111 protein-coding genes (2 of these 111 cut by a window edge) are annotated in these 115,343 nt (G+C 51.3%); 57 read left to right on the top strand and 54 right to left on the bottom strand.

Annotated elements, in window-relative coordinates; all coding sequences use genetic code 11:
* Positions 1-724, bottom strand: partial view of an aminopeptidase N gene (gene pepN / locus ACO0LN_RS04110; RefSeq protein ID WP_422971231.1) — the beginning only. Its footprint begins 1,955 nt before the window's first position; 724 of the gene's 2,679 nt are visible here — the first part of the coding sequence; the start codon lies at positions 722-724; its stop codon lies off the left edge, out of view.
* A gap of 289 nt (positions 725-1,013) precedes the next feature.
* Here pepN and ACO0LN_RS04105 point away from each other — a divergent pair, with 289 nt between their 5' ends.
* A complete protein-coding gene (locus tag ACO0LN_RS04105; RefSeq protein WP_422971229.1) occupies positions 1,014-1,649 on the top strand; it encodes a DUF4136 domain-containing protein in 636 nt (211 codons plus the stop codon).
* Positions 1,650-1,693: 44 nt separating this feature from the next.
* Here ACO0LN_RS04105 and ACO0LN_RS04100 read toward each other — a convergent pair whose 3' ends face one another.
* The 4 genes from ACO0LN_RS04100 to ACO0LN_RS04085 form a co-directional block, all read right to left on the bottom strand.
* Positions 1,694-3,952 (bottom strand): DUF1631 family protein, encoded by a 2,259-nt coding sequence (locus ACO0LN_RS04100; RefSeq protein ID WP_422971227.1) that lies wholly within the window; start codon positions 3,950-3,952, stop codon positions 1,694-1,696.
* Positions 3,953-4,122: 170 nt separating this feature from the next.
* The gene (locus tag ACO0LN_RS04095) at positions 4,123-4,269 is read right to left on the bottom strand and encodes a hypothetical protein (RefSeq protein WP_422971225.1); all 147 of its coding nucleotides are present in this window, start codon (positions 4,267-4,269) and stop codon (positions 4,123-4,125) included.
* A gap of 11 nt (positions 4,270-4,280) precedes the next feature.
* On the bottom strand, positions 4,281-5,255 hold the full coding sequence (locus tag ACO0LN_RS04090) for a quinone oxidoreductase family protein (protein WP_422971224.1): 975 nt from the start codon (positions 5,253-5,255) through the stop codon (positions 4,281-4,283).
* Positions 5,256-5,284: 29 nt separating this feature from the next.
* Entirely contained in the window at positions 5,285-6,196 is a 912-nt protein-coding gene (locus ACO0LN_RS04085; RefSeq protein ID WP_422971222.1) for a DMT family transporter, read from the bottom strand.
* A gap of 218 nt (positions 6,197-6,414) precedes the next feature.
* On the opposite strand from ACO0LN_RS04085, the gene ACO0LN_RS04080 reads away from it, so the two are divergent.
* A complete protein-coding gene (locus tag ACO0LN_RS04080; RefSeq protein WP_422971220.1) occupies positions 6,415-6,585 on the top strand; it encodes a hypothetical protein in 171 nt (56 codons plus the stop codon).
* Positions 6,586-6,690: 105 nt separating this feature from the next.
* Here the strand turns inward: ACO0LN_RS04080 and ACO0LN_RS04075 are convergent, their stop codons facing one another.
* A complete protein-coding gene (locus ACO0LN_RS04075; protein WP_422971218.1) occupies positions 6,691-8,361 on the bottom strand; it encodes a helicase HerA-like C-terminal domain-containing protein in 1,671 nt (556 codons plus the stop codon).
* A gap of 130 nt (positions 8,362-8,491) precedes the next feature.
* On the opposite strand from ACO0LN_RS04075, the gene ACO0LN_RS04070 reads away from it, so the two are divergent.
* The 12 genes from ACO0LN_RS04070 to ACO0LN_RS04015 all read left to right on the top strand — a co-directional run bounded on the left by ACO0LN_RS04070 (position 8,492) and on the right by ACO0LN_RS04015 (position 18,869).
* A complete protein-coding gene (locus tag ACO0LN_RS04070) occupies positions 8,492-9,217 on the top strand; it encodes a YebC/PmpR family DNA-binding transcriptional regulator (RefSeq protein ID WP_422971216.1) in 726 nt (241 codons plus the stop codon).
* Position 9,218: 1 nt separating this feature from the next.
* Entirely contained in the window at positions 9,219-10,493 is a 1,275-nt protein-coding gene (gene purD, locus ACO0LN_RS04065; RefSeq protein ID WP_422971214.1) for a phosphoribosylamine--glycine ligase, read from the top strand.
* A 108-nt stretch (positions 10,494-10,601) separates the two neighbouring features.
* Positions 10,602-11,501: an oxygen-dependent coproporphyrinogen oxidase gene (gene hemF / locus ACO0LN_RS04060; protein WP_422971212.1), complete on the top strand. Its 900-nt coding sequence runs from the start codon at positions 10,602-10,604 to the stop codon at positions 11,499-11,501.
* Complete coding sequence (gene nadD / locus ACO0LN_RS04055; protein ID WP_422971210.1) at positions 11,492-12,193, top strand: nicotinate (nicotinamide) nucleotide adenylyltransferase; 702 nt, start codon at positions 11,492-11,494, stop codon at positions 12,191-12,193. The genes hemF and nadD overlap by 10 nt, the downstream gene beginning before the upstream one ends.
* 4 nt (positions 12,194-12,197) lie before the next feature.
* Positions 12,198-12,941: a ribosome silencing factor gene (rsfS, locus tag ACO0LN_RS04050; protein ID WP_422971208.1), complete on the top strand. Its 744-nt coding sequence runs from the start codon at positions 12,198-12,200 to the stop codon at positions 12,939-12,941.
* A gap of 96 nt (positions 12,942-13,037) precedes the next feature.
* The gene (gene rlmH, locus ACO0LN_RS04045; RefSeq protein ID WP_422971206.1) at positions 13,038-13,508 is read left to right on the top strand and encodes a 23S rRNA (pseudouridine(1915)-N(3))-methyltransferase RlmH; all 471 of its coding nucleotides are present in this window, start codon (positions 13,038-13,040) and stop codon (positions 13,506-13,508) included.
* Between the two features lie 20 nt (positions 13,509-13,528).
* Positions 13,529-14,146, top strand: coding sequence for a Maf family protein (locus ACO0LN_RS04040; protein ID WP_422971204.1), 618 nt, complete (start codon positions 13,529-13,531; stop codon positions 14,144-14,146).
* Between the two features lie 21 nt (positions 14,147-14,167).
* Complete coding sequence (gene rng, locus ACO0LN_RS04035; RefSeq protein ID WP_422950617.1) at positions 14,168-15,640, top strand: ribonuclease G; 1,473 nt, start codon at positions 14,168-14,170, stop codon at positions 15,638-15,640.
* 129 nt (positions 15,641-15,769) lie between these two features.
* Positions 15,770-16,405 carry a hypothetical protein gene (locus ACO0LN_RS04030; RefSeq protein WP_422971202.1) on the top strand — a complete coding sequence of 212 codons (636 nt, stop codon included), beginning with the start codon at positions 15,770-15,772 and terminating at the stop codon, positions 16,403-16,405.
* 1,003 nt (positions 16,406-17,408) lie between these two features.
* The gene (locus ACO0LN_RS04025) at positions 17,409-18,101 is read left to right on the top strand and encodes a TylF/MycF/NovP-related O-methyltransferase (protein WP_422971200.1); all 693 of its coding nucleotides are present in this window, start codon (positions 17,409-17,411) and stop codon (positions 18,099-18,101) included.
* Between the two features lie 64 nt (positions 18,102-18,165).
* Positions 18,166-18,471, top strand: coding sequence for a hypothetical protein (locus ACO0LN_RS04020; protein WP_422971198.1), 306 nt, complete (start codon positions 18,166-18,168; stop codon positions 18,469-18,471).
* Between the two features lie 80 nt (positions 18,472-18,551).
* Positions 18,552-18,869 (top strand): hypothetical protein, encoded by a 318-nt coding sequence (locus tag ACO0LN_RS04015; protein WP_422971196.1) that lies wholly within the window; start codon positions 18,552-18,554, stop codon positions 18,867-18,869.
* Between the two features lie 118 nt (positions 18,870-18,987).
* Here the strand turns inward: ACO0LN_RS04015 and ACO0LN_RS04010 are convergent, their stop codons facing one another.
* The 8 genes from ACO0LN_RS04010 to ACO0LN_RS03975 all read right to left on the bottom strand — a co-directional run bounded on the left by ACO0LN_RS04010 (position 18,988) and on the right by ACO0LN_RS03975 (position 29,420).
* The gene (locus ACO0LN_RS04010) at positions 18,988-20,214 is read right to left on the bottom strand and encodes an acetate/propionate family kinase (protein WP_422971194.1); all 1,227 of its coding nucleotides are present in this window, start codon (positions 20,212-20,214) and stop codon (positions 18,988-18,990) included.
* Positions 20,211-21,632, bottom strand: a complete 1,422-nt coding sequence (locus tag ACO0LN_RS04005) for a bifunctional enoyl-CoA hydratase/phosphate acetyltransferase (protein ID WP_422971192.1) — start codon at positions 21,630-21,632, stop codon at positions 20,211-20,213. Before ACO0LN_RS04005 ends, ACO0LN_RS04010 begins: the two co-directional genes overlap by 4 nt.
* Before the next feature lie 16 nt (positions 21,633-21,648).
* The gene (fabI, locus tag ACO0LN_RS04000) at positions 21,649-22,428 is read right to left on the bottom strand and encodes an enoyl-ACP reductase FabI (RefSeq protein WP_422971190.1); all 780 of its coding nucleotides are present in this window, start codon (positions 22,426-22,428) and stop codon (positions 21,649-21,651) included.
* A gap of 63 nt (positions 22,429-22,491) precedes the next feature.
* Positions 22,492-23,664 carry an ABC transporter permease gene (locus ACO0LN_RS03995; RefSeq protein WP_422971188.1) on the bottom strand — a complete coding sequence of 391 codons (1,173 nt, stop codon included), beginning with the start codon at positions 23,662-23,664 and terminating at the stop codon, positions 22,492-22,494.
* A 16-nt stretch (positions 23,665-23,680) separates the two neighbouring features.
* On the bottom strand, positions 23,681-24,835 hold the full coding sequence (locus ACO0LN_RS03990) for an ABC transporter permease (protein WP_422971186.1): 1,155 nt from the start codon (positions 24,833-24,835) through the stop codon (positions 23,681-23,683).
* Positions 24,832-26,850 (bottom strand): ATP-binding cassette domain-containing protein, encoded by a 2,019-nt coding sequence (locus tag ACO0LN_RS03985; RefSeq protein ID WP_422971184.1) that lies wholly within the window; start codon positions 26,848-26,850, stop codon positions 24,832-24,834. The genes ACO0LN_RS03990 and ACO0LN_RS03985 overlap by 4 nt, the downstream gene beginning before the upstream one ends.
* On the bottom strand, positions 26,851-27,963 hold the full coding sequence (locus tag ACO0LN_RS03980; RefSeq protein ID WP_422971182.1) for an HlyD family secretion protein: 1,113 nt from the start codon (positions 27,961-27,963) through the stop codon (positions 26,851-26,853).
* A gap of 41 nt (positions 27,964-28,004) precedes the next feature.
* A complete protein-coding gene (locus ACO0LN_RS03975) occupies positions 28,005-29,420 on the bottom strand; it encodes a TolC family protein (protein ID WP_422971180.1) in 1,416 nt (471 codons plus the stop codon).
* A 124-nt stretch (positions 29,421-29,544) separates the two neighbouring features.
* Here ACO0LN_RS03975 and ACO0LN_RS03970 point away from each other — a divergent pair, with 124 nt between their 5' ends.
* Both ACO0LN_RS03970 and ACO0LN_RS03965 read left to right on the top strand, forming a co-directional pair.
* Positions 29,545-31,389 (top strand): PHA/PHB synthase family protein, encoded by a 1,845-nt coding sequence (locus tag ACO0LN_RS03970; protein ID WP_422971178.1) that lies wholly within the window; start codon positions 29,545-29,547, stop codon positions 31,387-31,389.
* Between the two features lie 91 nt (positions 31,390-31,480).
* Positions 31,481-32,281: a substrate-binding periplasmic protein gene (locus ACO0LN_RS03965; RefSeq protein ID WP_422971176.1), complete on the top strand. Its 801-nt coding sequence runs from the start codon at positions 31,481-31,483 to the stop codon at positions 32,279-32,281.
* Positions 32,282-32,295: 14 nt separating this feature from the next.
* Here ACO0LN_RS03965 and ACO0LN_RS03960 read toward each other — a convergent pair whose 3' ends face one another.
* The 7 genes from ACO0LN_RS03960 to dnaE all read right to left on the bottom strand — a co-directional run bounded on the left by ACO0LN_RS03960 (position 32,296) and on the right by dnaE (position 43,384).
* Positions 32,296-34,296 (bottom strand): ABC transporter substrate-binding protein, encoded by a 2,001-nt coding sequence (locus ACO0LN_RS03960; RefSeq protein ID WP_422971174.1) that lies wholly within the window; start codon positions 34,294-34,296, stop codon positions 32,296-32,298.
* A 158-nt stretch (positions 34,297-34,454) separates the two neighbouring features.
* Positions 34,455-35,084: a Crp/Fnr family transcriptional regulator gene (locus ACO0LN_RS03955; protein ID WP_422971172.1), complete on the bottom strand. Its 630-nt coding sequence runs from the start codon at positions 35,082-35,084 to the stop codon at positions 34,455-34,457.
* Positions 35,024-36,079, bottom strand: coding sequence for a lipopolysaccharide heptosyltransferase II (gene waaF / locus ACO0LN_RS03950; protein ID WP_422971170.1), 1,056 nt, complete (start codon positions 36,077-36,079; stop codon positions 35,024-35,026). The genes ACO0LN_RS03955 and waaF overlap by 61 nt, the downstream gene beginning before the upstream one ends.
* 8 nt (positions 36,080-36,087) lie before the next feature.
* The gene (locus ACO0LN_RS03945) at positions 36,088-36,666 is read right to left on the bottom strand and encodes a peroxidase-related enzyme (RefSeq protein WP_422971168.1); all 579 of its coding nucleotides are present in this window, start codon (positions 36,664-36,666) and stop codon (positions 36,088-36,090) included.
* A gap of 26 nt (positions 36,667-36,692) precedes the next feature.
* Positions 36,693-38,438, bottom strand: coding sequence for a lipid A export permease/ATP-binding protein MsbA (gene msbA / locus ACO0LN_RS03940; RefSeq protein WP_422971166.1), 1,746 nt, complete (start codon positions 38,436-38,438; stop codon positions 36,693-36,695).
* Positions 38,439-38,511: 73 nt separating this feature from the next.
* A complete protein-coding gene (locus ACO0LN_RS03935) occupies positions 38,512-39,861 on the bottom strand; it encodes an O-antigen ligase family protein (RefSeq protein WP_422971164.1) in 1,350 nt (449 codons plus the stop codon).
* 4 nt (positions 39,862-39,865) lie between these two features.
* Positions 39,866-43,384: a DNA polymerase III subunit alpha gene (gene dnaE, locus ACO0LN_RS03930; protein WP_422971162.1), complete on the bottom strand. Its 3,519-nt coding sequence runs from the start codon at positions 43,382-43,384 to the stop codon at positions 39,866-39,868.
* Positions 43,385-43,704: 320 nt separating this feature from the next.
* On the opposite strand from dnaE, the gene ACO0LN_RS03925 reads away from it, so the two are divergent.
* From ACO0LN_RS03925 to ACO0LN_RS03905, 5 genes are all read left to right on the top strand, one after another.
* Positions 43,705-45,732, top strand: coding sequence for a TonB-dependent receptor plug domain-containing protein (locus ACO0LN_RS03925; protein ID WP_422971160.1), 2,028 nt, complete (start codon positions 43,705-43,707; stop codon positions 45,730-45,732).
* Between the two features lie 2 nt (positions 45,733-45,734).
* Complete coding sequence (locus ACO0LN_RS03920) at positions 45,735-46,706, top strand: ABC transporter substrate-binding protein (protein ID WP_422971158.1); 972 nt, start codon at positions 45,735-45,737, stop codon at positions 46,704-46,706.
* Positions 46,703-48,031, top strand: coding sequence for a diguanylate cyclase (locus ACO0LN_RS03915; protein WP_422971156.1), 1,329 nt, complete (start codon positions 46,703-46,705; stop codon positions 48,029-48,031). Before ACO0LN_RS03920 ends, ACO0LN_RS03915 begins: the two co-directional genes overlap by 4 nt.
* A 200-nt stretch (positions 48,032-48,231) precedes the next feature.
* Positions 48,232-49,962 carry a glutamine--tRNA ligase/YqeY domain fusion protein gene (locus tag ACO0LN_RS03910; RefSeq protein ID WP_422971154.1) on the top strand — a complete coding sequence of 577 codons (1,731 nt, stop codon included), beginning with the start codon at positions 48,232-48,234 and terminating at the stop codon, positions 49,960-49,962.
* 456 nt (positions 49,963-50,418) lie between these two features.
* The gene (locus ACO0LN_RS03905) at positions 50,419-52,662 is read left to right on the top strand and encodes a tetratricopeptide repeat protein (protein ID WP_422971152.1); all 2,244 of its coding nucleotides are present in this window, start codon (positions 50,419-50,421) and stop codon (positions 52,660-52,662) included.
* Between the two features lie 287 nt (positions 52,663-52,949).
* On the opposite strand, the gene ACO0LN_RS03900 is transcribed toward ACO0LN_RS03905, so the two are convergent.
* The 3 genes from ACO0LN_RS03900 to ACO0LN_RS03890 form a co-directional block, all read right to left on the bottom strand.
* Positions 52,950-53,714 (bottom strand): hypothetical protein, encoded by a 765-nt coding sequence (locus tag ACO0LN_RS03900; RefSeq protein ID WP_422971150.1) that lies wholly within the window; start codon positions 53,712-53,714, stop codon positions 52,950-52,952.
* Positions 53,715-53,819: 105 nt separating this feature from the next.
* Positions 53,820-54,920: a serine hydrolase domain-containing protein gene (locus tag ACO0LN_RS03895; protein WP_422971148.1), complete on the bottom strand. Its 1,101-nt coding sequence runs from the start codon at positions 54,918-54,920 to the stop codon at positions 53,820-53,822.
* A 316-nt stretch (positions 54,921-55,236) separates the two neighbouring features.
* Positions 55,237-56,151 carry a LysR family transcriptional regulator gene (locus ACO0LN_RS03890; RefSeq protein ID WP_422971146.1) on the bottom strand — a complete coding sequence of 305 codons (915 nt, stop codon included), beginning with the start codon at positions 56,149-56,151 and terminating at the stop codon, positions 55,237-55,239.
* A gap of 147 nt (positions 56,152-56,298) precedes the next feature.
* Between ACO0LN_RS03890 and ACO0LN_RS03885 the strand changes: the two genes are divergently transcribed.
* Positions 56,299-57,096 carry a putative hydro-lyase gene (locus ACO0LN_RS03885; protein WP_422971143.1) on the top strand — a complete coding sequence of 266 codons (798 nt, stop codon included), beginning with the start codon at positions 56,299-56,301 and terminating at the stop codon, positions 57,094-57,096.
* Positions 57,097-57,124: 28 nt separating this feature from the next.
* Positions 57,125-58,006, top strand: coding sequence for a DMT family transporter (locus ACO0LN_RS03880; RefSeq protein WP_422971141.1), 882 nt, complete (start codon positions 57,125-57,127; stop codon positions 58,004-58,006).
* A gap of 54 nt (positions 58,007-58,060) precedes the next feature.
* Here the strand turns inward: ACO0LN_RS03880 and ACO0LN_RS03875 are convergent, their stop codons facing one another.
* Positions 58,061-58,492 carry an Hsp20/alpha crystallin family protein gene (locus ACO0LN_RS03875; protein WP_422971139.1) on the bottom strand — a complete coding sequence of 144 codons (432 nt, stop codon included), beginning with the start codon at positions 58,490-58,492 and terminating at the stop codon, positions 58,061-58,063.
* 296 nt (positions 58,493-58,788) lie between these two features.
* Here ACO0LN_RS03875 and ACO0LN_RS03870 point away from each other — a divergent pair, with 296 nt between their 5' ends.
* From ACO0LN_RS03870 to ACO0LN_RS03860, 3 genes are read left to right on the top strand one after another with little or no spacing between them, the layout of a single operon-like run.
* A complete protein-coding gene (locus ACO0LN_RS03870; protein WP_422971138.1) occupies positions 58,789-59,154 on the top strand; it encodes a YkgJ family cysteine cluster protein in 366 nt (121 codons plus the stop codon).
* Positions 59,155-59,194: 40 nt separating this feature from the next.
* The gene (locus tag ACO0LN_RS03865; protein WP_162059565.1) at positions 59,195-59,710 is read left to right on the top strand and encodes a hypothetical protein; all 516 of its coding nucleotides are present in this window, start codon (positions 59,195-59,197) and stop codon (positions 59,708-59,710) included.
* Between the two features lie 27 nt (positions 59,711-59,737).
* Positions 59,738-60,097 (top strand): TfoX/Sxy family protein, encoded by a 360-nt coding sequence (locus ACO0LN_RS03860; RefSeq protein ID WP_422971135.1) that lies wholly within the window; start codon positions 59,738-59,740, stop codon positions 60,095-60,097.
* Positions 60,098-60,200: 103 nt separating this feature from the next.
* On the opposite strand, the gene ACO0LN_RS03855 is transcribed toward ACO0LN_RS03860, so the two are convergent.
* Positions 60,201-60,773: an outer membrane beta-barrel protein gene (locus ACO0LN_RS03855; RefSeq protein ID WP_422971133.1), complete on the bottom strand. Its 573-nt coding sequence runs from the start codon at positions 60,771-60,773 to the stop codon at positions 60,201-60,203.
* A 309-nt stretch (positions 60,774-61,082) separates the two neighbouring features.
* On the opposite strand from ACO0LN_RS03855, the gene ACO0LN_RS03850 reads away from it, so the two are divergent.
* The 6 genes from ACO0LN_RS03850 (at position 61,083) to ACO0LN_RS03825 (ending at position 65,947) form a co-directional block, all read left to right on the top strand.
* Positions 61,083-61,790 (top strand): hypothetical protein, encoded by a 708-nt coding sequence (locus ACO0LN_RS03850; RefSeq protein WP_422971131.1) that lies wholly within the window; start codon positions 61,083-61,085, stop codon positions 61,788-61,790.
* A gap of 258 nt (positions 61,791-62,048) precedes the next feature.
* Complete coding sequence (locus ACO0LN_RS03845; protein WP_422971129.1) at positions 62,049-63,302, top strand: MFS transporter; 1,254 nt, start codon at positions 62,049-62,051, stop codon at positions 63,300-63,302.
* A 147-nt stretch (positions 63,303-63,449) separates the two neighbouring features.
* A complete protein-coding gene (locus ACO0LN_RS03840; RefSeq protein WP_422971127.1) occupies positions 63,450-63,812 on the top strand; it encodes a VOC family protein in 363 nt (120 codons plus the stop codon).
* Positions 63,813-63,814: 2 nt separating this feature from the next.
* Positions 63,815-64,348, top strand: a complete 534-nt coding sequence (locus ACO0LN_RS03835) for an EVE domain-containing protein (RefSeq protein WP_422971125.1) — start codon at positions 63,815-63,817, stop codon at positions 64,346-64,348.
* Between the two features lie 72 nt (positions 64,349-64,420).
* Positions 64,421-65,332 (top strand): hypothetical protein, encoded by a 912-nt coding sequence (locus ACO0LN_RS03830; RefSeq protein WP_422971123.1) that lies wholly within the window; start codon positions 64,421-64,423, stop codon positions 65,330-65,332.
* Between the two features lie 51 nt (positions 65,333-65,383).
* Entirely contained in the window at positions 65,384-65,947 is a 564-nt protein-coding gene (locus tag ACO0LN_RS03825) for a hypothetical protein (protein WP_422971121.1), read from the top strand.
* Between the two features lie 36 nt (positions 65,948-65,983).
* On the opposite strand, the gene ACO0LN_RS03820 is transcribed toward ACO0LN_RS03825, so the two are convergent.
* The 8 genes from ACO0LN_RS03820 to mrtJ all read right to left on the bottom strand — a co-directional run bounded on the left by ACO0LN_RS03820 (position 65,984) and on the right by mrtJ (position 73,941).
* Positions 65,984-66,382: a nucleotide pyrophosphohydrolase gene (locus ACO0LN_RS03820; protein ID WP_422971119.1), complete on the bottom strand. Its 399-nt coding sequence runs from the start codon at positions 66,380-66,382 to the stop codon at positions 65,984-65,986.
* 136 nt (positions 66,383-66,518) lie between these two features.
* Complete coding sequence (trxB, locus tag ACO0LN_RS03815; RefSeq protein WP_422971117.1) at positions 66,519-67,463, bottom strand: thioredoxin-disulfide reductase; 945 nt, start codon at positions 67,461-67,463, stop codon at positions 66,519-66,521.
* Between the two features lie 23 nt (positions 67,464-67,486).
* The gene (dsbD, locus tag ACO0LN_RS03810) at positions 67,487-69,376 is read right to left on the bottom strand and encodes a protein-disulfide reductase DsbD (RefSeq protein ID WP_422971115.1); all 1,890 of its coding nucleotides are present in this window, start codon (positions 69,374-69,376) and stop codon (positions 67,487-67,489) included.
* 30 nt (positions 69,377-69,406) lie between these two features.
* On the bottom strand, positions 69,407-70,603 hold the full coding sequence (locus ACO0LN_RS03805; RefSeq protein ID WP_422971113.1) for a DUF3570 domain-containing protein: 1,197 nt from the start codon (positions 70,601-70,603) through the stop codon (positions 69,407-69,409).
* A gap of 15 nt (positions 70,604-70,618) precedes the next feature.
* Positions 70,619-70,858, bottom strand: a complete 240-nt coding sequence (locus ACO0LN_RS03800; protein WP_162042075.1) for a DUF4266 domain-containing protein — start codon at positions 70,856-70,858, stop codon at positions 70,619-70,621.
* Positions 70,855-71,367, bottom strand: a complete 513-nt coding sequence (locus ACO0LN_RS03795) for a TlpA family protein disulfide reductase (protein ID WP_422971111.1) — start codon at positions 71,365-71,367, stop codon at positions 70,855-70,857. The genes ACO0LN_RS03800 and ACO0LN_RS03795 overlap by 4 nt, the downstream gene beginning before the upstream one ends.
* 65 nt (positions 71,368-71,432) lie before the next feature.
* Entirely contained in the window at positions 71,433-73,604 is a 2,172-nt protein-coding gene (locus ACO0LN_RS03790; protein ID WP_422971109.1) for a choice-of-anchor D domain-containing protein, read from the bottom strand.
* Positions 73,605-73,632: 28 nt separating this feature from the next.
* Positions 73,633-73,941 carry a JDVT-CTERM system glutamic-type intramembrane protease MrtJ gene (gene mrtJ / locus ACO0LN_RS03785; protein WP_232063012.1) on the bottom strand — a complete coding sequence of 103 codons (309 nt, stop codon included), beginning with the start codon at positions 73,939-73,941 and terminating at the stop codon, positions 73,633-73,635.
* A 481-nt stretch (positions 73,942-74,422) separates the two neighbouring features.
* Here mrtJ and ACO0LN_RS03780 point away from each other — a divergent pair, with 481 nt between their 5' ends.
* The 5 genes from ACO0LN_RS03780 (at position 74,423) to phaP (ending at position 79,082) form a co-directional block, all read left to right on the top strand.
* The gene (locus ACO0LN_RS03780) at positions 74,423-75,025 is read left to right on the top strand and encodes an RNA polymerase sigma factor (protein ID WP_422971106.1); all 603 of its coding nucleotides are present in this window, start codon (positions 74,423-74,425) and stop codon (positions 75,023-75,025) included.
* Positions 75,022-75,702, top strand: coding sequence for a zf-HC2 domain-containing protein (locus ACO0LN_RS03775; RefSeq protein WP_422971104.1), 681 nt, complete (start codon positions 75,022-75,024; stop codon positions 75,700-75,702). Before ACO0LN_RS03780 ends, ACO0LN_RS03775 begins: the two co-directional genes overlap by 4 nt.
* A complete protein-coding gene (locus tag ACO0LN_RS03770) occupies positions 75,699-77,012 on the top strand; it encodes a S8 family peptidase (protein WP_422971102.1) in 1,314 nt (437 codons plus the stop codon). Before ACO0LN_RS03775 ends, ACO0LN_RS03770 begins: the two co-directional genes overlap by 4 nt.
* Before the next feature lie 43 nt (positions 77,013-77,055).
* On the top strand, positions 77,056-77,748 hold the full coding sequence (locus ACO0LN_RS03765) for a TorF family putative porin (RefSeq protein WP_422971100.1): 693 nt from the start codon (positions 77,056-77,058) through the stop codon (positions 77,746-77,748).
* A 260-nt stretch (positions 77,749-78,008) separates the two neighbouring features.
* Entirely contained in the window at positions 78,009-79,082 is a 1,074-nt protein-coding gene (gene phaP / locus ACO0LN_RS03760; protein ID WP_422971098.1) for a TIGR01841 family phasin, read from the top strand.
* A gap of 87 nt (positions 79,083-79,169) precedes the next feature.
* Here phaP and ACO0LN_RS03755 read toward each other — a convergent pair whose 3' ends face one another.
* Entirely contained in the window at positions 79,170-80,201 is a 1,032-nt protein-coding gene (locus ACO0LN_RS03755; protein WP_422971097.1) for an AraC family transcriptional regulator ligand-binding domain-containing protein, read from the bottom strand.
* Positions 80,202-80,381: 180 nt separating this feature from the next.
* On the opposite strand from ACO0LN_RS03755, the gene fabF reads away from it, so the two are divergent.
* Positions 80,382-81,650, top strand: a complete 1,269-nt coding sequence (fabF, locus tag ACO0LN_RS03750) for a beta-ketoacyl-ACP synthase II (RefSeq protein WP_422971095.1) — start codon at positions 80,382-80,384, stop codon at positions 81,648-81,650.
* Positions 81,651-81,808: 158 nt separating this feature from the next.
* Positions 81,809-82,558, top strand: a complete 750-nt coding sequence (locus ACO0LN_RS03745; RefSeq protein ID WP_422971093.1) for a hypothetical protein — start codon at positions 81,809-81,811, stop codon at positions 82,556-82,558.
* A 20-nt stretch (positions 82,559-82,578) separates the two neighbouring features.
* Here ACO0LN_RS03745 and ACO0LN_RS03740 read toward each other — a convergent pair whose 3' ends face one another.
* From ACO0LN_RS03740 to ACO0LN_RS03730, 3 genes are all read right to left on the bottom strand, one after another.
* On the bottom strand, positions 82,579-83,109 hold the full coding sequence (locus ACO0LN_RS03740) for a GNAT family N-acetyltransferase (RefSeq protein ID WP_422971092.1): 531 nt from the start codon (positions 83,107-83,109) through the stop codon (positions 82,579-82,581).
* A 116-nt stretch (positions 83,110-83,225) separates the two neighbouring features.
* Positions 83,226-84,071 (bottom strand): PA4780 family RIO1-like protein kinase, encoded by an 846-nt coding sequence (locus ACO0LN_RS03735; RefSeq protein WP_422971090.1) that lies wholly within the window; start codon positions 84,069-84,071, stop codon positions 83,226-83,228.
* Positions 84,072-84,084: 13 nt separating this feature from the next.
* Positions 84,085-84,342, bottom strand: a complete 258-nt coding sequence (locus ACO0LN_RS03730) for a hypothetical protein (protein WP_422953521.1) — start codon at positions 84,340-84,342, stop codon at positions 84,085-84,087.
* 294 nt (positions 84,343-84,636) lie between these two features.
* On the opposite strand from ACO0LN_RS03730, the gene ACO0LN_RS03725 reads away from it, so the two are divergent.
* The 9 genes from ACO0LN_RS03725 to ACO0LN_RS03685 all read left to right on the top strand — a co-directional run bounded on the left by ACO0LN_RS03725 (position 84,637) and on the right by ACO0LN_RS03685 (position 91,498).
* Positions 84,637-85,473 (top strand): hypothetical protein, encoded by an 837-nt coding sequence (locus tag ACO0LN_RS03725; RefSeq protein WP_422971088.1) that lies wholly within the window; start codon positions 84,637-84,639, stop codon positions 85,471-85,473.
* 23 nt (positions 85,474-85,496) lie between these two features.
* Positions 85,497-86,429: a fused MFS/spermidine synthase gene (locus ACO0LN_RS03720; RefSeq protein WP_422971086.1), complete on the top strand. Its 933-nt coding sequence runs from the start codon at positions 85,497-85,499 to the stop codon at positions 86,427-86,429.
* A gap of 62 nt (positions 86,430-86,491) precedes the next feature.
* Complete coding sequence (locus ACO0LN_RS03715) at positions 86,492-87,262, top strand: DUF1223 domain-containing protein (RefSeq protein ID WP_422971084.1); 771 nt, start codon at positions 86,492-86,494, stop codon at positions 87,260-87,262.
* Positions 87,263-87,392: 130 nt separating this feature from the next.
* Positions 87,393-87,839: a DUF2214 family protein gene (locus ACO0LN_RS03710; RefSeq protein ID WP_162059591.1), complete on the top strand. Its 447-nt coding sequence runs from the start codon at positions 87,393-87,395 to the stop codon at positions 87,837-87,839.
* 125 nt (positions 87,840-87,964) lie between these two features.
* On the top strand, positions 87,965-88,336 hold the full coding sequence (locus ACO0LN_RS03705; protein ID WP_422971082.1) for a hypothetical protein: 372 nt from the start codon (positions 87,965-87,967) through the stop codon (positions 88,334-88,336).
* A 201-nt stretch (positions 88,337-88,537) separates the two neighbouring features.
* A complete protein-coding gene (locus tag ACO0LN_RS03700) occupies positions 88,538-88,897 on the top strand; it encodes a LiaI-LiaF-like domain-containing protein (protein WP_162042092.1) in 360 nt (119 codons plus the stop codon).
* Between the two features lie 48 nt (positions 88,898-88,945).
* The gene (locus ACO0LN_RS03695) at positions 88,946-89,632 is read left to right on the top strand and encodes a LiaI-LiaF-like domain-containing protein (RefSeq protein ID WP_422971080.1); all 687 of its coding nucleotides are present in this window, start codon (positions 88,946-88,948) and stop codon (positions 89,630-89,632) included.
* A 12-nt stretch (positions 89,633-89,644) separates the two neighbouring features.
* Complete coding sequence (locus ACO0LN_RS03690) at positions 89,645-90,712, top strand: sensor histidine kinase (protein ID WP_422971078.1); 1,068 nt, start codon at positions 89,645-89,647, stop codon at positions 90,710-90,712.
* 12 nt (positions 90,713-90,724) lie between these two features.
* Entirely contained in the window at positions 90,725-91,498 is a 774-nt protein-coding gene (locus ACO0LN_RS03685) for a LytR/AlgR family response regulator transcription factor (protein WP_422971076.1), read from the top strand.
* A gap of 10 nt (positions 91,499-91,508) precedes the next feature.
* Here the strand turns inward: ACO0LN_RS03685 and ACO0LN_RS03680 are convergent, their stop codons facing one another.
* A complete protein-coding gene (locus ACO0LN_RS03680) occupies positions 91,509-92,366 on the bottom strand; it encodes an HDOD domain-containing protein (RefSeq protein ID WP_422971074.1) in 858 nt (285 codons plus the stop codon).
* Between the two features lie 248 nt (positions 92,367-92,614).
* On the opposite strand from ACO0LN_RS03680, the gene ACO0LN_RS03675 reads away from it, so the two are divergent.
* Positions 92,615-92,890, top strand: coding sequence for a hypothetical protein (locus ACO0LN_RS03675; RefSeq protein ID WP_422953501.1), 276 nt, complete (start codon positions 92,615-92,617; stop codon positions 92,888-92,890).
* A 47-nt stretch (positions 92,891-92,937) separates the two neighbouring features.
* On the opposite strand, the gene ACO0LN_RS03670 is transcribed toward ACO0LN_RS03675, so the two are convergent.
* From ACO0LN_RS03670 to ACO0LN_RS03635, 8 genes are all read right to left on the bottom strand, one after another.
* Positions 92,938-93,510, bottom strand: coding sequence for a winged helix DNA-binding protein (locus tag ACO0LN_RS03670; protein WP_422971072.1), 573 nt, complete (start codon positions 93,508-93,510; stop codon positions 92,938-92,940).
* A 163-nt stretch (positions 93,511-93,673) separates the two neighbouring features.
* Positions 93,674-95,320, bottom strand: a complete 1,647-nt coding sequence (locus ACO0LN_RS03665; RefSeq protein WP_422971070.1) for a methyl-accepting chemotaxis protein — start codon at positions 95,318-95,320, stop codon at positions 93,674-93,676.
* Positions 95,321-95,421: 101 nt separating this feature from the next.
* A complete protein-coding gene (locus tag ACO0LN_RS03660; RefSeq protein ID WP_422971068.1) occupies positions 95,422-96,126 on the bottom strand; it encodes an ABC transporter ATP-binding protein in 705 nt (234 codons plus the stop codon).
* Positions 96,126-96,839 (bottom strand): ABC transporter ATP-binding protein, encoded by a 714-nt coding sequence (locus ACO0LN_RS03655; protein ID WP_422971066.1) that lies wholly within the window; start codon positions 96,837-96,839, stop codon positions 96,126-96,128. The genes ACO0LN_RS03660 and ACO0LN_RS03655 overlap by 1 nt, the downstream gene beginning before the upstream one ends.
* Positions 96,836-97,906, bottom strand: a complete 1,071-nt coding sequence (locus ACO0LN_RS03650) for a branched-chain amino acid ABC transporter permease (RefSeq protein WP_422971064.1) — start codon at positions 97,904-97,906, stop codon at positions 96,836-96,838. Before ACO0LN_RS03650 ends, ACO0LN_RS03655 begins: the two co-directional genes overlap by 4 nt.
* A gap of 20 nt (positions 97,907-97,926) precedes the next feature.
* Positions 97,927-98,793: a branched-chain amino acid ABC transporter permease gene (locus tag ACO0LN_RS03645; protein ID WP_162059600.1), complete on the bottom strand. Its 867-nt coding sequence runs from the start codon at positions 98,791-98,793 to the stop codon at positions 97,927-97,929.
* 151 nt (positions 98,794-98,944) lie between these two features.
* Positions 98,945-100,222, bottom strand: a complete 1,278-nt coding sequence (locus ACO0LN_RS03640; protein ID WP_422971062.1) for an ABC transporter substrate-binding protein — start codon at positions 100,220-100,222, stop codon at positions 98,945-98,947.
* 128 nt (positions 100,223-100,350) lie between these two features.
* Entirely contained in the window at positions 100,351-101,391 is a 1,041-nt protein-coding gene (locus tag ACO0LN_RS03635) for a TRAP transporter substrate-binding protein (RefSeq protein WP_422971060.1), read from the bottom strand.
* Positions 101,392-101,782: 391 nt separating this feature from the next.
* Here ACO0LN_RS03635 and ACO0LN_RS03630 point away from each other — a divergent pair, with 391 nt between their 5' ends.
* The 3 genes from ACO0LN_RS03630 (at position 101,783) to ACO0LN_RS03620 (ending at position 107,764) form a co-directional block, all read left to right on the top strand.
* Positions 101,783-105,424 (top strand): hydantoinase B/oxoprolinase family protein, encoded by a 3,642-nt coding sequence (locus ACO0LN_RS03630; protein ID WP_422971058.1) that lies wholly within the window; start codon positions 101,783-101,785, stop codon positions 105,422-105,424.
* Between the two features lie 352 nt (positions 105,425-105,776).
* A complete protein-coding gene (locus tag ACO0LN_RS03625; protein WP_422971056.1) occupies positions 105,777-106,856 on the top strand; it encodes a porin in 1,080 nt (359 codons plus the stop codon).
* Positions 106,857-107,002: 146 nt separating this feature from the next.
* The gene (locus tag ACO0LN_RS03620; RefSeq protein ID WP_422971054.1) at positions 107,003-107,764 is read left to right on the top strand and encodes a substrate-binding periplasmic protein; all 762 of its coding nucleotides are present in this window, start codon (positions 107,003-107,005) and stop codon (positions 107,762-107,764) included.
* A 6-nt stretch (positions 107,765-107,770) separates the two neighbouring features.
* Here ACO0LN_RS03620 and pyrF read toward each other — a convergent pair whose 3' ends face one another.
* Entirely contained in the window at positions 107,771-108,592 is an 822-nt protein-coding gene (gene pyrF / locus ACO0LN_RS03615; RefSeq protein WP_422971052.1) for an orotidine-5'-phosphate decarboxylase, read from the bottom strand.
* A gap of 180 nt (positions 108,593-108,772) precedes the next feature.
* Between pyrF and ACO0LN_RS03610 the strand changes: the two genes are divergently transcribed.
* The 5 genes from ACO0LN_RS03610 to ACO0LN_RS03590 all read left to right on the top strand — a co-directional run bounded on the left by ACO0LN_RS03610 (position 108,773) and on the right by ACO0LN_RS03590 (position 111,753).
* Complete coding sequence (locus ACO0LN_RS03610; RefSeq protein WP_162042109.1) at positions 108,773-109,225, top strand: MarR family winged helix-turn-helix transcriptional regulator; 453 nt, start codon at positions 108,773-108,775, stop codon at positions 109,223-109,225.
* Positions 109,226-109,496: 271 nt separating this feature from the next.
* Positions 109,497-109,916 (top strand): organic hydroperoxide resistance protein, encoded by a 420-nt coding sequence (locus ACO0LN_RS03605; RefSeq protein ID WP_110257224.1) that lies wholly within the window; start codon positions 109,497-109,499, stop codon positions 109,914-109,916.
* Positions 109,917-110,223: 307 nt separating this feature from the next.
* On the top strand, positions 110,224-110,616 hold the full coding sequence (locus ACO0LN_RS03600; RefSeq protein WP_422971050.1) for a hypothetical protein: 393 nt from the start codon (positions 110,224-110,226) through the stop codon (positions 110,614-110,616).
* The gene (locus ACO0LN_RS03595; RefSeq protein ID WP_422971048.1) at positions 110,613-110,804 is read left to right on the top strand and encodes a helix-turn-helix transcriptional regulator; all 192 of its coding nucleotides are present in this window, start codon (positions 110,613-110,615) and stop codon (positions 110,802-110,804) included. Before ACO0LN_RS03600 ends, ACO0LN_RS03595 begins: the two co-directional genes overlap by 4 nt.
* A 37-nt stretch (positions 110,805-110,841) precedes the next feature.
* Entirely contained in the window at positions 110,842-111,753 is a 912-nt protein-coding gene (locus ACO0LN_RS03590; protein ID WP_422971046.1) for an alpha/beta fold hydrolase, read from the top strand.
* 63 nt (positions 111,754-111,816) lie between these two features.
* Here ACO0LN_RS03590 and ACO0LN_RS03585 read toward each other — a convergent pair whose 3' ends face one another.
* From ACO0LN_RS03585 to ACO0LN_RS03560, 6 genes are all read right to left on the bottom strand, one after another.
* Complete coding sequence (locus tag ACO0LN_RS03585) at positions 111,817-112,347, bottom strand: YcnI family protein (protein WP_422971044.1); 531 nt, start codon at positions 112,345-112,347, stop codon at positions 111,817-111,819.
* The gene (locus tag ACO0LN_RS03580) at positions 112,344-112,547 is read right to left on the bottom strand and encodes a hypothetical protein (protein WP_422971042.1); all 204 of its coding nucleotides are present in this window, start codon (positions 112,545-112,547) and stop codon (positions 112,344-112,346) included. The genes ACO0LN_RS03585 and ACO0LN_RS03580 overlap by 4 nt, the downstream gene beginning before the upstream one ends.
* 10 nt (positions 112,548-112,557) lie before the next feature.
* Positions 112,558-113,007, bottom strand: coding sequence for a copper chaperone PCu(A)C (locus ACO0LN_RS03575; RefSeq protein ID WP_162059608.1), 450 nt, complete (start codon positions 113,005-113,007; stop codon positions 112,558-112,560).
* Between the two features lie 22 nt (positions 113,008-113,029).
* Positions 113,030-113,605 (bottom strand): SCO family protein, encoded by a 576-nt coding sequence (locus ACO0LN_RS03570; protein WP_422971040.1) that lies wholly within the window; start codon positions 113,603-113,605, stop codon positions 113,030-113,032.
* A 113-nt stretch (positions 113,606-113,718) separates the two neighbouring features.
* The gene (locus tag ACO0LN_RS03565; protein WP_422971038.1) at positions 113,719-114,135 is read right to left on the bottom strand and encodes a DUF2946 domain-containing protein; all 417 of its coding nucleotides are present in this window, start codon (positions 114,133-114,135) and stop codon (positions 113,719-113,721) included.
* A gap of 136 nt (positions 114,136-114,271) precedes the next feature.
* On the bottom strand, positions 114,272-115,343 hold the end of the coding sequence (locus ACO0LN_RS03560; RefSeq protein ID WP_422971036.1) for a calcium-binding protein. The gene runs 7,526 nt beyond the window's last position; only the last 1,072 of its 8,598 coding nucleotides appear in the window; its start codon lies beyond the right edge, outside the window; the stop codon is at positions 114,272-114,274.

The following is a 115,343-nucleotide window of genomic DNA, read 5'->3' as shown; positions in this document are numbered from 1 at the left end:
GTATGCTGTTCTTGAGGGAATCCATGGCGTGCTGGGTCTTATCCAGATTGCCATCTTCTACCCAGACTTGCAGCAAGGCTTTGCGGCCGGACTTGAGCTTGTAGTCTTCTTCCTGGCAAACCAGCTTGCCAGCCACCAGGGCGAACAGGTAAGAAGGCTTTTTAAACGGGTCTTCCCATTTGGCGAAATGACGGCCATCACCGAGGTCACCTTCTTCGATCAGATTGCCATTGCTGAGCAGCACAGGGAATTTTTTCTTGTCGGCGCGCAGCATGACGGTGTATTTCGCCATGACGTCAGGACGGTCCGGGAACCAGGTGATCTTGCGGAAACCTTCCGCCTCGCACTGGGTAATGAAGTTACCGTTAGATGCATACAGGCCGGACAAGGAGGTATTCTTGAGTGGATTGATCAGTGTTTCAATTTCCAGCGTGACTTCGTCAGGGGCATTGGCGATACGCAGAGTTTCGCCTTCTATCTTGTAGGCAGACTTTTTGAGGTTCACGCCATTCATGCGCAGTTGCAGCAATTTCAGGGATTCGCCAAACAAGACCAGGTCTTTCTCGCTGCTGTCATGATTGCGGCGCATGGTCATACGGGTGGCTACATGGGTGGCACTCAGATCAAGGTCGAAACCCATTTCTACCGTATCTACCCAAAATCCCGGGGCTACATAGTCTTTACGGAAAATTGTCTCTGGTTTGCTGGCAATATCGTTACGCATGGATGGAATATCTCGCGAAAATAAGTTGAATGACAAAGTCTTTTGAACCCTGTAAAGACCGCCATTTTACCAAGCTGTGCCCTTACAGGGATAAATTCACTTGAATAGATGCAAATTAAGGCAAAAAGTTTGATAAAAACATTACATTTTTATCGCTCGCCTCTTCCCAACATGAAAATCAGGATGTGGTGACAAAGTCGATACAACCCGTTACAGTAAGAGCAACAAATTTTCTTAATCAGGCATACTATAGAACTATAGTAAAAGTATGTTTGAAGGAGCAGTAAAAATGAAAAAGTTCACCCTATTCTTCGCCCTCGCCTGCAGCCTGCTGCTGGGCGGATGTGCGACGACATTCACGAGCCAGGTCAGCGTCTTCCACGAATGGCCAGGCGCCACACAAGACAAGTCTTACATCTTTGAACGTGCACCGGGGCAGGAAAACAATCCCGAGCACAAACTGTATGAAGACTTGCTCAGAACCCGTCTGCAAAATCTGGGCTTCAAGGAGGTGGCGACTGGCACAGTGCCGATCCTGAAAGTTGAATTGCAGTATGCCAGTACTCTCAGGGAAATCCAGGCCTCGCCGTTCTGGCAACCTGGTATCTATGACCCCTATTGGGGGCTGCATTTCAGCCGGGGCATTTATCGCCGCCACTATCTTTATAGTCCAGGATACTGGGGCTGGCCCGGCTATCCCCGCGGCTGGACGGATATCAGTGTCCGCAGCACTTACCTGCACCAGCTACAGATACGCATCACAGAATTGAAGGGCAACAAGAAACTGGCGGACATCAAGGCCAGTAGCGAGCAATTCAATCCTGAGATTTCGCTTTATATTCCCTACCTGATGGATAGCGCACTGAAAGACTTCCCAGGCAAGAATGGCAGCACCAGCAATGTGGAATTGACCGTCAAGGATTAACCGGCATAGTCACTCTGATGGAGTGACTATGCCGCCTGTATTGGCTAAGCTGCCGGAGGATCGCGCAGTGCCTCGACCAAGGCACGATCGACCACAGATTCAGCAACAATCTGTATCGCCCTGCCCTCGCGGAACTGGGTAATCAATTCTTCGCTGGAAACTGAGAAGGCGTCATGCCCCTGACGATTCGTGAAGATATAGCGGGTACGTTTGGGGCTGACCCAGGCCAGCTTGAAGCGTGTGGTAACACCATTCTGCCTCGTGAAATCGACCCAGATGCCGCGTTCCATGGTCTCAATGACGCGCGCCCATTCATCTACCGGTTGTTCTATCTGATCCTGTACATGACGGTTCAGGCGTTTTTCACTCGCGCGCTGGGCGATATTGACAGCAATTTCCAACTGGCGACGTGGTGAGAATTCCAGCGGGGCGCGGGCAATCGCGGCATGACGCTCAGCCAATTTGGAAAAGAAGATGACGCGTTCAGGCTCATCCCACTTGATGGCATTGAGCCAGGCATTCAGCAAAGACAGCATGGCTGGCAGTTTGCTGACCAGTTCCTTGCGTTCTTCTGCACTGTTCTTGGGTTTCAGGCTCCAGATCAAGTCATCCATCGTCCTCAGGGCATTTTCGAGGGCGTTTGGTTTTTCTTCCTTGACGTTATGCGATATCGTCAGGATCCTGATCCATTGCTCCTTGAGGAAGGTTTCCAGGAAACCTGCAACCTCACCCGTCTCTACCCGGATAGCAACATCGTTTTCGGCAAACTCGCGCGCCAGGCGCATTTTTTCCTGTTTCAGCGCGACGGCTACCGGTTCGCTGATGGCAACTTCGGTTTGCTGTTCCTCATCCTTGAGGAAGGCCTCCAGGTCAGCAACAACATCTGAAAACAGTTCTATCTGCTGGTCAAAATCCTGCTGCACCCTTTCAACTATGCCTTCTATCATTTGATAGAGCGGGTCTTCTGAAGTGGTGTCGCTATTGAGCAGGACGCTGGATTTTGCCAGCGTGTCTATCAGCACCCGTGCCGGATGGCTTTCCTTGAAAAAGAAATCCTTGTCCAGCAAAGCCACTTTCAAAGTCGGTATCTGCAACTGGCTGATGAGGTTCTTGATATCGGCGGGTATGCTGGTGTCGTTAAAGACATAGTCAAAGATACGCGCCAGTAGCTCTATCGTGCTTTGATCTATATGGGTCAGGCCACCAGCATTGGGTTGCTGTGACAATTGCCGCAGATGTGCCGTATCGGTAGGCATGGGATTGGCAGAAAAATCCCTTTGTACGCTGGTCAGGTAATCAAAAAACTGCCTGTCTATGGTGACCATGTCGGGTGCATTGCCACTGCCACCACCGCCATGACTACCACCTCCATAGCCACCTCCACCGCCGCCGTTTCCGTTACCATTGCCGCCACCAGCATCCTGCCCACCGGTATAAGGCATGCCCCCGCCATCCATGGCATGGCCACCGCCCCCATTACCACCACCTCCGGTAACGGTATTGCCAAAGGACCCGGCAGGCGCATTGCCAGAGAAGATATTGCGCAGCTTGTTTTCCAGATAAGGGTCGCGGTTACTGATATCGTCTGAGCCTGACATCATGTTCTTTTTTTGCTTGTTACGATAACCATCATTCAGTTCTGGCAAAATACCGCGCTCTACCAAGGCCTGATTCAATTCGCGATAAATAGCACCGAGTTGAAGGAACAATTCCGGTCGCAGCAAGCGCAAGATCAGGTGATGGGTCTCGGGATTGGGTTCCAGCTCCATCCAAGCCTGATGGACGGCCTTGACAAATAATTCCGGACGAAAAGGGTTTTGCGAAACACTGATGGGGGTGCGGCGCAGGATATGGCCTATGCGCACATTGAGGGCGACCAGCAATTCGGCATTGGTCACTTCCAGCGACTGGCTCAGGTTACGGCTGAGCACCTTGCTTTCCATCTCTTCAAAACTGACCAGGGAAAAATCCTGCTTGCCTTCGTCCGTCCTGGCCCGCTTGCGAGTATTCACGACACTGACTTCTTTGGCGAGTGCAGCATTGACCTGACCTGCAACCAGTCGGTAAAAGGTGGTGCCATTGCGCTTTAACTGCTGGTAGGCAGCAAAACTGGTGGCAACCTCTTCTGGCCTGATGGTCTGATCAGACAGTTTGAACAAAGCCTCGGTCAGGCGGCCGGTAAATGCCTCAATTTGTGAAGAAACCAGATTGGTGGCGATAGGCACCAGACTTTGCAGTATCAGCAAACGGCTAGAGCTGGAAAACTCGCTCGTCTTGGCATTATTCAGTGGAATAGTATCCATCGCTCTTTTTTATTATGCTCAGGTTATCAATCATACTCAGGCGTCAGCGTACGCGCCCAAAAACTTGCATTCTGCCAAGCCACAAAGGCTTGCGCAATGCCAGAATCCTACGAAATAGTGCAGTAAAACAACAAAGCTGCAAAATTGCACGGCCCGGTATTCAAACATCACTAATTAGTATAGTAAGCCTCTGACCCCAGCGTAATAACTACTATGAGCATGACGGCAAAAATAAGAACCAGCAGCAAGCGCCCAAATTTTGGGCTACCGCTTTCTTTATCTGTCGTGGTTTTTGATGGTGGTGTTACTTCTGTCATATTTTCTTACTTCAGGGAATCAATATGCTGGAACCTGTTGTTTTACGGGCCTCCAGCTCACGGTGGGCTTGCGCCACTTCACTCAAAGGATAGCGCTGGCGTATGTCTATTTTAACTTTGCCGCTCTCCACCATGGAAAATAAGTGCGCAGCCATTTGCTCCAGATCATCACGTTTGGCCGTATAACTCATCAGACTCGGGCGGGTAATGAATAAAGAACCGCGTGAAGCAAGTTCACTCAGGCCAAATGCCGGCACCGGGCCAGAGGCATTGCCAAAGCTGACCATCATGCCCAATGGCGAGAGACAATCCAGCGATGGAATGAAAGTGTCTTTACCGATGGAATCATAAACGACAGGCACCCCTTTTCCATCCGTAATTTCACGGACACGCTGAACAAAATTTTCCTTGTTGTAGTTGATGACATGGGCACAGCCATGCGCTTTCGCCAGCTCGCCCTTCTCATCCGAGCCCACCGTACCTATCATGGTCACGCCGATGGCACGTGCCCACTGACAGGCAATCAGGCCTACGCCGCCAGCGGCAGCATGAAACAATATTGTTTCCCCGCCTTGCAAGGGAAAAGTACGGTGAAACAGGTATTGCACCGTCAAGCCCTGCAGCATCATGGCGGCGGCAGTTTCAAAACTGATGCTGTCAGGCAGACGCACCAGATTATCGGCAGGCATGATGCGGGCCTCGGCATAAGCACCAGTTGGCCGCCCTGCATAAGCTACTCTGTCACCAACCTGCACGTATTTGACATCAGCGCCGACCGCCTCAACGATGCCCGCCCCTTCCATGCCCAGACCACCAGGCAAGGCTTGTGGATACAGTCCAGTGCGGAAATACACATCAATAAAATTCAGGCCGCAAGCCTTTTGACTTACCAGCACCTCGCCCGGGCCTGGGGTGCCCAGCTCTACATCAACATATTCCATGACTTCCGGACCACCGGTCTGCTGTATGCGGATTGCCTTGACCATTTACTTCTCCTGAATAAGTTTTTCTGCGTTTAGGTTTTTTTCCTGGACAGCAAATACATGCCGCCCATGACCAATACTGTCCCAGCCAGCTGCCAGCCAGTGATGGGTTCGCCAATGAAGTAGGCTCCAAGGAACAGGGTTGATACCGGGCCTATCATGCCAGCCTGCGAAGCAGTCGCTGCACCTATGCGTTTGACGGCAATCATGGTCATGAACACTGGCAATACCGTACACATGACGGCATTCACGATAGACAATGAATATACAGCAAGCGGCTGCACTAGCATGCTGGCAGGACGCAAAATAAAAAACTGACCTATGCAGGCGGCACTGGAAACACACATCGCATACGACACTAGCCGCAAGGAACCCAGTCTTTGCACCAGTTGTCCCGACTGTATCAGGTAGATGGCATAAGAAATTGCAGCGCCCAGCACCAGGGCAGAGCCTAGCAGCACATAATCGCCACCCAGCTTAAGATCATGAAAAAACACCAGGACGATGCCCAGGTAAGACACGACCAGGGCTGCCCACTCCAGCCTGCTGACAGCACGTTTCAAAAAGAAGGCAGATATCAGCAGGACAAAGGACGGCGTCAGGAACAGGATCAGACGCTCCAGACCCGCGCTGATATATTGCAATCCAAGAAAATCCAGGAAAGACGACAGGTAATAACCGACCAGCCCCAAAGCCACCAGACGCCAGCGGTCTGCTTTGCTGAGGCTGCCGCCCTTGTGCATTTGCCAGATGGCAATTCCAGCAAAAATAGGCAAGGAAAACGCCATACGGAAACAGATCAGTGTCACCGCATCGACGTTGTAGCGATAAATCAGTTTGGCAACGATGGCCTTGGTAGAAAACAGGATGGCACCAACCAGTGCGATGGCAAGGCCAGTCAGATAATGACGGCGGGCGAGTAATTTCGTTTGTTCTGTCAGCATAAATCTTTGAATGGGCGGCAAACTGTTACACGGTCTGAATTCGTAATTTCACACATAAATTGCATTTCAGAAAGCAATTAATTTCCGCGTAGCAAAAAACTAACAATGTTTCACATGAGATTTTACATTTAGTTGCCAAAAGTGACTTTGTGTCACTATCAAATCAACCATCTTTCCCTACACTGATAAGCATGAACCACATTGCAGGAGAAAACCAAATGTACACACCACGCTTACAGTACGCAGATCATCCGGTACTCCGCCCTAAACGTGCGATGACTACGGATATGCCGCAAAGACAAACTAAAAATGTATCGCCAAAGCAGAACGACAGCTCCCTGAACAGCATTTTCAGGCGTCTGGTCAAAAATAACCAGGATCAGGAATAATTCTCCTTGTCAGCAGAGCTTTTGGGCTCTGCTGATGAATGTGAAATACCGCGTAAAGTATCGCGAGAAATACCATGTGATACGCCATGCGAAATACCGGCAAGCTCATTTCTTCAGTATCGAACCGAGCACACCGCGAATAATTTCGCGCCCCACTTGAGAACCCATGGTCCTGGCCGTCGATTTGATCATGGTCTCGACCACATTATCCTTGCGGCGCAAACCACCGCCACCGAGCAGGTTGCCAAACACGCTTTTCAGCGTATCGCCTACACCACCGCCACTTTCTTGCGCAGGCGCAGACTGAGCTGAACGACCTGAATTGAATACGGGACGGCTTGAGACCGACGATGCTGCTGATGCTGCTGGTGCCGATGGCACTGCTGGCGCAGACGAAGTCGAAGGTGCATTACCCCAGCCATTGGCATCTGCCGCTGCAGGCTCTGCCCTGCTGCCGGGTTGCAGACCATCTTCCTTATCCGCCGTAGCAGCACGCGCCGCTACCCGACCCGTCAATTTCTCATAGGCAGATTCGCGGTCTATATGCTTCTCATAAACACCGGCGACGATGGAAGTTTGCATGACTTGCTGGCGCTCATCTGCCGTAATTGCCCCTATCTGTGACGATGGCGGCACAATCAGTGCACGTTGCACGATGTTGGGCCTGCCTTTATCATCAAGAAAGGAAATCAGCGCTTCACCAACACCCAGCTCGGCAATCACCGCTGCAGTATCCAGCTTGGGATTGGGTCGGAAAGTTTCTGCCGCAGCCTGCACTGCTTTTTGATCCCTGGGCGTATAGGCACGCAGGGCATGCTGAACACGGTTGCCGAGTTGCCCCAGCACAGTATCAGGAATATCCAGCGGGTTTTGTGTGACAAAATACACACCTACCCCCTTGGAGCGTATCAAACGAACCACTTGCTCTATCTTTTGCAGCAAGACCTTGGGGGCCTCATCAAACAGCAAGTGAGCCTCATCAAAGAAGAACACCATCTTGGGCTGATCAACATCGCCCACTTCTGGCAAGTGTTCATACAGCTCAGACAGCATCCAAAGCAGAAATGTGGAATACAGGCGTGGTGATTGCAGCAATTGATCCGCCGCCAGGATGTTCACAAAACCACGACCATCACCATCGGTCTGCATCATGTCATCGAGGTTCAGCATGGGTTCGCCAAAGAATTGCTCACCGCCTTGCTCAGAGATGGTCAGCAAAGAGCGCTGGATAGCACCGACACTGGCTGCAGAGATATTGCCGTATTCGGTCTGGAATTCAGACGCATTCTCGGCCAGGTATTGCAGCATGGCGCGTAAATCCTTGGTATCAAGCAGCAGCAAACCGTGGTCGTCGGCGATCTTGAAGGCCAGTTGCAAAACGCCTCCCTGGGTTTCATTCAGATTCAGCATGCGCCCAAGCAGTAAAGGGCCAAGGTCAGATACCGTGGCCCGTACCGGGTGCCCCTGTTTGCCAAACACGTCCCAGAATGTCACTGGGCATGCCTGCCACTTGGGTTCATCCAATTGCAAGGCTTGCAGTCTTTGCTGGATTTTGCCGGTGGCACTGCCGGCCTTGGCCATGCCGGACAGGTCGCCTTTGACGTCTGCCATGAACACCGGCACACCAATTCCAGAAAAAGCCTGGGCCAGGGTTTGCAGTGTAACCGTCTTGCCGGTACCCGTAGCACCAGTGATACAACCATGGCGATTGGCCCAGTCTGACAATAAATTCAAGTCGAATTCGGTGTTTTTAGCGATCAACAGAGGTTTTGACATAGTTTTGGAGGGTGATTTGGGGAAGTCGGTCGGTGCCACTATGGTAAAATACTGGTCTTCATTATAAAACCAAGCCAGGCAAAATTGCCGCCCTCAGGGTGAGCTATTGTCAATTCAGGAAAGAGCGATCATGGCAGGACATAGTAAATGGGCCAATATCAAGCATAAAAAAGCAGCAACTGATGCCAAACGCGGCAAGATATGGACGCGTCTGATCAAGGAGATCACGGTTGCGGCACGCATGGGTGGTGAGGATGTCGATTCCAACCCCCGCCTGCGTCTGGCAGTAGATAAGGCGGCTGACGCCAATATGCCAAAAGAAAACGTCACGCGCGCGATACAACGCGGCGCGGGCACACTGGAAGGCGCAAACTACGAAGAAGTACGTTATGAAGGTTATGGCATAGGCGGTGCCGCCATCGTGGTCGATTGCATGACCGACAACCGCGTGCGCACCGTGGCTGAAGTACGCCATGCTTTCAACAAATACGGTGGCAATATGGGCACTGAAGGCTCGGTCGCCTTTTTGTTCCAGCATTGCGGCCAGATGTTTTTTGCACCGGGCACGAATGAAGATGCCCTGATGGAAGCCGCTCTGGAAGCAGGTGCCGACGATGTAGTCACAGATGAAGAAGGCGGCATAGAAGTACTGTGCGCACCATTCAGCCTGTCGGACCTGCGCGCCAGTCTGGAAAAAGCTGGTTTCAAGGCAGAAATCGCTGAAGTCGTCATGAAACCAAATACTGAGACGGTATTTGCTGGTGAAGAAGGCATCAAGATGCAAAAACTGCTGGATGCCCTCGAAAACCTCGACGATGTACAAGAAGTATTCACCAACGCCATCATAGAAGATTAAGATGAAATTACTCGTAGTCGGCTCTGGTGGCCGTGAACATGCCCTCGCCTGGAAACTGGCGCAATCTGACCGTGTACAAACCATTTTTGTCGCTCCCGGCAATGGTGGCACTGCCGCTGACAGCCGCCTGAAAAACATCAACATCACAGACCCGGCAGCACTGGCAGACTTTGCCGAGCAAGAAAACATAGGCATTACCGTAGTCGGCCCTGAAGTGCCACTGGCTGCCGGCATCGTCAATATTTTCCGCGACCGTGGCCTGAAAATTTTTGGCCCGAGCAAAGAAGCCGCGCAGCTAGAAAGCTCCAAGGATTTCGCCAAGGCTTTCATGCACAGGCATGCTATTCCTACCGCTGAATACCAGACTTTCTCTGAGCTGGCACCTGCGCACGACTATATCAATGCCCAGGGCGCACCTATCGTCATCAAGGCTGATGGCCTGGCGGCTGGTAAAGGCGTCGTCGTTGCCATGACGGCTGAAGAAGCGCATGCAGCAGTCGATATGATGTTGTCTGACAATAAGCTCGGTGATGCTGGCGCGCGCGTCGTCATCGAAGAGTTTCTGGCAGGTGAAGAAGCCAGTTTCATCGTCATGGTTGATGGCAAGAACATTTTGCCACTGGCAACCAGCCAGGATCACAAGCGCTTGCTCGACAATGACGAAGGCCCGAATACTGGCGGCATGGGTGCCTACTCCCCTGCCCCTATCGTGACGCCACAACTGCACGCCCGTGTCATGCGCGAAATCATCGTGCCTACGGTACAAGGCATGGCCAAGGATGGCATCGTATTTACCGGCTTTTTATATGCCGGCCTGATGATTGATGACCAGGGCAATCCAAAAACCCTGGAATTCAACTGCCGCATGGGCGACCCGGAAACCCAGCCCATCATGGCGCGCCTGAAAACAGATTTGCTGCACGTGGTTGAACACGCAGTCAATGGCACGCTCGATACGGTGGAGCTGGAATGGGACAGGCGTACCGCCATGGGTGTCGTCATGGCAGCAGCTGGTTACCCTGACGCACCGCGCAAAGGTGACAAGATCACAGGTATCCCGGCAGAAACTGCAGATACCGTGACCTTCCATGCGGGCACATCGCTCAATGAAAAGACCTTGAACGTGACCGGTGGCCGTGTGTTATGCGTGGTTGGCCTTGGCGACACTGTCAAGTTGGCGCAAAAACATGCGTATGACGTGGTCGAGAAAATCCATTTCGACGGCATGCAATATCGCCGTGACATAGGCTGGCGTGCGCTGAACCGCAAGCATTAATCCTTGCCAGGCGTACATGTTTCACGTGCGCCACCGGTCTTTTAAAGCGGGTTGAGAATAGTCCAAAGACTAGTCCAGCCCCTTGCGTTTTTTAGAGTAGATAGCAGAATGACAGATACACTTGCGGTTAAAAATTACTTCCTGGGCTTGCAGGCTGGTATAGTCGCGGCTCTTGAAGAAGTTGATGGCCATGCTTTTATTACAGATAGCTGGGAACGCCCTGAAGGCGGTGGTGGTATCTCGCGCGTGATAGAAGAAGGCAAGGTATTTGAACGTGGCGGCGTCAATTTTTCCCATGTCATGGGTAAAAACCTGCCCCCATCTGCCGCTGCTGCCCGCCCTGAGTTGGCTGGCCGTCAGTGGGAAGCCATGGGTGTCTCGCTGGTCCTGCATCCGCGTAACCCCTATGCGCCTACCGTGCATATGAATGTGCGCTTTTTCACCACCCGAGCCGAAGGACAGGAAGATGTCTGGTGGTTTGGCGGCGGCATGGACCTGACGCCGTATTACGGTTTTAAAGAAGATGCGGTGCATTTTCACCAAACATGTAAAATGGCGGTCCAGCCTTATGGTTCAGACTTGCATGCCCGCTTCAAGAAATGGTGTGACGAGTATTTTTACCTGAAGCACCGTAAAGAAGCGCGTGGCGTAGGCGGCATCTTCTTTGATGATTTCAATGAGCAGGATTTTGCCAGCAGTTTTGCCATGATGCGTAGCGTCGGTGATGCCTTTATTCCGGCTTATCGCCCTATCCTGGAACGTCGCAAAGACCAGGATTATGGTGAACGTGAGCGTGATTTCCAGGCTTATCGCCGTGGCCGCTATGTAGAATTCAACCTGGTATTTGACCGCGGCACACATTTTGGCCTGCAGTCTGGCGGCAGGACAGAGTCCATACTGATGTCCATGCCCCCCATCGTCAAATGGCGCTATGACTGGAAACCGGAAGCTGGCAGCCCGGAAGCAGGACTGGCAACAGACTTTCTGGTACACCGGGAATGGACATAGAAACTACGGAAACTGCGGAAACTACGGAAACTGCGGCACCACCTTGTATCCTGGTACTGGGCGGCAGCTTTGACCCTGTGCATCTGGGGCATGTCGCTCTTGCCCATAGCCTGGCGAAGGCATTGCAGCCGGATGAATTGCGCGTCATTCCCGTTGGCCAGCAGTGGCAAAAGAATGAATTGCAAGCTACCGCGACACAAAGACTGGCCATGCTGAAGCTGGCATTTGAAGACTGGCAACTCTGCCCTGTCAGGGTAGATGAGCAAGAAATCATCCGTGCAGAACAGGGTAAAAGTAATTACACCATCGATACCTTGCACCAGCTACGCAGAGAAGTTGGCGATGAGGCATCACTGGTATTTGCCATGGGTGCAGATCAGTTGCAAAATTTGCACACTTGGCGCAATTGGCAGGCCTTGCTTGAAGTAGCGCATTTGTGCGCTGCATCACGCCCGGGTTTCAGCCTCGATATCAGCAGCCCCGACATTGCTGACATCTGGAAGAAAAATGCCATCAGCGCCCTGGAAATGCGCACACGGCCAGCCGGTGGCACTTATCTGGAGAGAAATCTGGCGCAAGATGTATCTGCGACCCAACTACGTACTGAATTAAAACAGCATAACCCGACAACAAGATTGCTAGTCCCGCACAAGGTGCTAGACTACCTACAACAACAAACTATCTACCAATAAAAATATGGATATTAAAAAACTGCAAACCCTGGTCATTGACGCTCTGGAAGACGTCAAGGCGCAAGACATACAATTGTTTGAAACCACACACCTGACCAGCCTGTTTGACCGCGTTTGTATCGCCTCTGGTACATCCAACCGCCAAACCAAGGCTCTGGCCGCGTCAGTACGCGACAAAGTCAAGGAGAACGGCGGCACTATCGTCAGTATGGAAGGTGAAGCGACCGGCGAATGGGTACTGGTCGATCTGGGTGACATCGTCGTCCACATCATGCAGCCAGCCATCCGCGCTTACTACCGTCTGGAAGAGCTGTGGGGCGACAAGCCTGTCAAATTCGGCGCGGCAAAGCGTACTTCCGCTAAAAAGGTCGAGGCAGAAGAAGACAGCGACAAGCCTAAGCGCGTCCGTAAAGTGGCTGGCAAAGCTGCTCCGCTGGAAGTCACGCATGACATGATGGCTATTCAGACGACGCTGGAAGATGAAAAGAAACCAGCGCGCAAACCACGCGTCACCAAAACTACTGGCGATGCAGATGGCAAGCCAGCACGCAAACCGGCAGCCCGCAAAGCTGCTGACGGCACTACTGCTGCCAAACCAGCCAAGATACCAACCGGTGGCCGCGTGAAAGTAGCAGCGACTAAAACTGCTGTTGCTTCTGCCAAGCAAGCCGCAGAAAAACGCACTGCCAATGCTGCCGCAGCGCCAGCAAAACGCGCTCCGGCACGTAAGAAAGCGACAGAGGAATAATTCTGTAAAAGCTCGATCTCAAATGGCTGCCTCGTGCAGCCATTTGTTTAAGCAGACCAGGTTTCAATCTACTACTTGCAGCAAACAGACACAAACATGCAATTGATCATCGCCGCCGTCGGCCACAAAATGCCCTCCTGGATAGAAACCGGCTTTCAGGAGTATGCCAAACGCATGCCGCCAGAATGCCGTGTCATCCTCAAGGAAATCAAACCGGTAGAACGCTCGGGCAGCAAAACTGCTGAAACCGTCATGGCTCTTGAGCGTACCAGGATAGAAGCCGTGATACCCAAGAATGCCCGCATAGTCGCCCTGGATGAACGGGGCAAAGACTGGACCAGTGTCGCCCTGTCACAAAACCTCACACAGTGGCAGCAGGATGGCCGCGATGTGGTCTTCATCATCGGTGGCGCCGATGGCCTGGATGCAGAATTCAAGGCCAGGGCCGATACCCTGATACGCATCTCCAGTCTGACCCTGCCGCATGGCATGGTACGGGTGCTGCTGGCTGAACAGCTATACCGTGCCTGGTCAATTACCCAGAACCACCCTTATCACCGGGTATAAGTCATAGCAAGGAAACCGCCATGCTAAAAGAAAATAAAATCTACCTGGCATCAAAAAGCCCAAGACGCCGCGAACTGCTGCACCAGGCAGGCATAGAGTTTGACCTCTTGCTGCTGCGTGATGCCCCACCACGCGGGCCAGATGTAACCGAGATCGTCTTGCCCGGTGAAGCACCAGAAGCCTATGTCAGCCGTGTCACCCAGGAAAAAGCAGACAAGGCATGGGAAATCATGCATCTGCGCAAAATGCTGCCACGCCCCGTGCTTGCCGCCGACACCACTGTGGTACTCGGCAAGCAAATACTGGGCAAGCCTGCCGACAAGCAAGAAGCAATACAAATGCTGAGCATGCTGGCAGGCCAGACCCATCAAGTGCTGACCAGCATTGCCGTGCATTCAGCACTGGGCCGCGCAGCAGCCACACAACGTTCAGAAGTCAGTTTTGCCAACCTCGATGAACAGCAGATACTGGCCTACTGCGATAGTAATGAACCCTATGACAAAGCCGGTGGCTATGGCATACAGGGTGCGGCTGCCCGTTTTATTTCACACATCAAAGGGAGTTATTCTGGCATCATGGGATTACCTTTATTTGAAACCTGCCAGCTACTTCGTCAGGCAGGTATCTTTATTCCCTAAATTGAAGTATCAGAGAAGCTTATGAGCGAAAACCTCCTCATCAATATCACCCCTCAGGAAACCCGCGTCGCACTGATGTTCCAGGGTGCGGTACAAGAACTCCATATAGAACGTACTCTGTCACGCGGCCTGGTCGGCAATATCTACCTGGGTAAAGTCGTGCGCGTCTTGCCTGGCATGCAGTCTGCTTTCATCGACATAGGTTTGGAGCGAGCCGCCTTTTTGCATGTAGCCGACATCTGGGATGCTCGCTCGCAAGATGCTAATGGCAATACCAATGCCCCACTGACACCGATAGAAAAATTGCTGTTCGATGGCCAGTCAGTCACTGTGCAAGTCGTCAAAGACCCGATAGGCACAAAAGGTGCCCGCCTCTCTACACAGATTTCCATCGCTGGCCGCATGCTGGTCTATCTGCCGCAAGACTCACATATCGGCATCTCGCAAAAAATAGAAAACGAAGCTGAACGCGAAGCCCTGCGTACCAAAGTACAAAATCTGCAGCAACCAGAAGAAAAAGGTGGCTTCATCGTCCGCACCATGGCAGAAGATGCCTCTGATGAAGACCTCAAAGCCGACGTCGATTACCTGCGCCGCACCTGGTCCACCATACTGCAACTGGCGAAGACCCAGCCACCAACGACCCTGCTGTATCAGGATCTTAATCTGGCACAGCGCGTCTTGCGCGATTTCGTCAATGAAGAGACTGACAGCATACAAGTCGATTCGCGTGAGAATTACATCATGCTGCAAGAGTTTGCGACGCATTACATGCCGTCGGTACTCGGCAAGCTGCAGCACTACATAGGCGAACGCCCGCTGTTTGATCTGCATGGCGTCGAAGAAGAAATAGAACGCGCTCTGGGTCGCCGCGTCGATCTTAAATCTGGTGGTTACCTTATCGTCGATCAGACCGAGGCCATGACCACCATCGACGTCAATACCGGCAGCTTTGTCGCTGGTCGCAATTTCGATGACACCATCTTCAAGACCAATCTCGAAGCCGCCCACGCCATCGCCCGCCAGTTGCGCTTGCGCAACCTCGGCGGCATCATCATTCTCGACATCATCGATATGGAGAATGAAGAACACAAGACTGCTGTACTGTCAGAACTTAACAAGGCCTTGTCGCGCGACCGCACCAAGTTATCTGTCTCCGGCTTCTCTGCCCTCGGTCTGGTCGAAGTCACCCGCAAACGCACACGCGAATCACTGGCCCATGTACTGTGCGAACCCTGCCCTGCCTGCAGCGGCAAAGGCCAGGTCAAAACCGCCCGCACGATATGCTACGAAATCCTGCGCGAACTTCTGCGCGAAGCCAAACAATTCAACCCCAGAGAATTCCGCATCATGGCTTCACAAGTCGTGGTCGATATGTTCCTCGAAGAAGAATCGCAGCATCTGGCCATGCTGGGTGATTTCATCGGCAAACCAATTTCACTACAAGTCGAAAGTGTGTTTCATCAGGAGCAGTACGATATTATTTTGATGTGATGCGCGATACAGAGTAATCAGAATAAGACCCGTGAATCTCTTCATGTCGGCCCTGCCAAGGCATGAAGGGATTCATGCGCCTGCACCAAACTTCACTCGTTCAAATCAAGCAATACATCTATGTGATCCATGAGTACTCCACCACCCAGCCCAAGACTATTCGTTATTTTTGCCAAGGAAGCGCATGTAGCAGCAATCTTCGCACGGGGACCAAGCAACTGGTTTCACGTCATTCGCTGGGATACCCGCAACGACGTCTTTGAATCTGGCGCATGGATGCGCGGCCGTTTATACCCTCAACGTTGCGACCTGTCGCCAGATGGGGAACTGTTACTCTATTTCGTGCTTCAGGCACGACCCTGGCGCACAGACTATAAATCATCCTGGACGGCGGTCAGTCGCCTGCCCTGGTTACATGCGCTAGGGCTATGGCCCGAGGGTGGCACTTGGGGTGGCGGAGGCTATTTTATAGCGAACCGTATAGTCTCTCTATCTTCGTGTTCTTTGGGCCAAGCTCACCCTGACCATATTCCGCACGGACTGGAGGTTTTCAACAGCGGTGGAAAACGAAAGTCGTCCAGTAATGAAGTCGCAGGTGCAGAATGGTCAGGCCGCGATCAAAATAATCGTCTGATCTTTACGACAAATGGAAAACTGCACTGGCAGCGTGATGACCAGACTGTGCAGGTGTTAGCCGACTTCAACGGCGATAAACCCGACCCGCGCGATGCGCCAGAATGGGCTAAACGACCATTGACGGACTAAACTTCAATCAGCAATGGACGACAAGTTCATAAAAACCTTAACTTGTGCAACTTATGAAATTGCACCCAAAATTGTTTCGTACTAAATTCAGTCGTTTTGTTCCTGGGTTACTTGTACCGTGTCCGACTCTTCTCCCTATGTTTGGCCAGGTATCGTTAGTGGTCAGTATCTTGGAGGAAAAAGAAGCAAACGTACATTTTGGCCTGTGTACGCAAGGAGTCGAGCCTTGCGCACAAACTCCAAAGAGACGAGCTGTATGAATTGCCGCTGGCCTTTTATATCTTGGCAGGACATGCGGGCTTCTTAAAAATAATCGTATTGCATAATTCTGGTTTGATTGACGAAGATACGTGCATATCAAAGGATAGTCAAAGCGGCCAGCAACGCTCTTCGCAAGGTCATTTCAGGTGAAAGTAGCTACGGCGGGCAAGAGAATCACTGTGCCTCTTGTTTGAAACTACATGCGCGAATGAAAGCCTGAAAGAAGTCGCTGGAGACAACATAAGCTATATGCAGCAAGTCCAGTGACTGGAAGGCAAATTGGCAAAACACCCCTTACTTACTTTTGATCGACGAGATTGTACTTCTGGCGAATGCCGCTAACTGGTAATTCCGTACCAATTATCTCTGCCTGTTGTTCAACAGGATAAAAGAAAACATGCACAACGTGGGTAAAATGTCAGTACGATTCAACAATTGGAGAGAGCCATACGGAAATTTGAAAATTCAAGTGCCTTTAGGTACTGAAGATGCAGAGCATTGTTTTGAATTATCTCGTGATCAACTATTTAAGCTATGCTATATTTCGCTCATTTTCATATGGTTCCAGGCATACCTTCATCAGTGAATGATGGTTTGCGACTCGCTCTATCAAGAAAAATAATGCTTTGACTTATGTATAAATTCGAAAAAATAAATAATATCAACTTGCTGACTAGGAAATAATTTTATGCAAAATTTTACAACAAGCCAGTTTTATGGTCTCAAGGATCACAGCTTATTCATGAAACACCTCCAGGATGCTGTTGATCAAATGGAGCACAAAGTCGGTATTTTCGCCGGTGATCATATTTTTACATACAACCGTAACCTCAGCTTTCTTGAAGACGAAAAGTTCATGGCAGCATTCTATGCGCACACCAGTGATCTGGTGGAGCAATCGCTGATATGGCGTTACGCAACTGTATGCTGGGCAGCAAAGAATGGTGCAAAACTGGACGGCGATTTTGTCGAAATTGCCTGCTACAAAGGAACGACGGCAAGAATCATCTGTGACTACATGGATATGAAAAACTCGGACAGAAAATATTTTCTATATGACTTGTTTGAGCACGACGACAAGATGCCGCATCACGCCATGCCTGAACATGGCAAGACTTTATATCAGCAGGTTCAGGAAAAATTTTCCGACTTTCCTAATGTCTGCATCACACAAGGAAATATTCCCGACAGCCTGACAATTGCCGCGCCTGAGAAGATAGCGTTCATGCACCTGGATATTAATAATGCACAAGCTGAAATAGGCGCACTTGATGTCCTGTTCGAGAGAATGGTTCCTGGCGCAGTGTTGATATTGGATGACTATGGCTGGGCATATTACAGAGCACAGAAACTGGCCGAAGACCCTTGGTTTGAAAAACGGGGATATCAGGTTTTAGAGCTGCCCACAGGCCAGGGCATGGTCATCAAGCAATAATAATTGATATATGCAACATGCTGGCCATACAGCCTCTTTAATATAGATTTCTTGAAAGTGCCTGATGATCAACTGGTTTAATGCAAAAGCTGCGATAAATTTTGGAAAAGAATTGGGAAAATTTGTCGCAGAAGACTTGCCGCAAGAAATGGCAATGAACAAGGATAAATTTTTCTGGAAAAAACAAGAAACGTTGCAGTTAATTACGATGAAGGTTTATCAATTTAACCGCAAGCAAGACATGAATATCTATAAAAAAGCACAATTTGCCAGGAGTTTCAAATCACAGCTGATTGAAAGTGGCTTTCAAAAAGAAGCGACTCTTAACATGCTGGCTTTGGTGATTAAGGTGCTAAATAAAAAGAGATAATTCAATCTGATCAAAAAATAATTCTTGTCTCAAGTCGCCAGTGACCGTTTATTGAAATTTTCATCAAACAAGGAGCTATCATGTATCCATGGTTATGGGTTTGGTCACCACAGGTTCACTTTCCCTGGAGTGGTAGCGTCGCGCAAAGCATAGAGCCGAATACGACCTGGTTCTACAACATGATTCCACCTGTTTCTGGCAATGCTGAAATAGAAGCCCACGTATTTCAGCTCGCTTCGTATGGCACTCAATTGGGTTTGATCACTGACGTATTGCTGGAGATCGTAAAAGAGACAGAAAATCTGTCCCCAAAAGCGACTGAGTCCTTGAAAGAACTGCATAATCTGAAGAGCAAGATCGAAGTGATAAAAAAAGATCGCTGCAGCAAACAAGACTAAAATCAACTGACCGGTTTATATAGCAATATACGTTCTGGTTCTGGTTCTGGTTCTGGTTCTGGTTTCGGTTTCAAGACTGCTATTGAGTACAATTAAAAGTGCGCTTAGAAAATATAATTCATTGCTTGAGGTGAAGTAGTTGTTGCGCATCCATCGCTGCTACCCGTCCCTCATCGGTAGGCACGGCCCAGACTTCTGCACTGCTGCCTGGAGTATGTATCGCCATGATGTCATCACCACATGCCGCTGCGTTTTTTCCGGCATTGACTTGGATGCCAAGATAGTCCAACCCTTGTGCCACTTGCTGCCTTAATGCGGCATCGTGCTCACCTATACCACCGGTAAATACCAGCACATCCAGGCCGTTCAAACAGGCACTCAGTGCGCCACATTCCCGTATGACGCGGTAGGTGAATAAATCGATGGCGAAGCTGGCTTTCGGGTCGCTGCTCGCGCGCAGGGTGCGCATGTCGGCGGAGATGCCTGATACACCGAGCAGGCCGGATTCTTTGTAGAGGGTGGTTTCTATGCGCTTGACATCCCAGCCCTGCTGCATCAGGTGCAGCATGACACCGGGGTCGAGTGCGCCGCAGCGGGTGCCCATCATCAGGCCGTCTAGTGCTGAAAAACCCATAGAGGTCGCGATACTTTTGCCGTTTTTCATGGCGCAGGCGCTGGCACCATTACCGAGGTGCAGCATGATGACGCGCCCGGCAGCCGGATCAAATGCGCGAGCCGATTGCTGGGCCAGGTGACTGGCGACATAGCGGTACGACAGGCCATGAAAACCGTAACGGCGTATGCCAGTGGCACGCAGGGATTGCGGCAGGGCCAGCGTGGTTTCGCAGGCAGGCATGTCGGCATGGAAGCCTGTATCGAAGCAGGCTATCTGTGGTATGCCGGGATAGGCGCGGCGAAAGGCTGCTACGCCTTCCAGGTTATGCGGCTGATGCAGTGGTGCCAGAGTATCCAGAGTATGCAGGTAAGCCAGGGCTGCGTCATCTATCACGATGGAAGATGAAAAACGCTCGCCACCGTGCACTATGCGGTGAGCTACGGCGGCTATTTGCATGTCAGCACTATGGCTCATCAACACGCCGTGCAGGGCTTGCAGCGCAGCCGCGAACTGGTCGCCACCTGCGGCGCTGATATCCGTTTGATCCAGCGTCAAGGTCTGTGCTTCATTACCTGCATGCCATTGTATGACAGGCTTCCCACTCGGCTGCAACCCCTCAATGACACCTGTCAGATTACTGCCAGTCACGCCATCTTTTGTAAAAGGATACAGGGCAAACTTGATGCTGGATGAACCTGAATTCACCGATAGGATGACGGGCTGCTTCATGGTGCATTCTTCCGGTATTCATGCGCCAGCAATTTGACGAGTGCCGCAGAAGCAACCCGGGACGAAGGGCCATCGGCACGGCTGGTCAATGCAATAGGCACTTTGGCACCGAGGATGACACCACAAGTCGCAGCACCAGCCAGATATTCAAATTGCTTGCCCAACATATTGCCCGACTCCAGATCAGGCACCATGAGGATATCGACATCGCCAGATACGGCAGAGACTATGTCCTTGATCTGTGCTGCGTGCGCAGAGATGGCATTGTCGAATGCCAGCGGGCCATCGACTATGGCACCGGTGATTTGCTTGCGTTCTGCCATTTTGCACAATGCGGCAGCATCGATGGTGGACATGATTTTGGGGTTCACCGTTTCTACCGCCGACAATAGAGCGACCTTGGGTAGGGGGATGTTCAGTGCGTGCGCCAGGTTGATGGCGTTTTGCAGTATGTCAGCTTTTTCTGGCAGGGTGGGATAGATATTCAGGGCGGCATCAGTTAGCAGCAAAAGCTTGTGATACATGGGCACATCCAGATGATAGACATGTGAAAGCCGTCTACCAGTGCGCAAGGCAGTGCATTCAACCACCGCATGCATGAGTTCGTCGGTATGCAGACTGCCTTTCATCAAGGCTTCCACCTGGCCTTTGGAGGCCATTTCGGCGGCTATGTCGGCAGCGGCATAGCTATGCGGAGCATCAACTTTTTCAAATCCTGTGATATCAATATTCGCGGCTGCAGCAACGGCGTGCAGTTTTTCAAGTGGAGCGACCAGCACCGGAATAATCAAGCCCTGCCTGGCGGCATCCACCGCCCCTTGCAATGAGTCTGCATCACAGGGATGAACAACCGCGCAACGTATCGCTGGTAAATCCTTGACACTGTTCAGCAGATGGCGCTGGCGCTCGCCCAGGTCAAACATGGTCATGGTGGGTAAATGGGTACGCGGGCGGCTTACTTTTTCTGTCGGGGCGATGACCAGTGCATTGCCATAAACGACTTTCTCACCTTTCTGGTTGATGATTTCGCAGTCCAGGGTCACGCGTTTTTTTTCATCATCTTTTGCTACGACGGTCGCAGATACGGTCAGGGTGTCGCCTATACGTACAGGCTTGGCAAAGTGCAGATTTTGTTCCAGGTAAATCGTACCTGGCCCTGGCAGGCGCGTGCCCAGGATGGTGGAAATCAGCGCCCCGCCCCACATGCCGTGAGCGATCACGCCATGGAACAAGGTATGTGCTGCATACTCAGCATCCAGGTGGGCGGGATTGACGTCACCTGATACCGTAGCAAAAGCCTGGATATCTACATTGGTCAATGTACGTACCTGGCTCGCGGTCTGCCCTATCTGCAAGTCTTCATACACGACATTGGAGATCAGGTCTTGTTCATTGGTTGCTGTGTTGATGGTATTCATTTGATGTGGACTCCCATTAATTTACGATGTGATAGCCGCCATCCACATACAAGGTCTGCCCTGTCATGCCGGATGAAGCATCACTGACCAGGAATGCGGCCAGCCGACCTATCTCATCGAGTGTCACCAGCCTGCCCAGAGGGGAGCGGGCAACCGCTTTCTGCATCAGTACATCGAAGTCTTGCAGGCCAGACGCTGCACGGGTAGGCACAGGGCCTGGGGATATCGCGTGTACCCGTATTCCTGCCGGGCCAAGTTCAGTCGCCAGATAGCGCACCGTTGATTCCAGTGCCGCCTTGACCGGCCCCATGATGCCATAGTGGGCAACGGCTTCATCTGCCCCCAGATAGGTCATGGTCATGATGCTGGCGCTCTTGCTTAAATGCGGCTCGCATAGTCTGGTGAGACGGGCAAATGAATGGCAGGAGACATTCATCGCGCGCAAGAAACCTGCACTGGAACTGTCGATGACACGGCCATGCAAATCATCCAAAGGTGCCCAGGCAATGGAGTGGATGACAAAATCCAGTTCCCCCAGTTCCTGCACTGCCGCGTCAACAAGAGCTTCCAGCGAACCTTCCTGTTCCACGTCACAAACGACGAGTGTGGATTCCAGCGCTGCTGCCAGCGGCGCAACAAACTGATGCGCCTTGGCATTCACGCAGGACAATACTGTCCTTGCACCCAGTTGCCTTACCATGGCCGCGCAGCCATAGGCAATACTGTGCTCATTGGCCAAGCCTATGATCAGGCCGCGTTTGCCCTGTAATGAAAATGAAGAACTTGCTGCAGTCATCTTTTTTACCTATCTCGGTTGAACCTGATTGAACCTGAACCAGGTGTTTGCCTGCCCGACACATCAGGCAAACTGTTTTTTGAAACGCGCTATCGTCGTCAGGCTCACCAGTACGGCTATCAGCAATATGCCTGAAAACATGGGCCACAATACACTGAAACCAGCCCCCTTCATCAAAATGCCATAACTGGCATTGATGTAGTAATACAGTGGTGATACATACATGCCCAGTCGCATGATGGTGGGCATGGCTTCAGGAGGAGTCCATGCGCCCGACAAAAACATCATGGGGGCGATAATAAGTATCACCATCATGCCTGCCTGCGCCATATTGCGCGTCATGGTGGCGATCAATATACCTATGCCAGCCAGGGTACTGACATACAAGGTAGTCAGTGCAAAGAACAATAACAAGCTTCCTGCTACCGGCACGGCAAAGACCGGCACCAGAATGCCGAATAGCCCAAGAGCGGTGCCGCCAAGGATCACCGCTACCATCGCCACTATCTTGGGTATCATGATCTGCAATGGTGACAGCGGTGATACCAGCAACTGTTCTATGGTCCCACGTTCTTTTTCCCTGACCATGGCAGCCGCAGGCAGCAACAGCGAAAACAGGGTAATTACATTCAATAATTCTGAAATACCCATGAACCAGGCATCATTCTGGTTAGGGTTAAACCAGACCCGGGTCTGGTTATTGATCAGTGGTGCGTCCACAGCCCCTCCTGCCCCGCCAATTCCGCCAATTCCGACACCATAACGCTGCGCGGTTTGCTCCAGGCCATAGCGGGCAACGATTTGGCTTGCATCCACGGCTGCCAGAAAGCCCTGTACAGAATTGGAGGCATCAATCTGCATCTGTACGGATGCCGTGTCGCCACGCGCCAACTTATCCGAAAAGCCTGGCGGTATATCCAGCACCGCCATCGCTTTGCCATCATCCAGCAATTGCTGCCCCTGGCTGGCATACGTGATGGCCCCTGCCCAGCGAAACTCAGGTGACATGAAGCGCCCAGCCAGTTCGCGTGATGCCGCGCTGCGGTCCAGATCAAACAATACTAAGGCCGCATTATTTAACTGGAATGACACACCAGAAGCAGCATTATAAATATCAGCAGAAAATGCATACAGCACGAACACCAGCAAGACAGGGTCACGCATGAGTTGCAACAACTCTTTCCAGGTCATGGCCTGCAAGCGGCTCCACCAGATACGATCGAACAAACTGTTCATTTCATCATACTCCGCATCAATTTTTTGGCCGCTTGGAAAAACCAAGAAATCCTGCTGTAAACAAGGCTATGGCATACAAAGCCAGGATCAGCATGTCTTGCCACAACGCCGCAATACCAACCCCCTTGAGAAAGCTACCCATGGCGATCTCTGCGTAATACATGCCGGGCAAGGCATGGGCAATGACTGAAGCAATGGCAGACAACGAAGGTATGGGAATAATCATGCCTGAATAAAGTACCGCAGGTACTACAGTCACTATGGCCGTACCCACCATGGCTGCCACCTGGGTATTCACCATCACCGACACCAGCAAACCTATGCCGGTAGTGCAAATCACATACAGTATGGTGGATAGCAAAAAGAATAGCGGATCACCCTTGAATGGCGCACCAAACAGCAGCAGGGCAAATGCGGTCAGTGCGCAGGCATTGACGATGGAAATCCCTACATAGGGCAGTAACTTGCCGATCAGGTATTCACCGCGTGACAAGGTGGATGAATAGACGTTATAGATGGCACCGGATTCCTTCTCCCTGACTACGCCCAAAGCAGTCAGAAATGGTGGTGACAACATGAGGATAACCATGATGAGCTTGGGCGCTATCGACCAGATGCTCTTGACCTCCTGGTTATACAAATACCTTGTCTCCAGCTTGACCGATTGCATGCTGTTACGCAAAGTCTCTTGCCCTATGCCTGTCAGCGCAGAGAAATGAGCCGACAAATTATCAAGATTCATGGCGGCATTGATGGCGGTCACATAGCCTTTTGCCGTCAGTGCACGGAAAGGGAAAGTACCGTCTATCCAGGTTTGCACCGTCGTTGCCTGGCCTGATTTCAAGCGTGTACCAAAATCGGGCGGGATAATGATGACAGCCCGCAAGCTGTTATCGACCAGGAGCTTTTCTACGTCCGACTCCCGCTGCGCATAGCCCTGGAAAGAAAAATAACGCGAGTCACTGAAGTGATGCGCATAGTCACGCGAACTGACAGACTGGTCATAATCCACAATCGCCAGGGGAATGTTTTCCACATCCAGTGACAGACCGTAGCCAAACAGCAGCATCAATAAGGATGGCACGACAAAAGCCAGGACAAAAAACAGACGGTCGCGCACGATCTCGCGCCATTCCTTATACGCCACTACACTGATACGCCGCAGATTCATGCTTGCTCTCCCCTGGCTTTGGCGTCTTCTGCTTCCAGCCTGGTGACGATGTGGACAAAGACGTCTTCCATGCTCAAACGCTTTTGCTGGAACTGGATGTCAGGTGTCTGCAGAAGTGCATGGAGACGCGGCAGATCCTGTTCAGGTTCCGGCAACATCACGTGGATACGCGAACCGAACAAAGCAGCACTGGAAAAACCATTCTTGTGCAAAATTTCCAGCGTGGCTTGCGCCTGATTAGCATCCCCCGCTGTCTTCAATTCATACAATTTGCCAGCCTGCGCTTCCACGTCAGCTTTCAATTGATCTGGCGACGCATCTGCGACTATGCGTCCGGCGTACATGAGGGCAATATGGTCGCAGTGCTCTGCCTCAGACATATAGTGGGTAGTGACCAGGATGGTGACGTTTTCTTCGCGCGCAAGCTTGAACAGGACTTCCCAAAAGGCACGGCGGCCCAGGGGATCAACTCCAGAAGTAGGCTCGTCAAGGAACAGCACTTGCGGCCTGTGTATCAGTGCACAACCCAAAGCCAGACGCTGGCGCAAGCCCATGGGCAGGCTGGCTGCCAGCGCACTGCCGAAAGGGCGCAGGCCTGCCATATCCAGTATCCAGTCCATGCGGGCTGCGGTTTGCTGCCTCGTCAGGCCATAGATACCTGCATACAGGCGTATGTTTTCCAGCACAGAAAGGTCAAGGTAGAGGGAAAACGCCTGCGACATATAGCCTATGCGTTCACGTATCTGCCGGCCGGCATCTCGCATGTCGGCTCCCGCTACCCTGCCCTTGCCGCTGCTGGGGCTGAGTATGCCAGTCAGCATCTTGATGACTGTGCTTTTACCTGCACCATTCGCGCCCAGCAAACCGAAAATCTCGCCTTGCGGTACGCGAAAGCTCAGATCATCCACAGCCTTGAAAGCACCAAAAATACGCGAGAGATTTTCTGCCTCTATCGCCAGGCCATGATCGGCATGACGTTGAGCAGGGAGATCAGTAGAGTCAGGATTTTTCTGGGCCGCTTTGCTGGCCAATAACTGTTTTTTCCGCAGGAGCGCGATAAAGACATCTTCCAGTTCTGGCTCCAGCACCTCGTAGTGACTGATAGTGACATCAGGAACACATAGCTGCACTTGTGCGCTGGCCTTGCCTGCATCGGTCTCATCGACGAATACACGTATGTCTTGCCCCAATACTTCCATCTGGGGGAATTGCTGGCCTAGCTGATGGACAGCAGCTATCTGCTGCTCCGCCTTGCTGCATACCATGCTGACCACAGAGCCTGCCGCCAGGGTCTTGATTTGTTCAGGCTCGCCTGATGCCAGTATCCTGCCTGCATGCATGAGCGACACGCGGTGAAAGCGACTGGCTTCATCCATATAGGCGGTGGACACCAGGGCTGTGATGCCTTTTTCCTCCAGCAGGCGCGCCAGGATGCTCCAGAATTCGCGACGGGATACCGGGTCAACACCCGTGGTTGGCTCATCCAGTATCACCAGTTGTGGCTCGTGGATAAGGGTGCAAACCAGCCCCAGTTTTTGCTTCATGCCGCCGGACAGGTTTTTCATCGGACGGTCACGGAATCTTTCCAGCCTGGTGCTGCGCAGCAGGGTTTCCTTGCGCTCACTCAGTTCAGCCTTGCTTAACAGGCGCAAACCTCCGAAGTAATCGATGTTTTCTTCTACCGACAGGTCGCCATACAGATTCTGTCCCAGACCCTGAGGCATGAGACCTATCCTGTCCTTGATCAATTCACTGCTTTTTTCAGAATTGATCAGTGTTCCAAATACCTGCAGGTCGCCAGAGTCGTGTGCCAGCACGCCTGCCACGGATTTCAGCAAGCTGCTCTTGCCCGCGCCGTCAGGACCAATCAGGCCATAGATTTCGCCAGCTTCCACCTGCAAGTCTATGCCATCCATGGCAATCGAGTTGCCATAGGATTTCATCAGTGCACGTGCGAGAACGATTGGTCCGGGAATCGTGGCAACTGGCTGCATTTGTTTCATCATCGCGGGCATTTATTTCCAGCGTGGCTTTTGCCAGGCTTGCTCTTCTTTCCAACGTATGACAGCGTCTGCCGGTATGCCTGGGGTCAGCCTGTGGTCGGGATTCTTGTCTATACTGAGCTTGACTGCATACACCAGTTTGACCCGCTCATCGGTGGTCTGTACTTCCTTGGGTGTAAATTCTGCTCTCGTGGCAATATAGCTGACCTTCGCTTCATAGAACTGCTCGCCCTGCGAATCCACGTAAATACGTGCGGGCAAACCCAGGCGTAATTGCCCAATTCTTGATTCGGCTACATAGACCTTCAGGTACAAATGATCAAGATCGACCATCTCCAGGATGGACCCGCCAGGCATGACAACTTCACCTGGCTCACGCAGACGTGTCAGCACCACACCAGAACCTGGTGATTTGATGAGCAGATCGGCGAGTACGGAACTGGCTTCTGTCACTGCAGCATCTGCCCTGTCGTGCTGGGCTTTTAAAGCTGCAATATCCTGCTGCCTTGCCTTGACCTTGTCGTTACCCAGTTGCGCCTGCGAGAGCCCTTGCCTGGCACGATTCACTGCTTCTTGCGCAGCCTTGACATCTGACTGTGCCACCTGCCAAGCCAGGTCAGCCTGCTCGTATCTGTGCTTTTCGATCACGCCACGCTCAAACAAGTCCTTGTGACGTTGTGCATCAAGCCTTGCTTGCTGTTCGACAGCCATGGCCTTGGCGTAGGCAGCCTGGGCCTGGCTGACTGTTGCATCTGCTAGGTTGATACCCAAGGGCACTTCTTTTTGAGCCACGTCGAGAGCACCTTGTGCAGCGCGGACTTGTGCCTCAGTAGCATTGGAAGCCTGTCTGGCCTGCTCGACCTTGGCCTGGACACTGTCATCTTCGAGTTGCGCAATAACTGTACCTGCCTTGACACTATCACCCTCCCTGGCAAACACCTTGCTGATGCGGCCAGGGTATTTGGCAGCAGCGACGATGCGGTCGCCCTCAATACGGCCATTAGCAACGATCAGACCTTCTGGCATCTTGCGTGACTGTGCCAGATAATAAAAATAGCCACCAGCGATGAGCACGGCAGCAACACCGAGCAAGGCCGGGCCCAGCAATTTGGATTTATTTTCCATCATTTTTCCTGGATACTGATAAGTAATTTGTAATGCGCCACTTACAATTTTCCCGCGGCATGCAACAATTGCAGGCGGGCGAATTCATGGTCATAGAGTGCGTTATCGCGATTGGACAGTGCCTGCAAGCGGCGCGCCTCTGCATCAAGCACATCACTATTCGGCGCCAACCCTGAGCGGTAGCGCTCGCGTGCCAGCGACAGTGTTTCTTCGGCCTGTTCTACCGCCTTTTCCACCAGTTGCATGCGCGCCCTGGTCTCTTGTTGTGTGAGCCAGGATTGGCGCACCTGCAAGGCGATGCGCTCCCGGGTGTCAGCTTCCATTTCACTAATCGCCTGTGCTGTTGCAGAAAGCTGCGAAACCTGATGTCGGACCAGCCCACCATCAAACAGGTCCCATTTCATCACCACTCCTACATACCAGCCCTTGTCTTCAGCCAGGTAGCGGTTTTCCAGCTTGCTATAACCGGCAGTGACGCCTACCTGCGGCATGTGTCCGGCAGCGACGCTATTGGCCTGTTTTTTGTAGGCTAGGCTTTGGCTGGATAACTCTTGTAATTCCTTGCGGTCATTATTTGCAGACTGCAAAAGAGCAGGCAAATCTGCCATGGCGGGCTCTTTGTTAAAACCTCCAATATCCTGTATCTCGACCGCTCTTTCATATTCACGCCCCAGCCAGCGATTCAATGCTGCACGCGCCAGCTCCAGCGCATTGTTTGCCTGCAGCCCAAGTTGACGTGCATTTGCCATCGCCACCTGGGTAGCCAGCAAATCGTGTCTGGCAGCATAGCCCTTGTCAAAGAGTGCCTGTACATCATCTACATGCTTGCTGACTGCAGCGATATGGCTGTTACTGACATGCACCGCATGCTCGGCGCGCAATACGGCGATATAACTTTGCGCAATCGCCAGCTTGAGGTCACTGCGGGTAAGCTGGGTGCGTGCCAGGCTCGCTTCGGATTGCGCCTGGGCTGCCTCGACGCCAGACGAAATTTTGCCGCTGGTATATACAGGTGCAGAAATGCTGAGACCACCGAAATAGGCCGATTCCTGCGCAAACGGCAGCGTAGTGCCTTTCAGCATGGGAAGCGCCGGTATATTCACTTTGGCTGCCGGTTCGCTTTCGGTGCGCATGTAGCCACTTTCCAGGCTCAACTTTGGCAGGTAATTGGCTTGCGCAGAAGCCAGTTGATGTTGCGCTGACTGTTCTTTTTGCTGCGAAGCAGCAAGCACATGATTACGCTGTAAAGCGATGTTCCAGACTTGCTCAAGGTTTTCTGCGGCAAGGGATGGCACACCAGTCAGCAAAATATTGATGCAGATCAAACTTTGTGCGAAAGCCTTGATTTTGTTTGGCTTTCCATCTGTTTCCAACATGCCTGCACGAGCAGCCGTTTGCCTGCGCAGGGCTGGGTTTTGTGCGTCTCTACAGAGAGAAAGTGGTCTGAACAGTGTCATCTTGAATTCACCAAAAAAGAGTATCCTTAGTGTATTGCTGCATTTGCACAATGCAATTGATTCGAATCAATTCAATAGACTGACATGTTTGCCAGAATAGGCTTACATCAACGAGGATGCGCCAATGAAAACTGATTACAGCCCTGCCACCACCCCACAACAAGCCGGTCAAAAGAAAAACTATGCAAGCCCTGCCCGCCCGCTTTGCTATCTTGGTGACGATGAGGCCGAAGTGCATCCTCTCGATATGGCCTTGCAAAACCATATTGCCAAATTGACCGGCGGCATCTCACCCGCCAGCGTGGCTCTGGCCTGGATGGACTGGGGCATGCATATCGCCGTGTCACCAGGAAAACAGCTGGAACTAAGTAATCTGCTGCAAAAACAAATCGCCAGCTGGCCCCAATTTCTGGCACCCGCGCTGACCGGCAAACCCGCAGAGACTGAAAAGAATGGAGCAGGCGATACCCGCTTTGCCGACGCAGGCTGGGCCAACTGGCCCTTCAACGCCATGAACCAATACTTCCTGCAAAGACAGGAGTTCTGGCAACATGCGACCAAGGGCGTGCGCGGAGTCACTGCGCATCATGAAAATGTCGTCAACTTCATGTCCAGGCAGTTACTGGACATGATGTCCCCGTCGAACTTCCCCTTGCTCAATCCCGAAGTCATCGCCACTACCCAGGCCACGGGCGGCAAGAACCTGATGACTGGCGCGGCGCACTGGATGCAGGATAATGGGCTGGAGTTTCAAGTGCCTGGGGTTGAAGCTGGCGAACATAAAACCGAGCAACTGGCATATCAACCGGGACGTGATGTTGCTGTCACTGAGGGCAAGGTGGTATTTCGCAATCACCTGATAGAACTCATACAATATGCCCCGCAGACCACAAAGGTGTATGCAGAGCCTGTCCTGATCGTACCTTCGTGGATCATGAAATATTACATCCTTGATCTGTCGCCACATAATTCCATGGTGCGTTTCCTGGTCAGCCAGGGTCATACGGTATTCATGATTTCCTGGAAAAATCCTGGCAAGGAAGACCGTGACCTGGGCATGCAAGACTACCTCGACAGCGGCCTGTTTGCAGCACTGGGAGAAGTTGGCAAGTTAACCCATCACAAAGCCGTGCACACGGTTGGTTACTGCCTAGGTGGCACCCTGCTAGGCATTGCCGCCGCGGCACTGGCAAGCGATCACGCCAGGGAATACGCACACCATTTGCCGCCTGTGCAAACGGTCAATCTGCTGGCTGCACAAACTGATTTCAGCGAACCGGGTGAACTTGGCCTGTTCATAGATGAAAGCCAGATTGCCATGCTGGACGCCCAAATGTGGGAGCAAGGTTACCTGACCGGTGAGCAGATGACGGGTTCATTTCAATTGCTGAATTCGCGCGACCTGATCTGGTCAAAAATCATGCGTGAATATCAGCTGGGCACACGCAATTCGCCAAATGATCTGATGTCCTGGAATGCGGATACCACCCGCATGCCGTATCGCATGCATAGTGAATATTTAAAACACCTGTTCCTGCACAATGACCTGGCAGAAGGCCGCTATGAAGTACATGGCCATGCCGTGGCACTGAATAATATACACGCCCCCATGTACGTGGTTGGCACGGCACGCGACCATGTTTCACCGTGGCGTTCTGTGTATAAAATCCATGTGCTGACCGATGCGCCTATCGACTTTGTACTGGCGTCTGGCGGCCACAATGCTGGCATAGTTTCAGAACCGGGACATGCGCATCGCAGCTTTCAACATTTGCCATCTGATCAGCGCGGCCAGTCTTTCCAGCAGGCCGAAGACTGGCTCAAGGCGGCAACAACGGAGACAGGCTCATGGTGGACACATTGGCAAACCTGGCTGGCAGGGCATTCCAGCAGCACACAAGTGAAGGCAAGAGTTGTCAGCGATAAAGAACTGGGGGCTGCGCCAGGCAGTTATGTATTTGAAAAATAAGCTTAAATAGTCGCATTAGGAACTTATAGCGTCACCATAAGGAGTAAAATATTTTTTGATATGGCGAATCTCAAGGCAGGAAAAAATCGCAGTGACGATATTAAAAAAAGAACATCAAAAAAGAAGATACTTCCTGGGTGCTCTTACCTCGCTGTATTTCACAGCGGGCTGGGCAGCAGAGCCGCGCAAACTCGTCCTGCTGATTGCAGAATCGAATGCCACCAATACCCCGCAGGTGCCGTATAACCCCATATTTCAGCAAGCCGTGGCTTATGTGGAAAAAGAATTGCACCTGCAATTTGAGTACAGACGTTATCCCTGGAAACGTCTGTTGCAAAGCCTGAATGAGGGCGAAGGCCTGGCTTTTGGTTTGTCAAAAACCAGGGAGCGGGCACAAACCCTGCATTTTTCCCTGCCCGCTTTTGCTACCCATGTCTGGTTGGTCGTCAGGAGTGATCAAGCTTTTGCGTTTTCCCGTCTCGCCGACCTGCAGGGTAAAACCGTGGGCATGGTAAGAGGCTCTACCTATGGCGATGAATTTGAAAAGGCAAAATCCGAGTTATTGCTGATAGAAGAAGATCTGTATTCCCTGCCCTCGCGCCTGAAAAAATTATTGAACAGGCGCACGGATGTCATGTTGTTCAGCCACCATGATCCTGACCCGCGCAAGGTCGAAGCCATGCTCAACAAGGCCATGCCCGACATAGCACCAGATACGCCCATGCCATCTGGTGTTTCATTCAAGGTACTGGATAAGTTTTTATCCGTGGATTACATCCACTTTGCAATACTGGCATCCAAAGATGATGGCATCATTGAACAGATAGACAAGGTCATCAGGAAAGGCCAGCAAGATGGCTCTTTACCCGCCATTCATTCGACAAAGAAATGATGCGCTTCAGTGCGCTATTCAAGAGTCTGCCCCATATCCTGGCAATACAGTTTGACCTGATCCCGCCCGCCTGCCTTGGCGGCATACATGGCAATATCAGCCCTCTTGGCCAATTCGATTTCAGTTGTCGCATGGTCGGGATAAATGGCAACACCTATGCTTGCCGACACTGTATGCTCATTACCTGCAATGAGAAACGCCTGTCCAAGTGCTGCACGTAATTTCTCTGCCAGCAGACAGGCGCTCTGCCCGTCGCTGACATCCAGGGTCAGCGCCACGAATTCATCGCCACCTATACGTCCTACCGTATCAGAATCACGCAGACAATGCTTCATACGTTCTGCCGCCTGCTGCAAAAGGATGTCACCTACTGCATGGCCATAGGTATCATTCACAGGTTTGAAGCGATCCAGATCTATGTACATGAGCGCCAGGCGGGTATTGTTTCTTTTCGCCAGTGCCAGCCCCTGCGCCAGCCGCTCAAAGAACAGGGTGCGGTTTGGCAAGTGCGTCAGGCTGTCGTGATGCGCCAGATAGGCCAGCTTGTCATTGACTTCCTTGCGTACACTGACATCGACTTTGACGGCGACATAATGACGGGTCTTGCCTTTGCCGTCTTTGACAGGGGCAATGTGCGCCTCTTCCCAATATGCCTCGCCGTTTTTGCGGCGATTGATCAATTCACCCGCCCAGACTTCGCCCCGCAAGAGCTGCGCCCACATGGCCTGATAGGTTTCGGCTGGCACTTGGCCAGATTGCAGGATACTCGGTTTTTTACCGATGACTTCATCAGCAGAATAACCCGTCTCCAGGCTGAAGTGCGGGTTCACGTATTCGATCACACTATTGGCGTCAGTGATGATCACCGAGGTCGGGCTGTGCTCTATGGCAGACGACAGGAGATTGAGTCTTAATGCATTTCTCTTTAATTCATCCAGACTGTTTGCCAGCTTGTGATTGACCTTGAAAATATACAATGCCACGCCACCGACTATACTGACAAAAAACAGGGCAAGTGCACCCCAGAAATACAACCAGCGCATATTCACGTTGGGATTGGCGTCATACAAAAAATCATCCAGAGGATAACTGGCTGGCAGCATGCCCAGCTCTGCGTAAGTATCTGCTATATGACGCCAGCGCCCTGGATTCATATACCCTATCGCGATCAGTTCCCGGCTCAACAAATAACTGGTTTGTGCTGCTTCATACTGAAAAAATTTCTTGTTGTGCTGCCCCGCATCTGTACTCTTATAGCGCTGCAATATCATATCTATGATTTCATCCTGATGACTCATCGCATATTCCCAGCCACGCAAACTGGCAGCGCGAAAGGCTTTTACACGTTCAGGATGGGTACGTATCTCGTTCTCGCTGGTGAACAGATTATCGCCATAAAAGTCGATACCGGCAGCGCGCGGCGTGTAGATATTGTAGGCAACGCCCGCCTGCCCGAGGCGAAATGGTTCATTGGTCAGGTAAGCAGAAATGACATCGACTTTCCCTTGTATCAAATCATCAAGATTGAAGCTGTGTTCGATTTGCTGCAGTTGTTCGAAAGGCACATTTTCACGCCTGAGATAGGCAAGCAATTCCTGCGACTGCGGCTCCAGCATCATGCGCTTGCCCTTGAGCTCGTGCACAGTCTGCACATCGTTCACTTTTCTGGATAGCAGTATCAATGGGGAATGCTGAAATATGACAGCCAGGGCAACCACGGGCTGACCTGCCTTGCGGGCAAGTATCAGGCTGCTGGTGCCAACACCATATTCTGCCTTGCCTGTAACGACCTGATTGATGACGTCCAAACCTGGCTGGGCTGGCAAAATATCAACGTCGAGGCCAGCTTCCCGGTAATAACCCAGCTCTTTTGCGGCGTAATATCCGGCAAACTGAAATGCATGAGTCCACTTGAGTTGCAGATGTATTTTGTCAACGGCCAAACTGGCAGGCGCGAGCAGGAATTGCATGCAAAAGCATGTCAGGCTGAGCCACAACTTTCCATGCTTGGTCATAGTTGCAATGTGAAAATAATATTAATAAGCCTAGCATTTTTGCCATGCTGCCTGGTGCGTTTATGCAGCAGTCACATACGTTTGGACTACCGGTAGAGCACCAATTTATTTCCATCTTACAATAACTGGCTATGTCAATTACGGCTTTACACAATCATTTACAGTCGCAATCGCTTGCGAATGCGGCTCAATGCTTCAGGCGTAACACCGAGATAACGTGCAATATCCCGCAGTTGCAGTTGCTCTGCCAATTCTGGGTAGGTTTTTAAGAATGACAGGTATCTGTCTTCCGGCGTCATGGTCAGCAACTCACGTTCCCTCTGCTCTTTCCTGACTATGTGCTGCTCCAGCAACTGCCGTATGGCTTTTTGCCAAGGAGGATATTGATCGCACAATTGTCTGACAGGTGCGTAATCAACCTGTTCAAGCAAGCATTCATCAATGGCAGCGGCGAAATAATCCGTGGCTTGCCCGGATATCAGGACATTTGGGCATGCAAAGAAATCGCCAGGACCAATAAAGGATTTGATCCACTCCACGCCATCAATTCCCAGATAGGTCAGCTTCACAATGCCGCTGGTAACCACATAGACATAGGGCTGCCATTCACCTGCCGCGAATACCAGCTCCCCTTTGTGGAAGTGTAATTTTTTCGTGAAAGGACGCAGGATATCCCATCCAGGCAAGGCCGCGCCTGCGGCCTGCTCCATCAAACGTCTGGTATGGGTCATGACAAAGCGGGCAATGGCAAACGCGTGGACGACAATATAGCCTGCAGGGGTTGCCATACCAATTGGCTATCAAGCTTGTTCATGCAGTCATGATGACCCAGAGGACATTCCCTTTGCTTGCATGGCGCGCAGGACAGACGCAGCGACAGGGAGTGGGCGATATCAGAAAATGGTGGTGCGTGATCAGGATCGGTTGGGCCGTAGATAGCAATCACAGGCCTGTTCAACGCTGAAGCAATGTGCAACAAGCCAGAATCATTTGACACCATGGCGTCACTTGCTGCGATTAATGCCAATGCCTGATCCAGTCTGGTCTTGCCAGCAAACTGGTGAACAGCCGGGCAAGCTGCCTGTATCTGTCGGCAAACCTCGACATCCTTGGGTGAGCCCAGCAAGACAATTTGAGCATCGGGATGTGCTTGCAGGATGGTCTTTGCCAGTTCTGCAAAATGGCTGACAGGCCAGCGTTTGGCATTGCCAAATTCTGCGCCCGGAGCAAAACAGATCAGGGGCTGTTGCGCTGATAAGCCCATTTCCTGCAAGACGGTATTTATCTGTGCAGGGGCAATTTGCAAACGCGGTTTGGGAAAGCTCTGCACCAGATCAGTTACTGGCGCATGCGCCAGCGCTGCATAAAATGCCACCATGGGTCGCGGTGCGGACTTGCTGTCTTGATGCATGACATTGATGAGGCCATAACGGCTCTCCCCCTTGTACCCCACCCGCTTTTTGATACCAGCCATCCAGGGCAGCAGTGCAAATTTCAGGGTGTTCGGCAAGACATAAGCCGCAGCATAGCCACGCTGACGCAAGATTTTTGCATAGCGCCAACGTTCACGCAATTGCAGTGAGCCATGCTTGAAAGGTGTTTCCAGCACCGTATCCACTTCCACCATGGCGCGCAAGACCGGCGCTACCCAGGCGGGTGCCAGCACATCGATCGCAGCGTCAGGATGGTCGCGTTTCAGCAATTGCAGCAAAGGCTGGGCCATGACGGCATCGCCTATCCAGTTGGGTGCAATGACGAGGATACGGTTTGCAGGACTTTGCACAACGACACTCATCTTGGCGTGCGCCCCATGAGAAAGAACTCATCATTTGGCCGCATGGAAATCACATTTGCCATGCGGTTCGACAAGCCAAAGAATGCGGTGATGGCTGCGATATCCCAGATATCTTCATCATTAAAGCCATGACTGTGCAACAAGGCGTAATCAGCATCATTGACACTTTGCGAATCCAGGCAAACCTTGATCGCAAAATCCAGCATGGCGCTTTGACGCGGCGTAATATCTGCTTTTAAATGATTGACGGCGACCTGGTCAGCCACCAGAGTATTTTTGGCATAGATACGCAGTATCGCACCGTGAGCCACCACGCAATACAGGCAATTGTTTTTGGCGCTGGTGGCAGTGACTATCATTTCACGCTCGGCCTTGTTCAAGTTGCCTGTGGTTTTCAGCATCAAGGCATCGTGATAGGCAAAGAAGGCGCGGAATTCATCTGGCCTGTGCGCCAGTGTCAGGAAGACATTCGGTACGAAACCGGCTTTTTCCTGCACGGCCAATACTTTCTCGCGTATGTCGTCAGGCAGATCTTTTATTTCTGGAACAGGGAAACGGGAAATCGCTGTCGTCATGGTTTCTCCTTTATCAATTTTATCAATCAGGCAGCAAACTGCAGGCGATGCAGGTTCGCATAAGTACCACCATTATCCAGCAATTCCGCGTGGGTACCCATCTCAATGATCTTGCCATCGACCAGCACCGCAATGCGGCTGGCGCGTTCTATGGTGGACAGGCGATGAGCAATGACCAGCGTGGTACGGCCCAGCATCAACTCGTCCAGTGCGGCCTGTACGGCACGTTCAGACTCGCTGTCAAGTGCAGAGGTAGCCTCATCCAAAATAAGGATAGGTGCATTTTTATAGATAGCGCGGGCAATCGCCAGACGCTGTCTCTGACCACCAGAGAGGCGCATGCCATTATCACCTATTACCGTATTCAAGCCATCGGGTAAATCACGCACAACGTCAGTCAGGTGTGCTGCCTGCACTGCCGCTGCTACGCGTGCTGGGTCAGGGTTGGCATCACCATAGGCAATATTTGACACCAGGGTGTCATCAAACAAAACCACATTCTGGCTGACCATGGCGATTTGTTCGCGCAGGCTGGACAAGGAAATGTCATGCAAAGAAATGCCATCGAGCAGGATGTCGCCAGAATCTGGCGTGTAAAAACGCGGCACCAGATTCACCAGCGAAGTCTTGCCGCCGCCAGACATGCCAACCAGAGCGATGGTCTCGCCCGGTGCTATGCTGAGGTTGATATCTTTCAGTGCTTCCTGTTCCTGGCCTGGATAAGAGAAGCTGGTGTGTACAAATTCCAGTTTGCCTTGTGCACGGGCTGGCAGGGCTTTGCCGCTATCGGTTTCTGGCAGGGTATCGATGAGGGCAAATACCGACTCTGCCGCAGCCATGCCGCGCTGCATGGGGCCATTCAGGTCGGCCAGACGTTTCAAAGGTGTCAGCAACAGCATCATGAGACTGACAAATTCGATGAAGCGGCCTGCCGTAGTGGAGTCTTGCGCTGCCTGCGACACCGCAAACATGATGACCACCGCTACCGCAATCGCGGCTGCGAGTTGTGTCAGCGGCGTCGTTGATGCAACGGCAATGGTGGTACGCATGGCGTAACCACGCAATTTTTCATTCTTGGCTTCGAACCTTTCCTGCTCATATTTCTGCCCACCAAAGATGCGTATGACCTGGCTGGCACGTGTGGCTTCTTCTATGACCTGGGTCAGTTCATTGCTGACATCGAGCTGGCTTTGATTGAGTTTGCGCAAGCGCTTGCTGACACCTCGTACCAGAAAAGCCATGACCGGCATCATGACCAGGGCAATGATGGTCAACTGCCAGTTACGCCACAACAAGGCAGCCAGCAAGACCATCACCGTCAATGAATCGCGGAACAGCGTGGTCATCGAGACCTTGAGCATCTCGACGATTTGCTGCGCCTCAAACATGATGGTGTTGATGATGCGTCCACTCGACTCGCTTTGATAGAAACTGATGGGCACATTCAGGATGCGGTCAAATACCTTGGCGCGTAGTTGATTCAATAATCTGGTCGAAATCCAGGTCATCAGATAACTGGTCGTAAACGTGCAAATGCCGCGAAACAGGAAAATCGCAATAATGGCCACTGGCACCATCCACAGGGCAAGCTTTTTTGCATCGGCATTAAAACCGTGATCGAGAATGTAGCCCAGCACCTTGGGGAACATGACTTCTGTCGAAGCCGTGCCCAGCATGGTCAGCAAGGCCCACCACACCCGGGAGCGATAAGGCGCGATGGACTGCCACAAGCGGCGGAATACATCGATGGTTTCTTTATTGATCAAACTCATAGTATGAAATTCATATCCTGTCTTGGCACAAGCCGCTCAATCAATTAATCAATCAGGCTTGCGCATAAATAATCTACCTGCGGCGTGACTGATTTTTATTACGCATGCCAGCCAGCGGTATCGCCAGCAAAATCATGAAAGCCATGCCAAACACAGCATCACGCAAAATCGCATTGAACATGCCGCCCAGCATCATGGCGATGGTCAGCATCAGCAAGGGCATGGCCATTTCCCTGGTGTTGGGATTCTCATGCACAGCCATACGTGCCATACTTGCCATACGATAGGCCACCCAGTATTGGGTCGCCCAGATCGCCAGCAGGGCTAACAGGCCGATGACACCCACTTCTGTCAGGTACAACAGATAATCATTGTGTGGCGTCGTCATGGTAGAACTGATCAGACCCCTGGCTTTTTTCTGGTATAGATACATCCAGGTAGCAATGCCATGACCAGCCAGGGGTTTCTCGGCAATGATCTCGCTGGTGATCTTGTAAAGTTCCAGACGCATGCCGTCATCATTGACTTTGCGGCCCTGGGAAAAATCATGCAATTGATGCACAGTACACAGGCTGCGCAATTTAAAAATTTCCCACGGCCCGGCTTGCACCAGACGCACTTCACAGGTTGCCGGTGGTGGCAGACTCAATGCATATTTCCAGCTGCCGCCAAGTACTACCAGCAAGATCAAAGGCAAAGCCACTACACGCCATGACCAACCTATCTGGCGCAAGATCAGCACACCACACAGGATAAAAAACAGCAGGCTGGCAGTCCTGGTTTTTGCCAGCAAGACCAGGGCTGCTGCCACATACACTATTGCCAAAACACGCCAGACCAGATGGTCACGGTGACTGCGCAAATCATGCAACATCCAGGCAGCGGCAATCGCCATCAATATGCCCAGCAAGATGGATTTATTACCCTCATAAATCACATAGCTGCGAAATACCGTATTGACAGGCAAGAGATGGAAAAAATTGGCCACAAACAGCGTTGCCGCCAGCACTGCACCAGCAAAGAAAACATACATCGCCCGCCTTTGCCACACGCCCGCAGCCACGGTCAGAAAAGGCAAGAGAAACAAATACGTCTGGTAATGCACAAACCCCGGCCAGAATTCTTTACTGATTTCTGGCGGGATATCCTGCATTGCCGCCAGCACGATACTCACCAGGCTAAGGCCAAGTATCGGCAGCAACATGGCGCTTTGCCTGATCCTGTGCATCTTCTTCAGGTAGCCACCCGATACCAGCAAACTGATATAAAACAGCAGCACACCGGCATACATGACACCAACCGGGAAAAACAGGGTCAGCGGCAAGCCTGTCAGTATCTGATGCGGCAAGGACTGGCGCCAGACGGTTTGCGGCTCTGCCTGCGGTGAACCACCACGCGCTGGCAATACACTACTGGTATCCATGGAATCAGGCGTATTCAATTTTGACGTTTTTCATGGATAGCCATTCGCCCAGGTTCTGCCGCAAGACATCATCCGGGTTCACCCGCCACTGGTCTGACAAATACATTTCAGCACTGGCATTGGCGTTTTGATAGCGTATCAATACCGGGCAACCATCGGCGTTCAAATGTGGCTTCAGCATCTCTTGCAGCTTTTTGGTGTCTGCTGTCGATGTCAACGTCAGGCGCAAACCTTGCGAGAACTGTACGCGGGCGCGGCCTATATCCATGACTTTTTCAGCCGAGATACGCAAGCCGCCAGAGAACCTGTCTTCCGACACTTTGCCCAGCACAGCCAGGAATTCATCCTCCTTGAACAGGGATTTGAATTCTTCCATGATCTCGCTATACACCGTCACTTCAACCACGGCAGTGCCATCATCAAGGCTGACGATGAGCAGCTTGCCGCGCTGTGTCATCTGGGTGCGCACACCGGTAATGATGCCGCAAATCAGGCGCAAATCGCGTGAAGGCTCCAGCTTGGCCAGAGTGGTCTTGATGAACTGGCGTACTTCTGGCGCATAAGAATCAAACAGATGGCCGGACAGGTAAAAGCCCAGCGCCAGTTTTTCTTCGGTCAGGCGCTTCTTGTCTGTCCACGGCGGTACATCCAGGTAATCTGGCGGCGCGATCAAATCATCGTCATCACCAAACAGGCTGACCTGGTTTGCTGCGGCTTCTGCCTGCATCGCTGCTTCCAGCGCAAAATCGACGGTTGCCAGCAAGACGCCACGGTCTTTGCCCAGGCAATCCATGGCACCGGCACGTATCAGGGACTCTACCGTGCGACGGTTGACCTGGCGTTTATCGACGCGTTTACAGAAATCAAACAAATCCTTAAATGGCCCACCTTCTTTTCTGGCCGTGATGATGCTTTCTATCGCATTCTGACCTGAGCCTTTGACGGCACCCATGCCATAGCGTATCTGGCTGGATTTTTTGCCGGGTTCGGCAACTGGCATGAAACGATAATCGGACAGATTGATATCTGGAGGCAGCATTTTGAGCTTGCAGATATCGATCGCATCTTCGACCAGGATTTTGACCTTGTCGGTATCATCCATGGCCAGCGACATATTGGCTGCCATGAAAGCAGCGGCATGATGCGCTTTCAGATAAGCGGTGTGATAAGACAGCAAGGCATACGCGGCAGCATGGGATTTATTAAAACCATAGCCCGCGAATTTTTCCATCAAATCGAAAATCTCGTCGGCTTTTTCTTGCGGCAAACCATCCTTGGCTGCACCGTCACGGAAAATCTGGCGATGCTCGGCCATCTCTTCTGCCTTCTTCTTACCCATGGCACGACGCAGCAAATCGGCACCGCCGAGTGAGTAGCCACCGACCACCTGGGCCATCTGCATAACCTGTTCCTGATACACCATGATGCCGTAGGTTTCAGACAAAATGCCTTCGGTACGGGGATCAGGATAATCGAATTTCTCACCGTGCTTGCGTTTGCAGAAATCCGGGATCAGGTCCATAGGGCCAGGGCGGTACAAAGCCACCAGCGCGATAATGTCTTCAAAGCGGTCAGGACGCGCATCTTTCAGCATGCCTTGCATGCCGCGGCTTTCCAGCTGGAACACAGCCACGGTCTTGGCCTTTGTCAGTAAATCATAAGATGCCCTGTCATCCAGCGGCAATTTGGCCAGATCAAAATCTGCCATGGCCGGGTCCATCATCTTGATATAGCGCACTGCCCTGTCGAGAATGGTCAAGGTGGTCAAACCCAAAAAGTCGAACTTGACCAGGCCCACAGCCTCGACGTCGTCTTTATCATATTGCGAGACCACGCCAGAATCGCCGCCCTGGGTGTATAGCGGGCAAAAATCTGTCAGCTTGCCTGGTGCAATCAATACACCACCGGCATGCATGCCGATATTGCGGGTAATGCCTTCTACCTGTTGCGCCAGGTCGAGCAGGGTTTTGACTTCTTCTTCGTTTTCCTGGCGCTCAGCCAGCAGGGGTTCTTCCACGATTGCCTCGGCTATCGTGACTTGTTTGCCCGGTTTGAACGGGATCAGTTTGGAGACGCCATCGCAGAACATATAGCCAAAGTCCAGCACGCGACCGACGTCACGTATCGCGCCCTTGGCGGCCATGGTACCGAAGGTGGCAATCTGCGACACCGCTTCTTTGCCATAACGGTCTTTCACGTACTGAATAACCTTGTCGCGGCCTTCCTGGCAAAAGTCAATATCAAAGTCGGGCATGGATACCCGCTCCGGGTTCAGGAAACGCTCGAACAGCAGGTTGTACTGCAAAGGGTCAAGATCGGTGATCAGCAGTGAATATGCAACCAGAGAACCGGCACCAGAACCACGGCCCGGCCCTACCGGCACGCCATTGTTCTTGGCCCACTGGATAAAGTCAGCAACGATGAGGAAGTAACCCGGGAAACCCATCTTGATAATGGTGTCGGTTTCAAACTTCAGGCGCGCCTCATAACGGGCACGCTCTTTCTCGCGCTTTTCTTCATTCGGGAAAATTTGATTGAGGCGAAACTCAAGACCACGCCGGGATTCATGCTCCAAAAAGTCATTGATGGTCATGCCCTCAGGCGTAGGAAAATCTGGCAGCTTCGGCTTACCCAGTTCCAGCATCAGGTTACAGCGCTTGGCGATTTCAACTGAATTGCGCAGTGCTGCTGGCAAGTCGGCAAACAACTCTGCCATCTCGGCCTGGGTCTTAAAGCATTGCTGTTCATTGAACCTGCGCACGCGACGGCCATTGGCCAGCATATCGCCCTCGGCAATACAGACGCGTGCTTCATGGGCGGTGTAATCGTCCTTGCTGATGAATTGCACAGGATGGGTTGCCACCACCGGCAATTTGAGCCTGCCAGCCAGGGCCACGGCAGCACGCACATGGTTATCCATGTTTGCCTGGCCTGCTCTTTGTATTTCTATATAAAAATGATTCGGGAAAATGCTGGCCCAGCGTCTGGCGTTTTGCTCTGCCAGTTCCAGATTGCCATTATCAATAGCAACGCCGACATCGCCAAAATGCGCTCCAGAGATGGCAATCAGGCCACCGCCCTGGCCTTCTTCAAAGATTTTTTGCAGCCATTCAAAACGAATTTCCGCCTTGCCCTTGTGCTGGTTAGTCAGCCAGGCCTGCGCCAGCAATTCGCATAACTGCAAATAACCGAGCTTGTTCTTGACCAGCAACAGCAATCTGGATGGTTTGTCACGATCGACATCATTGCTGATCCACACATCGCAACCGGCGATAGGCTTCATGCCCTTGCCGCGTGCGGCTTTATAAAATTTCACCATGGCGAACAAATTCGCCAGGTCAGTAATTGCCATTGCTGGCTGTTTGTCTTTTACTGCTGCCTTGATAACATCATCAATACGCACCAGGCCATCGACTATCGAATATTCAGAGTGGATGCGCAGATGGACAAAGGCAGGCTCGTAGGGCTTGCTGACGACAACTTCGGTGGTCGCTTCAGGGGAGGTAATTAATTCTGTAGTCATACCGCTATTCTACCTGTTGCCCAAGCTGTTCAGAAGTTTTGCCTTATCGAAGTTTTCAAATATGCAATTTATATTAATTTAACTTTAATTTTCTGCGTGTTCACGGCTGTGAATTCATCATGCCGTCAATAAATTGCGTTTTAATTTGCCTATTATACAAATTTCAAATAAAGCATCATGTCCAAAAATATTCGCCATAAAAACAACAATTCCCAAGCCGCAAAGATGGCTTCTGGCTCGACACTTTGCATTTAGGCTACATTTGCCTGCCCGCGCTGTGTTACTCTGAATCAATGCATTTTTTGGCTCTGGGGCATATCTTGTTAGCAAAAAAAAGACGCGGCATCCAAAGCAATCACACTGGCAAACGCCCGAACAGGCGTGCCGGCTGTCTTGTCCTGTTCTTTTCCTTGCTACATCAGGTGGCAATCGCCGGTGGCGGTGAAGAATCGATATTTCTGGATGATATGCCTGTGGTGCTGTCTGCATCCCGGCTCTCACAACCCATCAATGAAACACCAGTCGCTGTCACCATCATAGACAGGCAGATGATCAAGGACTCTGGTGCCTGGGACTTGTCCGAGATTTTTCGCCTGGTACCGGGTATGTATGTGGCTTACCATGCCGATCCCTATTACTCAGCAGACAGCACGGTTGCCTATCACGGCATGGTCACCACCACGACCTCAGACCGCATGCAGGTCCTGATCGATGGCCGCTCTGTGTATGCTAGCCTGTTTGGTGGCGTGAACTGGAGCGACTTGCCCATCGTCCTTGATGACATAGAACGCATAGAAGTCATACGCGGGCCAGACTCTGCCAGTTACGGTGCGAATTCATATTCTGGCGTCATCAATATCATCACCCGCCACCCGGCGGAGACCCAGGGTACCACTCTGTCCATGGCGTTTGGCAATGGCCGCAAGGAAGGCATCTTGCGCTATGGTGGCAAGACTGGTGCATTGAGCTACCGACTGACAGCCAGCATCAGGGACGACAAGGGTGAAGATGACACTATCAAGAAGCCAACTTCCGGCTTCACTTTCTGGAACCTGAACAAGTATGACAACAAGACCATACACAACCTGAACCTGCGCGCCGATTACCAGGTCAATTCTGACGATACGCTGGAATTCCAGTTCGGCTATAACGGTGGCCCGCGTGAAGTTGGTGAATACAATAATGTCTCCGCCATCAGCAGACGGGCAGAAAACCATTTTGAAATGCTGCACTGGCGCCGCGCGCTTGAAGGTGGTGGAGAATTGTCCGTGCAAGCCTTTCACACGGTAGAAAGAGTGTATGCACGCCTCAAGGACTCTGACGGTGTCAGCGATGGCGATGCCATCTTGCGGCGCTATGACCTGGAAGTGCAGCATACCTTTTCACCATTCAAGAACGCCCGCCTGGTCTGGGGTGGCAGCATACGCTATGACCAGACGTATGCACCTTACTACCTAGGGGTAGGCGACAACCAGTATCTGTATGGCGATTTCCCCTACCACCTGCGCCGTTTTTTTGGCAATCTTGAATGGCGCGCCCGCCCTGACCTGGTCTTCAATGTCGGTGGCATGATAGAAAACAATACCTATACCGGCACTGATACCACCCCCAGGGTTGCTGTCAACTGGCATGTACAGCCCGGCCATACTCTGCGCCTGAGTCATTCACGCGCAACGCGCTCGCCTTCTGTGTATGAAAAAACTTATGACAATTACTGGCGCAGTGCAAACCTGTACCCGACTTTGCCGGAAATGCAGACTGAAAGAGTCAAATCAAGCGAAATAGGCTATATCGGTAAATACGGCAACCTCGATGTGGATTTTCGCCTGTTCTATGATGACTACAGCCAGTTGATCGACGTCAGGAACGAGCGCTCGGCTGCCAGCGGCAACCTTAATGCAGGCACAGCGATCATGCGTGGTTATGAATTGCAGCTAAAGGCGCAACTGACAGACAATACGCGGCTTATCTATGGCCTCTCTGGTGGTAGCGTAAAAAGTGATAATGTGAATGGCGTCGTGTATAGCGATTCGCTACCTAAATACAACCACAACATCATGCTCAGCCATAAAGTCAATGAACAATGGAGCGGCAGTCTGGTAGCTTACCAGATGGCAAAAACCAAGTTCAATGCCACCGACTACAACCCACGCGAAAACCGTGGCTATTTCATCGACGGCAACAAGCGCGTGGATGCCAGGCTCAATTATCAGTTCAAGCTCGGTGGCAAGTCTGCCGAGTGCTCGCTGATTGCCCAAAACCTGACCGATTCCCGGTATTTTGAGTACCGGCACGACAATGAATTGCCAGGCCGGGCGCTGAGGCTGAATCTCAGACTGGACATGTGAACATGCATTGGCAGTCAACAAGGCTTTTGCGGTATGTAGTCAACTTGCTAGGCCTGACCCTGAGTTTGCTGTATGCGCAAACGGTTCTGGCACTGGACAACATCACCATCCTGCTGAGTGAGGAAGGCTCTGCTTATACTGAATTTTCCAGCCAGTTAAGCAGTCTGTTGGCGCAGGGACAAGGTAACGCAAAAAATACCATCAAGGTCTTGAGCCTGAACACCTACAAGGCAGAAGATGTGCCGCGCAATGCCAACAATCACCTGCTGATCGCGGTTGGCACACCGGCCATGACAGCCATGGCGCAAAAGCCGCCTGCCATGGCGGTATTGAGCGTACTGGTGCCACGCAATACCTTTCAAAAAATAGCAAGGCAATATGGCCGCCACCAGGACCCGCATCATTTCTCGGCGATTTATTTTGACCAGCCGTGGTACCGGCAACTGGGTTTGATACGCACCAGCATGCCAGGCCGCAATCGCGTGGGATTATTACTCAGCAAAGACGGTAACGAAATGCTGGTCGGCCTGTCAGCCATTGCCAAAGAAATGGAGATGCAAATCAATGTTGAGACCGTCACCGATGATTCTGAATTGCTGCCCGCCCTGCGCCGCTTGCTGAACAATAGCGACAGCCTGCTGGCCCTGCCGGATGCCGCCATTTACAACCGTAATAACATCCCCAGCATATTACTGACCAGTTACCGGCAAAAAGTGCCGCTATTCGGATTTTCTGCCGCCTACGTCAAGGCCGGCGCGCTGGCTGGCGTCTATAGTTCTGCCACCCAGATTGCCCAGCAGGTAGCAGAGATCATCGCGACATTGCCGAATAATGGCTACCTGCCGCTGCCACAATATCCACGCTACTTCAGTGTCAATATCAATACCCAGGTCAGCCGCTCACTGAGCCTGGAAATGGAAGATGAAGTCAGCCTGACACGCAAAATCAAATCATTGCCGGAGCGTGTCCAATGAAAAACTGGCCACTCGCCCACCGCATATTATTCCTGGCGCTGGCCCCGGTCTGGGTCATTTCTGCCCTGCTGGTACTGCTGGTTGTCATCGTTGGTATTACTGAAATTGATGGTGCCATCAAGGCACGCGGCACCGTCATCACCCGCCAGTTGGCACCCGCCAGTGAATATGGTGCATTCTCCGGCAACCGAGAAGTCTTGCAGGCACTGACACAGTCAGTCATGAAAGAAGATGATGCCAAAGCCGTGGTCATCACCGATGCCGACAATAAAGTACTGGCCGTCAGCGGCAAACCCAGCAAGCTGGGGCCGGAACATGCCAAAGCCGCCGACAATGGCAAGATCTTGCGCGGTGACCATGAGTCACTGATCTTTGCCGCCCCGATTTACCAGGGTAAATCTGAAGCCGATGCCTTTGACCTGTTTGACCGCATCCCGAATGACAAGACCGCCAAGCAAAAATTGCTGGGCCGGGTCTATCTGGAGCTGAGCACCCATGCCAGCCACCAGTCCAAGAATGTCTTTGTCGCCCTCAGCATACTGATAGGCCTGGTCGGCACAGTCTGTGCGTCCATACTCGCCATGCGCATGAGCCGTGACCTGACACGGCCATTATCGCGCCTGCTTGATGGCGTGCACCGCATGGAAAAAGGCGAGCTTGATACCCGCATCACCGCAAATTCTGGTGGTGAATTGCAGGAGCTGGAAGCAGGCTTCAACCAGATGGCAGAGAAGCTCGAAGCCAGCCATAAATCCATGATGGAAGTCAACGCCAACCTGGAAAACCTGGTCGTCGCCCGCACCCGCGAACTGGAATTGCGCAACCATGACCTCGAACTCCTGTCCAGCACCGACAGACTCACCGGCCTGTATAACCGCCTCAAGCTCGAACAGATACTGGATGAAGAACACCAGCGCAGCCAGCGCTATGGCACCAGTTTTTCACTTGCGATTGTCGATATAGACCTGTTCAAGCAAGTCAACGACACCCATGGTCACCAGACCGGTGACCAGGTTCTTATCAATATCGCCCGCATCCTGCAAGACCATGTACGCAGCATGGACGCTGTGGGCCGCTGGGGTGGCGAAGAATTCCTGGTTATCTTCCGAGAAACGACTATCCACGCAGCAATAGCCACTGCAGAAAAACTGCGCTGCGCGATTGCCAACCATGAATTTGAAGTCGTTGGCAAAAAGACCGCCAGCTTTGGTGTCACCAGCTATTACCATCCAGACAATATCAACGAGATGATGAAGCGGGCTGACAATGCTCTTTATCATGCCAAGAATTGTGGGCGGAATCGCGTAGAATCAAGTGAAATGTAGATTTGGCATTGCCAGATAGTCCAGATTTTAGGGTACACTGTCTTTGATACCATCAATCGGGCAGGCATTCCTGCCCATGCAGGAACAAACTGCAAGCAAACCACGAGCAAACTTCGCGCCATCCATGCTGCGCTACGGTAAAATGCTTGTCATCTCCCTATTTATAAAGTGCCTTACAAGGTTCACAACAGTGATTAGCTATGAGCAAAGATATAAAAAATAACGATAATGCAACACCTGCACCAGTTTCCAACTTTCTGCGCGCCATCATCGACAATGACCAGGCTGCTGGCAAATATGCGCGTGACGGCTTGCCTACAGTCATCACCCGCTTCCCGCCTGAACCGAATGGCTACCTGCACATCGGTCATGCAAAATCGATTTGCCTGAACTTTGGCCTCGCACGCGATTACGCTGGCCGTTGCCACCTGCGCTTTGATGACACCAATCCTGAGAAAGAAGACCAGGAATATGTCGATACCATCATGGACAGCGTCAAATGGCTGGGTTTTGACTGGAATAATAAAGGCGAAGAACACCTGCACTATGCCAGCGACTATTTCGACCGTCTGTATGAAATCGCTGAATACCTGATCGGTGCTGGCCTGGCATACGTCGATAGCCAAAGCGCGGCCGACATGGCCGCCAACCGTGGTGACTTCTCCAAACCAGGCGTGAACTCGCCTTTCCGTGACCGTGCACCGGCAGAGTCACTCGACCTGCTGCGCCGCATGAAGGCAGGTGAATTCAAGGATGGCGAACACATCCTGCGTGCAAAAATCGACATGGCATCACCGAACATGAATTTGCGCGACCCGGCCATCTACCGTATACGCCATGCTCACCATCACCGTACTGGCGATAAATGGTGCATCTACCCAATGTATGACTACACGCATCCCCTGTCAGATGCGATAGAAAACATCACGCATTCGATTTGCACGCTGGAATTCCAGGATCACCGCCCCTTCTATGACTGGATCATAGAACGCGCTGCCGAAGGTGGTTTCTTCAAAAAACCAGTACCGCAACAATATGAATTCGCCCGCCTGAACCTGACCTATGTCGTCACCAGCAAACGCAAATTGCGCCAACTGGTAGAACAAAACATCGTCACAGGCTGGGACGACCCGCGCATGCCTACCATCGTCGGCATACGCCGCCGTGGCTACACGCCAGAATCCCTGCAACTGTTCTGCGAACGCATAGGCGTGACCCGCTCTGACGGCTGGATAGACTACAGCACGCTGGAAGGCTGCCTGCGCGAAGACCTCGACCCCAAGGCACCACGCGCCACCGCCGTACTGCGCCCGCTGAAGCTCATCATCGACAACTTCCCTGAAGGCGAAAACATCGCCTGCACCGCACCTATCCACCCGCACCATCCAGAACTGGGCAACCGCGAATTCACGATAGGCAAAGAACTGTGGATAGAACAGGAAGACTTTATGGAAGAGCCCGTCAAAGGCTACTTCCGCCTCTTCCCCGGCAACAAGGTACGCCTGCGTTATGGCTACGTGGTTGAGTGCACAGGCTGCGACAAGGATGAAAACGGCAATGTCATCGCCGTCCATTGCAACTACTTTGCCGACAGCAAATCCGGGACAGAAGGCAGCGCCAACTACAAAGTCAAAGGCAACCTCCACTGGGTCAACGCCGCCGACGCACTGGAAGCAGAAGTACGCCTGTACGACCGTCTGTTCACCGACGCCAATCCTGATGCTGGTGGCAAAGACTTCATGACTTTGCTGAACCCAAATGCACTGGAAGTGGTACGCGCTTATGTTGAACCTGGCCTGGCAACCATCACACCAGATACACGTTTGCAGTTTGAACGCCATGGTTATTTTGTGGCTGATCGCGTGGATTCAGCAGTTGGGAAGCCGGTGTTTAACCGGGTGACGACTTTGAAGGACTCGTGGGGAAAATAAGTATCTATTTTGAGGTAGATGACATGCATCCCTTATGTTTAGGAATATCAAAAATAGGGGTAGTCATTGCATGAGAACATAGCATGCCGTTAAAAAGAGAAAATGGTAACGATGCGATAAGCACATCCAAGTACAGCATGGCATGGCATGGCATGCTGTTCGCGGTTACTCCAATTTTGTCGACATGGCGTGGCTGATTCAGTCTATTTTTATTTTCTGCATGCTATTTTCTATGCGCTTCTGGGCGGGGTCAGGTTGAATATGCCTTTGTCGTATTTCTCGCTCGCCTTACCCGCCTCGATTTCAAGCGCAACAGGAGAGTGCCTGACACTTCGATCGGAAAGACTCATCAGGCAACCGTATAAAATATGATTTTTCTTCTTCATACCTACCATGCTCAATAAACTGAAAAAACTTTTTGGCGGTAAAGAGATGAGCATCCCGCAACAAAAAAGTATGTCCGGTCAACCTGAAACAGCATCGCCTACTCCAAACCAGACGGCAACGCCATCCACTCACAGTAACAACGTTGCCGCATTGGCAAAAGATGAGGGAGATAAATTGCTCAGATCAGGCAATTTTGCACACGCAGAGCAATGCTACCAGGCTGCTATTGCCAGCAACCCACAATTTGGTGATGCCTATATCAATCTGAGTATTGCCTTGCGCCTGCAAAGCAGGTTTGATGATGCGGTCGATAGTCTTGAGCAGGCAAGGCAGATTAGTCCGGCAGATGTTTATGTGCTTTACAATCTTGGTGTCACTAGACGCGAACAGGGCATGAAAGATCTGGCTATTGCGCTGTTCCAGAAAGTTCTGGAACTTGACGCTGCCCAGCTTGATGCGAGTTATGATCTTTCCAATATCTATCTCACGCTTGGCGATGCTACTGCAGCACGTGATGTTGCGGCAAAGGCTCTGATGCATCATCCACAAGAGGCCGCTCTGCATATTTTTGTCGGCAATATCGACAGGCAGAATGGTAATGATGCACTTGCCCTGTCTGCGTATGAAAAGGCTGCAGCGATCAATCCAAAACTTGCCGAGGCGCAAGGTAATATTGCCATGATCTTGCAGCGCCAAGGCAATTATAAGATGGCAGAAACCAGGTATAAAAAACTGATTGAACTGGAACCTGACCGTTATGAAGCACACTTTAACCTGGGCATCGTATTACTAGCCTTGGGCAGGTTTGACGAAGCCGTAGCCAGTTACTTGCAAGCACTTGCCATCAAACCTGATGCAGGGGAGATTTATCACAATCTTGGCAATGCCTATCGTAATGCAGCCCGGCCAGACGAAGCCGAAGCTAGTTTTCGCAAGGCCACCACCATGAAATCTGGTGCGCAGGGCTGGGCCTATTCTGGTTTAGGCGATGTCTTGCGCGACAAGGGATATATGGAGCAGGCTCTTGATGCATACCGGACAGCATTTGCTACTGATGCTGATTATCTGGATGCCCATTGCAGTTTGCTTTTTAATCTTGGTTTTGGCACTTATTGTAGCCCGGACGAATACCGTGCCGAAATCAATTTCTATCGCGACAAACTGGCTGCCCGTCGCAAACCCTATACAAGCTGGCTACCGCGACCGGCCGCGAGTAGGTCACGTCTGCGGGTTGGTCTGGTATCGGGCGATTTACGCGTGCACCCGGTCGGTTATTTTCTCGAAAATGTTATCCCGCATCTCAGCCAGCAAACCATAGAGTTGTTTGCCTATGCCAGCAGCGCACACCAGGATACATTGACAGACAAACTCAAGCCCTATTTTTCTCAATGGAGGTCCATTGTAGGTATGGACGACCAGGTTGCTGCTGCAATGATCCATGCTGATGCACTTGATGTCCTGCTGGACCTGTCGGGACATACGGCTGATAATCGCCTGCCGTTATTTGCCTGCAAGCCAGCTCCAATACAGGCGAGCTGGCTTGGTTATTTTGGCAGTACCGGAGTACCAGGCATGGACTATGTATTGGCTGACAGGATTTCAGTTCCAGAAAATACGACAGAATATTTTACTGAAAAAATCTGCCACCTTCCACGCACTCGCCTGTGTTTCGCCCCACCAGTTGGTGGTCATGTGCAGGTATCGCCATTACCTGCACGAAATAAGGGCCATCTGACTTTTGGTAGTTTTCAGTCAGCAGGTAAGTTCAATGATTTCACAATCGCACTATGGGCTGATGTATTGAAGCGCCTGCCACAAGCAAAGCTAAGGCTACAGAACAGACAATTGCAGTCCGCCAGTTTTCGCCAGCATCTGTTGAAACGTTTCGCTGAGCTGGGTATTACAGAACAACAGCTTGAGCTCCATGGGCCGTCGAGTCGCGAAGCCTATCTCGCTGCGCATGCAGAAGTCGACATGATACTCGACAGTTTCCCATACTCTGGCGGCACCACGACCTGTGAAGCCTTATGGATGGGTGTACCTACATTGAGTCTGGCCGGGCAAACCATGGCTTCGCGCCAGGGCCTAAGCCTGCTAACCTATGCCGGACTGCCAGACTGGATCGCCAAAGATAGCGATGAATTTGTTGATCTCGCTGTTGCCTATGCAAGCAAACTTGATGAACTGGCAGCCCTGCGTAGCAACTTGCGCGACCAAGTAGCTGCCAGCTCACTGTTCGATGGCCCTCTCTTTGCCCGTGGGCTGGAGTCTGCACTGCTTCAATTACAGTCTGCTCATCATGATAAACGCTAGGACATGGCAGCATATTTTTTAAAGTAAAACACTCCCCCATGTCGCATCCTGGCAATATGGAGTACCTGCGACTGCCGGTAGCACGCTGCCCGCCCGCGTAACGAGTGCGCCCGCAAGTGTGGTGCAGTCATGGTTATTTTGTGGCTGACCCCGCGGATTCAGTGGCTGGAAAACCGGTCTTTAACCAATTGATGACTTTGAAGGATTTGAGGAGAAAATAGTCCGACTTCAAGTGCATCCCCCCCCACTCTCGCGGGTTTATATCGCTTAAATATCCCGATTATTTTTCAATTAGCTCTGCCACTGCCAGCTTTAGCGCGTTGCCCGGCGAACTGCCCTCTTCCAAAACCGGTCAAATTCCAGTGCCCAGATACGCCACCTGTCTTGAGATTGATTTTGCCATCGAAACTGGCTGAACCTGCCAAGCCTTTTCCTGTCATTTGTACGACACCATATGTTGATACTTTACCGGTGATCGTGAAGCTGCTGTGGGCTGTGCCTGAATCGGCAGAGCCGAAGATGTTGCCCAACCGATCGACGTAGATATAAAACGTGCCTGTATCGGCACCGTTATAGCTGCCGTAGTAATCACCAAGAATACCCGTATAGCCGGATTCACTGCCCTCAGCTTGTGCCGATTCCCTGGCTATTGATGTTGCCTGCGAGCGAAGCTGGGCAAGACTGACTGCGGCTTTGGCGGGTACTTCTGCTTCGGTGCCAGCTGTTATGTCGGCAAATGATTTTGCTGTTGCCGTAGGTGCGGACAATTTCTCGATAGGTGCCGGGCTTACAGCCTTACTTGGTGCTTGCACAGATTCTTTTTTGGCCGCAGGTGGCAGCTTTTGATCATCTGCTTTTTGATGCTCTACGTCTTGATGTTCTTCTTTTCGATACTCATTTTTTGGCGGCAATGTATCTGTTTGCGGAGTAACAGGCGTCAGAAAAGTTACTGCGGCTCCAAACTCTGCCTTGTCTGTCTGCGGAGTGTAATTGCGTGATAAAGCCAGGAAGAAAAGGACGTGCATTATCAGGATGACGATCAAGGGTCGCATCCTGATATGGCTACTGAATTGCAATGTTTGCTGTAGCGATGTCATTCCATTTTTTATTACCAATTTTTCTGAAGGCTGCAGGCACTTCTGCCTGCAGCCCTCAGCTTACTGGGCCAGCGGGAACTCGGTATTGATAATCTTGTTGCCGATATCCGCCACGCTGACATCGGCATTCGACAAGATCACTACGCCTTTACCGACTTTTTTATCGAAGGCGATATAGCTGCTATAGCCGCCAGTCTTGCCTTCAAGCCCGAGGATGGAACTGTCGAATTTATTATTATAGCCACCCCAGACAAACAAGAGGCGATTGCCCATTTCGAATGGTATCTGCAACTTGTGCATGGTAGTGTTTAAAGTTGTCTTGCTCTGTCCCATATTGGCAGCGAGAAATTTGAGCATGTCATTGGCGGATGAGCGCAAGCCGCCTGCACCTTCAAATGAAGTAAAGTTCCAGGCGGGTGCGGCGGCAAATTGTGCCTTGCTGCTATAACCTGTTGCCATGCGTTTTTGCATGTCTGCGCTCAGGTTGACACTGGTTGCTGTCATGCCTAGCGGTGTGGTGACACGGTTCTTGATGAGGGTGTCATAGTCGGTACCGGCGCGCTGACTGAGCACCTGACCCAGCAGGCCATTACCAAAACTGGAATAGGTATAACGGCTGCCGACATCGTATTTCATTTGATAGCCGGATAAAAATTCATAGGCCTTGCTACTGGTGTAAGCTGCGTAGGGATTTTCACTGCCATTCTGGCTGATGTTACCAGGCAAGGCAGGCAAGCCGGAGCGATGTGCAGACAGGTCTGCAGCGGTGATTTTTCTGTCATCATTGTAGGGTATCCTGACACCATCAGGCAGATAGGTTTCGATAGGCTCTTTCAATCTGATTTCATTTTTCTCTGCCATATCCATCATGGCCACACCGGTAAATGCGCTGGTGATGGAACCAATTTCAAACAGGGTATCGCCATCGACAGGACGGCGCTCGGCAAGATTGGCATAGCCGTAGCTGATCACGCGGCTGCCTTTTTCATCGACGATGCCGACCACCAGGCCCACCGCTTTTTTGTCTGTATCAACACGCTGCTTGAGGAGGTTCAGAATATCTGCGTCTGACATGGACGTTGCTGCGTGTGCCTGAATGGCACCGAGGGCCAGCGTTGCCATCAGTAATTTCACAGGGAGAAGGCGGGAAGTTTTTTTCATGTTCGTTGTGCTTTCGGATTCAGGATTAAGAAACCCAGACCCACTCATGGAGAGATCTGCAAACTGGTAATAACTGTGCGAAGGCAGGTTTATTGCTTCGCCGGTGCTGCTTGATTGCAAGCACATGGCGCAATATAGGCAATACCTGATTTGCAAGTTGGCAGATTGAGACAGAAGCGCAATATTTGGGATTGAAAGCGAAAATTTGAGGAACCAAATGCACGGGCTGTTCGTCGAATCTGCGCGCATCTGTACACAATTGATGCCGCAGCGGGCTGATGGTTTTAACGTGGCAGGGGCAATGTCAGGGGTGAGGTCAGGGTAACGACAGAGGTAACAACAATCCGCTTTGCTGCAATACTTCACGGGCCATGGTGACGAGGTTGCCATCTGCCAGCCCCTGCTCCTGCCGTAAATAGGAAACGTAATACATCAATGGATTGAGCGGTGGTTTGACTGTCAGGGTGCGTATGATTCCACTCTTGATTTCTGCATCAACCACGGATCGTGGCAGCACGGCAATAGCGTGACCTGCGGCAACGAGCTTGATCATCATTGCCATGGAATTGCAGATGCTGAGGTTTTCTGGTTCATGGCCTGCCAGCCTGAACCATTCCATGACGACATTGCAAATCGTCGTTGGTGAAGGCATGGCAACCACAGGCAAGGCTGCCATGCCTGCCGGGTGCAAGGCTTGCTCATTGAGTACAGTTTGAGTAGATGCCACCCACGCCAGATCGACATGACCTATCGCCACATCTACGACATGCGGTGCCGAGACAGGGTCGCTGAGAATGGCGATGTCAAGTTCACGGGCATTCAGTTTGCGGCTGAGATTGGCCCCCACATCGATGGTCAGCTCTATGCGTACATCGGGGTACTGGGCTTTCAGCCGCCCCAATAGCTCAATCAAACCAGACATGGCGGTCGATTCATTCGCCCCCAGGCGTAACAGGCCACGCATGGGGTTGCGCCGCTTGCTGATTTGCTCAAGATCATCAGACAGGCGCAGCATTTTTTCTGCCTGCACCAGTACATCACGCCCTACTGGCGTAATGACGGCACGGTGGCCACCACGTTCAAACAGCTTCAACCCCAGTATGTCTTCAAGCTCCTGGATTCTGGCGCTGATGGTCGGCTGGGTCAGGTGCAGGTGTTTGGCCGCCGCATGAAAACCACCCAGGCGGGCTATCCAGTAAAAGGTTTCCAGCTGTTGTAGTGAAGGTCGCATGATAGATAAATCTTATCAACTATTGGCAATAACTTCAATTATCTTCTATCAAGGCTGCATTTTATACTGGCTCTATCAGTTCTGAGTTGTGCTGATTTTCATGATTCATTGACAAGTACTCACTCTTCCCATGCTATGGAGCCGCCCATGTCTTCCACATCCCTTATATCCCAGTCCCCTTCAGAATTACGCCTGGCCATACGCCAGGGCTTATGGCGTAAAGAAACTTCGGGTCTGGCTCCTGGCTATGTACAGGTTAATCTGGTGATACTGCCAGCCAAAGATGCCAGCGACTTTCATCGCTTTTGTCAAAAGAATCCCAAGCCCTGCCCCTTGATTGCAGTCTCAGAGGTGGGCGACCCGTTCGTGCCTTTCCTTGCAGCTGATCTTGATATCCGCAGCGATGTACCGCGTTACCGCGTGTTCCGCCATGGTGAGCTGGTGGCGGAGCCTGATGACATCAGCGATCTCTGGCGTGACGACCTGGTTACCTTTGCCCTCGGTTGCTCTTTTACCTTTGAGCATTCGCTCATAGAAAATGGCATAGGCATACGCCACATAGAGCAGGAGCGCAATGTGCCCATGTACCGCACCAATGTGCCAACCTCGCCTGCCGGTGCATTCCAGGGGCCGCTAGTGGTCACCATGCGGCCGATGAAGGCGGCAGATGCGATACGGGCGATACAGATTACTTCACGCTTCCCTGGCGTGCATGGTGCGCCTGTACATATCGGTGACCCGGCGCTGATAGGTATCAGGGACCTGGCCCAGCCTGAATATGGTGACGCAGTGACGATTAATGAGGGCGAGCTGCCGGTATTCTGGGCTTGTGGTGTCACACCGCAAGCAGCACTGATGCATGCGAAACCAGAGCTGTGTATCACTCATGCGCCGGGTCACATGCTGTTGACAGATTTGCGTAATAACGATTACTCGGTACTTTGAAAGCTCCCTTACATAGAGGATGCAGGCGATGGAATTGATGGGTTTGGTTTATGGCCTGCTGGTCGCACTGATCTGGGGAGCGCAGCCTGTGGTTGCCAGTTTTGGTTACCGCGCCTCACTCGATATCTTCGACCTGACGGTATTGCGGTTTGCCGTCAGCGGGCTGATCATGCTGCCTTTTTTCATCAAGGCTGGGGCAAAGAATGCCGCAGGCACGGGCTGGCCCAGGGCGCTGGTCTTGCTGCTGCTTGCCGGCCCCTTCTATAACATGGTACTGGTCGGTGGACTGCACTGGGCACCTGCTTCTCACAGCTCGTTGATCTACCCTGCTTTTACGCCCTTGTTCACGTCCCTGCTGGCGAAACTGATGCTGGATAAGCGCGATGGCATCCCCATGCTGGGCCTGGGCTTGTTATTAGCCGGGGTGGTGGTGGTCAAGGCTGGCAGCATACTGCAAGCGCCATCAGCCGCTTATGCCCAGGCCTGGCGTGGTGACTTGCTGTTCATGCTGGCTGCGCTGATGTGGTCGTTTTATACGGTACTGATGCGGCGCTGGAATACCAATCCCCTGGCCGTGGTCAGCGTAGTACAGGTGGGTGGATTGTTGTATGTGCCTGTGTATTTTTATTTTGCCGGTACCAGCCTGTTCCAGCTTGATGCCGGTGCCATTGCGGTACAGGCGGTTTATCAGGGCTTGCTGGTCAGTGTGGTATCTGTCTTGCTATTCAACCTGGCAGTAAAGCAACTGGGAGCAAAAGCGTCGATGTTCACAGCGCTGATGCCTATCGTGGGAGTAAGCCTGGCCGTTCTCGTGCTGGGGGAGACCATGACCATATCTTTGCTGCTGGGTGCCATGCTGATATCAGGTGGTCTGTTTTTTTCACTCAGACAAGGGGCCCGCCAGCAATAAAAAAGCAGCATGGTTTGCCATGCTGCTCAAGTCTCCTCCTGCAATGCTGGCTGCCTATTCTATTTTAAGTTTTTGCACTCCGCTGGCCGCACGCTTTTTAGGTAAGCTCAGATTCAATACACCATTATCGTATTTGGCCGTGGCCTCGCTCGCTTCTATTTCTACCGGCAACTGGAAGCTGCGCGATACTTCGCCAAAATAGCGTTCACTGCGCAAGACTTTCTGGTCTGGACCTGTTTTGTCTTCCTGCTTGATTTCTGCCCGCAATGTAACCACATTGCCATCCAGTGTGACATGGATATCGTCTTTGGCAACGCCAGGTACCTCTGCATGCACAGTATAGGCCTGATCAGTTTCCTTCAGGTCAAGCTTGATCTGTGCCGGACTAGGCAAAGGATCGCCATGCAATGGTCTTACAAAGAAACCTGGATTGACGTCCCGAAAAAAATCATCGAAAAAATTACCACGATTGCTTAGTGCTCCCATTTGTCTCTCCTTCAGAAAAATATGACACAAAATGAAAATCCGTACTTGCTATGTGATCAAAATAGTATGCGACACAGTGATTGACAAGTCAGGCAAGCAGGCGGTTTGACACATATCAAATGAGGCCTAGGGCATGTAACTGAGCAGGTAGCTGAGCATGCCCCTTTCCAGGCAAAAAGAGTGGATTTAAAATTCTCGCCGGACATGTGTTAAGGTCAGTGCAGATTTTTCTTTTTCACATTGTTCAGTTGCCGGGCCTGTCGTCAAGACGGCCAATCTCAGAAGCACTTACATTTATGGAAATACAAGTTACAGACAGCTACGAACCCTGCCTCGATTGTGGAGCCTGCTGCGCCAGTTACCGGGTTTCATTTTACTGGGCCGAGGCCGAGGAAAATGGCATAGAAGATTCCATGGTCGAAGCATTGACACCGGTTTACTCTTGCTTGCGTGGCACCAACCAGTCCAACCCGCACTGTCAGGCACTGGTGGGAGAAGTAGGCAAACTAGTGAAATGTAATATGTATGAGCAAAGACCCTCACCTTGCCGCGAGGTGCAGGTCGGTGACGACAAGTGCCAGCAAGCCCGCGCCAGGCATGGTTTGGCCGCACTGCCATACAAAACTGAAAAGGACTCAGACAAACTGAAAACTTGCGTGTAGCATGTGCAGCCTGAAAAAAAATAAACTGGGAATTCCCTTGATGAACGACAACAATAGCGATTACACATCAGAAGATCAGGTACCTCAGGAAGAGGACAACAAGATCCACGAACCACGCCTGTGGCGCGACAAGGGCTGGACAGCCCAGGTCATCAAGAATGACGACGATGAAGGCTGGGCAGTTGCCATGATCAAGGATGGTGAACCTGAACCTGCACTGGTTGGCCCGTGGACCATGGGTCGCGATAAAAAAAATCCCAAGCCACTGGATGCAAATGCCTTTGGCACACTGGTGAAAACTGCATCCGAGGTAATACGCCGCCATGAACAACAACTACATGCAACATTGCACAAGAGCCTGATGGTCGCGACCGATGAAGCAGACTTCAAGATCATGCTAGACATCGTGCCGGATGAGGATGATCCCTATGCCTGGCTCAGTGCGCAAGATGCAGGTAATACCGAGCTGGCGAGAGTCAGGGTTGCCCCCAACTATAAACTGAACCAGCAAAATGCCAGGGCCTGGATAGCTGATGATTTTCGTCGTCCAGATTAAAATTCAATTTTTATCCAGAGCGAGACCATGGGCTCACAAGCAAGCTTTGTAGAATTTATTCTCGACCAGTTAAGCAGTTGCGAAGATGTGGTCGCGAAAAAAATGTTTGGTGAGTACGCGCTGTATATGTCGGGCAAGATGTTTGCGCTGATATGCGATGATCAGCTCTTCATCAAGCCGACAACGGCGGGGCAGCAATTTTTAACGCAGTTACCAGCGACAATCACCAAAGCACAGCCCTACCCTCAGGCCAAGCCCTGGTACCTCATCGACAGTGAATTACTGGAAGACCGGGATGGTCTGACCACCCTGGCGCGTGCCACTGCGAATGCTTTGCCAGTACCAGTCAAAAAGACCAGCAAAGCCACTAAAAAGAGCCAGGCCTGAAACTGAACCAAACCCCAGGCACGGCTCATCATTTCATCACTTCATCGTCAGATACCGTGAGCGTTGATGGAATTTATCCATCAACACCACCGGAAACAATCAATTAAAAATTGTATTGCAAACCAGCCGACAGATTGCTGCCGGAAGTGCCGCTATTCGAGAACGTCCGGGCATTGTATTTCTCGAATTCTGCACGAACAGCTACGTTAGGCGTTATCTTGTAAGACACGCCTACCCCAAGCAGTGCCTGGTTGCCCGTATTGGAGGCTGAATAGGAAGGCAGGCCTGAAGTGTCGTAAGTCGTTTCTGCCTTCACGCGCGCAATCCCGAGTTTGGCAAACCCGGCAAAAGCCTCATTGAATTCATAGTTATACACGCCCGCCAGGCTGAAGCCGGTTTTCTTTTGTTCGCTATGGCCTAGCGGCACACCTGAATTGATTGAGGTTTTGCCACCAGAAAAATAACTGCTTTCTACTGCAAAATTCTTGTTGAAGTTATAGCCGCCGAACAGCTTGTAGCTGGTGGCCTTGGAATCGCAAGTTGTGGCGTAATTGCAGTAGTTGCTGTTATCGCTCTGGCCTACGGAAGCACCAAGATAAGTCTGGGCATTAGCAAAAGAGCTGGCGAGCATACCCACCGCTGCACACGCGATGAGAGTAAGTTTTTTGATCAACATAAGTATCCTTTGTTCACTAGTTGGTATATCTGAACAGTCTCAGATAGCTGGCCTGAAGCATCAAAGCACATAGCCAAACAGGTATTTGGCTGTTTCGTTGCCCAGGAAGCAATTTAAGGGTATACAAAGGATTGCAAAATTTAAATCAAAAATGCCCAGGTACCGTTTTAATGTCTTATTGGTATCACATGACTAGACTCTGACTATATGCATTGAACAAAGAGTTTTAGCCCCAATCAGGGTGCTGGTCTTGAAATTTCCAGCGGCAACATCAAATACTCAGGTACGAAGCTATTCACCGGAGAAAAGATGGCGTTTGACCCATTGAATCTGAAACAGGCATCATCTGCCTTTGAACAGAGTCTGAACCGTGTCATTGATGAACGGGTAGCACCATTGGTGGACAGGTCCATCCACCAGGTCAGTAATGAATTGTCTGAAGTGATACGCCAGGCTGGCGAGCAGGTAGATAGGAATATCGCCCTGCTGTCTGATGAAATCCATAGCCAGCGCAGCATGACCAAGGATGACATCAGGGAGCTGATTGATTATTCCACGGCGCAGATAGGTGCGGCGATAGACCAGCGCATAATGGCGATCAAACATGAAACCTCCACACTGATCAATGAAAAAGTGGATTTACTCAAGTGTGAGCTCGAAGACGCTGCAGTTAATAGCCGCAAGACCATGTATGCGAATGTGGCCATCTCCATAGGTGCAGCCGTTTTGATGGCGCTGGTTGGTCTGGCGTATAAAAAAATATCGATGGGTGAACTCAATCTTCTGAATGTATTCAGGGTGACCTTGCTGTCCTGTGCGACGTTTACTTTTGTCCTGTCCATGCTGAAATTCATACAGCGCTGGCGCAGCATGAAGCGCGTCAAGAAAGGTGTGGCAACGGTAGCCATAGGCTATCTCGGTATCTTGCGGCCAAACGGGGCAACTGGTTTGCTATTGCTCAGCGTGTGCCTGATGGCGGGCTGGGCCTGGTTGTATCTGGGAAAAATCTGGTTCTAGGGTTTTCTAGGGTTTATCAGGGATCACCTCACTGGCCCGATTTAGTCCCGATTCAGGCCGGGTTCGTCAAAACTTGCGACCCGGCAACAGGTTTTTAAAATTAGGCGTACAATTTAAAGCTTATTTGATTTGCTTATATCGATGAACTTTTTCTGTTGTGCAGCATCACAACATGAAGTTCTGTCTTAACGATCTGCACTTCTTAACATTCCTGCTTTAAGTATCTTTAGCGCTGCCCAGGCGCTGACGCCCTGACCTATGCAAACCAAGAAATTCGATCCTGTCTTCAATTCCTATCTGATTTATGTCGGTGTCGCCATCGCATCTGGTGGCGTTGCTTTATATACACCTATCATTGTCTCTGAAACGGGCAAGGCTTTCTCGGGGTTTTGGGCAGCATCAATTTTGTTTGGCTTGAACCTGGGCCGGGTGCTGGGTTCTTATATGGGTAGCAGATTTTCCCGTATGGCGAACCACCCGCTGGCGATCTCAGGCAATATCCTGCTCGAAGGCATCGCCCTGTACTTCATGGCTTACCTGAATCAGGCCTGGGCGCTGGCGCTGTTTGCCTTGCTGGCGGGCCTGGGTAGCGGCCTGTCCTTCCCGGGATTGAAAAATTATTTATTGAAACTCAAGGGTCTGGATCAGACTTCCATCTTCAGCAAACTGGCTTTCGCGATACGCATGGGTCTGGTTGGCGGCTACCTGACTGCCAGTTTTGTACCGCATGATCAGTTGAAGCTGGTGTTCCTGATCGTACTGATCACCTTCATCGTGTATGGGTTGTTCATGCTGATTGCCATGCGTGCCATCAGCGAGCATGAGCAAGAGAGTCTGGCGCTGGAACAAAAAGCTCAGGCAGATGAAGCAGCCCGTACAACTGCGATAGCCGCTGCTGAATCAGAAAAACCGGTAGAACTGCCACTGATGTTTTATTTGTCGAATTCAGTATTCTGGTGTTTTGCCGTGCAGCCCATGATAGGTTTCAGCCTGCATATTCCGAAGTTCACACCAGAGATACCGGTCTCCACGCCTTTCTGGCTGGCGGCGCTGGTGATCATTTTTTTCCAGATACCGATTTCCAAACGTGCAGTGCGCACGCTGGACCATTTCCGTTTCCTGAAAATAGGCTATGCCTGCCTGTTTGTCAGCTTTGCCATCATGGTAGTGTTTACCCATAGCGCCGCTGCCGTCATTGTTTCTGCGATTCTGCTGTCTTTTGGCCAGGTATTTTATGGACCTTCGCTGGATGTGCTGGTCGCACGCTTTGCCAACAAATCGGCAGCGGATACTGGCAGGTTGATGTCGCAGCAGATGTTTTACCAAAGCATGGGCACCATGGTCGGCAGCCTCGCGGGTGGCGCCTTGTTTGATTTTGCCCAGTTCCTGAAAATGCCAGGGGTCAACTGGTTCATGCTGGCATTGGCCAGCCTTGCCATGATGATGCTCAGCCAGAAAAAAATCCCGGCGCTTTATTACGATGCCGGTCAAAGGGTTCCTGGTACCAGCTAAGCCTGTACTTTACCGAAAGCCTGCAAATGCAGGCTTTTTTTCATCATGCCATCACTGCTGACAGAAACTGACACTAGCACATCCTAAGATGTCTTTGCCTTGAACAACATATCAATGCAAACAACATCACCTCTAGGAGCAGACACCATGATGACCCCAAGCTATGTCCTTTTATATGTCGACAGTCCAGAAGCCAGCGCAGGCTTTTACAGCAAGATACTGGGCCTGACACCAGTAGAAGCATCCCCTACTTTTTACCTGTTCATACTGGACTCAGGCCACAAACTGGGTTTGTGGTCAAAACACACGGTAGAACCGGGCGCTACCCAGGCTGGTGGCAGTGAGCTGGCTTTTGCAGTAGCTGACAATGCCACAGTCGATAGCACCCATGACACCTGGGCCACGCGCGGTACAACGATAATCCAAAACCCTTGCAGCATGGATTTTGGCTATACCTTCGTCGCGCAAGACCCTGACGGTCACCGCCTGCGCGTTTTTGCGCCAGCCTGATCGTGGCTGCACAACAGTGCCGTAACTGGATCGCTGTTGCTTCTGCCGACCACGTGCTGCGTGGTCAGGCAGATGGCTACATGCAAGTCTGCCATGGCAAGGCAGCACCTTTGCGACGCCTGCAAGCGGGTGACAGGGTCGCGTATTACTCACCTAGCCAGGTCTTTGGCAGCAAGATCAGATTGCAGACTTTCACTGCCATAGGCAGGGTCAGGCCGCGCGAAGCCTATCAGGCAGACATGGGAAATGATTTTCATCCATTCCGGCGTGACGTCATATGGACGCCATCACAGCACGCCAGCATCCTGCCCTTGCTGCAGACACTGGAATTTTCTGCAGGAGTGAAAAATTGGGGTTATCAATTCCGCTTTGGCCTGTTTGCCGTCAGCGAACATGATATGCAGGTGATTGCTGCAGCCATGGGTGTTGCGAAAGACTTGTTTGATACTGGTAATGACGGTGCGGAACCATATCTACAAGCAAGTGTAGGAACAAATGTAGAAGCAAATTTACAACTCAAGCTGAGCTTAAGCTGATACTGTCTATGAAGCTGCACGAGTCAGGCGTTACAATGGCGCCTGACGATACACCTGACATAGAGAAACAGTTTGCCAGCACAATTACAGTCCACTCCCCCTGATCACCCTGTGCGCCCGTGGGCAGCAACCATGCTGCTCTTGCTCACCGTTGCCTGCATGCCGGGCTGTGACAGCAAAGATGGTGGTAAAGCCCTGCAACTGACAGACTGGCTTAGAATAAGCAAGACGGCGGCTGAAATCCAGGCTGCGGGTACTGCGCCTGCGCCACCGCTGCAATATGCGATACGCAAACCTCAACGCATCTGGTTCATTGCCTATGATGACTGGCCAGACCTGGACTACGATCTGGTCAACCTTATCGATGACAAGAATATTCTCGTCGCCAGGAGCAGCAAATATGCAAAGACCCAGGCAGCAAAAGACGGCAAGCCTGCCGACACACAGGTCAGGCTTCTTAACGTCCATGGAGGCGCTGAAATCTCTCTCTGCCCCTCAGCAGAATTGATCAACGCGCCAGCGAACAGTGATTTTGCAGATTGCGTGGAAATCAGCAAGGCCAACAAATTGATCGTCAAGCGCGTCGATTTTCACGGCAAACTGCTGCAAACCACCAGCATGGCCGCCAATGAATGGGATGACCTGATCACCCAAAAGAACGTGGCGTATTACGATGAGCAGCAGCAAGCCTATGTGCTGGAGACAGGCAAAGACAATACCTATTGCCGCCTGATCGCACCAGGCAAGGAAAAAAGCCTGAGCTTTACCCTGAATCTCATGGATACCAAAAGCAAGTGCGACGACTTGCCAACCTGGGCCGCCATCACCCGAAAAAAATTAAGCAAGGCACTGAGCTTTGGTGAACTCGGCAAGCATGCTGCCATCTGGAAAAAACTGGAAACTTCCCATCCCGGCTGGCTGCCTGCCAGGACCGTCATCCAGGACACCAGCGAAAAGAAACCGTCAGCGCCGCCAGCCAGTTGAGCTTGATGTTAAACTACCCCTGTCGTTTCCTTATACGCTTGTTGTTTGCCTATGATAGTCAGAACCTTAGTCGTCATTTGTGCCATCGTTTCGATTTATTTTGGCATAGACAATTTGCAAAAATATCGCACCATGCGGGTTCCCGTCAGCGAGTTTGAACAAGTCGATGGCAATCTTGTGCTGATGGTGCACGAGGTGGATAACAATCCTGGCTATGTGGTCAATGGCAGCTTTAACAAACAGCTCTTGAAACTGACCTATAGTTACAATTTCAATGGCATGGAAAGAAGCACTGACACCATCTCCCCCATCTGCACAGTGTGCGAAGCCAAGCACGTGCTGAGAATGACAGGTTTAAAACCGGCAGAACTGGTTCCTGGCGCACCGTTGAAGGTCTATGTATCCTCAACTGATCCCAATAAGGCCTACCTCGCCCTGCCAGCCTCTGGCGAACTACAATCACAGATGTGGACCGTATTCTTGTGGCTGGTCTTCGCACCCGCCATGTGCCTGCTGTTCTACAAGCTCGAGGGCAGTGGCAAAAAGCCGGACGAAGATACCGCAAAAGAAACCCAGGCATCATCCGCTGAAGCTGACAACACGCCGAAGGACTGAGTCCGCGTCAGGCATATTGAACCCGGTTTTTTACTGTCAGGCGGGGTCGGTTTTAGACGAAGTATCATAAGCGGTATATTTCCTGGCATCGCCTTTTGTTTGCTCTACCGGATATTTGATGGCATTCAGGACGATTTTTTCCATACTGGCTGCAAACAGATCAACTTCCAGCGCATCAGCCAACATGACCAGATAATTGAGTACGTCCGCCATCTCGTGGCGAACAGCAGTTTTTGCATGTTCGTCAAGCTCATCCGCCTTGCCAGTTGGCAGCCATTGAAAAATCTCCAGTAACTCTGCTGCCTCTACTGTCAGCGCACTGGCCAGGTTCTTGGGAGTATGGAATTGTGCCCAGTCACGTTCGGCAACGAACTGGCGCAAACGGTCACGGATATCTGTATATTGAACTTCAGGTACTGGCGTAGTCTGGGACATAATGAATTGAAAAAGAGGGTCTGCTTAAAATGAGCCTAAGTGGCCTTCCACAACCGCGGACGGTATTGTACATGGCTAAAGCAGCCATATCCCTTTCGCCTTCTTTATAAGTAGACTACCCTTCAATTCACAAAGATCAATTCTCCAGAAAACGTTGAGCATCCAGGGCTGCCATGCAACCTGTGCCTGCGCTGGTGATGGCCTGGCGATAGATATGATCCTGCACGTCGCCAGCAGCAAACACACCTGGTACATTGGTGGCCGTTGCCATGCCCTCGGTACCGGTACGGGTTTTGATATAGCCATTCTTCATGTCGAGCTGGCCATCAAAAATGCCGGTATTTGGTTTGTGACCAATGGCGATAAATACGCCATGCAACGTGATAGGGGTAATTGTCCCATCTGCAGCCTTGACATTGATGCCTGTCACGCCAGAGTCATCACCAATCACTTCATCGAGTGTATGGTTCCATTTGACTGCTATCTTGCCTTCAGCAACCTTGGCCATCAGACGGTCAATCAAGATTGCCTCTGCACGGAATTTGTCGCGACGATGGATGACGGTAACCTTGCTAGCGATATTCGACAAATACAGGGCTTCTTCAACAGCGGTATTGCCACCACCAGCGACGGCCACTTCCTTGCCGCGGTAAAAGAAACCATCGCAAGTGGCGCAGGCAGACACGCCTTTACCCATGAAGGCTTGTTCAGATGGCAGCCCCAGGTACTGGGCAGATGCACCGGTAGCGATGATCAAAGAATCACAGGTGTATTCTGCCTGGTCGCCGATCAAGCGTATCGGTTTTTCATCAAGCTTGGCAGTGTGGATGTAATCAAAAATGATTTCTGTATTAAAGCGCTCTGCATGCTGCAAAAAACGCTGCATCAGTTCCGGGCCTTGCACGCCCATGGGGTCGGCTGGCCAGTTTTCTACATCGGTGGTGGTCATCAACTGGCCGCCTTGTTCTACACCAGTGATCAGTACAGGTTTCAGATTGGCGCGGGCAGCATACACAGCAGCGGAATAACCTGCGGGGCCAGAGCCAAGAATTAATACGCGGGCATGTTTGGGTATGGACATAGCAGTGATTAGAATAGTATGAATTACAAGGCAAAATGGCGTGACAGGTGAGCGATGAAACGCTCAGGTTCGAGGTAACCAATGATGCGGCTGTCTGGCACTTCTTTGCCGTTACGGTCAAACAGGATGATGCCTGGTGGGCCAAACAGGGAAAAACGTTTCATCAGCGCTTTTTGCATATCGCTGTTGGCGGTCACATCCACCTGCAACAAGCGCAGTTGCTTGAGTTGTGCGCTGACCTTGGGTTCTGAAAAAGTGAACCTCTCCATCTCCTTGCAGGATACGCACCAGTCGGCATAAAAATCCAGCAACACTGGCGCGTCTGCCTTCGCCAGAGTGGCTTCAAGCTCAGCAACGCTTTGTATGCGCGTGAATTTATTCTCGCTATGGTTTTTTGCATCGCCAGCGGCCAGTTGTGCGCCGCTATTCTCTGTAACGCGCAAATGTGCCAAAGGTTGCAAGGCATCTTTGCCATTGCTGGCGGCACCGATCAATTCAAACATCCCCACCAGCATGAAGGTGATCCCCAGGGCCTTGGCAAAATAGAGACGCAGCCTGGCACCTGCAGGGATAGGATCAAATACATGCAGGAAGACTGCGCACAGTATGGCGAAAGCGCCCCAGACAGCCATCATCACCGTAACAGGGAATACTGGCGACACCATCCAGATGGCGACCGCTATCAATAGCAGGCCAAACAGTTTCTTGACATGGTTCATCCAGGCACCTGCTCGCGGCAGCAAGCTGCCAGCGGAAATACCAGTCAACAGCAAAGGCACGCTCATGCCTGCTGCCATGGAAAACAGCGCCCAGGCACCGATCATGACATTACGGGTCTGGCTAATGTACAACAAGGCACCGGCCAGCGGGCCAGCCACACAAGGGCCGACAATCAATGCAGACAAGGCCCCCATGATGAACACGCCAATAAATTTACCACCGCTGATATTGCCACTGGTCTGACTCAGGCGGCTTTGTAGAGCACCAGGCAATTGCAATTGATAGACATCAAACATGGACAAGGCAAGGCCAACCAGCAAGGCACCAAATGTCAGTAAGACCCAGGGCTTTTGCAAAGCTCCGGCCAAGCCTTCACCAGCCAGACCTGCAGCCACACCCAACAGGGTATACACCATTGCCATTCCCAGGCAATATGTTAGAGCCAGCATGAAGCCACGGCCACGCGATACATTGCCCTCACCCACAATGATCGATGACAGGATAGGTACCATGGGCAATACGCAGGGAGTAAAAGACAGCAGCAAACCAAATACCAGGAAGGCCAGGCCTATGCGCCACAGGCTGCCGCTTTGCAAGGTGCGCTGTGCCAGCGAACTGTCATCTTCCGGGGGCTTGACATCCTTGGAGGCAGTCACTGTTGGAGCAGGGGCACTGGCCGCTGCGACTTGCGCGATCTGCTCTGCGGGCACAAGGCTCAACTTGCCGGGTACAGAGGTATCAACCTTATAATGTTGTTCTGCGGGCGGATAACACAAGCCGGCATCGGCACAGCCCTGATAGCCTACTTTCAAAGTGAAGACCTTGTCCGCTTTGGCGACAGGCAATTCCACCACCAGTTTATCGTTATAGGTTTCAACTTCCTTGTTGAAGGTGGTATCGAATTTGCGTATGCCGTCCGGCAAGCGCGGTTCAGCAAGATTGATGCCCTGCTCTAATGCATTGAAACTCAGGCGCTCTTTATACAGATGATAATCCTTGGCAATGACCCACGACAGCACCAGGGTTTTCGCTCCACTGACATCGCGCAATTCAGCCTGCAACTGGAACGCGCGCTCTGGCTCCAGAAAATCATCGGCATGGGCAAGCGGATGCAATAGAGTTGCTATCAACAACACCGGCAATAGCGACAATAGCCGCAAGGCAGAAAATAATTTATAAAAATACTGTTTCATATGAACTCCTGTTTTTTAGCAGCAAGACTGCTACCACTGCTTGCTGATACCCAGTTGTATGCTTTGCGCCTTCAGCGCCGCAAGGCCGGGACTACCTTTGTGGAATAGTCGCCAGCTACCGCGCTGCTCATAGTTTTCCAGTTTGATATCTACGGTCCAGTCACTCGTCAGTTGCTTGCTGAGCTTGAAGCCAACAGTCAATGCGCCAAAACCCGACAAGCGCTGGTCAGCAGAGCTGGGCTGGGTAGAAGCAAACTGATAGCCAGGCGGGAAAGGTGCACCGAGTTGTGCATCATAGACAGGGTCAAAATAGAAACTGGCCGCACTTTGGCTATACACACGCAGCGATGGTGTGATTGTCCAGCCTTGCGAAAATGGCTGTACATACTCTGCTGTCAGGGTATGCGCCTTGACATCGTAAGTGTCGCTGTAGTAGCGATAACTGAAGCGGCCTGTGCCACCCGTGCCCAGGAAATGGTGATTCCAGCGTGCTAACAGGGTAGTCTGGTTACGCTCTCTAGGCCTGCGATCCAGCGCCTTGTAAGGGTCAGAGAAATATCCCTCCCCTCTGCTATGACTGAGCGTCAATTGAGCGATGTCTTCTGCGGTCAATATCTGCGTGACACCTGCCATGATGCTGATCGTCTTTTTAGTCTCGTTTTTAACGATCAGGTTGGTAGGATTGATACGGTCATGGCTACCACCCAGGCCAACAGTCCAGGTGGTATTTTTATCTTCTGAAGAAAAATTCCCGGTTGCAGACAAGGCACGTGACTCGTAGTCATGCTCGGTTGAATATGCGGCACCGACTGTCAGGCTGGCACGCGGGAAGTAACGGGTAAACGCCACATCACCGGCAGTGCGCTGGTCATTCATGCGCGATGCACCAGAGATCGCGGTATGGTAACGCGGCGAAGCACCGGATACGTCGTCTGAAGTCAGCGTGGCATCCATTGACCAGTCTGCACCTAGAGGAGTAATAAGTGAAAGCGAAGGTGAATTTGCCGTGATGCGTTTCAGGCCTGCCTGCTTTTCTTCATAGTTCAGATACTTGAGGCTGAGGCTGGCATGCTCGGGCGGCGTCTCGGCCTTGACGACACCCGGCAATAGCAAGGCGGCAGTCAGCAAGGCTGCGCCTATGGTTTGCATATCAGGTGAAGCAGGCAAGGTTTCAGACTCGGTAGAGGCAATAAGGGAAACCGAAGTTTTTTCAAAAATCTTAGTCATGTCGAAATTCTCTGATTAATTGCAACCACAGCCACCACCACCCACGCCAGCACCGCCAGACGCTGATTCGCGGCTGGTGTAGATGTGTTCGCCATAACGGGATTCCAGCCTGTCGTTTTCAAATGTCATGGCTGTTTTCGCCAGATTGCCTTTTTCCCAGGGCTGTACGGGTTTGATCGTGCCGCAAGCAGACAGTGCCAATGCAGCGCTGGCTATCAATAACATCGTCGTGGTTTTCTTTACGATGACCTTCATTTGATTGCTCCCAATGAGGATTTTATTTTTTCTTCCAGCGCAGCCCTGTCGGCCTCCTTGAAACCTGCATGCTCAAAGATGATTTTTCCGTCCGGGCCTATCAGCACGCTACTCGGCATGCCTTTCACGCCATAGCTGCGTGGAGTAGCACCAGCCGGATCAAACGCGACCAAAAAGCGGGCTGGCGTGGTCGTCAAGAATTGGCGGGCATCTTCATTTTTTTGATCGAGATTGACGCCGATGATTTGCAAACCCTGCGCACCGTATTTCGATTGCAGCTCATTCATCCATGGGAAAGACTGGCGGCAGGGGCCGCACCATGAAGCCCAGAAATCCAGATAGACCACCTTGCCTTGATACTTGGCCAGATTGATATTGCCTTCCACACCCTTGAGGTCAAATGCCGGGGCGGTACTACCTTTATCCAGCGCCATTGCTGAGGCTGACATGACCAATGCAGCAATACCAAATACAAGGCATCTCTTGCCTATATTCATAGAGATTTTCATATTCTTCGTCCTATAGTTTTCATATCCTGAAACCTGAAAGCCGGACCGCAGCCCGGCTTTACTGATTAATCCTGTACCCTGGCCTGACGCGCCTGTTTCACCTGTTTCCTGCGCCAGATGATGACTGCAGCAGCCAGTATCACGAGAACCGGCAGCATGGGGTCATTGCCATCGCGGGCAACCGAGCAACCACCGCCGCCTTCATTTCTTGGCGCATTGGCTGTCACCGTAGGGGTGACGGCATTCACCGCATTACCTGAGAAGGCTATGCTCCAGGTTGTGCTAGTGTCAGAAGAACTGATGACGACGCTGCCATTATTAGTACCTGCATTTGTTGGTGCATAACTGACCACCAGTTCGCAAGAAGTATTTGCCTGCAAGCTGAATGGGAAGCGTGGGCAGGATGAGCTATCCACCACCGCTGCGTATGCACCACTGAACGCAGCATTTGTCAGCGCAATCGCAGTGCTGCCCGGGTTAGTCAGCGTGAAGCGTTTCACCAGGTTCGCACTACCTATCGTGGCAGAACCAAAGTCAAAGGATTGCGGATTGATATTCAGCGTAACAGCCTTGACAGGGATCACTACACCAGTGCCCGCCAGCCCCACACTGAGTTGCGCACCACCATCGGTCACTACCAGGACGTTTGCGGTTTTACTACCTGCGCTGCCAGGCTTGAAGCTGGTATCGATGGTACAACTTGCTGCCGGGCTCAGCGTGGCATTTGTGCTGCAAGTACCGGCCAAAATGAAGTCATTGAGCTGGCTGCCATTCAAGACCAGGCTGGTGATTTTCAGCGCTGCAGTGCCGGTATTACTCAGCGTGGTCGTATGCTTGGCAGAAGTGGTGCCAACCTGGGTGTCGCTGAACTGTACTGTGCCGGTATCTGACAAGACCGGTTTCGCAACTGCCTGTTTGGTCGCCGTACCAGTAATAGCTACTTGCAAAGGCGCAGCATTGGATGTCACAGCCAGGCTGGCGCTGACATCACCCTCGACCGTCGGTGTGAATACCACGGGTACATTACAGCTTGCACCAACTGCGAGGCTGCTGCCACAAGTGTTACCGGCACCCAGCGTAATTGCAGATGCACCGCTGATCTTGATCGCTGTGAAAGTCAGTGCGACATTGCCGGTATTGGATAAACTGATCTGTTGTGTCAATGGTGAAGCGGCTACCGTCTGGGCTCCAAACGCTAACACACTGGGGGTTGCGGTAATGGCCGGTGAAGCTGCCGCCGCACTGCCCGCGAGGCTAACGACGGCGTTGCCGTTCGAGGCATTGCTGGCGATATTCAATGCTGCCGCAAAAGCACCTGCAGTGGCTGGTGTTGCCTGCAAGGTGATGGTGCATTGGCCACCTGCGGCAACTGCAGTCTGTGTACTGCAGGTGCCACCAACGGCAAAGATACCTGCATTGGCGCCACTCAAGGCAATGGAACTGAAATTCAGGGCTGCCTGACCGCTATTGCTGATGGTAACGGTCTGCAGTGCAGACGCCGCATTCACCAGCAACGTACCAAAGTTCAGACTGCTGGCTGACACTGTGAGGCCAGCCTGGGCAGCGGCATTACCGGTGCCGCTCAACGTCACCAGACTGACACCGCCGGTTGCATTGTGGTTAATACTGATGCTGGTCGTACGGCTACCCTGCGCGGTCGGTTTAAACGTAGATAACACAGTGCAACTGGCACTTGGCGCCAGTGAACTGCCACCTGCGCAGCTACCGCCAGCAAGATTAAAGTCCGTAGCGGATCCACCTGTCAGCGCAATCGAAGTGATATTCAATGCGGCAGACCCGGTATTGCTAAGCGTGGCACTCAATGCCGTGCTGGTCTGGCCTACCGTGGTTCCGGTAAACACCAGGCTGGCAGGTGAAACTGTAGCTATAGGCCCGGCTACGACGCTGGGGTTGCCGATGAATGCAGCAAGGTCAGCGATTTCATCTGCGGTGAATTTATTCCTGTATAAATTCCCCATGCCACCTTTATTCTGGGCAAAGGCATTGCTGATTTCTGTTGGATTATTCGCTCCACGCAAAATACCGTTGACGTTATTGGCAGGGGTAGCGCCATGGCAGGCGGTGCAACTGGTGCCACCGCCTGTTGGGCCATTCAGATACAGGCTTTTGCCATTCAGGGCATCTGCTGCATGAGCTGCTGACATGCCAGCAAATACCACAGTCCCCAGCACACTGAGCTGCCGTAGCGTGCGCGTAAAACGAAAATGCAAGTTCATCATAGTTTCCCTTCAATGATTAAATTTTTTACTGCATGCAAACACCAAGAGCCATTCCATTGAATACGGCATGGGTCAGCGCGCATAATCTCCAGTCACGTGTCGCCTGGTACAGCATCGCCAGCAGCAAGCCTGGTAAAAAAACAGCCGACACTACTGCCCAGCCAGATGCCAGATGCAAGCCGCTGAACGCCGTCGCAGACAACAACACCGGCATCAACCTTGTATGGCTACCCGGCTCATAAAACCGGTCTATCAGGTATTGCTGCAAACCGGCACGCACGACCAACTCTTCCAGGACCGGTGCCAGCAGCAATAGCCGCAACAGGGTTGCCATATCCACTGACCACAACTGATTTCCACACATCGCTTGCTGAACAAAAAGAGGAGAGATAAGGTTCATCGATAAGCAATGCGGGTGGATTAAAAAAGAGGTTTTTCTTCACATGAAAAAATAGACCTCTTCGTTTGTTTCAAGCGGTTAATGCGCGAATCATTGAAATTGGTTCAAAGAAAAATGAAATATTTTTTTGATGCGAGAAAAAACATCAGCAATTTGTGAATTTGCAGACGTTTTTCTGATGACAACCTGAAGAGAAAAATACGAAGGAAGAAGATAAAAAATATCACCATGGCGATGCGCTACAATCATTTGCGAATACTTGCATTGAGCAAGATATGGCAGATGACTGGTTCACCAGAAAGCACTATCATTTAAATAACAATCCCTCATCAGGCTAATGCCAAATATTTTTTACGCCGACATGAACCTTTTCCACCTGAGCAGGTATTAACAGCTAATCGAGGAGAGTGCAGGCATGTTTGAGAATTGGGGATGGCGAGGTAAAACTGACAAGAAACGTCCAGATACCCCGGAAGCGCAGGAAGTTGAACTGATCACTTTGATAGCAAACGCCGATCGCCAGGCGTTTGAGGCCTTGTATCGTCTGTACTTTGGCAGGCTGGCCAGGTTTCTGGACAAAATGACACGCGATACACATCTGATAGAAGAAATAGTCAACGATACAATGCTGGTCGTCTGGCAAAAAGCACACAGCTTTAACCATACTTCCCGCGTATCCACCTGGGTATTTGCGATAGCCTATCGCCAGGCCTTGAAAGCCATCAACAGTTTTGATGAAGCAGTCGAATCCGATTTTGAGCATCATGCAGCAGAGACCAGATACGAGCCAGAACAACAGATGTCAGCCCAGCAGCTTGATGCCGACCTGAGCCGCGCCCTGCGTGCCTTGCCCATGGAGCAACGCGTAGTCGTCAGCCTCACTTATTATCATGAGATGGGATACAAGGAAATCGCTGAAACCATGGAATGCCCGGTTAATACCGTCAAGACCCGGATGTTCCACGCCAGACAGCGCTTGAGATTCATGCTTTCCGACAGCATGGAGGAAATATTATGAACACGAAAACAAACCAGGTTCATCAATCTGATGAGTCTGACCATAGCCAGGTGCAGGACTTGTTGCCCTGGTATGCCAACAATACCCTGCAAGCTGATGAACAGCAGTTGGTACGAGCGCATTTGCAAACCTGCACTGCATGTCAGGATGACCTGCAATGGCAACAAAAGCTGAAGGCTGGTGAACCGGCGGCAATTACAGTCCCAGATGTGGACAAAGCCTTCGCCCGTCTTTTACCAAAGCTGGATGTGCAAGTACCAGCAGCCAAAGTTAACAATACCAATAACTTCATGGCACGCTTGTGGACGCTGTTTACTGCGGATGGCAAGGCTCCTGCGCGTTGGGGAATGGCAGTCATGGCAGTACAAACTGCCGTCATTGTCGGACTGGTCGCGTTTATGGCACTGCCCAGACAGGACGACAGCAGTTATCGCGTACTCGGTAACGGCGAGCGTTCTTCCGGTAATATTGTGGTTGTGTTCAAACCAGAAACGACCGTCAAGGATATACAACGCATCATGTCCATCAACGACGCCCGCATCATCGATGGCCCCACGGTCACCAATGCCTACCTGCTCAATGTCGATGATGCCAGGCTGGAGCAAAGCATCAGGGAACTGCGCTCTGAGGCGGGCATAGAGCTGGTTGAATCCCTGGGTTCGGGAGCTGCAAAATGAAAGCACGCTGGACTAATCGTCTGAGTCAATTCGGTCTTTGCCTTTGCCTTTTCCTCCCATTGACAGCGCTATCCGGTGCCAGGCTGGCCAGTGCAGACACTGTCGTCGAACAGGAGCAGAACACAGCAAAGGAACCTGAAGCCAAGCGCCGGATACTGGTCATGCTGCACTTGCCCGCGCCACATTTTCGCCCGGATGTCAGTTATAGCGGCGGTTACAGCAATGATGTCAGCCGCACCGCACGTCGTCGTATTGCTGAAGAACTGGCGCGCACCCATGGCCTGAAACTGCTGGAAGACTGGCCCATGCCAGTGCTGAATGTAGATTGCTTTGTCATGGAAGAAAGCGATGCCGTACCTGAAGAACAGACCATCGCAAGCCTGAGCAAGGACGCCCGCGTGGCGTGGGTGCAAACCATCAATACCTTTGATGCACAAGCAAAAAGCGACCCGCTGTTCCCGGTCCAACCAGCAAACAAATACTGGCAGCTTGATGAAATACGCAAGATTGCGACTGGCCGCAATGTGGTCGTGGCGGTCATCGACAGCGGGGTAGAAATCAAGCACCCTGATTTGGCCGGACAAATCTCGCTGAATCAAAACTTCATCGATGGTAATCCTTATATCGGTGAAAACCATGGCACAGGCGTGGCTGGGGTTATCGCCGCGCGTGCTGGCAATGGTGTGGGTATAGAGGGCATCGCGCCGAATACCCATGTCATGGCCCTCAGGGCTTGCTGGCAAGAGCCAGAAAATAAAACCAGGTGCAATAGCTTCACCCTCGGCAAGGCACTTAATTTCGCCCTGACACAGGGTGTGCAAGTGATTAATATGAGTTTGTCTGGCCCACCTGACCGCCTGCTGAAGCAATTGCTGGATGCTGCCATTTCCCGCAATATCAAGATAGTCGGTGCCATGGATCCCAACCGTGCAGATGGCGGCTTCCCGGCTTCACATCCCGGTGTGTTTGCGGTAGCGGACAGCAAAACCAGATTGCTGACGAATGACATACTGATAGCACCAGGGCGTGATATTCCTACGACTGCGCCAGGGGCTCGCTGGAGCTTTGTTTCTGGCTCGTCTTATTCGGCCGCGCATATCTCAGGCATGATGGCCTTGCTCAGTGAATTGAAGCCATCAGCCAGCCTCGCACAAATACGTGCTGACCTGGTGGTTAATCCGGTGAGCCAGGGTGACGCTAATATCAGTGGGCAAGTCAACCTGTGCGCCACTCTCAGCAAACTGACGAGTAAATGCGCCTGTTCTTGCCATTTGACGCCCTCTTCAGCAACGGCAGCACATCAACCCTAGCAGATATATGTTATATCCCATGTATCTTCATTAAGGAATGGTATTGCTTAAATTTTGTGTGATCCTGGTCTTTTCCATCTTTGCTGTTGCTGGCAAGGCATGCGCACAAGTCAGTGGCAGTATCACACTTGCTTCCGACTATAGTTACCGCGGTATATCGTTGAGTAATGAGCAGCCAGTGGCGCAATTAAACCTGGTCTATGATGCGCCAGACGGCTGGTATGCAGGAGCTTTCGGTTCAAAAGTTAAACTGAATGGTAATAGCAGTGACGGTGAACAAATCTTGCTGTATTCGGGGTTTTCCCAGCGCCTGCGCTCAGGCTTGATCTGGGAGGCTGGTGCTACTGCGGCACTTTTCCCTAAATCTACCGACCTTAATTACGGCGAAGTGTTTACCGGTCTGATGTTCAATAATCTCAATGCCAGGATTTATTACTCTCCCAATTACATAGGACTTAATAGCAAGACCCTGTATCTGGAAGCCAATGCAGACTACCAGTTACAAGAGCGTCTGGATCTGTTTTCCCACATAGGCTGGCTGGTTTATCCAGACGGTAAAGTCGGGCAGGTCAACCGCAACCGCGTGGATGTGCGCATAGGGGTAGGCAGCAATTTCTCTTCCTGGAAGTTGCAACTGGCTTGTGGCATCACCAGACCACAGTACAGTTACAGCACAGGAAAGTACCAGAGCAACTCCCGCAACAGCCTGGTATTCAGCGCCAGCTATTTATTCTGACGGATTTGCCGTTTTTGCTATTAAGTAAAGCAGTCTAGCCCAGACTATCAGCGCCCATTGATTTTTCTTCAATACAGCAATATTTCACCAGCAGATATTGCGATGCAAAAATAATGCTTACAAATTAAGCAGGCTAGCGCTAAAATGCGTTATTAACAAATAATGCTGCATTGCGCCATTTTTTAAAGCCATTTAAAACAGAATATCGTTTTAAAGACTTTTAGCTTATTGCCGCCTCATCCCACACTCTGGAGAGTTTCATGTCTTTGCTTACTGAACAATTATCATCTGCTGCCCAGAATCAATTGGCGAAACAAATTGCCGTTTTTCAGGCCTGGTCACAACTGGCCTTTGGCGGTCTGGAAAAACTGATCACCCTGAATTTCAATACTGCCAAACAATCACTGGAAAATGCAAATAGCGTGACCCATGAACTGTTTGCGGTCAAACAAGCGCAAGAATTGCTGGACTTGAGCCGCTCCCAAGCTCAGCCACAACTGGAAAAAATCCTGTCCTATGGCCGCGAACTGGCCGCCATCAGCATCGATACCCGCACTGAATTGTGGCAAATCGTCAGCAAGCAAGGCGCTGCTGAAATAGTCACTACAGTTGCCGTTGCTACGCCAGCTCTTAAAGCCGCGCCTGCCGCAGTTACAAAACCAGTAGTTACAAAACCAGCAGTTACAAAACCAGCGGTCAAAAAACTCGCTGCCAAACCTATTGCAGCGACCAAGCAATTGACTTTACTGGCTGAGCCAGAAGTCAAACCGGCAAAAGCACCAGCGAAGCCGAAAGCTGTTGCCAACAAGGTGGCAGAAAAGCCAGTAGCCAAAGTCGCGGCTAAAGCAGATGTAAAACCGGCTGTAGCGAAACCATCTGAAGTCAAGCCAGAAACGGCCAAACCAGCAGTGGCAAAATCAAGCAAAGCAGCCAAAACTGAAGCTGCAAAAAAACCTTTGAAAACCAGCACAACAACAGTTGAAGCTGCACCAGCGCCCCTTCCAGTCGTCACACCGGCAGAACCATTGCCAGCAGCAACGACATCTACCATAGAAAAAACTTTGGACAAGAAAACTACCCCGGCTAGAAAGCCAGCAGCAAAAACTGAAGCTACAGAAACTACCGCAGCAACTAAAGTAGCAACTAAAGCAGATAACAAACCTGCAGACAGCAAACCTGCCGCCAGTACTGAGAAAAAATCTGCTGTGAAATTTCCATTTCCAGCTACATCAAATTTGAAGAAGGCACCTGGCTTTCCAGCCAATAACGGCAAACCAGCCTACAAGGCAAAATCCAGCGCCGCCACAGGTGCCAAGAAGCCAGTTCGTCAGTAATTAAAACAGGCAATAAAATAAGCCGCAGTGCTGATCAGCTTTAATCAGCACTGCGGCTTTATCACATCTGCGGACTGTCCCTATCCCTTATTCACCCTGACGGCTGCCCTTGCGATAATCAGAAGGGCTACTGCCAGTCCAATGTTTGAATGCGCGGCAAAAACCAGTGGCATCGAAAAAGCCAAGATCAAAAGCCAGCGCTGCGACTCCCACGTTTGAATTTGTCAGTCTATGGACTGCAATATCCCGGCGCAGCCCATCTTTCACCGCCTGAAAATGCGTTCCTTCTTCTGCAAATCGACGGTTCAGTGTACGCACGGAAGTGTTCAATGCCCTTGCGAGATCCTGTATCGTCACAGGCTGTGCAATGTGCAGCTCAAGATACTCGCGCGTTTTGGCTACAATCGACGCACGATGAAATGCACTGAAGGTCCAGTCTTCCGGTGCACGTTTCAGGAATGCCCATAGCTCGTGCTTTTCGCGTGTGAATAGTTCGGCACAGTCCTGGTATGAAAAGTAAATGCTGGTCATGCCAGCATCGAAGCTAATCTCGCCTGGATACAGGAAGGCATAGTCATCCGCATGCCTGGGCCTGGCGAAACTGAACTCGACACGGTGCAGGTTGATCTCCCTGCCCAGCAGCCAGGATGCGATGCCGTGTATCAGCTTCATCATCAACTCATGCCCGAGTGGCGTGACCTGCGTACCAGGTGTTCTTTCTGCCAGAGCCAGTCTTACCAGATTATTTTTGGTTGAAATCTGCAGCCGGTAATCGTCCAACAGCAAATTCCAAAAGCGGACAAACCGATTCAAGGCGACCAGTACGGTTGGCGCATCCAGCAGGCTGAGCATCAGGTATTTCAGCGTGCCAGTGCGGATAGGCCGTGACCACAGCCCCAACATCTCGTCATCAAGTGTCGCGGCGACTGTCCTGTATAGCGCGACGTACTGTTGACGCGTCAGACGTGCATCCTGCTGATGGAGAAGAGATTGCGGGATAGCAGCGCTCGCCAGTACATGCGCTGCCACTTTTTCCCCATGCTGGGTGCGCACGAAGTGCAACATGCCATGCAGGAAGTGGGCCGAAACAGTAAGAGTGCTTTGCCAGGATAACGCCATAGTTCTTTCATTATGGCGCATTTTGCATATTCATTGGCGTAATGTGCCGATTTTTTATCTATCATCACCCTATACTTATTCATGATTTCAACAACGACCTTGGTGTGCGTTTAGCCGCTGCATGGCGTATTTTGCCTATCGCTGTCTGCGCATTTTCACCGATCAAAACAGGAGCATGATGTGAATACAAGACGAATTGTCGTGACAGGCATGGGTATGGTGTCGCCGCTGGGCTGTGGTATCGAAACTGTATGGCAGCGCCTCTTGAATGGGCATTCAGGCTTGGCTTTACTGCCTGAAGAAGTCACTGAAGGGATAGCAGCCAAAGTTGCTGGCGTCGTACCCGACTTGTCGCCAGACCGCCCATGGGGATTCGACCCTGCCCTCTCCGTGGAACCCAAGGACCACAAGAAAATGGACAGGTTCAGCCTGTTTGCCCTGGACGCAGCGCAGGAGGCCCTGAACCAAGCGCGCTGGCAACCCGGCACCGACAGTGAGCGCGAAAGAACTGCCACCATCGTCGGTTCAGGCGTGGGCGGGTTCGGCGCTATTGTTGATGCAGTGAGAACCACTGATGGTCGTGGGCCAAAACGGCTTTCGCCTTTTACCGTCCCGAGTTTTCTGGCCAATATGGCAGCTGGGCACATCTCCATACGCCATGGCTTTCGTGGCCCATTAGGCGCACCTGTAACCGCCTGCGCGGCCAGCGCGCAGGCGATTGGCGACGCAGCACGCCTGATACGTGCTGGTGAGGCCGACATTGCCTTGTGTGGCGGGGCCGAGGCCTGCATTGACCGTGTCAGCTTTGGCGCATTCGCTGCCGCAAGAACCATGTCCACCAGCTTTAATGAGCATCCCACGCAGGCATCGCGCCCCTTCGATATCGAGCGTGACGGCTTTGTCATGGGAGAAGGAGCAGGCATGCTGGTCATTGAAGAACTCGAACATGCCTTGCGCCGTGGTGCCACGCCGATTGCAGAACTGTTGGGCTATGGCACCAGCGCTGACGCGTATCACATGACGTCTCCCCCCGCTGACGGCGACGGTGGCCGACGCGCCATGGAACTGGCGATACGGCAAGCCGGGCTAGTGCCCGGACAGATAGGGCATTTGAACGCCCACGCAACATCAACACCAGTCGGCGACATCAGTGAGCTGGCCGCCATCAAGGCGATATTCGGAACAGGTCGCGGCCCTGCCGTATCTGCCACCAAATCCTCAACAGGACATTTGCTCGGCGCAGCAGGTGGTGTGGAAGCGATCTTCACTGTGCTTGCCTTGCGTGATCAGATGGCACCTCCGACATTGAACCTTGCACAGCCAGATCCTGCCTCCGAGGGCATAGAGATAGTCACTGGTACGGCCCGCAAAATAGCTACGGACTATGCCATCTCCAATGGCTTCGGTTTTGGTGGTGTCAATGCCAGCCTGGTATTTCGTCGATTTTGATTTTTATGGAGGGCTGGAAGAAGAGTTGACATGCAGGCATACATGAAAAATGTATCTCTAAAGCAAAAACCATACTTTTTCCTTATCATTTTGCTCTGAAATTGCCTTGCAGTGTCAGTTGATCGCTTAGAATGAATCAAACATCTGGCGATAATAAAATGAATCTTTACCAGTTAGCGGGCATGTTGTGCACGGCAGGCATATTTACAATCAGTCAAAGTGTGTATGCACAAGAACCTATCACAGTTGCCTGGCGTATCAAACCGCCGCATCAATACCTGGAAAATGGTGTGGAAAAAGGCGTATTGCTTGAGCGTGCCAAACAGGTCTTCAGCAATGCGCAAATCCCGCACCGTTTTGTCGAAGAACCGGCAAAACGTATCTGGAGTAATTTTTCCGGCGGTACCAAGAATTATTGCTCATTCGGCTGGTACCGTATCCCGGAGAGAGAAGCCCTGGTGCAGTTTTCAGAAGTATTTCATACTGACCCGCCGCATACCCTGCTGGTCAGTCCGGCTGCGACCAAACAAGTGGCTGCGCACCGTTCACTGAAGTCCCTGATGTCCGACCCCAGTCTGACGCTGGGCATAGTCGATGCAGTGTCATATGGCCCTGAACTGGATACCATGTTCACGACCACTAAAAACAAGGTCGAACGCAGTACTACCCTGCCCATGATCATGGCACGCATGGTAGCCGCCAACCGCGCATCCTATATGCTGATAGACAGGGAAGACTGGGAATACCTGAAGGACAAGGAAGAAAGCCTGAGTCAGACCACGCAAATGGATTTACAAGGCATGCCTGCAGGCTTGAACCGCTATATCGTGTGCAGCAAGGATGTCAGTGCCGAGCAAATGCGCAAGATCAATACAGCTTTGCTCAGGATTTATCCGGTAAGGAAATGAAGTTTGATGAGCTATGCTGGCTAAACCAGTTTTTCCCAATCTTCTCTGAGCAAAGCATACATCGCGATATCCCTATGCTTTCCGTGAGTGAAAAGAGCACCACGGGCAATACCCTCTTTCTCGAAGCCGCAATTAATTGCCACTTTTTCTGAAGCGACATTATCAACGTTCATGTGAATTTCCAAACGATTGATGAGCAGCGTGCTGAACAGATAATTCCTGAGCAACTTGACGGCCTCGGTCATAATGCCTTTTCCTCGCAGGTTCTTGACGAACATGCCATAACCGATTTCGCGGGAATTGAAATACGGTACCGTCTTGAAATGAAAAACACGGCCTATCATCTTGCCGTCTTCATCGATGATTAAAAACGTCTCCGACTGCTCTTTGGAACGCGATTCATCGTCAAATTTTTTCTCTGCCGCACCTGGCAATAGCAATTCCTGAGATAAGAAATCACCCTTGGCATCGGGGTGATTCATCATATCCGTCAGCGTCATGACATCTTCTTTTCTGACGTGGCGAAGGTGAAAACAACTTCCTTTAATCATGCGCATCTCCCTTTACTAAACCATTGCATTTGTTGACCAATGTCAAGGATGGACAAGGATCAGGGGCAAGAGTTCCTGTCAAGTCAGGAAATTATCGCTCAAAAACATGCAAAGGATTACATCTCCAGCAAACGCCTTTGCCGTTCTTTTTCTTCAAAGATGGCGGACTCGATCTCTTCCATGACAGCACCCAGATCAACCGGACGAGTGTCTTGTGCAACGATGCCGGTCAATACCGTTTCTGGTGTCAGCAAGCCTGCGGTATATAGCTTCCAGATTTCCTTGCCAAACTTTGTACCATTGAGCTCAGGTGCAAACTGGCCAAAATAGGTCGCCAGATTGTTCACATCGCGTTCCAGCATGACGCCTGCTTCGGTATTGCTGGCGGCATCTATCGCCTGCGGCAGATCGATAATCACCGGTCCATCTTCATCGACGAGGATATTGAATTCAGACAAATCGCCATGAATGACACCGGCGCATAACATCAGCACAACCTGATGCAATAACTGGGCATGGTATTGGCGTGCCAGCTCTGGCGTCAATTCCACATCGTTGAGGCGGGGCGCGGCATTGCCGTCGGCATCTGTCACCAGGTCCATCAACAATACGCCTTCATGGCAGATATACGGCCTGGGAACTTTGACACCGGCGGCAGCGAGACGATACAGGGCATCGACTTCGGCGTTTTGCCAGACTTCTTCCTGCATCTTGCGACCATAGCGCGTGCCTTTTTCCATGGCGCGGGCCTGGCGGCTATTCTTGACCTTGCGGCCTTCCTGGTAAGACGCAGCATTTTTAAAACTGCGCTGGCTGGCTTCTTTATAGACCTTGGCACAACGAATTTCTTCGCCACAGCGCACGACATATACTGTGGCTTCCTTGCCGCTCATGAGCTGGCGCATGACTTCGTCGATCAAACCTTCTTCCTGCAGGGGCTGCAGTCGTTTTGGTGTTTTCATCCGGTCAGCGTGCTCAGGCTTTGCGTGGCTTGCCGCCAGTTTTTACCAGTTTGACTGGTGCATGGCCGCGCGATTTGTTGCGCATGTCGTAGATAGTCTTGGCATCCTGCTCTGCCCGCTCTTGCGTGCGCATTTCAGGAACATCGTCATGCTTGCTAAAAAATTCAGCTGCCTGGGCACGCATCACGTGCTTGATGGCTTCATCATCGCTGAGGTCAAATCTCTCTGTCATTAAAGTCGTGACTTCATCCAGATATTCTTCATAGGTCATCATGCTGGTTTTTCCTGTCTGTCATGAAGTGCGTTTGGAAATTGCGGCTGTGAATGCATTGCATCCATGGCAATTTTTGCAACGAATATGGTCTATAAAATAAGCGTACTTATTGGTGTACTCATTGGGCGTACTCATTGGGCGTACTCCATATTGCTCATTGAGTACATTACGCCTGAAAGATTACGCCGAAAGACCGGTATTGTACACGTGCTACCCGCTGACAACGGTGTTGCGCCTGTTCTCGGCTACAATGCCGCCTTCCCTGAAAAATTCCAGCCTGGATATTATTGTATGAGTATCATCATCCATGAGGCCTTGCGCGCCTATATAGACCCCCTGACCGAGCATGAATTCACTGCTCTGGAACGCAGTATCCTCACTGAAGGCTGCCGTGATGCCCTGGTATGCTGGGGTGAAATACTGATAGATGGGCATAACCGCTATGCGATTTGCCAGCGCCATAATCTGCCCTACAATATTGTTCAAAACGACAACTTCAGCAACATCGAAGACGTGCAATTGTGGATGATAGACAATCATCTGGGACGTCGCAGCGTCACCGACTTCCAGCGCGGCATGCTGGCCTTGCGTAAAAAGGAAATCGTGCTGGCACGCATGAAGGCGCAGGAGGAGCAGGCTCCGTCAGCAAATGCTGAGAGCGAAGTCGCCGTCCCCATCGTCAAACCCACGCAAAGCCGCCAGGAAATCGCCCGTCTGGCAGGCATCAGCAGTAATGCCGTGGTACAGATAGAAAAAATTCAGAAAGCCGCAGCACCTGAGTTAGTGCAGGCCGTACGCGATGGCACTATCTCCATCAGTGCAGCCGCAGCGATTGCGTCCCTGTCCAATGAAGATCAGGTCGCCGCTGTAGCAGGTGGCCGCAAGGAATTGCAACAAGCTGCCCGCCAGGTAAGGGAAAAAGTGCGTGAGCAAAAAGCCCCGGCCAAGCCAGTTGCCGCCGAAGCCAGCGCACCGGCTGCTATGGAAGGCAGGCAAGACAGTACCAGCAGTAATGTCAGCAATGCGGATGAGCTCAACAGCCTGCGCCAGCAAGTCTTGCATCTGCAAACTGAAAACAGTGAATTGCTGAGCCAGATTGCAGCACTGAAGGCCCAACTGGCAGGTTGAACGGAAACTTAAAGGTGGCGGATATGAAAAAACCCCGGCAAAGCTTGTCCAGCCTGTTCCTGAAGCAGGTGCCTGCGGCTGAGCGCGAACATTTCCGCCATCTCGAAGAGATACAAAAAACGCACGAGGGCCGCTCCTTTCATGTCGATGATGGCAATCTGCGCATCATGTACCTGAACCCCAAGTGCATGCAAAGCGCGATGAAGCTGGATGCGCCGGATGAACTGGTGTGCGCCTACTCACGCACGGTCATGGGCCTGCTCATGTTCCATCCGCAGCCTCGCCATATCCTGCTGATAGGTCTGGGCGGTGGCTCACTGGTCAAGTACTGCTATCACCATCTGCCAGAATGCCGCATCACTGTGCTGGAAATCAATGCCGACGTCATCGCCATGCGTGAGCTATTCATGCTGCCACCGGATGATGAACGCCTGCAAGTCATCCATTGCGATGCAGTGACCCACTTGCAGGACAATACTTACGATGCCGATGTCTTGCTGCTGGACGCCTATGATGAAAATGGCCTGGTAGCAGACTTGAATACGGCAGAGTTTTATGCGATCTGCCATGCCAATCTGGTCGCAAATGGCATCATGGTTGCCAATGTCTGGGGCAAACCCAGTGCCCTGGCTGGCATGCTCAGCCGCTTGCGCCAGCAGTTTGCACGCCAGGTCAGCTGGACGCGCTCACCTGACAGCTATAATCTGATTGTGTATGCCAGCAAGGGTGCATTGAATCAGGCCGATGAGCATGCGATAAAGACTTTGTCAGACCGGCATCCATCCTTACAATTTTCTGCATTGCAGGACAAGCTGCTCAGCCTGCCCTTGTCTGCCGATTTCGCTGATCCAGAAGAGGAACTGGCAGCACTCAAACTAAGCCTGTCAACCATCATGGTGCCAGACGCCAATGTCCCGCAAAACTATGCAGACTGGAAAAAACAGGCTGCCCAATAAAAAGCATGTAAGGAAACCCGACAAGCGACGACCAATGAATATCCACCCACTGAGGATAGTTCATGAAAGCCTTGCTCTTATTTGGCGTTTTTTCCTGTGCAGTCAGAAATATGCAAGCCGCAGAAATCTGTAGTAAATCCAGCCCTGCACACACCGTTGCCCTGCTTGAGTTGTATACCTCTGAGGGTTGCGACAGTTGCCCACCTGCCGATAAAACCGTCAGCCACCTGTATCAAAGCACGGGTTTGAACAGTGAACAAGTCATTCCCGTTTCCCTGCATGTTGATTATTGGGATTACCTGGGCTGGAAAGATGTATTTGCCAAAAAGACTTATACCGACAGACAAAGGGCTTTGGCTGATCTTGCGAATAGCCGCACTGTCTATACGCCAGAAATATTCATCGCTGGTAAGGAACTTCGTAGCTGGCGCAATGGCATGGCAGATGACATACGCCGTATCAATCAACAAGCTGCCACGGCATCATTGCGTCTGGGCATAGAAAAACTGGCAGATAACAAGCTGTTTTTCACTCTGCAAGGCAATAGCACGCAAGATGCAAAGCTGCATTTTGCCCTGCTTGAACAAGGCCTGGTGAGCAAGATACAGGCAGGCGAAAACCGGGGTGCCACTTTACAGCATGACTTTGTCGCCAGGGAATGGGGTGATGCTTACCCACTCGCCGCTGGCAAGCCGGCAAGCTTTGCCGCCCGACTGAGTGTACCTGCCAATGCCAAACGCAAGAACCTGACGCTACTGGCGTTTGCCCAGGGCAAACAAGGCAATATCCTGCAGGCGCTTAGCATGCCGCTATGTGAGGCCCTGCAGCAATAACACTGCTCACGCCAGGTTTTTGATAGCTGGCGACAAAATTCAAAGGCTTGGTCTTATTTTTTAAGCAAGCAAGGCATAAATGGCTTAGACTTTCTGCACTTTCCTGCCAGCCGCCAAAGGAGCCATCGCCGTGAATATACTCGTCGCTTTGCTGCATCATATCGCCGCCTTTACCCTGGTCAGCACGCTGCTGGCAGAACTTGTGCTGGTGCGTCAGCCGCTTACCGTGTCATCGGCTAAAAGCCTGCGCTTCATCGACAGCATTTATGGCCTGAGCGCCATGCTCATCATCGTGCTGGGTGTCTTGCGTGTGATGTACTTTGAAAAAGGCCAGGATTACTATCTGCATAGCCATGCCTTCATGCTCAAGATGACTGCCTTCATCGTTGTTGGGCTGTTATCCATCTACCCTACTGTGGTATTCCTGCGCTGGGGCAAGGCGGTAAAACAAAATCAGTTGCCGGTATTTCCTGATGCTCAGGCCAGTACCATACAGACCATATTGAAACTGGAACTGGCTGGGGTCATCTTCATTCTTGCTGGCGCGGTACTCATGGCCAAGGGTTACAGTATGTAAAACGGCATGGTTTTGATGAACAAAGGCGACAAGAAAAGTTGTGTAAATGCCTGATTTCTGGCAATCTTTCCACATCATATAGTGCTGCCATCGCGCGTGGCGGCACAATTATCCGGGACATTGCCATGTATGACGAAAACGACTTTACCGCCGTATCCAAATTCCTGAAGCTGGGCATTAAAATCACTTTCAAAAACCCCATGGGGCAAAACCCGTCCTTTCAATCGACCTTTCCCACGCCCAAGGGGGCAACAGTCACCCTGGATGAAAAAAGCCTCTACGATGTAGAGCGCAAACTGCGTGCCCTGATAGGCAGCGATGTACCGGTCAAGACCAAGCTGGCACCATTTACCTATCTGGGGACGAATTTCCGTGGTTTGCTGTACTGTACCAAGGGGTCCAATGAATACATAGTGCAGGAGACGCACGACCTGTTTGGCACGGAATCAAAACGCATAGTACGTACTGCTGAACACTTCATACAACTCTTGAGCTGACGCCTGCCATACCATGATGGCGCTGTCCTGGACCATTGATACAGCACTTTAATTAATCCAGCTCTATTCTCACTGGTGTTTCGTTAATCACCGACGAAAGCCGTCATTCGCCGAAAGGAGCGCGACAAGCGACTTTGCTTTGGGTATCTTGATCTCACAGAACAAAAACACAGAAGTTTTTGATGATAGAAAGGTCAAGATATGTCTGCAAATTCTGAAACCCAGCGCCACAGCAAAGGCAATTTGTTTTTCGGCCTTACCCTGATAGTTGCAGGTAGCGTCTTTTTAATGGACCGCCTGGACGTCATCCATGCGCTTGATTACTGGTTCTTGCTGCCAGCCATGATCGCCATAGGCGGCCTGGTGGATATCATCAGCCCCGGCAAGCCCGAGCATATTGCCAAAGGCTGCTTCAGCCTGGTTTTTGCCTTGTGGCTGTACGTATCGATAGAACAATTATGGGGATGGAACTTCCGCACCAGTTGGCCTTTGCTGTTGATTGCCTTTGGCATACAGCATCTGGTTGGTGGTTTACTGGCGGCCAGGGACACGCAAAAATAAATATCTACATTATCGTCAACGAATGTTCACCAATACCGGATCAATATCATGAAAAACAATAACCCTCAAGGCCGCATCCTGATCGGGGGCATGCTCCTGATTTTTGGCGCGCTGGCCCTGCTAGACAATCTGAATCTGTTCAACGTACGAGAAGTTTTTCACTTCTGGCCCATGGTCTTCATCTTCGTCGGTGCATTGAAGATTTCAAAAAGCGATACTACTGCGGGCTACATCATAGGCTGCGGCTTTATTGGCCTGGGTGCTTTGCTGATCCTGCATCACATGGGTGTCATTTATTTCCGCATGCGTGACTGGTGGCCGGTATTCATGATTTTTGCCGGCCTCATGGTTATTTTCAAGGGCAAGATAGGCGATCAGGAAAAACTGATCAACAATGGCACTAACCAGGATGCGATCTGTAATATCGTTGCTGTCATGAGTGGCAACAAGCTGCAAAACAGCTCGCAGGAGTTTCGCGGTGGTGAAATCAATTGCATCATGGGTGGCGTGGAACTGGATTTGCGTGCTGCATCGATACAGTCAGAAGCAACCCTGAATGTATTTGCCATGTGGGGCGGCATCGTCCTCAAGATACCAAATGACTGGACCGTGGTTTCACATGGCTCACCCATACTCGGTGGCTTTGATGACAAGACCGTACCGCCCATGCTGAATGCGAAGAAGCTTTACATCAAGGGTTATGCCGTCATGGGTGGCGTTGAAATCATCAACTGAAGATAAAGATCCATGCACCCTATTCTGTCAGACCGCCGCCGTTTCCTGGTCTATCTCATTGCCTGGATGATGACAGGGGTGCTGATCGCCAGGTTGCTGGTGGCGGCTGATCTGGCAAACTGGTCATTTGCCCTGTTATTCTCTTTACCTTTGGCCCTGTTTGGCAGCTTCCTGACTTCTTCAGCCTATTTTGTCTGTCGTTCACTGCCGTTCAATCGCCGCAGCTTCAGCCTGGCTGCGCTGGTGTTTGCCAGTGCAGCGCTGATTTCTGGCCTTAGCTGGCTGGGACTGTGCTATGGATGGAACCGGGTATTGGTATTGGCATCAGATGATGTCGAAGTGCTGCATCTCAGCAGTCATCTGCTGGTGCTGTTTTTTATCACAGGCTTTGCAGTTTACCTGCTGGCCCTGCTGGCATTTGATGTGTATATCGCCTTCGACAATATACGTGAGGCAGAAAGACGGGAAGCTGCCTCGCGGCTATTGGCACGAGATGCTGAACTACAGGTCTTGCGCTCGCAAATTGACCCGCACTTCCTGTTTAACAGCCTCAATTCCATCAGTGCCCTGACAGCGATTGATGCTACTGCAGCACGAACGATGACGATAGCCCTTGCTGACTTTTTCCGGCAAACCCTGGCGATTGCCGAGAAAGAAAAAATCAGCCTCAAGGATGAATTGCTCCTGTGCGAAAACTTTCTGGCGGTAGAAAAAATCCGCTTTGGCAAAAAGCTGGGTACAGAGTTTGAAGTCACGGAAGAAGCAGAAAGCGCCCTGATCCCACCCATGATACTGCAGCCCTTGCTGGAAAATGCCATCAAGCATGGCATACGTAATTTACCCAAGGGTGGCCTGATTAAGGTGACGATATTCCAGCGCGAAGGCTGGCTGCATATTGCCGTAGAAAACCCCGTCAGCGCTGAGCCAGGCAATAGTACGGGCAATGGACTGGGCCTGGTCAATCTGCGCCAGCGTTTTTTTGCCTTGTATGGCGAACAGGCACGTGTCAGCTGGCAACGTGGAGATGAAAAGTTTACGCTGGAAATGGCTTTACCTTTTGAACCCAACAATCATCTATAAGCATGAGCAAGTATGAATAAGCGCTTACAAGTCCTGATCGTCGATGACGAAGAACTGGCCCGCAGATTATCACTGGAATATTTGCGTGCCCATCCTGACCTCGACGTCATAGGTGAATGCGAAACCGGGCTGGAAGCTGTCGATGCCATCAACAAACTCAATCCCGACCTGGTCTTGCTGGATATACAGATGCCGCAATTATCAGGGCTGGAAGTGCTGGAACTGACAGGCAGGCGCAGCGGCGTGATCTTCACGACGGCCTATGATCAATATGCGCTGAAAGCCTTTGACCTGCATGCGGTTGATTATTTATTGAAACCATACTCCCAGCAGCGTTTTGACGAAGCACTGGGCAAGGCCCGTAAGCTGCTGACGCAGGAAACTTCCGCCAGCTCACTCACCTCGCCTACCTCATCAAGCACGCAAGCCCTGGAAACTTTGCTGGCCCAGCAAAGCGAAAAACTGCAACGCCTGCTGATACGTGACCGAGGCCAGGTGCATGTCGTGCCGCTGGATAGCATAGATTATGTCGAAGCCCAGGATGACTATATCCTTATCCATGCAGCGGGAAAGTCGTATATGAAGACCCAGAGCCTGTCTGAACTTGAAGCCCAGCTTGATGCCAGCAAATTTGTGCGGGTACACCGTTCTTTCCTGGTACAGATCAATGCTGTACAGTCAATTGAAAAAACCAGCAAGGACAGCCAGGTTGCCATCCTCAAAAGCGGCGCCCAGGTAGCTGTCAGCCGGGCTGGCAATGAACGTCTGCGTGCCCTGCTGATTTAGGGCCTGGCGCTTAGTTGATCGCCTTCAATACCAGGGCCAGTTCCGTCCTGGTTTCCTGCATCAGGGCCTCAATATTGTCTTTATCAATATTCAGCAATTTGAAACTGGCAGGTACGGTATTCCAGTCCAGCGTGTCTATACTTTCATTGACAAAATGGGCGTCCAGAAAATCTGCCACTGCCACAATATCGATCAAACCAACTTTGTGGGTAGGGCCAGGCTGATGGTCACGATGATCCATGACAGCGACACGGATATCGTCAGAAATTTCCCAGTCTTCCAGTATAGCGCTGCCTATGCTGGCATGCCAGTGGTCGATCAAATCCCATAACACCTGCTCAGACTTGAACAATTCCTGGTAATGGTTAGCGCGGTTCAGGATATAGAACTTGCCTATATCATGCAGCAAGCCAGCCAGCATGGCCTTGTCGGCACTGAGGCGGGTATATGTCCTGGCTATCACCATTGCAAGAGCTGCCACCCGCAAACTGCGCCGCCAGAGACCATCCATCTGGGCTGACAGGCTGCCATTGTATTTATTTTCGGCCAGTTGCTTCATGCCTATGGAGATGGCGAGATTGCGTACTGCAGAAAATCCCAGCAAATTCGTGGCGGCGCGCAAATCACTGATTTTTCTTCCCTGGGCATTAAAACTGGCTGAATTACTCAGGTGCAAAACCTTGGCAGACAAGACAGGCTCAGTACCTATGATGCGTGTCACCATATCAGTAGAGATATCAGCCTGGCTCAACGCTTTCCTGATCTTCATGGTTGCCCCCAAAGACGTGGGAAATACCAGCTTTTTGGCAGACAATTCCGCAGTAAAAGCTTCAAGGAAAGCGAATTCAGTATTTTTTTGGTCTGTCATGATAGCAATAAGGATGCTGACGATTTTTTATTGTACCTTGCGAAACCTGTTTACGCAGGCTTGGCAAAGTCTGCTTACATGAATTATCAATTGCACTTACTGACCTCTATCCTTTTCACAGGCTCTAGCCACCTTTTAATCCCATATTCACGCATTTCGTCGCAAAGCCGGTGCATGGCAGATGGTGAAGGCGTAATCTGTATTCATTGCAACAAGATATTGAAAAACAGAAAACAAAGGGAAATGACATGAAATCTGCTCAAACCGAACAATTATTCACACTGATGCGCCAGGCTGCCCATGAATTCTTTTATCTTTGTCGCAAGGCATTTCTGGCGATGATGGCCTTGCCTCTGCCGCATTTGCTGGTGATCTGCATGGTGATTGCAGTCGCCCTGATGATATTGCCGCTGGCCCTGAGTATCTTTATCGCTTTCATGATATTCAAACTCATCGTCATCTTGCTGGCGATTAACATCAACAAAAACCAGAAGCAGGCCAGGCAATTAAATCAGGAGCAGTAACAGGCAGGGCTGCCCCCATGACAGGAAACGCTGCATGGGGGCGGGATTTACAAGGACGTTGCAGCCCTGGCTGCCTGCTCGTACAAACCTGACAATACCCTCAGGAAGCGTGCGAGCTCGCTCAGCTCAAAACTCTCGGTACCATCACCCGTCAGTGCAGATACCAAAACCTGCTCACGGATTTCAGAATAACGACGGCAGATATCGCGGCCTGCTTCATTGGTCGAATACAGGATTTCCTTACCGCGTTTCTCTGTCTGCACCAGTTTCAGCGCTTGCAGTTTTTTCAATGAATAATTGACGATATGGGTATCTTCGATATTCAGGATGAAGGCGATGTCGGCCAGTTTTTTCTCACGCGCCCGGTGATTGATATGATGCAGCACCAATACATCAGTGATAGTCATGTCTTTCATGCCCACCGCAGCCATACACCTGACCGCCCAGCGGTTGAAGGCATTGCTGGCAATGATCATTCCAAACTCAAATTCACTCAATTCTGCACTCCTGCCCTCAGCCAGATGGGAAGAGGAGACGATAGGTACCCTGGGCGTAGCAGTAGTGGCAGTAGATGCAGCCGGACTAGGGGTGGCTTTTTTGACAGGCTTGGTCGTGGACATAATGATTCTTTAAAGATAAATTGAATAAAAGACTGGCGTAATTCATAGCCTGATTTTATCTTCTTTGAGAAAAAAGTCAGTCTTTTCGCGTTAATTTATCAATAAAAAATCGATGTTTTATGTTTTTATCCACAGCCCTCATACTTCGTCTGCCATATTCACCTTAGCTACGCAGCACTTTGCTATTGCTGGACATGCGCAATGCCGGTCTGGCATGTACCGGTATATCCACTGGTGCCGGTGTTGCCTGTATGGCTTTTTCCAGCTTGAAAACCGCCACCGTCTCCACCAGTAATTCAGCTTCATCCTGCATGCTCCTGGCCGCTGCAGCCGCCTGCTCGACCAGGGCCGCATTTTGCTGCGTCATCTGGTCCATCATGCTGATAGCCTGGTTGACCTGGACTATGCCGGTATTCTGTTCACGGCTGGCGGCACTGATTTCGCTGATGATCTCAGCTACATGCTGGACTGAGCTGACAATATCACGCATGGTCAGGCTGGCTTCATTGACGAGCTTGCCGCCAGCATCGACCTGCCCAACTGAGTCAGCAATCAGGGCCTTGATTTCTTTTGCCGCACTTGCCGACCTTTGTGACAGGTTGCGCACTTCAGCCGCCACCACCGCAAAACCGCGCCCGTTCTCCCCTGCACGCGCCGCCTCCACCGCAGCGTTCAGAGCCAGGATATTGGTTTGAAAAGCAATGCCGTCAATGACACCGATGATATCGACTATCTTGTTCGAACTGGCCTTGATCGCACCCATGGTCAGCTCCACCTGATCGATGACCTTGCCACCCTTGCCCGCATGCTGGTACGCCTTGCCCGCCAAATCATGCGCCTGAGCGGCGTTCTCTGCATTCTGGCCGACAGTCGCTGTCAGTTGCTCCATCGACGCCGCAGTTTCTTCCAGGCCAGATGCCTGCTGCTCGGTACGGTTGGACAAATCCATATTGCCATTGGCAATTTCGCGTGAGGCAAGACCGATATTTTCTGAACTCTTCCTGACCTGGCCTACGGTATTAATCAGACTCTGGCTCATCTGGTTCAGCGATGTCAGCAATTGACCTGTTTCATCATTGCTCCTGACTTCTATATCTGCCCGCAAATCGCCTCCTGCCACAGACTCGGCAAGCAGGATAGCCGCCTTCAGCGAAGCCGTAATCGCCCTGGTCGTCAAGATGGCGATCAACACTGCCACCAGGCCCGCGAAAGCCAGCAAGATGATCATTAACACTTGTGCCGCGCCGGATATGGACGCAGCATCGCTGCCGCTGCGTTCCATCTGGCTGGTTTGCAATGTCACCAGTTGATCAAGTGCGGCAAAATACTGATCCTGCAAAGGAGCGATCTCTGGCAAGACCAGGTCCTTGGCTTGCTCCACTTCATTATCTACCACCAGCTTGAGAAACTTGTCGAGCACAGGCTGATAACGCTGTTTCGCTGCCAGCACGGACTGCAGTAGCTTTTTCTCTTCGGCCGAGCTGGCTAGTTTGCGAAATTGTGCAAGATCAAGCTCTATCTGTTTGCCTGATTTATCGATGGCAGCCTGCTCAGGCTTTCTCTCATCGAGCGTCGAAAGCAACAAGAGATTACGCATGCTGCGGGCGATGTGGTCGAGGTCAGCCTTGATGCGATTGACAGTCGCCGTCTTGGGATAGACTTCCTTGACGACCAGATTCACACCCTGGTTCACCCGCCCCAGTTGCGTATATCCCGTCACCGTCAACGCCAGCATGAGCAAGATAACAAATGCAAAACCCAGGCCCAACTTGTGGCCTATATTCCAGTTCCTGATGTACTTGTTCAACATGGCTAACCCCTGATTCAAAACCTGCTAAATTCGCGGACGAGTCAGGCCAGCGGCAAGTGTGGGCACTTGCCGTCGATCTGCTTACTGCCATTTATCTGCTGTCAGACGCCCAGGTAGGCTTTCTTGACGTCTTCGTTGTTGAGCAGCTCTTGCCCCGTGCCCTGCATGACGATACGACCTGTCTGTATGACATAACCGTTATGCGCGATTGCCAGCGCCTTGTGCAGGTTTTGCTCGACCAGCAGTATCGACATACCCTGCTGATTGATCAGTTGTATGGTGTCAAGCACCTTGGTGACAAACTTGGGTGCGATACCCCACGATGGTTCGTCCAGCAAGAGCATCTTGGGCTTGGCCATCAGGCCACGGGCAATTGCCAACATCTGCTGCTCACCACCACTCATGGTGCCAGCAAGCTGGTAGCGCCTTTCCTTGAGAATGGGAAAGAGCGTGTACATGGTGTCGATGGATTCAGCCACTTCGTCGTCATCATGGCGGGTATAGGCACCCAGTTGCAAATTCCTTTCCACCGTCAGGCGGGCAAAGATGCGCCGTCCTTCCGGCACCAGCGACAAACCCAGCCCTACCCGTTTGCTGGCCGGGATTTTTTCCAGTGGCTTGCCGTCGAATACAATCTGGCCATCGTCTGCCGCGTTCAAGCCAGCAATCGCCCGTAAAGTAGTGGTCTTGCCGTTGCCATTGCCGCCGACCAGGGCAACGATCTTGCCCTTCTCTACATCGATATCGACTTTAGACAAGGCCAGCACGCCGTCATAACTGACTCTCAAATTTCTTACTTGCAGCATCATTCATCTCCCAGGTAAGCAGCGATCACTTTGGGATCGTTAGATACTTGTTCAGGACTGCCTTCGGCAATTTTCTTGCCATAATCAAGCACAACTATCGCATCAGCAATTGGCATGATGCCTTCCAGTACGTGCTCAACGATGAGGCAGGAAATACCTTCTTCACGGATTTTCAAGACCACATCTACCGTCTCTTTAACTTCTGTCGGGTTCAGGCCAGCCATGACTTCATCCATGAGCAACAGGCGTGGCCGGACGGCCAGTGCACGTGCTACCGCCAGGCGGCGCTGCTCGCTGATGGTCATGCTGCCTGCAGGCTTGTCCTTGAATTGGCCCAGGTTGACGAAATTCAGCAACTTGGTGGCACTTTGTCTGGAATCACCCACATTTTTGTTGATCAGGAAGGCACCAACCATGACGTTTTCCAGCGCTGTCATGCTGGTGAATGTGCGCGCCACCTGAAAGGTGCGGCCTATGCCGGCCCGTGCACATTGCTCGGGGCTCATACCGGATACCTTGATGTCATTCATCCAGATTTCACCGGTAGTTGGCGGCGAATAACCGGCGATGCAATTGAACATCGTGGTCTTGCCTGCACCGTTCGGGCCTATCAGGCCAACGATCTTGCCCGCGCCTACTTCAAATGAGACATCCTGGTTGGCGGTAATGCCGCCAAAGCGTTTGCTGACGCTTTCTACTCTTAACAAACTCATGCTGCCTCCCTTTTTGCCTCTTGTACATCCTGCTCTTTTTGTGCCTTGACTGCTTTTCTGCGTGCAAAAAATTGCTTGATCCAGCCCAACACACCGGTTGGGTAATACACGGCAATCACCACGATCAATGCCGCATAGATGACCAGATCAGTACCTCGACCAGAACCACCAAACAGGGCACGCGTACCTTCTTCAATGAAGGTCAGCACACCTGCACCGATGACCGGCCCCAGCAACGTACCCACGCCACCAAGGATGGACACCAGTGCCATCTTGATCGACAGACCGGTATGCAGGACTGAACCGGGGTCTATATACAATTCCTTCTGCGCATACAGGCTGCCACCAATCGCCGTAAAAAAACTGCTGACGGCAAAAGCAATTTGCTTGTAGCGGCTGAGGTTAATACCCAGGCTGCGCGCTGCATCTGGTTCATCCTTGATTGCCCGGAAGTAGTAACCGAGATAGCTGTGCTCTATCCAGTAATTCACCGCCAGCGTCACCAGCAAGAGACCGAGGGCGATGTAGTAATACGGTGCCTTGTCAGTAAATATCATGCTACCCCAGCCTTGCTGGTCCATCGGTATCGTCAGACCAACAGCAGCACCGGCATATTCCCAGTTCGTGAAAATGATCTGGATGATTTCAGCCACTGCGATAGTCGCCATGCCAAAGTAATGCCCGTTGAGGCGAAAGCATGACCAGCCTATGATGAGGCTGATTGCTGCTGCCAGTATGCCGCCACAGATCATGGCCACCCAGGCGTTGAGGCCAAACTGAGTCAGCAACAATGTTGATGTGTAAGCACCCAGCCCGTAAAAGGCAACATGGCCCAGCGAGACCTGGCCTGCATAACCACCAACGATATTCCAGGCCACACCCAGTTGTGCTGCCATCAAAATCAATATCGCCAGATTTTGATGCGACGGATCTTTGACCACCACGGGCACCAGCAATGCAGCAAACACGCACAGGGCCAGCAATATGTACTTGACCGAGGAGTTTCCATGTGAATCCGGGGCCAGCAATTCCTGCGCCGAGATCACGGTTTTGTCTTGTATGTTCATTTTGTACCTTCTCTTCTACGCTATTGCTTGCCCATCAACCCTTGCGGACGGAACATCAGTACCGCCAGGAACAAGGCCAGTACCAGTGCCAGCTTGTATTGCGGCCCGATGAGAAAACCGCCCATCACTTCAATGACACCAACGATGATCCCGGCAAACAAGGCACCAATCACGCTGCCAAAACCACCAAGGTTCACGACCACGAAAGCAATCAGGATGAAGTTCGCACCCACTTCCGGGAAGATAGGGAAAAAAGTTGATAACAATGCGCCCGCCACACCAGCACAGGCAGCACCTATACCCCAGGCCATGGCAAACATTTTTTGTGAATCTATACCCATCAGTTGCGCTGCTTCCTTGTCAGCCGCAGTGGCCTCCAGCGCCGCGCCAGCACGGGTCTTGGTCAGGAACAGGTAAATACCCATGGTCACCAGGATTGCTCCAACACCGGCAGTCACCTGCGGCATGCCCACCTGTATGCCGAATATCTGTACCGCACCAGAGACGACGGAATGATCAACCGTCCTGAAATCCGGCTTCCAGAAAAATTGTGCCAGGCCACGGAACAACATCATCAGACCAAAGGTCGTAAAAATCTGCGACAACATGGGTGCATTGGTGATTTTCTTGATGATGAGCTTGTACAACACTGTGCCAAGAGCAAACAGGAACAATGCCGTTAAAGGCAGGGTAAACATGGGGTCCAATGCAAAAAGCGAGTACATCCAGAAACTGGAGTACATGCCGAACATCAAAAACTCACCATGAGAAAAATTGACGATATCCATGACGCCAAAGATCAGCGTCAAACCTATCGCCACCAGCGCATAGATCAAACCGATCAGTATCCCTGACGCCAGGGTTTGAATAATAATTTCAAGAGACATTTTCTCCTCGCACTTCCTCTTATGTATAGCTATGTAAAACCGACCTCATGTATCGTCAGGTATCGTCAGATAGCGCCCGGCATTTTTTAACTTTCTGCTGCCCTTGCCCGGTAATAACCGGGCAAGTTTGCTTCATGTCTTGCTGAACATATTATTTACGTTGGTCCCACTTAGGCATAGGCCAGACCACGTCTTTAGTCGCCAGGTCAAAAGGCCATACGGTGTTGTATTTGCCATCAATGATCTGCACCAGGATGCCTGAACCCAAAACGTTCTGACCATGCTCGTCAAACTTCACACCCTTCCACGGCATGATCAGTTTATTGGCAGGGATATTGGTTTCTGTCAGTGCTTTACGGATGGCTTCTGGCTCGGTAGAACCGGCGCGGTTGATGGCATCGACCAGTGTCATCAAACCAGTAAAGGTGCGGGAGGAATTACCGGTAAAGTCAGCCTTGTATTTGCTGTTGTACAGGTCGTTGACTTGCTTGATCAGCGGATTATTTTTTGCCAGATCAGGCGACCAGACTTCGCGGGTGATGACGTAATCAGCGTCCTTGCCCAGGGTGCGGCGGAATTCTGTATCCGTAAAACCGGCATTGTTTGCCAAAATCATGTCAGGTGAAAAGCCCAGTTCTTTATAGGTTTTCATGGACATGATGGCGTCCCCCAAATAAGAAGACTGCATGACGACTTGCGGGCTAGCGGATTTCAATTGCTGTACTTCAGAAGTCAGTTGTGTACTTTTTGCTGGATAGACGATGGTCTTAACCAGGTTGTAGCCTTTTTCTGCCGCGAGCTTGGTTTCCAGCTTCGTGGTTTCGTTGCCCCACAAGGTATTTTCATTGAAGGTGGCAAGTTGTTTGACCTTGATACCTTTTTTGGCTTCCAGCTCTTTGAAGAAATCAAAGAAATTGTGGACGAAAAGATCATCATGGGCCGTGGTACGGAAGAACCATTTGAAGCCGCGTTGCGTCAGAGTAGAAGAGGAAGATTCAGGATTCACATAGGGGATTTTGTATTTCTCAGCCACCTGGCTGGAAGTCGCAGTCACATTACTGAAGTAAGCACCAACAACGGCGACTACTTTTTCCTGGGTGATCAGTCTCTCGGTTTCAGTGGCACCGATTTGCGGGTTGCCCTGATGGTCAGCAAACACCAGCTTGATTTTTGCGCCCTTCAAATTAGGTAATCCACCGCCAGCAGAGAATGGCAGGTTGGGCACACTTTTGGCACCGTTGTTGACGATGTCAGCAGCCAGTTCCAGCGCATTTTTCATTTCACTGCCAGACGATGCAGCCGCACCGGACAATGGATAGATAACGCCTATCTTGATTTCTTGCTGCGCATAGGCAGAGTAGCAAAAACTCAGACCCAGACTGGCCAGAAGACCGGCGCGGGCAATTTTTTTGATGGTATTTGTAAACATTATTAAACGCTCCAATTTAATTAAATGTAAGCCCTCTGCTAATACTTTGATGAGAGCCCTTTCCTATGCTGCTACTTCTGCCCTTGTCTGCACTTGCACAAACCTGCCCGAGCTTGCCAGCCAAAGATTTACTTCATCGACCTTTCAGTCGTGTATTTCAATAAAATCGATACTTCTTCACTGCTTGCGGTTTTCAACCACTCCCTGACAAACTGTTCTCCCAGCCTGTCGAGGTTATTTCTTAATAGTGCATCTACCCGGTCTACTTTGATCTTGTTATTGCGTAGCTGATTTTCATACCCTGCATCACTGTCGCGACTCATATTCCAGCCACGCTTTTCTGCGGCCTGAGCTACCTCCATCATTTTCTTTTGCGTTTCAGCATCCAGTCTGGAAAATACTTTCTGGCTGATGAAGACAATATTTTTTGGTATCCATGCATTCGCCTGGTAGTAATACCCCATCTTGCTCCAGGCCTTGGTTTCCACCCCGGCCCAGCTCGAAGTGATCATCACATCCAGTTTATCGCTGGCGATTGCTTTTTCCAGGTCTATCACTTGCACTGGTACTGCCGTCGCCATCGCCAGCTCGGCAATACGTTCACTGGCCGGGTTGTAACTACGCATGCGCATGCCCTTGAAATCTGCCAGTGAACTCAATGGCTTTTTTGAATACAGATTCTGTGGTGGCCACGGTACTGAATACAGTAACTTCAAACCTCGCTTGCTCAATGCTTTTTCTACCTCTTGCTTTGAAGCCACCCACAGATTATGTGCATCTTCATAACCCCTGACGGTGAATGGCAAGGAATCAAGTCCAAACACTGGTATCTCTTTCGCCAGGCTGGACATGATGACTTCTCCAGCCTCAGCCTTTTCATTCACCACGCCAGGAAATATCTCCGCCGGTTTTAATAAGCTACCTGCAGGGAACACCATCATCTTCACCTGGCCATTGCTGACAACTGCTACTTCTTTGGCGAACTGTTGCAAATTCATCGTCTGGAAATTATCTGCAGCATAGGCGGTGGCGATGCGTATATCCACTGTCTCAGCCTTCGCGTTGGCGGCCATGATCGCAGCCACCAACATATAAATACCAACAAATCTCTTGCGAGAATGAGTAGATATGCAGGAAAAACTCAGCTTATTGCGAATTGAATCTGACATCATTTACTCCCTCATTGTTTTATATCGTAAACGTTTTATCGATAAATCGTCAATAAAATATCTTACATTTAATCTCAATAACTACTACAATATCATCAAAGGAAAAATCTACAAGATGTTTATAAAGTTTTTTTCCTTGCTGTTATGAAGATGAAAACCAGTAAGAAAAGAACTGCACCACGCTGTAGCGACGATGCACAAGAACAGTGAACTTTTTTGCTTTTTTAATATTGGATAGCCATTACTCTTGAGTTTTCCGGGCATGCAGCGCAAACAAATATTTGTCTGATTTTTGACACAAAGTTTGCAGGCACGGACAGGGATGGCTCCAAACCGGGATAAGACTTTGCCGAAGAAACGGCAACATCTCTTTATGAAAGGTGGTTGCAAAATGAACGAACAGAAACAGGCACACAATGACTTCGTTGAAGATCAACGCTGGCAATTCTGGATAGATAGAGGTGGTACGTTTACCGATATCGTGGCGCGCCGCCCGGATGGGAAATTACTGACCCATAAACTGCTGTCAGAGAACCCTGAACAATATAAAGATGCCGCCGTTGCAGGCATACAAGGCCTGTTGGGTTTGAGCCCTGACCAGAATATCTCGCCTGAGCTGGTGTCTGCGGTCAAGATGGGAACAACCGTTGCCACCAATGCCCTGCTGGAACGCAAGGGTGATCCGACTGCGCTCATCATCACCAAAGGTTTTCGTGATGCTCTGCGCATTGCGTATCAAAACCGCCCCCGCCTGTTTGACCGTCATATCGTCTTGCCAGAACTTTTGTATGAAAAAGTCGTGGAAGTTGATGAACGCATAGATGCGCATGGCAATGTCTTGCAAGCCCTGGATGAGGCAGCAGTCAAAAAAGAACTCGCTGTTTTATATAGAGATGGTTACCGCGCGCTGGCCATCGTGCTCATGCATGGCTATAGACATACCCAGCATGAAGACATCATAGGCAAACTCGCTGCTGAAGCAGGCTTTACGCAAATTTCGATTTCGAACCAGGTCAGCCCGATGATGAAGCTGATCTCGCGCGGTGACACGACGGTAGTGGATGCCTATCTGTCCCCTATTCTGCGCCGCTACGTTGATCAGGTTGCCAGCAAGATGGATGGCGTGCGCCTGTTCTTCATGCAGAGTAATGGCGGCCTGACAGATGCGCACCGTTTTCAGGGCAAGGATTCCATCTTGTCAGGCCCGGCAGGCGGGATCGTCGGCATGGTGCGTACTGCACAGACTGCGGGCTTTGACAAGATCATTGGCTTTGACATGGGCGGCACCTCGACTGACGTTTCCCATTATGCTGGTGAGTTTGAACGCGAATTTGAAACCCAGGTTGCCGGTGTCAGGATGCGCGCGCCAATGATGAGCATACATACCGTTGCTGCCGGTGGTGGTTCCATCCTGCATTTTGATGGTACCCGCTATCGTGTAGGCCCGGACAGTGCAGGTGCCAACCCTGGCCCCACCAGTTACAGGCGCGGTGGGCAACTGGCGGTGACTGATTGCAATGTCATGCTCGGTAAAATCCAGCCCAGCTATTTCCCTAAAGTGTTTGGCCCCAAAGCTGACATGTCGCTGGATAGGGACGCTGTCGTCGAGAAATTCACTGCCATGGCAGCAGAGATAGAAAAAGCCACGGGCACACGCAAATCGCCGGAAGAAGTGGCTGAAGGCTTTATTGAAATTGCCGTCGGCAATATGGCCAATGCCATCAAATTTATCTCGGTGCAGCGCGGCCATGATGTGACTGACTATACCCTGACCACCTTTGGTGGCGCAGGCGGCCAGCATGCCTGCCTGGTGGCAGATGCACTGGGTATGACTAAAGTATTTGCTCACCCATTCTCAGGTGTCTTGTCTGCTTACGGCATGGGCCTGGCAGACCAGACTGCCATGCGCGAACTGGCGATGGAATTGCCACTCGCCCCCGCCTCCATCCCCGCGCTGGAAAAAGAACTGGCACGCCTGTCCGATGCTGCCAGCAATGATTTGCTGAGCCAGGGTGTCGTACCAGAACACCTGAGCGTCAAGCAACGTGTGCACTTGCGCTATGAAGGTACGGATTCTGTCATCGTGGTGGCCATGCAGGATATTGCCAGCATGATTTATCAGTTTGAATCTGCCTACAAAAAGCGCTATTCCTTCCTGATGACCAACAAGCAGCTCGTCATAGAAGCGATTTCTGTCGAAGCCATAGGTAGCTCTGGTGAAGGCAATGAAAGCGTCGAATACTTGCCGCCGCGAGAAAATAATCAGACCTTGCAGCCAGTGGAAATCGTCCAATTGTTCTCTGGTGGACAATGGCATGACACAGGCTTGTATGCCCGTGATGACATGCGCCCTGGTGACAAGATCAAGGGCCCGGCCATCATCGCAGAAAAAAATGCGACGAACATCATAGAACCTGGCTGGGGTGCAGAAGTAACAGCACTGAATCATCTGGTATTCACCCGCCTGGAAGCACGCCCCAAACGGCAGGCCATAGGCACCAAGGCTGACCCGGTCATGCTGGAAGTATTCAACAACCTGTTCATGAGCATCGCCGAGCAAATGGGCTTGCGCCTGCAAAATACGGCCTTCTCGGTCAACATCAAGGAGCGTCTGGATTTCTCTTGCGCCCTGTTTGATGCAGAAGGTAATCTGATTGCGAATGCTCCGCATATCCCTGTGCATCTGGGTTCCATGGGTGATAGTATCAAGACCATCATCCGGGCCAATGCAGGCAGCATGCAGCCAGGTGATGTGTATATGCTCAATGACCCCTACAATGGTGGTACACACCTGCCTGACGTGACCGTCATCACGCCTGCCTTCAATGCAGATGGTACCGAGGTCTTGTTCTACGTAGGCTCACGCGGCCACCATGCTGACATAGGTGGTATCACACCTGGCTCCATGCCTGCAGACAGCACGGTAGTGGAAGAAGAAGGTGTTTTGATCAATAACTTCAAACTGGTCAGTGCGGGCAAGTTGCTGGAAAAAGAAACCATAGCCCTTCTCTCTTCCGGTAAATACCCTTGCCGCAATATCCATCAAAACCTGGCTGACTTCCAGGCGCAGATTGCCGCCAACCAGAAAGGCGTCGATGAATTGCTGAAGATGGTGCAGCACTATGGTCTGGATGTCGTACAGGCCTATATGGGACATGTACAGGACAATGCCGAAGAAGCGGTAAGACGTGTCATCACTGCCCTGCAGGACAGCAGTTATGAATACAAACTCGACAATGGCGCCATCATCAAGGTTGCCATTCGCGTAGATCATGCATCACGTTCTGCCGAGGTCGATTTCACGGGTACTTCACCGCAACTGAACAATAACTTCAATGCGCCGAGTGCGATTTGCATGGCAGCTGTTTTGTATGTCTTCAGAACCTTGATTGACGATGACATTCCGCTCAATGCCGGTTGCCTGAAGCCTCTGAAAGTCATCATCCCTAAAGGTTCGATGTTGAACCCGCGCTACCCGGCGGCTGTAGTATCTGGCAATGTGGAAACCTCAAGTTGCATCACCAATGCACTGTATGGCGCGCTGGGTGTGGTGGCATCTTCACCTGGCACGATGAATAACTTCACCTTTGGTAATGATGATTACCAATACTATGAAACCATCTCTGGTGGCTCTGGTGCGGGTGAAGGTTTCAATGGTACTGACGTAGTGCAAACCCATATGACGAATTCACGCCTGACTGATCCTGAGATACTGGAATGGCGTTATCCCGTCAGGCTGGAGAGCTATGAAATCAAGCCAGATTCAGGCGGTGCAGGCCGCTGGCATGGCGGTAATGGCGGCGTGCGCAAGATACGCTTCTTGGAAAATATGACGGCTTCAATACTCTCGAATAACCGCGTGTATGCGCCTTTTGGTGCGTCAGGTGGCGCAGCAGGCGCTTGCGGTAAAAACTATGTGATCAGGAATGATGGCAGTACAGAAGAGCTGGGTTTTGTGGCCAGCACGGACATGCAACCTGGCGACATTTTTGTCATTGAAACCCCTGGCGGTGGCGGTTATGGAAAGGCATAAAACTGTCTGCTACGACAGCTACAGCATCAACAATAACCACAACATGAACTGAAGATCTGGTCAGTGACTTCAATCACTGACCATTTTTTTGCCAAAAATCCAGAGGGCAAATATTACCCTCAGCGCAATTTCAACTTTTTAACAACGCATCATCCATTTTTTATCAACGTTTTATAAACAATTTATATGTAAACATTATATTTTTCATCGATAATAAATTACCGACTGCAATCACAGGAAATCCGGTTGGTAATCGTCCTTATCGCTTGCACCAGACAGCATGCATGCTCACAGCAAAGGCGATTCTTTTGACAGCAACATCGTTTCCTTATCTATTTTTTGAGAGAACCACATGAAAAAGACTTTCCTTGCTTTGGCTGTATTTGGCGCTATTGGCGCTTTTGCCAATTCTGCTTCGGCACAATCTTCTGTCACCATTTACGGCATCGTCGATACCGGCATCGCATTAGAAAGAGGCGGCAGCGCTGGCTCTGTCAGCAAGCTGACTAGTGGTATCGGTTCAGGTTCACGTCTGGGTTTTAAAGGCACTGAAGATCTGGGTGGCGGTCTGTCTGCTTTCTTCCTGCTGGAAAGCGGCATCAATGTGGACACAGGCTCATTGGGCCAGGGTGGTCTGATGTTTGGACGCCAGGCCTATGTTGGCGTCAAGGGTGACTTTGGTACGCTGACCGCTGGCCGCCAATATACGCCAGAATATTTGACACTGGCTTTTGCCGATCCTTTTGTCACCGGTTTTGCAGGCGACGCGGCCAATATCATGCCTAACTCTGGTGCTGGTTCCAGCCGCATGGACAATACCCTGAAATACGTGACACCATCTTTTGATGGCCTGACTGGTGAGTTGGCTTATGGCTTCGGTGAAACCGCTGGTGACACCTCTGCCGGTCGCCAGCTTGGCGCCGCCATTGCCTATACCTCTGGCCCATTTGCTGTACGCCTTGGTTACCACAACCGCAATAACGACACAGCCACATTGAAGAATACCGATGATGGCAAAACCACTTTGCTGGCTGCGACTTATGATTTTGGCGTGGCAAAAGCGCATCTGGCATACGGTGTCAACAAAGGCCTGAACAGCTCACCGTTGCGCAATACTGCCAATCCATTCGGCAGCATCATTGCACCAACTGCATCGACAGATTCCACAGACTTTTTGCTCGGCGTGACCGTGCCATTTGGTAACAACAAGATTTTGGCATCGTATATCCGCAAAGATGACAAGACGGTCAAGAACCAGGATGCCAGCCAGTTGGCAGTAGCCTATATCTATTCATTGTCGAAGCGAACGGATCTATATGTAGCCTATGCAAAGATAGACAACAAGAATGGTGCTGGCTACACGGTAGGCAGCGCGATTGAAGCCGGTTCCGGTGACAGTGCCCTGCACGTGGGCATACGTCATAGTTTTTAATACAGGTAACTATGCAACTAAGAATGCAAAATCAGCGCACATCATCAGGCAGCACGTGAATTGATTTTGCGGCAGGCAATGGGCATACACTACATGTACATGCTCATTGCCAACTGATGAGTACGGCATCTGAAAGAGGCAACAAGATGCAAACCTTTATTTCCCCCTTGCTGGCTATTCTGCTGGCACTTTGCTGCTCTACCAGCATTGCTGCCACATTCAAACTCGCCAGCCTGCATTACCCGCCTTATGAATATGTGGAACAGGGTGAGGTCAAGGGTATTGCCGTCGATATCGTCAAGGAAGCTTTCCGCCTCATGGGCCATCAGGTCAGCATCAATATCTACCCCATGCGGCGTAGCCTGGAGATGGTAAAAAATGGCGAAGCCGACGGCATCTTCACCGTTTTCAAGACTCATGAACGTGAGAAATACATCATCTACAGCAATGAAGCAGTCTTGCAGCTAACTATCAGCCTGTGGGCCAGGAATGACAGCAATATCAATTTTGACGGAGAACTAGCGCGCCTCGCCCCTTACCGGTTTGGTGCAGTCAGAGGCATCAGCTATGGCAGCAGATTTGATGAATTCATCAAGAGTGGTGTTCTGAATGTGGAACTCGCCAGCGACCAGACCAGCGCTATCAGAATGGCGCTGGCGCAACGCTTCGACATCCTCATCAGCAACCATGCGGGGGCAATACATGAAATGAAGAAGATGGGGCTGCTGAATGATTTCAAGGTGCTCTACCCTGTCGTACAGGAACAGGAAACCTTTTTCGGCTTCGCCAAAAAGGCGCATCTTGAGCCATTAAGGGACGAGCTTGATCAGGTGCTAAAACAACTTAAACAGAATGGCTACTACGATTTGATATACAAAAAATACCGGGATGTCGTGACACCCCGGTAAAGCTTTTTATTGGCGATGCAGGTTGATTGCATCGCGCGTTTCCAGCGCTACACGGCGAACGGCATCAGCAGCACTTTCACCAGCCGCTGGCTGGGCATACAAAATGGCGCGTGAAGAATTGATCATCATGCCTGTGCCAGTTGCTGTTTTACCTGCCTGCACAGTCGCTGCAATATCACCGCCCTGCGCACCTATGCCCGGCACCAGCAAAGGCATGTCACCGATGACAGAGCGCACCTGCGCCAGCTCTTTCGGGAAGGTAGCACCCACCACAAGCGCACATTGGCCATTGGTATTCCATTTATCCGCCACCAGTTGTGCCACATGTTGATACAGCGGTTTGCCACCGACATCAAGAAATTGCAGATCAGAGCCGCCTGCATTGGAAGTGCGGCACAGCACGATGGCGCCACGGTCTTTCCATTCCAGGTAAGGCGCAACTGAATCAAAACCCATGTACGGATTGACTGTCACTGCATCAGCGTCATAACGCTCGAAAGCTTCACGTGCATATTGCTCTGCTGTTGCGCCGATGTCGCCACGCTTGGCATCAAGTATCACCGGAATATTTGGATAAGTAGTCTTGATGTAAGAGCAGATTTCTTCAAGCTGATCTTCTGCGCGCAAGGCCGCAAAATAGGCAATCTGTGGTTTAAAGGAACATGCCAGGTCAGCCGTCGCATCAACGACGGTTTTACAGAATGCATAAATGGCATCCGGCTTACCCGCCAGCTCTGCAGGGAAGCGGCTGACATCAGGGTCCAGGCCTACGCACAGCAGGGAATTATTGGCTGTCCAGGCAGCGGAAAGTTTTTCTATGAAAGTCACGGTTTACCTCTTACAGTGGGGCGTGGCGGCGCACGCGCAATGGCCGACATTATACCTTGTGCGACTTGCCAGACTGCGCAAAAGACGATACCCCGGACTTTGCAGAAGTGCCGCATTACCGGCAAAAACTGTTTATCATGCCTGCATATCATCCATTTACGAATTTGCCAGAGTGCCAAAATGAAAACACCCGCAGAAACACCCATCAACATGCTGGCACTGGAAAACCAATTCTGCTTTGCCCTGTATTCATCGTCCCTGGCGCTGACCAAGGCTTACAAGCCCATGCTCGATGCCCTGGGCCTGACCTATCCGCAATACCTGGTCATGCTGGTCTTGTGGGAGCAGGATGATGTGCTGGTCAAAGACATAGGCCATGCCCTGTTCCTTGACTCAGGCACGCTGACCCCTCTGCTGAAGCGCCTGGAAGCCAATGGCATGCTGCAAAGGCATCGCGACGAGACTGACGAGCGCCAGGTCAGGATCACCCTGACGCCATCAGGCAGGGAATTGCGCAATGCCGCGCTCGACATCCCGCAAAAAATCCTCTGTGCCAGTGGGCAAAGCAAAGAGACCCTGATGGAATTGCGCAGCCAGCTTAGTGATTTACGTAATGAGTTATTAAATCCTTGAGTTATTAAATCGTTGAGATACTAAATCCATGAATTTTCAAGTTATGGGTGACCAAACCCATCAGTTAAAAAATTCTTAATATTTTCCTTGTTTGTACTAAGCTGTTATTCGTATGCTATCGCGATGATAGAAAAAAACAATCGCAATTTAGATTGCACACAATTAAATTGTTCGCTATAGTTCATCCATCGACTCAGTAGTCGTAAGAAAAAACCAGGAAACAAACGCAGCAAACCCCAAATAACCCAGCAAATTACATCAGGAGTTCATCATGCAAGTACTTTACACAGCAAACGCAACAGCAACTGGCGGTCGTGATGGCCGTGCCGTTTCCAGCGACAATCAACTTTCCGTCAAACTGACAACACCAAAAGAACTTGGTGGCGCAGGTGGCGAGGGCACTAATCCTGAGCAATTGTTTGCTGCCGGTTATTCCGCCTGCTTTATCGGCGCGATGAAATTTGTTGCCGCCGCTGGCAAAATCGCCCTGCCAGCAGATGTCTCCATCAATGGTCTGGTGGGCATAGGCCCAAATGGTAAAGGCGGCTTTGGACTGGCGGTGACCTTGAACGTCAGCCTGCCTGGCATGGACCGCGCAGAAGCAGAAGCACTGGTACACAAGGCACATGAAGTTTGCCCATATTCCAATGCCACACGCGGCAATATCGAAGTGACTTTGAACATCCTGTAATTTCAGAAATCGTCTGGGCCGCAAGGCCTGCATGAAATCAGGAACCAGAAACAAGGCTTGCAGAAATATTCTTCTGCAAGCCTTTTTCATTTTCCAGGCTAAATTTAACCTGATGTAAAGCATGCTTGACATGCATGATTTTTGATATATGATGACAAGCATGCTTTACATCCAGATATATAAACCGTCAGCCCAAGTCGTCTAAACAGGCGACTTAGTTGAGCAAGCCGCATGCAAGGGCATTTTTTTGCCCGGCCATGTAAAGCAAACTTTACTTACAAAATACGATTTATAACAGGAGAACACGATGCGTGAGAAACAAGCCAGGTCCCTTTATTTTCGCGAGCTGTTTGCTGCACTGGGCATCTATTGCCTGCTTGTATTTGCCAGCAGTGCTTACGCAGACTCAGTACCTGCCGGGCCACTACGCAGCCTGTTGATTGCCAGCCCTATCCTGCCTGCATTGCTGATGGTGTGGGCCATCGTGCGGCAATTCCAGCGTATGGACGAATATGTACGCATCTGGTCGCTCGAGAACCTGGGCATGGCAGCCGCCTTCACAGCCGCCTTTTCCCTTAGTTATGGATTCATGGAAATTACAGGCTTCCCTAAACTCAGCATGTTTGCGACCTGGTCTTTGATCATGGGTTCATGGGGTGCAATTACTTGTCTGCGTAGCTGGAAAGAAAAGTCATCATGAAAAACATCGTCAGGGAATTACGCACCCAACGCGAATGGAGCCAGGCACAGTTGGCAGACCTGTTAGAAGTATCGCGGCAAACTGTAAATGCCATAGAAACCGGACGCTATGACCCCAGCCTGCCACTGGCTTTCGGCATCGCAAAACTATTCGGGCAACCGATTGAAACCATTTTTCAATCTGAATAAAAGAACTGGTTATAAAACGCAAATTCAAGAGACCATCATGCATATCAAACACTACATCACAGCATTTCTTGTAAGCGCCACCTGCCTGTTTGGCAGTGCTCTACCGTCTCATGCTGCGGACACGGACAATCACTTCCAGGTCGGCAGCCTGCATGTAGAACGCCACGGCAAGCAAGGTACGCCTATCGTACTTATACCTGGTCTTGCCAGCGGTGCCTGGGTATGGGAAGACACCGTCAAACAACTGGAAAAGAATCACACTTTGTATGTCGTCACGCTTGCCGGATTTGATGGCCAGCCTGCGACGGAAGGCCCGCTGTTTGAGAAAGCCAAAACATCTTTGCTGGAACTGATACAGCAGCAAAAACTCGACAAGCCAGTATTGCTGGGCCACAGCATGGGCGGCACACTGGCGATCTGGCTTGCCCAGCAACATAGCGAATTAATACGTGGTGTGATTGCGGTAGATGGTTTGCCAGTGTTCCCTGGCACAGAGCACACACCGGCAGACCAGCGCCCTGCTCTGGCTGCCCGTTTCAAAACACAGATGACAGCGCAAACCCCGGAAATTTTCGCTGCCAGACAATTGCAATACATGCGCACCATCGGCGTAATCGATGAACAGCTCGCGCAAAAACTGGCGGTACAAACTGGCAAGAGTGACCCAGCTGCCACCGCAGATTATGTGAGTGAAATCGTCAGTCTGGATTTGCGCAAGGACATGGCCAAAGTCCTCGTGCCTTTACTGGAAATATCACCATACTACACAGCAGATTTTGCGGTCCGCAATATCAGTCTGGAAGCAAAGAATGCCTATTACCAATCCTTGTTGCAAGGCGCACCGAAACTGCAAGTCATTGCCATCAATAATGCCCGCCATTTCATGATGTTTGATCAACCACAGGCATTTAATGAAGCGATCAGTAATTTCTTGAAAGCAGTGGAATAAGCTGCCATCATAAAAAATCCCTTACATTTTTTGTGTAAGGGATTCTTTTGCAATGAAAACAGCTTAGTGATGATGCCCGGTCTCTGATTTTTCCAGAACCTCCAACACCGGCGCCGGTGTTTTCAAGCCCTTGGCAGTCTGGCCATCTGCCGGGATTTCCACCCAGTCCAGCCTGCCTTTTTCACATAACTGTGTGACCTTGAAATACACCTTGCCTGCTTTCTCTGGCAATTTCACCTGTATCGAAAACTCATCATAATAAGCATCAGGCAAGGGGCCACCAGTCCAGCTGACTTCACGCACATCCTGAGTGATAGTTTTACCGTGTGAGTTATAAGGCACGCTGAGTGGCTGTATGCTGGTATCGATTTTCCAGCCTGCCTTGGGCATGGGTTTGGCACCACTGACGTTTTCAGGAACGCTGACCCTGACCGCATTAGTAGCACTGCCCTCACAACCATGGCCGATTTTGAATGTCAGCTTATGGTAGGCGCCTGCGGCGGCAGTAGCCTGCTCCAGCGTGACGTGGGCATGGGCTGCCTGCGCCAGCAGGCTACTTGCGGTGAACATGCTGATAAACAGAAATTTTTTCATGTGATTATCCTCGGGGTAGTTTGCTGATGTGCAGGCAATGGCAAAAACTCTATCACCGCTGGCCTGGCGAAGCGCGACATGGCCTGGTGCAGATAAAATGCATAGGCATGCCACACTGCCAGCGCGCAGATTGCCGCAACATTAAAGCACTGCAGCAGCTTGATAAAACTGCTCCGCCCTGCTCTTCTGCTTGTAGTCATATTGCCCCCATCAATGCTGTGTTGCCTGGTTCAGGGGCTTGGCAATAGCCTTGATCTCCAGGGTTTCACGCTTTTTGTCCTTGCCCTCGACAACCAGGGTCACAGGCACCACATCCCCCTCCTTGACCTGTGCCTTCAAATCCAGCAGCATGATGTGGTAAGAACCGGGTTTGAGTTCCACCAGCTTGCCTGCGGGCAGGTCCAGACCATCGACGGGGCGCATCTTCATCATATTGTCGGTCATTTCCATTTTATGGAGTTCTGCCACACCTGCGACTGGCGAGCGCACTTCCAGCAGGCGTACATCCTTGACGGACTTGATCTGCATGAAAGCACCTGTCGCCTTTTGCTGCGCAACCGTGGCACGCACCCAGGCATCACTGACCGTAACCTGTGCCTGTGCAGAGATTGCAAATACAGTAGTAGCTACCGCCATCATGATTTGATTGATTTTGTTCATCGTGTTTTTCCTTTAATGTAGTTCAGGCAGTCATCAGTGTGCGCAAGTCTGCTGCACATTGCTCTGCGGTTTGTTCATGCTTCAACGCCAGGCGTATCTTGCCTTTGTCATCAAACACATAGCTGATTGCGGTATGGTCCATGGTATAAGAGCTGCCGCTGGGCACCTTCTGGTAAAACACCTTGAAGGCTGCGGCCGCTTCCTGCGTCTCTTTCATGTCGCCATACAAGCCCAAAAAGCTGGGGTCAAATGCTTTCATGTATTGTGCCAGCAATTCAGGGGTATCTCTTTCCGGGTCTATGGTAATGAAAATAACCTGCAATTGCTCCGCCTTGTCTGCCAGCAATTTGCGTATGTGCACTGCACGGTTCAGGGCTGTTGGGCAAATATCCGGGCACTGGGTAAAACCAAAGAATATCAGCAGATGCTTACCCTTGAAACTGTCAAGGCTGTAATCCTTGCCATCATGCCCGCGCAGATGAAAATCATTGGCATAATTGGCACCCGTAATATCAATGCCGGTAAAAGTCACAGGCGTGCGGCTGCATGCCAGCAAAGACAGGCTGCCCAGCAGCGTCAGTACAGAACGACGTTTCATGTTGATTTCTTTTCTTCATTCATCGCCATTAATCACAATGAGATGATGGATTGATATCGTCTTACCTGCTCACGAACAAAGCCGGTGAACATGAGGTAAAACAGCAGTGAGAATCAAACCAGATCGAGAGGCGGGCCACGCGGCTGCGCCGCAGTCCAGATGAATAAAGCGTGGGGAGATTGATAAAACAACAAAGGCGCTGCCTCTGCCAGCTTGCCCTCTGGCGGGCTGGACAAAGCGCCAGGCAACACAAAATCAAGCCCTGCATGCGGCACACAATAAGCACAATGCGCCGCCATATGCTGCTTGTCTTGCGCAGACTTGCCCGCAACCAGTTTGATCAGCTTGCCGGTCACGGCATCCACCAGCTTGACACCCTCAACACTGCAAACCTCGACAACCCCAGGCGCAACGACAACAGGCACGCCCGCCCCCATCCCGCCAGCCATGGCTGGCAGCAAACCATTGAACAACAGGGCAAGACATGCAAGCCATATCGTCAGGTGCCGGAATGAGGAAGAAATGCGCATGGGCAAATTATAACAAAACCTGCATCAATCAAAAAAATATGCAGATAAATGAATCGCAGGTCTGCACTGGCACAAAAAAAACAAAAAGGGCTGGTCGCGAAACCAGCCCTCCCTCCTGCTCAAGGAAATAAAAGACTTAGATCATGACTGCTGTCAGGTCTTTCAAATTGCCGACAGGCTGCAAAGTCTGGCTAGCCGTACCGAACTGTGCATTGTTCAGTACCGCCTGTGCAGGTGTGAGTGAGAAGTTGGACAGGTTGCCATTTTTTGCATATTGATATGCAAAATCCCCGCCTATCGCAGCAGTATCACTACCACTCAGATAGAATTCCAGCAGAGAAGCTGACAATGCCCAGCTTGTCAGGCTTGGCTGTGCGGCTCTTGCCTGATCGAACTTGCTGACCAGTCCATCAAAATTGAATTGCTCAATCTTTTTGTTGTTCAGTTTGTTGGTCGAAGCGGAGTTGTAGTCGCTCGTTCCTTCAATCACGATCTGCAGATTTGCTACGCTATGGTTGGCAGTATTGGCATACCAGTCCTTGAAGGTAATCTGGTCACTGGCACCGGTCACCAGTATCAGGTCATTGCCGTTCTTCTTGAACTGCAGGTCTGCATACTTGATTCCTTTACCAAGCGAAACGGTATTGTCCTTGCCTGTGCTGGAATTGACGATATCGCTGCCATCACCCAGGTTGAAGGCAATCACATCTGCGCCTGTAGAAGTTGTGATCGTGTCGCTGCCAGTACCGCCAATAAACAGTTCATTGCCAGTACCACCGGTAATCGTGTCGTTACCTGCACCGCCATCAAACAGGTTATTGCCAACCGTATCTGTGAGGGAGTCAGTACCGGCACCACCTTGCAAGATGTCATTGCCACCAGCGCCATTGAGGGTATTGTTTCCACTATTACCTACCAACAGGTTGTCAATGGCATTTCCTGTACCGTTAATGGCTGTAGTGCCTGTCAGATACAGCGCCTCAATATTGGCTGCCAGGGAGAAGCTGACTGAAGACTGTACCTGATCAACACCTTCAGACGCCGCCTCTGTAATTACCTCTGCGGTGTTGTCAACGATATAGATATCGTTACCGGCGCCGCCAACCAGGGTATCAGCCCCACCTGCGCCATCCAGAACGTTATTAGCGCTGTTGCCGGTGATGATATTGCCAAGCGCGTTACCTGTACCGTTGATCGCGGTCGTGCCG

The sequence above is a fragment of the Undibacterium sp. TC9W genome, assembly GCF_049339865.1.
GTDB lineage: Bacteria > Pseudomonadota > Gammaproteobacteria > Burkholderiales > Burkholderiaceae_D > Undibacterium.
The sequence above is the reverse complement of the archived record's forward strand: the minus strand, read 5'-3'. Positions and strand labels throughout refer to the sequence as shown.

Coding starts and splice junctions, on each gene's coding strand:
- ACO0LN_RS04105 (WP_422971229.1), top strand. CDS start 1,014: ATGAAAAAGTTCACCCTATTCTTCGCCCTCGCCTGCAGCCTGCTGCTG.
- ACO0LN_RS04100 (WP_422971227.1), bottom strand. CDS start 3,952: ATGGATACTATTCCACTGAATAATGCCAAGACGAGCGAGTTTTCCAGC.
- ACO0LN_RS04095 (WP_422971225.1), bottom strand. CDS start 4,269: ATGACAGAAGTAACACCACCATCAAAAACCACGACAGATAAAGAAAGC.
- ACO0LN_RS04090 (WP_422971224.1), bottom strand. CDS start 5,255: ATGGTCAAGGCAATCCGCATACAGCAGACCGGTGGTCCGGAAGTCATG.
- ACO0LN_RS04085 (WP_422971222.1), bottom strand. CDS start 6,196: ATGCTGACAGAACAAACGAAATTACTCGCCCGCCGTCATTATCTGACT.
- ACO0LN_RS04080 (WP_422971220.1), top strand. CDS start 6,415: ATGTACACACCACGCTTACAGTACGCAGATCATCCGGTACTCCGCCCT.
- ACO0LN_RS04075 (WP_422971218.1), bottom strand. CDS start 8,361: ATGTCAAAACCTCTGTTGATCGCTAAAAACACCGAATTCGACTTGAAT.
- ACO0LN_RS04070 (WP_422971216.1), top strand. CDS start 8,492: ATGGCAGGACATAGTAAATGGGCCAATATCAAGCATAAAAAAGCAGCA.
- purD (WP_422971214.1), top strand. CDS start 9,219: ATGAAATTACTCGTAGTCGGCTCTGGTGGCCGTGAACATGCCCTCGCC.
- hemF (WP_422971212.1), top strand. CDS start 10,602: ATGACAGATACACTTGCGGTTAAAAATTACTTCCTGGGCTTGCAGGCT.
- nadD (WP_422971210.1), top strand. CDS start 11,492: ATGGACATAGAAACTACGGAAACTGCGGAAACTACGGAAACTGCGGCA.
- rsfS (WP_422971208.1), top strand. CDS start 12,198: ATGGATATTAAAAAACTGCAAACCCTGGTCATTGACGCTCTGGAAGAC.
- rlmH (WP_422971206.1), top strand. CDS start 13,038: ATGCAATTGATCATCGCCGCCGTCGGCCACAAAATGCCCTCCTGGATA.
- ACO0LN_RS04040 (WP_422971204.1), top strand. CDS start 13,529: ATGCTAAAAGAAAATAAAATCTACCTGGCATCAAAAAGCCCAAGACGC.
- rng (WP_422950617.1), top strand. CDS start 14,168: ATGAGCGAAAACCTCCTCATCAATATCACCCCTCAGGAAACCCGCGTC.
- ACO0LN_RS04030 (WP_422971202.1), top strand. CDS start 15,770: ATGAGTACTCCACCACCCAGCCCAAGACTATTCGTTATTTTTGCCAAG.
- ACO0LN_RS04025 (WP_422971200.1), top strand. CDS start 17,409: ATGAAACACCTCCAGGATGCTGTTGATCAAATGGAGCACAAAGTCGGT.
- ACO0LN_RS04020 (WP_422971198.1), top strand. CDS start 18,166: ATGATCAACTGGTTTAATGCAAAAGCTGCGATAAATTTTGGAAAAGAA.
- ACO0LN_RS04015 (WP_422971196.1), top strand. CDS start 18,552: ATGTATCCATGGTTATGGGTTTGGTCACCACAGGTTCACTTTCCCTGG.
- ACO0LN_RS04010 (WP_422971194.1), bottom strand. CDS start 20,214: ATGAAGCAGCCCGTCATCCTATCGGTGAATTCAGGTTCATCCAGCATC.
- ACO0LN_RS04005 (WP_422971192.1), bottom strand. CDS start 21,632: ATGAATACCATCAACACAGCAACCAATGAACAAGACCTGATCTCCAAT.
- fabI (WP_422971190.1), bottom strand. CDS start 22,428: ATGACTGCAGCAAGTTCTTCATTTTCATTACAGGGCAAACGCGGCCTG.
- ACO0LN_RS03995 (WP_422971188.1), bottom strand. CDS start 23,664: ATGAACAGTTTGTTCGATCGTATCTGGTGGAGCCGCTTGCAGGCCATG.
- ACO0LN_RS03990 (WP_422971186.1), bottom strand. CDS start 24,835: ATGAATCTGCGGCGTATCAGTGTAGTGGCGTATAAGGAATGGCGCGAG.
- ACO0LN_RS03985 (WP_422971184.1), bottom strand. CDS start 26,850: ATGCCCGCGATGATGAAACAAATGCAGCCAGTTGCCACGATTCCCGGA.
- ACO0LN_RS03980 (WP_422971182.1), bottom strand. CDS start 27,963: ATGGAAAATAAATCCAAATTGCTGGGCCCGGCCTTGCTCGGTGTTGCT.
- ACO0LN_RS03975 (WP_422971180.1), bottom strand. CDS start 29,420: ATGACACTGTTCAGACCACTTTCTCTCTGTAGAGACGCACAAAACCCA.
- ACO0LN_RS03970 (WP_422971178.1), top strand. CDS start 29,545: ATGAAAACTGATTACAGCCCTGCCACCACCCCACAACAAGCCGGTCAA.
- ACO0LN_RS03960 (WP_422971174.1), bottom strand. CDS start 34,296: ATGACCAAGCATGGAAAGTTGTGGCTCAGCCTGACATGCTTTTGCATG.
- ACO0LN_RS03955 (WP_422971172.1), bottom strand. CDS start 35,084: ATGGCAACCCCTGCAGGCTATATTGTCGTCCACGCGTTTGCCATTGCC.
- ACO0LN_RS03945 (WP_422971168.1), bottom strand. CDS start 36,666: ATGACGACAGCGATTTCCCGTTTCCCTGTTCCAGAAATAAAAGATCTG.
- msbA (WP_422971166.1), bottom strand. CDS start 38,438: ATGAGTTTGATCAATAAAGAAACCATCGATGTATTCCGCCGCTTGTGG.
- ACO0LN_RS03935 (WP_422971164.1), bottom strand. CDS start 39,861: ATGGATACCAGTAGTGTATTGCCAGCGCGTGGTGGTTCACCGCAGGCA.
- dnaE (WP_422971162.1), bottom strand. CDS start 43,384: ATGACTACAGAATTAATTACCTCCCCTGAAGCGACCACCGAAGTTGTC.
- ACO0LN_RS03920 (WP_422971158.1), top strand. CDS start 45,735: ATGCATTGGCAGTCAACAAGGCTTTTGCGGTATGTAGTCAACTTGCTA.
- ACO0LN_RS03915 (WP_422971156.1), top strand. CDS start 46,703: ATGAAAAACTGGCCACTCGCCCACCGCATATTATTCCTGGCGCTGGCC.
- ACO0LN_RS03910 (WP_422971154.1), top strand. CDS start 48,232: ATGAGCAAAGATATAAAAAATAACGATAATGCAACACCTGCACCAGTT.
- ACO0LN_RS03905 (WP_422971152.1), top strand. CDS start 50,419: ATGTCCGGTCAACCTGAAACAGCATCGCCTACTCCAAACCAGACGGCA.
- ACO0LN_RS03900 (WP_422971150.1), bottom strand. CDS start 53,714: ATGCGACCCTTGATCGTCATCCTGATAATGCACGTCCTTTTCTTCCTG.
- ACO0LN_RS03895 (WP_422971148.1), bottom strand. CDS start 54,920: ATGAAAAAAACTTCCCGCCTTCTCCCTGTGAAATTACTGATGGCAACG.
- ACO0LN_RS03890 (WP_422971146.1), bottom strand. CDS start 56,151: ATGCGACCTTCACTACAACAGCTGGAAACCTTTTACTGGATAGCCCGC.
- ACO0LN_RS03885 (WP_422971143.1), top strand. CDS start 56,299: ATGTCTTCCACATCCCTTATATCCCAGTCCCCTTCAGAATTACGCCTG.
- ACO0LN_RS03880 (WP_422971141.1), top strand. CDS start 57,125: ATGGAATTGATGGGTTTGGTTTATGGCCTGCTGGTCGCACTGATCTGG.
- ACO0LN_RS03875 (WP_422971139.1), bottom strand. CDS start 58,492: ATGGGAGCACTAAGCAATCGTGGTAATTTTTTCGATGATTTTTTTCGG.
- ACO0LN_RS03870 (WP_422971138.1), top strand. CDS start 58,789: ATGGAAATACAAGTTACAGACAGCTACGAACCCTGCCTCGATTGTGGA.
- ACO0LN_RS03865 (WP_162059565.1), top strand. CDS start 59,195: ATGAACGACAACAATAGCGATTACACATCAGAAGATCAGGTACCTCAG.
- ACO0LN_RS03860 (WP_422971135.1), top strand. CDS start 59,738: ATGGGCTCACAAGCAAGCTTTGTAGAATTTATTCTCGACCAGTTAAGC.
- ACO0LN_RS03855 (WP_422971133.1), bottom strand. CDS start 60,773: ATGTTGATCAAAAAACTTACTCTCATCGCGTGTGCAGCGGTGGGTATG.
- ACO0LN_RS03850 (WP_422971131.1), top strand. CDS start 61,083: ATGGCGTTTGACCCATTGAATCTGAAACAGGCATCATCTGCCTTTGAA.
- ACO0LN_RS03845 (WP_422971129.1), top strand. CDS start 62,049: ATGCAAACCAAGAAATTCGATCCTGTCTTCAATTCCTATCTGATTTAT.
- ACO0LN_RS03840 (WP_422971127.1), top strand. CDS start 63,450: ATGATGACCCCAAGCTATGTCCTTTTATATGTCGACAGTCCAGAAGCC.
- ACO0LN_RS03825 (WP_422971121.1), top strand. CDS start 65,384: ATGATAGTCAGAACCTTAGTCGTCATTTGTGCCATCGTTTCGATTTAT.
- ACO0LN_RS03820 (WP_422971119.1), bottom strand. CDS start 66,382: ATGTCCCAGACTACGCCAGTACCTGAAGTTCAATATACAGATATCCGT.
- trxB (WP_422971117.1), bottom strand. CDS start 67,463: ATGTCCATACCCAAACATGCCCGCGTATTAATTCTTGGCTCTGGCCCC.
- dsbD (WP_422971115.1), bottom strand. CDS start 69,376: ATGAAACAGTATTTTTATAAATTATTTTCTGCCTTGCGGCTATTGTCG.
- ACO0LN_RS03805 (WP_422971113.1), bottom strand. CDS start 70,603: ATGACTAAGATTTTTGAAAAAACTTCGGTTTCCCTTATTGCCTCTACC.
- ACO0LN_RS03800 (WP_162042075.1), bottom strand. CDS start 70,858: ATGAAGGTCATCGTAAAGAAAACCACGACGATGTTATTGATAGCCAGC.
- ACO0LN_RS03795 (WP_422971111.1), bottom strand. CDS start 71,367: ATGAAAATCTCTATGAATATAGGCAAGAGATGCCTTGTATTTGGTATT.
- ACO0LN_RS03790 (WP_422971109.1), bottom strand. CDS start 73,604: ATGAACTTGCATTTTCGTTTTACGCGCACGCTACGGCAGCTCAGTGTG.
- mrtJ (WP_232063012.1), bottom strand. CDS start 73,941: ATGGCAACCCTGTTGCGGCTATTGCTGCTGGCACCGGTCCTGGAAGAG.
- ACO0LN_RS03780 (WP_422971106.1), top strand. CDS start 74,423: ATGTTTGAGAATTGGGGATGGCGAGGTAAAACTGACAAGAAACGTCCA.
- ACO0LN_RS03775 (WP_422971104.1), top strand. CDS start 75,022: ATGAACACGAAAACAAACCAGGTTCATCAATCTGATGAGTCTGACCAT.
- ACO0LN_RS03770 (WP_422971102.1), top strand. CDS start 75,699: ATGAAAGCACGCTGGACTAATCGTCTGAGTCAATTCGGTCTTTGCCTT.
- phaP (WP_422971098.1), top strand. CDS start 78,009: ATGTCTTTGCTTACTGAACAATTATCATCTGCTGCCCAGAATCAATTG.
- ACO0LN_RS03755 (WP_422971097.1), bottom strand. CDS start 80,201: ATGGCGTTATCCTGGCAAAGCACTCTTACTGTTTCGGCCCACTTCCTG.
- ACO0LN_RS03745 (WP_422971093.1), top strand. CDS start 81,809: ATGAATCTTTACCAGTTAGCGGGCATGTTGTGCACGGCAGGCATATTT.
- ACO0LN_RS03740 (WP_422971092.1), bottom strand. CDS start 83,109: ATGATTAAAGGAAGTTGTTTTCACCTTCGCCACGTCAGAAAAGAAGAT.
- ACO0LN_RS03735 (WP_422971090.1), bottom strand. CDS start 84,071: ATGAAAACACCAAAACGACTGCAGCCCCTGCAGGAAGAAGGTTTGATC.
- ACO0LN_RS03730 (WP_422953521.1), bottom strand. CDS start 84,342: ATGACCTATGAAGAATATCTGGATGAAGTCACGACTTTAATGACAGAG.
- ACO0LN_RS03725 (WP_422971088.1), top strand. CDS start 84,637: ATGAGTATCATCATCCATGAGGCCTTGCGCGCCTATATAGACCCCCTG.
- ACO0LN_RS03720 (WP_422971086.1), top strand. CDS start 85,497: ATGAAAAAACCCCGGCAAAGCTTGTCCAGCCTGTTCCTGAAGCAGGTG.
- ACO0LN_RS03715 (WP_422971084.1), top strand. CDS start 86,492: ATGAAAGCCTTGCTCTTATTTGGCGTTTTTTCCTGTGCAGTCAGAAAT.
- ACO0LN_RS03705 (WP_422971082.1), top strand. CDS start 87,965: ATGTATGACGAAAACGACTTTACCGCCGTATCCAAATTCCTGAAGCTG.
- ACO0LN_RS03700 (WP_162042092.1), top strand. CDS start 88,538: ATGTCTGCAAATTCTGAAACCCAGCGCCACAGCAAAGGCAATTTGTTT.
- ACO0LN_RS03695 (WP_422971080.1), top strand. CDS start 88,946: ATGAAAAACAATAACCCTCAAGGCCGCATCCTGATCGGGGGCATGCTC.
- ACO0LN_RS03690 (WP_422971078.1), top strand. CDS start 89,645: ATGCACCCTATTCTGTCAGACCGCCGCCGTTTCCTGGTCTATCTCATT.
- ACO0LN_RS03685 (WP_422971076.1), top strand. CDS start 90,725: ATGAATAAGCGCTTACAAGTCCTGATCGTCGATGACGAAGAACTGGCC.
- ACO0LN_RS03680 (WP_422971074.1), bottom strand. CDS start 92,366: ATGACAGACCAAAAAAATACTGAATTCGCTTTCCTTGAAGCTTTTACT.
- ACO0LN_RS03675 (WP_422953501.1), top strand. CDS start 92,615: ATGAAATCTGCTCAAACCGAACAATTATTCACACTGATGCGCCAGGCT.
- ACO0LN_RS03670 (WP_422971072.1), bottom strand. CDS start 93,510: ATGTCCACGACCAAGCCTGTCAAAAAAGCCACCCCTAGTCCGGCTGCA.
- ACO0LN_RS03665 (WP_422971070.1), bottom strand. CDS start 95,320: ATGTTGAACAAGTACATCAGGAACTGGAATATAGGCCACAAGTTGGGC.
- ACO0LN_RS03660 (WP_422971068.1), bottom strand. CDS start 96,126: ATGCTGCAAGTAAGAAATTTGAGAGTCAGTTATGACGGCGTGCTGGCC.
- ACO0LN_RS03655 (WP_422971066.1), bottom strand. CDS start 96,839: ATGAGTTTGTTAAGAGTAGAAAGCGTCAGCAAACGCTTTGGCGGCATT.
- ACO0LN_RS03650 (WP_422971064.1), bottom strand. CDS start 97,906: ATGAACATACAAGACAAAACCGTGATCTCGGCGCAGGAATTGCTGGCC.
- ACO0LN_RS03645 (WP_162059600.1), bottom strand. CDS start 98,793: ATGTCTCTTGAAATTATTATTCAAACCCTGGCGTCAGGGATACTGATC.
- ACO0LN_RS03640 (WP_422971062.1), bottom strand. CDS start 100,222: ATGTTTACAAATACCATCAAAAAAATTGCCCGCGCCGGTCTTCTGGCC.
- ACO0LN_RS03635 (WP_422971060.1), bottom strand. CDS start 101,391: ATGTCAGATTCAATTCGCAATAAGCTGAGTTTTTCCTGCATATCTACT.
- ACO0LN_RS03630 (WP_422971058.1), top strand. CDS start 101,783: ATGAACGAACAGAAACAGGCACACAATGACTTCGTTGAAGATCAACGC.
- ACO0LN_RS03625 (WP_422971056.1), top strand. CDS start 105,777: ATGAAAAAGACTTTCCTTGCTTTGGCTGTATTTGGCGCTATTGGCGCT.
- ACO0LN_RS03620 (WP_422971054.1), top strand. CDS start 107,003: ATGCAAACCTTTATTTCCCCCTTGCTGGCTATTCTGCTGGCACTTTGC.
- ACO0LN_RS03610 (WP_162042109.1), top strand. CDS start 108,773: ATGAAAACACCCGCAGAAACACCCATCAACATGCTGGCACTGGAAAAC.
- ACO0LN_RS03605 (WP_110257224.1), top strand. CDS start 109,497: ATGCAAGTACTTTACACAGCAAACGCAACAGCAACTGGCGGTCGTGAT.
- ACO0LN_RS03600 (WP_422971050.1), top strand. CDS start 110,224: ATGCGTGAGAAACAAGCCAGGTCCCTTTATTTTCGCGAGCTGTTTGCT.
- ACO0LN_RS03595 (WP_422971048.1), top strand. CDS start 110,613: ATGAAAAACATCGTCAGGGAATTACGCACCCAACGCGAATGGAGCCAG.
- ACO0LN_RS03590 (WP_422971046.1), top strand. CDS start 110,842: ATGCATATCAAACACTACATCACAGCATTTCTTGTAAGCGCCACCTGC.
- ACO0LN_RS03585 (WP_422971044.1), bottom strand. CDS start 112,347: ATGAAAAAATTTCTGTTTATCAGCATGTTCACCGCAAGTAGCCTGCTG.
- ACO0LN_RS03580 (WP_422971042.1), bottom strand. CDS start 112,547: ATGACTACAAGCAGAAGAGCAGGGCGGAGCAGTTTTATCAAGCTGCTG.
- ACO0LN_RS03575 (WP_162059608.1), bottom strand. CDS start 113,007: ATGAACAAAATCAATCAAATCATGATGGCGGTAGCTACTACTGTATTT.
- ACO0LN_RS03570 (WP_422971040.1), bottom strand. CDS start 113,605: ATGAAACGTCGTTCTGTACTGACGCTGCTGGGCAGCCTGTCTTTGCTG.
- ACO0LN_RS03565 (WP_422971038.1), bottom strand. CDS start 114,135: ATGCGCATTTCTTCCTCATTCCGGCACCTGACGATATGGCTTGCATGT.